The sequence below is a fragment of the Rhizobium sp. SRDI969 genome (assembly GCF_025152725.1).
Lineage (GTDB): Bacteria > Pseudomonadota > Alphaproteobacteria > Rhizobiales > Rhizobiaceae > Rhizobium > Rhizobium leguminosarum_I.
In genome coordinates this window covers 517,797-633,139 of the sequence record NZ_CP104036.1, presented here as the reverse complement: position 1 = coordinate 633,139, position 115,343 = coordinate 517,797, and the positions used below count along the sequence as shown (strand labels likewise).

At 61.0% G+C, this 115,343-nt stretch carries 101 protein-coding genes and 3 pseudogenes (2 of these 104 cut by a window edge); 40 read left to right on the top strand and 64 right to left on the bottom strand.

Going from position 1 to position 115,343, the window contains the following annotated elements:
• The 8 genes in view from N2A41_RS27115 to N2A41_RS27080 are tightly spaced (at most 56 nt apart) and all read right to left on the bottom strand, a layout consistent with a single transcriptional unit that may run on beyond the window.
• Positions 1-619: the beginning of an FAD-dependent oxidoreductase gene (locus tag N2A41_RS27115; protein WP_260111280.1), read on the bottom strand. Its footprint begins 1,136 nt before the window's first position; 619 of the gene's 1,755 nt are visible here — the first part of the coding sequence; the start codon lies at positions 617-619; the stop codon falls past the left edge of the window.
• Positions 612-1,718 (bottom strand): branched-chain amino acid ABC transporter permease, encoded by a 1,107-nt coding sequence (locus N2A41_RS27110; RefSeq protein WP_260111279.1) that lies wholly within the window; start codon positions 1,716-1,718, stop codon positions 612-614. Before N2A41_RS27110 ends, N2A41_RS27115 begins: the two co-directional genes overlap by 8 nt.
• A gap of 9 nt (positions 1,719-1,727) precedes the next feature.
• The gene (locus N2A41_RS27105) at positions 1,728-2,591 is read right to left on the bottom strand and encodes a branched-chain amino acid ABC transporter permease (protein WP_260111278.1); all 864 of its coding nucleotides are present in this window, start codon (positions 2,589-2,591) and stop codon (positions 1,728-1,730) included.
• A complete protein-coding gene (locus tag N2A41_RS27100) occupies positions 2,578-3,303 on the bottom strand; it encodes an ABC transporter ATP-binding protein (RefSeq protein ID WP_260111277.1) in 726 nt (241 codons plus the stop codon). Before N2A41_RS27100 ends, N2A41_RS27105 begins: the two co-directional genes overlap by 14 nt.
• Positions 3,303-4,022, bottom strand: coding sequence for an ABC transporter ATP-binding protein (locus N2A41_RS27095; RefSeq protein ID WP_260111276.1), 720 nt, complete (start codon positions 4,020-4,022; stop codon positions 3,303-3,305). The genes N2A41_RS27100 and N2A41_RS27095 overlap by 1 nt, the downstream gene beginning before the upstream one ends.
• Before the next feature lie 54 nt (positions 4,023-4,076).
• Positions 4,077-5,357: an ABC transporter substrate-binding protein gene (locus N2A41_RS27090; RefSeq protein ID WP_018480654.1), complete on the bottom strand. Its 1,281-nt coding sequence runs from the start codon at positions 5,355-5,357 to the stop codon at positions 4,077-4,079.
• A 56-nt stretch (positions 5,358-5,413) separates the two neighbouring features.
• The gene (locus tag N2A41_RS27085; RefSeq protein WP_260111275.1) at positions 5,414-6,475 is read right to left on the bottom strand and encodes a maleylacetate reductase; all 1,062 of its coding nucleotides are present in this window, start codon (positions 6,473-6,475) and stop codon (positions 5,414-5,416) included.
• Positions 6,472-7,350 (bottom strand): dioxygenase family protein, encoded by an 879-nt coding sequence (locus N2A41_RS27080; protein WP_260111274.1) that lies wholly within the window; start codon positions 7,348-7,350, stop codon positions 6,472-6,474. Before N2A41_RS27080 ends, N2A41_RS27085 begins: the two co-directional genes overlap by 4 nt.
• Positions 7,351-7,438: 88 nt before the next feature.
• Here N2A41_RS27080 and N2A41_RS27075 point away from each other — a divergent pair, with 88 nt between their 5' ends.
• On the top strand, positions 7,439-8,389 hold the full coding sequence (locus N2A41_RS27075) for a LysR family transcriptional regulator (protein ID WP_260111273.1): 951 nt from the start codon (positions 7,439-7,441) through the stop codon (positions 8,387-8,389).
• 187 nt (positions 8,390-8,576) lie between these two features.
• Here the strand turns inward: N2A41_RS27075 and N2A41_RS27070 are convergent, their stop codons facing one another.
• On the bottom strand, positions 8,577-9,566 hold the full coding sequence (locus N2A41_RS27070; RefSeq protein ID WP_260111272.1) for a potassium channel beta subunit family protein: 990 nt from the start codon (positions 9,564-9,566) through the stop codon (positions 8,577-8,579).
• Positions 9,567-11,181: 1,615 nt separating this feature from the next.
• Here N2A41_RS27070 and N2A41_RS27065 point away from each other — a divergent pair.
• Entirely contained in the window at positions 11,182-12,813 is a 1,632-nt protein-coding gene (locus N2A41_RS27065) for an ArnT family glycosyltransferase (RefSeq protein ID WP_260111451.1), read from the top strand.
• A gap of 145 nt (positions 12,814-12,958) precedes the next feature.
• Here the strand turns inward: N2A41_RS27065 and N2A41_RS27060 are convergent, their stop codons facing one another.
• Positions 12,959-13,729 carry an alpha/beta fold hydrolase gene (locus N2A41_RS27060; RefSeq protein ID WP_260111271.1) on the bottom strand — a complete coding sequence of 257 codons (771 nt, stop codon included), beginning with the start codon at positions 13,727-13,729 and terminating at the stop codon, positions 12,959-12,961.
• A gap of 203 nt (positions 13,730-13,932) precedes the next feature.
• Positions 13,933-14,685 carry an SDR family oxidoreductase gene (locus N2A41_RS27055; protein WP_260111270.1) on the bottom strand — a complete coding sequence of 251 codons (753 nt, stop codon included), beginning with the start codon at positions 14,683-14,685 and terminating at the stop codon, positions 13,933-13,935.
• A gap of 412 nt (positions 14,686-15,097) precedes the next feature.
• On the opposite strand from N2A41_RS27055, the gene N2A41_RS27050 reads away from it, so the two are divergent.
• The 5 genes from N2A41_RS27050 (at position 15,098) to N2A41_RS27030 (ending at position 20,990) form a co-directional block, all read left to right on the top strand.
• Positions 15,098-18,733 (top strand): PAS domain-containing protein, encoded by a 3,636-nt coding sequence (locus N2A41_RS27050; RefSeq protein WP_260111269.1) that lies wholly within the window; start codon positions 15,098-15,100, stop codon positions 18,731-18,733.
• A complete protein-coding gene (locus N2A41_RS27045; protein WP_162116382.1) occupies positions 18,730-19,371 on the top strand; it encodes a response regulator transcription factor in 642 nt (213 codons plus the stop codon). Before N2A41_RS27050 ends, N2A41_RS27045 begins: the two co-directional genes overlap by 4 nt.
• 2 nt (positions 19,372-19,373) lie before the next feature.
• Positions 19,374-19,751: a response regulator gene (locus tag N2A41_RS27040; RefSeq protein ID WP_162116410.1), complete on the top strand. Its 378-nt coding sequence runs from the start codon at positions 19,374-19,376 to the stop codon at positions 19,749-19,751.
• Position 19,752: 1 nt separating this feature from the next.
• On the top strand, positions 19,753-20,445 hold the full coding sequence (locus N2A41_RS27035; protein ID WP_170258415.1) for a response regulator transcription factor: 693 nt from the start codon (positions 19,753-19,755) through the stop codon (positions 20,443-20,445).
• Between the two features lie 191 nt (positions 20,446-20,636).
• Entirely contained in the window at positions 20,637-20,990 is a 354-nt protein-coding gene (locus N2A41_RS27030; RefSeq protein WP_017967391.1) for an ArsR/SmtB family transcription factor, read from the top strand.
• Between the two features lie 190 nt (positions 20,991-21,180).
• Here the strand turns inward: N2A41_RS27030 and N2A41_RS27025 are convergent, their stop codons facing one another.
• The 6 genes from N2A41_RS27025 to N2A41_RS27000 all read right to left on the bottom strand — a co-directional run bounded on the left by N2A41_RS27025 (position 21,181) and on the right by N2A41_RS27000 (position 29,498).
• On the bottom strand, positions 21,181-22,368 hold the full coding sequence (locus N2A41_RS27025) for a mandelate racemase/muconate lactonizing enzyme family protein (RefSeq protein ID WP_222295459.1): 1,188 nt from the start codon (positions 22,366-22,368) through the stop codon (positions 21,181-21,183).
• A gap of 12 nt (positions 22,369-22,380) precedes the next feature.
• Positions 22,381-23,592 carry a mandelate racemase/muconate lactonizing enzyme family protein gene (locus N2A41_RS27020; protein ID WP_260111268.1) on the bottom strand — a complete coding sequence of 404 codons (1,212 nt, stop codon included), beginning with the start codon at positions 23,590-23,592 and terminating at the stop codon, positions 22,381-22,383.
• Complete coding sequence (locus tag N2A41_RS27015; protein WP_260111267.1) at positions 23,589-25,310, bottom strand: ABC transporter ATP-binding protein; 1,722 nt, start codon at positions 25,308-25,310, stop codon at positions 23,589-23,591. Before N2A41_RS27015 ends, N2A41_RS27020 begins: the two co-directional genes overlap by 4 nt.
• 7 nt (positions 25,311-25,317) lie before the next feature.
• On the bottom strand, positions 25,318-26,439 hold the full coding sequence (locus tag N2A41_RS27010) for an ABC transporter permease (protein WP_017967395.1): 1,122 nt from the start codon (positions 26,437-26,439) through the stop codon (positions 25,318-25,320).
• An 8-nt stretch (positions 26,440-26,447) separates the two neighbouring features.
• A complete protein-coding gene (locus N2A41_RS27005) occupies positions 26,448-27,434 on the bottom strand; it encodes an ABC transporter permease (protein WP_017967396.1) in 987 nt (328 codons plus the stop codon).
• 123 nt (positions 27,435-27,557) lie between these two features.
• Complete coding sequence (locus tag N2A41_RS27000) at positions 27,558-29,498, bottom strand: ABC transporter substrate-binding protein (RefSeq protein WP_017967397.1); 1,941 nt, start codon at positions 29,496-29,498, stop codon at positions 27,558-27,560.
• 301 nt (positions 29,499-29,799) lie between these two features.
• Here N2A41_RS27000 and N2A41_RS26995 point away from each other — a divergent pair, with 301 nt between their 5' ends.
• Genes N2A41_RS26995 through N2A41_RS26955 form a run of 9 tightly spaced genes read left to right on the top strand, consistent with a single transcriptional unit; the run spans position 29,800 to position 38,487 of the window.
• Complete coding sequence (locus N2A41_RS26995) at positions 29,800-30,519, top strand: FadR/GntR family transcriptional regulator (RefSeq protein WP_017967398.1); 720 nt, start codon at positions 29,800-29,802, stop codon at positions 30,517-30,519.
• Positions 30,520-30,533: 14 nt separating this feature from the next.
• On the top strand, positions 30,534-31,364 hold the full coding sequence (locus tag N2A41_RS26990; protein WP_260111266.1) for an NAD-dependent epimerase/dehydratase family protein: 831 nt from the start codon (positions 30,534-30,536) through the stop codon (positions 31,362-31,364).
• Entirely contained in the window at positions 31,361-32,236 is an 876-nt protein-coding gene (locus N2A41_RS26985; RefSeq protein ID WP_170259679.1) for an SMP-30/gluconolactonase/LRE family protein, read from the top strand. The genes N2A41_RS26990 and N2A41_RS26985 overlap by 4 nt, the downstream gene beginning before the upstream one ends.
• 36 nt (positions 32,237-32,272) lie before the next feature.
• Positions 32,273-33,223, top strand: coding sequence for a dihydrodipicolinate synthase family protein (locus tag N2A41_RS26980; protein ID WP_170279682.1), 951 nt, complete (start codon positions 32,273-32,275; stop codon positions 33,221-33,223).
• Positions 33,224-33,265: 42 nt separating this feature from the next.
• Positions 33,266-34,852 (top strand): ABC transporter substrate-binding protein, encoded by a 1,587-nt coding sequence (locus N2A41_RS26975; RefSeq protein ID WP_260111265.1) that lies wholly within the window; start codon positions 33,266-33,268, stop codon positions 34,850-34,852.
• A gap of 6 nt (positions 34,853-34,858) precedes the next feature.
• Entirely contained in the window at positions 34,859-35,956 is a 1,098-nt protein-coding gene (locus N2A41_RS26970) for an ABC transporter permease (RefSeq protein WP_260111264.1), read from the top strand.
• A 4-nt stretch (positions 35,957-35,960) separates the two neighbouring features.
• Positions 35,961-36,896, top strand: a complete 936-nt coding sequence (locus N2A41_RS26965) for an ABC transporter permease (protein WP_260111263.1) — start codon at positions 35,961-35,963, stop codon at positions 36,894-36,896.
• On the top strand, positions 36,893-37,747 hold the full coding sequence (locus N2A41_RS26960) for an ABC transporter ATP-binding protein (RefSeq protein WP_170279678.1): 855 nt from the start codon (positions 36,893-36,895) through the stop codon (positions 37,745-37,747). The genes N2A41_RS26965 and N2A41_RS26960 overlap by 4 nt, the downstream gene beginning before the upstream one ends.
• Complete coding sequence (locus tag N2A41_RS26955) at positions 37,744-38,487, top strand: ABC transporter ATP-binding protein (RefSeq protein ID WP_260111262.1); 744 nt, start codon at positions 37,744-37,746, stop codon at positions 38,485-38,487. Before N2A41_RS26960 ends, N2A41_RS26955 begins: the two co-directional genes overlap by 4 nt.
• Before the next feature lie 14 nt (positions 38,488-38,501).
• On the opposite strand, the gene N2A41_RS26950 is transcribed toward N2A41_RS26955, so the two are convergent.
• Positions 38,502-38,948, bottom strand: a complete 447-nt coding sequence (locus tag N2A41_RS26950) for a GNAT family N-acetyltransferase (protein WP_170279676.1) — start codon at positions 38,946-38,948, stop codon at positions 38,502-38,504.
• A gap of 289 nt (positions 38,949-39,237) precedes the next feature.
• Positions 39,238-40,332: a hypothetical protein gene (locus N2A41_RS26945; protein WP_170279675.1), complete on the bottom strand. Its 1,095-nt coding sequence runs from the start codon at positions 40,330-40,332 to the stop codon at positions 39,238-39,240.
• Positions 40,333-40,642: 310 nt separating this feature from the next.
• Between N2A41_RS26945 and N2A41_RS26940 the strand changes: the two genes are divergently transcribed.
• Both N2A41_RS26940 and N2A41_RS26935 read left to right on the top strand, forming a co-directional pair.
• Entirely contained in the window at positions 40,643-41,188 is a 546-nt protein-coding gene (locus N2A41_RS26940; RefSeq protein WP_246726484.1) for a hypothetical protein, read from the top strand.
• Positions 41,189-41,300: 112 nt separating this feature from the next.
• Complete coding sequence (locus N2A41_RS26935; RefSeq protein WP_017967409.1) at positions 41,301-41,504, top strand: cold-shock protein; 204 nt, start codon at positions 41,301-41,303, stop codon at positions 41,502-41,504.
• 193 nt (positions 41,505-41,697) lie between these two features.
• Here the strand turns inward: N2A41_RS26935 and N2A41_RS26930 are convergent, their stop codons facing one another.
• Positions 41,698-41,883, bottom strand: coding sequence for a hypothetical protein (locus N2A41_RS26930; protein ID WP_017967410.1), 186 nt, complete (start codon positions 41,881-41,883; stop codon positions 41,698-41,700).
• Positions 41,884-42,002: 119 nt separating this feature from the next.
• Positions 42,003-43,028 carry a YeiH family protein gene (locus N2A41_RS26925; protein WP_170279674.1) on the bottom strand — a complete coding sequence of 342 codons (1,026 nt, stop codon included), beginning with the start codon at positions 43,026-43,028 and terminating at the stop codon, positions 42,003-42,005.
• Between the two features lie 102 nt (positions 43,029-43,130).
• On the opposite strand from N2A41_RS26925, the gene N2A41_RS26920 reads away from it, so the two are divergent.
• Complete coding sequence (locus tag N2A41_RS26920) at positions 43,131-44,054, top strand: LysR substrate-binding domain-containing protein (RefSeq protein ID WP_260111261.1); 924 nt, start codon at positions 43,131-43,133, stop codon at positions 44,052-44,054.
• A 206-nt stretch (positions 44,055-44,260) separates the two neighbouring features.
• Here N2A41_RS26920 and N2A41_RS26915 read toward each other — a convergent pair whose 3' ends face one another.
• Positions 44,261-45,199, bottom strand: a complete 939-nt coding sequence (locus N2A41_RS26915) for an AraC family transcriptional regulator (RefSeq protein ID WP_017967413.1) — start codon at positions 45,197-45,199, stop codon at positions 44,261-44,263.
• Between the two features lie 132 nt (positions 45,200-45,331).
• On the opposite strand from N2A41_RS26915, the gene N2A41_RS26910 reads away from it, so the two are divergent.
• Positions 45,332-46,048: an SDR family oxidoreductase gene (locus tag N2A41_RS26910; protein WP_260111260.1), complete on the top strand. Its 717-nt coding sequence runs from the start codon at positions 45,332-45,334 to the stop codon at positions 46,046-46,048.
• A 246-nt stretch (positions 46,049-46,294) separates the two neighbouring features.
• Positions 46,295-47,212 (top strand): DMT family transporter, encoded by a 918-nt coding sequence (locus N2A41_RS26905; protein ID WP_162116363.1) that lies wholly within the window; start codon positions 46,295-46,297, stop codon positions 47,210-47,212.
• Positions 47,213-47,295: 83 nt separating this feature from the next.
• Here N2A41_RS26905 and N2A41_RS26900 read toward each other — a convergent pair whose 3' ends face one another.
• On the bottom strand, positions 47,296-48,546 hold the full coding sequence (locus N2A41_RS26900) for a DUF763 domain-containing protein (protein ID WP_162116362.1): 1,251 nt from the start codon (positions 48,544-48,546) through the stop codon (positions 47,296-47,298).
• A 115-nt stretch (positions 48,547-48,661) separates the two neighbouring features.
• Here N2A41_RS26900 and N2A41_RS26895 point away from each other — a divergent pair, with 115 nt between their 5' ends.
• Positions 48,662-50,167: a phospholipase D-like domain-containing protein gene (locus N2A41_RS26895; protein ID WP_260111259.1), complete on the top strand. Its 1,506-nt coding sequence runs from the start codon at positions 48,662-48,664 to the stop codon at positions 50,165-50,167.
• Here the strand turns inward: N2A41_RS26895 and N2A41_RS26890 are convergent.
• Positions 50,114-51,076, bottom strand: coding sequence for a lysylphosphatidylglycerol synthase domain-containing protein (locus tag N2A41_RS26890; RefSeq protein WP_162116360.1), 963 nt, complete (start codon positions 51,074-51,076; stop codon positions 50,114-50,116). The genes N2A41_RS26895 and N2A41_RS26890 overlap by 54 nt on opposite strands.
• 171 nt (positions 51,077-51,247) lie before the next feature.
• Here N2A41_RS26890 and N2A41_RS26885 point away from each other — a divergent pair, with 171 nt between their 5' ends.
• Positions 51,248-51,976, top strand: coding sequence for an endonuclease/exonuclease/phosphatase family protein (locus N2A41_RS26885; protein WP_026154489.1), 729 nt, complete (start codon positions 51,248-51,250; stop codon positions 51,974-51,976).
• A gap of 21 nt (positions 51,977-51,997) precedes the next feature.
• Here N2A41_RS26885 and N2A41_RS26880 read toward each other — a convergent pair whose 3' ends face one another.
• From N2A41_RS26880 to N2A41_RS26860, 4 genes are all read right to left on the bottom strand, one after another.
• Entirely contained in the window at positions 51,998-52,504 is a 507-nt protein-coding gene (locus N2A41_RS26880; RefSeq protein WP_222385429.1) for a hypothetical protein, read from the bottom strand.
• Between the two features lie 74 nt (positions 52,505-52,578).
• Complete coding sequence (locus tag N2A41_RS26875) at positions 52,579-53,715, bottom strand: NAD(P)/FAD-dependent oxidoreductase (protein WP_260111258.1); 1,137 nt, start codon at positions 53,713-53,715, stop codon at positions 52,579-52,581.
• Between the two features lie 90 nt (positions 53,716-53,805).
• Positions 53,806-55,341, bottom strand: a complete 1,536-nt coding sequence (locus N2A41_RS33365; RefSeq protein ID WP_170259667.1) for an amino acid ABC transporter permease/ATP-binding protein — start codon at positions 55,339-55,341, stop codon at positions 53,806-53,808.
• Positions 55,342-55,431: 90 nt separating this feature from the next.
• Positions 55,432-56,259, bottom strand: coding sequence for an ABC transporter substrate-binding protein (locus N2A41_RS26860; RefSeq protein ID WP_170279667.1), 828 nt, complete (start codon positions 56,257-56,259; stop codon positions 55,432-55,434).
• 183 nt (positions 56,260-56,442) lie between these two features.
• Here N2A41_RS26860 and N2A41_RS26855 point away from each other — a divergent pair, with 183 nt between their 5' ends.
• Positions 56,443-57,513 (top strand): LacI family DNA-binding transcriptional regulator, encoded by a 1,071-nt coding sequence (locus N2A41_RS26855; protein WP_162116355.1) that lies wholly within the window; start codon positions 56,443-56,445, stop codon positions 57,511-57,513.
• Between the two features lie 8 nt (positions 57,514-57,521).
• On the opposite strand, the gene N2A41_RS26850 is transcribed toward N2A41_RS26855, so the two are convergent.
• From N2A41_RS26850 to N2A41_RS26775, 16 genes and pseudogenes are all read right to left on the bottom strand, one after another.
• Positions 57,522-57,785, bottom strand: coding sequence for a hypothetical protein (locus N2A41_RS26850; RefSeq protein ID WP_017967425.1), 264 nt, complete (start codon positions 57,783-57,785; stop codon positions 57,522-57,524).
• Between the two features lie 134 nt (positions 57,786-57,919).
• Complete coding sequence (locus N2A41_RS26845) at positions 57,920-58,150, bottom strand: hypothetical protein (protein ID WP_222280698.1); 231 nt, start codon at positions 58,148-58,150, stop codon at positions 57,920-57,922.
• 178 nt (positions 58,151-58,328) lie between these two features.
• Entirely contained in the window at positions 58,329-58,577 is a 249-nt protein-coding gene (locus tag N2A41_RS26840) for a hypothetical protein (RefSeq protein WP_026154490.1), read from the bottom strand.
• A 63-nt stretch (positions 58,578-58,640) separates the two neighbouring features.
• Complete coding sequence (locus tag N2A41_RS26835) at positions 58,641-59,063, bottom strand: hypothetical protein (protein WP_260111450.1); 423 nt, start codon at positions 59,061-59,063, stop codon at positions 58,641-58,643.
• A gap of 40 nt (positions 59,064-59,103) precedes the next feature.
• Positions 59,104-59,394, bottom strand: coding sequence for a hypothetical protein (locus N2A41_RS26830; RefSeq protein ID WP_026154491.1), 291 nt, complete (start codon positions 59,392-59,394; stop codon positions 59,104-59,106).
• Positions 59,395-59,766: 372 nt separating this feature from the next.
• The gene (locus tag N2A41_RS26825; protein WP_017967429.1) at positions 59,767-59,928 is read right to left on the bottom strand and encodes a hypothetical protein; all 162 of its coding nucleotides are present in this window, start codon (positions 59,926-59,928) and stop codon (positions 59,767-59,769) included.
• Positions 59,929-60,012: 84 nt separating this feature from the next.
• Positions 60,013-60,201, bottom strand: coding sequence for a hypothetical protein (locus N2A41_RS26820; protein ID WP_080635731.1), 189 nt, complete (start codon positions 60,199-60,201; stop codon positions 60,013-60,015).
• A 9-nt stretch (positions 60,202-60,210) separates the two neighbouring features.
• Positions 60,211-60,396, bottom strand: a complete 186-nt coding sequence (locus tag N2A41_RS26815) for a hypothetical protein (protein ID WP_017967431.1) — start codon at positions 60,394-60,396, stop codon at positions 60,211-60,213.
• Positions 60,397-60,406: 10 nt separating this feature from the next.
• A complete protein-coding gene (locus tag N2A41_RS26810) occupies positions 60,407-60,622 on the bottom strand; it encodes a hypothetical protein (protein WP_017967432.1) in 216 nt (71 codons plus the stop codon).
• Between the two features lie 91 nt (positions 60,623-60,713).
• A complete protein-coding gene (locus N2A41_RS26805; RefSeq protein WP_017967433.1) occupies positions 60,714-60,929 on the bottom strand; it encodes a hypothetical protein in 216 nt (71 codons plus the stop codon).
• Positions 60,926-62,833, bottom strand: a complete 1,908-nt coding sequence (malQ, locus tag N2A41_RS26800; RefSeq protein WP_222295469.1) for a 4-alpha-glucanotransferase — start codon at positions 62,831-62,833, stop codon at positions 60,926-60,928. Before malQ ends, N2A41_RS26805 begins: the two co-directional genes overlap by 4 nt.
• Before the next feature lie 29 nt (positions 62,834-62,862).
• Positions 62,863-64,620 (bottom strand): malto-oligosyltrehalose trehalohydrolase, encoded by a 1,758-nt coding sequence (gene treZ / locus N2A41_RS26795; RefSeq protein WP_260111449.1) that lies wholly within the window; start codon positions 64,618-64,620, stop codon positions 62,863-62,865.
• Positions 64,621-64,752: 132 nt separating this feature from the next.
• Positions 64,753-65,043, bottom strand: coding sequence for a type II toxin-antitoxin system RelE/ParE family toxin (locus tag N2A41_RS26790; RefSeq protein ID WP_017967436.1), 291 nt, complete (start codon positions 65,041-65,043; stop codon positions 64,753-64,755).
• On the bottom strand, positions 65,036-65,293 hold the full coding sequence (locus tag N2A41_RS26785; RefSeq protein ID WP_020486220.1) for a type II toxin-antitoxin system ParD family antitoxin: 258 nt from the start codon (positions 65,291-65,293) through the stop codon (positions 65,036-65,038). The genes N2A41_RS26790 and N2A41_RS26785 overlap by 8 nt, the downstream gene beginning before the upstream one ends.
• A gap of 112 nt (positions 65,294-65,405) precedes the next feature.
• Positions 65,406-65,699: pseudogene (locus N2A41_RS26780) on the bottom strand (response regulator); the annotation flags it as partial.
• Position 65,700: 1 nt separating this feature from the next.
• A pseudogene (locus tag N2A41_RS26775) lies at positions 65,701-66,677 on the bottom strand (HAMP domain-containing protein); the annotation flags it as partial.
• 168 nt (positions 66,678-66,845) lie between these two features.
• On the opposite strand from N2A41_RS26775, the gene N2A41_RS26770 reads away from it, so the two are divergent.
• The 6 genes and pseudogenes from N2A41_RS26770 (at position 66,846) to N2A41_RS26745 (ending at position 71,447) form a co-directional block, all read left to right on the top strand.
• Positions 66,846-67,298, top strand: a complete 453-nt coding sequence (locus N2A41_RS26770; RefSeq protein WP_162116350.1) for a hypothetical protein — start codon at positions 66,846-66,848, stop codon at positions 67,296-67,298.
• A 25-nt stretch (positions 67,299-67,323) separates the two neighbouring features.
• Positions 67,324-67,605, top strand: coding sequence for a hypothetical protein (locus tag N2A41_RS26765; RefSeq protein ID WP_162116349.1), 282 nt, complete (start codon positions 67,324-67,326; stop codon positions 67,603-67,605).
• A 2-nt stretch (positions 67,606-67,607) separates the two neighbouring features.
• A pseudogene (locus tag N2A41_RS26760) lies at positions 67,608-68,471 on the top strand (alpha/beta fold hydrolase).
• Positions 68,472-68,626: 155 nt separating this feature from the next.
• Positions 68,627-69,652: an ABC transporter substrate-binding protein gene (locus N2A41_RS26755; protein WP_222350918.1), complete on the top strand. Its 1,026-nt coding sequence runs from the start codon at positions 68,627-68,629 to the stop codon at positions 69,650-69,652.
• On the top strand, positions 69,649-70,689 hold the full coding sequence (locus N2A41_RS26750; RefSeq protein WP_162116346.1) for a FecCD family ABC transporter permease: 1,041 nt from the start codon (positions 69,649-69,651) through the stop codon (positions 70,687-70,689). The genes N2A41_RS26755 and N2A41_RS26750 overlap by 4 nt, the downstream gene beginning before the upstream one ends.
• The gene (locus N2A41_RS26745) at positions 70,686-71,447 is read left to right on the top strand and encodes an ABC transporter ATP-binding protein (protein WP_260111257.1); all 762 of its coding nucleotides are present in this window, start codon (positions 70,686-70,688) and stop codon (positions 71,445-71,447) included. The genes N2A41_RS26750 and N2A41_RS26745 overlap by 4 nt, the downstream gene beginning before the upstream one ends.
• A 12-nt stretch (positions 71,448-71,459) precedes the next feature.
• Here N2A41_RS26745 and N2A41_RS26740 read toward each other — a convergent pair whose 3' ends face one another.
• Positions 71,460-71,927 carry an Lrp/AsnC family transcriptional regulator gene (locus tag N2A41_RS26740; RefSeq protein WP_260111256.1) on the bottom strand — a complete coding sequence of 156 codons (468 nt, stop codon included), beginning with the start codon at positions 71,925-71,927 and terminating at the stop codon, positions 71,460-71,462.
• Between the two features lie 154 nt (positions 71,928-72,081).
• Between N2A41_RS26740 and N2A41_RS26735 the strand changes: the two genes are divergently transcribed.
• Both N2A41_RS26735 and N2A41_RS26730 read left to right on the top strand, forming a co-directional pair.
• Positions 72,082-73,260 (top strand): amino acid aminotransferase, encoded by a 1,179-nt coding sequence (locus N2A41_RS26735; RefSeq protein WP_260111255.1) that lies wholly within the window; start codon positions 72,082-72,084, stop codon positions 73,258-73,260.
• 25 nt (positions 73,261-73,285) lie between these two features.
• The gene (locus N2A41_RS26730; RefSeq protein WP_260111254.1) at positions 73,286-74,914 is read left to right on the top strand and encodes a thiamine pyrophosphate-dependent enzyme; all 1,629 of its coding nucleotides are present in this window, start codon (positions 73,286-73,288) and stop codon (positions 74,912-74,914) included.
• A gap of 19 nt (positions 74,915-74,933) precedes the next feature.
• Here the strand turns inward: N2A41_RS26730 and glgB are convergent, their stop codons facing one another.
• The 3 genes from glgB to N2A41_RS26715 are packed head-to-tail and all read right to left on the bottom strand — an operon-like array spanning position 74,934 to position 83,647.
• The gene (glgB, locus tag N2A41_RS26725) at positions 74,934-77,144 is read right to left on the bottom strand and encodes a 1,4-alpha-glucan branching protein GlgB (protein WP_260111253.1); all 2,211 of its coding nucleotides are present in this window, start codon (positions 77,142-77,144) and stop codon (positions 74,934-74,936) included.
• Positions 77,141-80,422, bottom strand: a complete 3,282-nt coding sequence (gene treS / locus N2A41_RS26720; protein WP_222350911.1) for a maltose alpha-D-glucosyltransferase — start codon at positions 80,420-80,422, stop codon at positions 77,141-77,143. The genes glgB and treS overlap by 4 nt, the downstream gene beginning before the upstream one ends.
• The gene (locus tag N2A41_RS26715; protein ID WP_260111252.1) at positions 80,423-83,647 is read right to left on the bottom strand and encodes an alpha-1,4-glucan--maltose-1-phosphate maltosyltransferase; all 3,225 of its coding nucleotides are present in this window, start codon (positions 83,645-83,647) and stop codon (positions 80,423-80,425) included. It lies immediately after the preceding gene.
• 325 nt (positions 83,648-83,972) lie between these two features.
• Here N2A41_RS26715 and N2A41_RS26710 point away from each other — a divergent pair, with 325 nt between their 5' ends.
• The gene (locus N2A41_RS26710; RefSeq protein WP_162116339.1) at positions 83,973-84,854 is read left to right on the top strand and encodes an MBL fold metallo-hydrolase; all 882 of its coding nucleotides are present in this window, start codon (positions 83,973-83,975) and stop codon (positions 84,852-84,854) included.
• 21 nt (positions 84,855-84,875) lie between these two features.
• A complete protein-coding gene (locus N2A41_RS26705) occupies positions 84,876-85,646 on the top strand; it encodes a phosphotransferase enzyme family protein (RefSeq protein WP_260111251.1) in 771 nt (256 codons plus the stop codon).
• Positions 85,647-85,691: 45 nt separating this feature from the next.
• Here the strand turns inward: N2A41_RS26705 and N2A41_RS26700 are convergent, their stop codons facing one another.
• From N2A41_RS26700 to N2A41_RS26670, 7 genes are all read right to left on the bottom strand, one after another.
• Entirely contained in the window at positions 85,692-86,735 is a 1,044-nt protein-coding gene (locus N2A41_RS26700) for a magnesium and cobalt transport protein CorA (RefSeq protein WP_260111250.1), read from the bottom strand.
• A 66-nt stretch (positions 86,736-86,801) separates the two neighbouring features.
• Positions 86,802-86,972, bottom strand: coding sequence for a hypothetical protein (locus tag N2A41_RS26695; protein ID WP_260111249.1), 171 nt, complete (start codon positions 86,970-86,972; stop codon positions 86,802-86,804).
• A gap of 38 nt (positions 86,973-87,010) precedes the next feature.
• A complete protein-coding gene (locus N2A41_RS26690; RefSeq protein ID WP_260111248.1) occupies positions 87,011-88,462 on the bottom strand; it encodes an NCS1 family nucleobase:cation symporter-1 in 1,452 nt (483 codons plus the stop codon).
• A gap of 151 nt (positions 88,463-88,613) precedes the next feature.
• Entirely contained in the window at positions 88,614-89,699 is a 1,086-nt protein-coding gene (locus tag N2A41_RS26685) for an alpha/beta hydrolase (RefSeq protein ID WP_260111448.1), read from the bottom strand.
• A 271-nt stretch (positions 89,700-89,970) separates the two neighbouring features.
• Entirely contained in the window at positions 89,971-93,045 is a 3,075-nt protein-coding gene (locus N2A41_RS26680; RefSeq protein ID WP_260111247.1) for an efflux RND transporter permease subunit, read from the bottom strand.
• Complete coding sequence (locus tag N2A41_RS26675; RefSeq protein WP_162116333.1) at positions 93,042-94,127, bottom strand: efflux RND transporter periplasmic adaptor subunit; 1,086 nt, start codon at positions 94,125-94,127, stop codon at positions 93,042-93,044. Before N2A41_RS26675 ends, N2A41_RS26680 begins: the two co-directional genes overlap by 4 nt.
• A complete protein-coding gene (locus N2A41_RS26670) occupies positions 94,124-95,197 on the bottom strand; it encodes an efflux RND transporter periplasmic adaptor subunit (protein WP_170279654.1) in 1,074 nt (357 codons plus the stop codon). The genes N2A41_RS26675 and N2A41_RS26670 overlap by 4 nt, the downstream gene beginning before the upstream one ends.
• 110 nt (positions 95,198-95,307) lie before the next feature.
• Between N2A41_RS26670 and N2A41_RS26665 the strand changes: the two genes are divergently transcribed.
• Entirely contained in the window at positions 95,308-95,940 is a 633-nt protein-coding gene (locus N2A41_RS26665) for a TetR/AcrR family transcriptional regulator (RefSeq protein WP_170279653.1), read from the top strand.
• A gap of 75 nt (positions 95,941-96,015) precedes the next feature.
• Positions 96,016-97,095 carry a LacI family DNA-binding transcriptional regulator gene (locus N2A41_RS26660; RefSeq protein ID WP_260111246.1) on the top strand — a complete coding sequence of 360 codons (1,080 nt, stop codon included), beginning with the start codon at positions 96,016-96,018 and terminating at the stop codon, positions 97,093-97,095.
• 46 nt (positions 97,096-97,141) lie between these two features.
• Here the strand turns inward: N2A41_RS26660 and N2A41_RS26655 are convergent, their stop codons facing one another.
• Complete coding sequence (locus N2A41_RS26655) at positions 97,142-98,164, bottom strand: helix-turn-helix domain-containing protein (protein ID WP_170279652.1); 1,023 nt, start codon at positions 98,162-98,164, stop codon at positions 97,142-97,144.
• 163 nt (positions 98,165-98,327) lie between these two features.
• On the opposite strand from N2A41_RS26655, the gene N2A41_RS26650 reads away from it, so the two are divergent.
• Positions 98,328-99,479: an ROK family transcriptional regulator gene (locus tag N2A41_RS26650; protein ID WP_260111447.1), complete on the top strand. Its 1,152-nt coding sequence runs from the start codon at positions 98,328-98,330 to the stop codon at positions 99,477-99,479.
• 131 nt (positions 99,480-99,610) lie between these two features.
• On the opposite strand, the gene N2A41_RS26645 is transcribed toward N2A41_RS26650, so the two are convergent.
• From N2A41_RS26645 to N2A41_RS26620, 6 genes are read right to left on the bottom strand one after another with little or no spacing between them, the layout of a single operon-like run.
• Positions 99,611-100,657 carry a carbohydrate ABC transporter permease gene (locus N2A41_RS26645; RefSeq protein ID WP_260111245.1) on the bottom strand — a complete coding sequence of 349 codons (1,047 nt, stop codon included), beginning with the start codon at positions 100,655-100,657 and terminating at the stop codon, positions 99,611-99,613.
• A 1-nt stretch (position 100,658) separates the two neighbouring features.
• Positions 100,659-101,654: a carbohydrate ABC transporter permease gene (locus N2A41_RS26640; RefSeq protein WP_222331884.1), complete on the bottom strand. Its 996-nt coding sequence runs from the start codon at positions 101,652-101,654 to the stop codon at positions 100,659-100,661.
• Between the two features lie 2 nt (positions 101,655-101,656).
• Entirely contained in the window at positions 101,657-102,763 is a 1,107-nt protein-coding gene (locus N2A41_RS26635; RefSeq protein ID WP_260111244.1) for an ABC transporter ATP-binding protein, read from the bottom strand.
• Positions 102,751-104,115: a polygalacturonase PglB gene (gene pglB / locus N2A41_RS26630; protein ID WP_260111243.1), complete on the bottom strand. Its 1,365-nt coding sequence runs from the start codon at positions 104,113-104,115 to the stop codon at positions 102,751-102,753. The genes N2A41_RS26635 and pglB overlap by 13 nt, the downstream gene beginning before the upstream one ends.
• Complete coding sequence (bglB, locus tag N2A41_RS26625; protein ID WP_222331881.1) at positions 104,112-105,206, bottom strand: beta-galactosidase BglB; 1,095 nt, start codon at positions 105,204-105,206, stop codon at positions 104,112-104,114. Before bglB ends, pglB begins: the two co-directional genes overlap by 4 nt.
• A gap of 16 nt (positions 105,207-105,222) precedes the next feature.
• On the bottom strand, positions 105,223-107,745 hold the full coding sequence (locus tag N2A41_RS26620; RefSeq protein ID WP_260111242.1) for a hypothetical protein: 2,523 nt from the start codon (positions 107,743-107,745) through the stop codon (positions 105,223-105,225).
• 191 nt (positions 107,746-107,936) lie between these two features.
• Here N2A41_RS26620 and N2A41_RS26615 point away from each other — a divergent pair, with 191 nt between their 5' ends.
• The 3 genes from N2A41_RS26615 to N2A41_RS26605 all read left to right on the top strand — a co-directional run bounded on the left by N2A41_RS26615 (position 107,937) and on the right by N2A41_RS26605 (position 112,240).
• A complete protein-coding gene (locus tag N2A41_RS26615) occupies positions 107,937-109,220 on the top strand; it encodes an ABC transporter substrate-binding protein (RefSeq protein ID WP_170279645.1) in 1,284 nt (427 codons plus the stop codon).
• 202 nt (positions 109,221-109,422) lie between these two features.
• Entirely contained in the window at positions 109,423-110,784 is a 1,362-nt protein-coding gene (locus N2A41_RS26610; protein WP_260111241.1) for an MFS transporter, read from the top strand.
• Between the two features lie 193 nt (positions 110,785-110,977).
• Positions 110,978-112,240, top strand: a complete 1,263-nt coding sequence (locus N2A41_RS26605; RefSeq protein WP_222385453.1) for a DUF3422 domain-containing protein — start codon at positions 110,978-110,980, stop codon at positions 112,238-112,240.
• A 69-nt stretch (positions 112,241-112,309) separates the two neighbouring features.
• Here N2A41_RS26605 and N2A41_RS26600 read toward each other — a convergent pair whose 3' ends face one another.
• A complete protein-coding gene (locus tag N2A41_RS26600; RefSeq protein ID WP_260111446.1) occupies positions 112,310-114,454 on the bottom strand; it encodes a methyl-accepting chemotaxis protein in 2,145 nt (714 codons plus the stop codon).
• Between the two features lie 16 nt (positions 114,455-114,470).
• A protein-coding gene (locus N2A41_RS26595) for a substrate-binding domain-containing protein (RefSeq protein ID WP_260111240.1) crosses the window boundary here: on the bottom strand, positions 114,471-115,343 show its 3' portion. It continues 57 nt past the right edge of the window; 873 of the gene's 930 nt are visible here — the last part of the coding sequence; its start codon lies off the right edge, out of view — the gene reads right to left on this strand; it ends in the stop codon at positions 114,471-114,473.

The window sequence follows — 115,343 nt, the reverse complement described above, 5'->3', positions numbered from 1 at the left end:
ACAGGATGTTCATCGATCCGGCGACGCCCATCTTGCCTTCGAATCTCAGGCCGGCATGGTCGGCGACCTTGGAGTTCCCGCCATCCGCGCCGATCAGGAATTTGGAGTGAATGGTCAGTTCCCTGCCTGTCAGCTTATCGACGCAGGTCGTCGTGACCCCATCCGCATCTTGAACATGGCTTTTATATTCGGTCGACATTCGCGGCTGCGCGCCGCGAGAACAGGCGGTCTTGAATAGCAAAGGCTCCATGTATGTCTGAGGCAGGTCGTTCATCCGGCTCGGCGACGAGAGAAGATGTTCGGCGCGGGACAGTGGGTGGTTGCCCCAGCTTTTCATGCGGCCGATCTCCTCCCCGGTCAGCGAGGTGCAAAAGACGTTCTCGCCCATCAGATCCTGCTCGGCGGCGAACATGTAGGCTTCGTCCTCGACGTCGCGGCCAAGATCGCGCAGCACCTCCATCGTGCGCTGGTTGGTGATATGCGCGCGCGGCGTGTTCGCCAGCCAGCGATAGCGGTTGATCACCAGCGGTTCGAGGCCGTGTGTCGCGAGCAACGCGGCTGCCGCCGAACCGGCCGGGCCTGTGCCAATGATCAATACGTCGGTTTTGATGTCAGCCATGTGGCCCTCCCATTTCATATTCTGAAGATCCGTCCTTGAGGCGACGGCGGACCGGAAAAAGTTCCCAACCAGTGCGGTCGGATATCAGTCCCCAGACGCCGCGAGGCGCAAAGAGCATGGTAACAATGGCCAGTGCGCCGAGCGCCAGAAGATACCAGGAACCGAAGCTCGAAAACGCGTTCTGCAATACGAAGAAGACAAGCACACCCAGGATCGGACCCTCAATTGTGCCGATGCCGCCGATGACGACGATGAAGATGACGTAGGCCGTCCAGTCGGTGAGCGAGAAGGCCGCGTCGGGCGATATACGAGCCTTCTGCAGGTAGATGAGCGCACCGACCACGCCCGTGATGAAGGCCGTCAGGAGATAGATCAGTGTCTTCAGCCGCTGTGCGTCGACGCCAAGGGCACGTGCCGCCGTCTCGTTGTCGCGGACGGCCGCAAGCCCCAGCCCATGCTTGCTGCAAAGCAGTCTGTAGACGAAGATGATCGTCGCCGACGCCAGCACGAGCGCCATCCAGTAGGCCAATGCATCGGCGGCGACGGACGAGCGCATACCGAACCAGTCGCTGAGTGCGGCGGCGCCCAGCATGTCCCGCGTCGCATCTCGCGGCATGGACGTCCCTGTTCCGCCCCCGAGGGTCTTCCATTGCGCAAGGAGCAGCCGCCCGACTTCGGCAATCACCCAGGTACCGATCGCGAAGTACGGCCCATAGAGGCGGAAGGCGAAGAAGGCTGTCGGCACCGCGACGGCGGCTGCGAGGAGGCCGGCAAGCAGGATCGCCAGAACTGGATCCATTCCAGTCAGGATAACCAAGCCGAATAAGGCGTAGGCACCACATCCGACGAAAAGTTGCTGCCCGACCGAGATGAGGCCGGCATAACCAGCGAGAAGATTCCAGCTTTGGGCCAGCGTTAGCATGGTCAGGATGAAGAAGAGATCCTGTACGACGCCACGCGAGACGACGAACGGAGCGAAGATCATGAGGGCCGCCGCCAGGAAGAGGAATATTGTGAAGATTCGAGAGACAGTCGTCCTCGTCTCGATGCGCCAGCGAGCCGTTCGTTCATTGGTCATGGTTTGAAAACCCGTGGTCATGGCCGCGCCTCAGTCGACGGCCCGCGGAAAAAGACCGCGCGGACGAAAAAGCAGCACGAGAAGAAAGGCGACGTGCCCGGCAAGAATTTGCCATTCGGGATTGACCGCAGCGCCGATCGTCTGCGCAAGGCCCAGGATCACACCGCCCGCGAGCGTGCCCCAAAGCGAGCCGAGGCCGCCGATGATCACCGCTTCGAAGGCATAGATCAATCGGGCGGGTCCGGCGGTCGGATCGAAGTTCGCTCTCATGCCGAGGTAGAGCGCAGCAACGGTCACGATCATCATCGTCAGTCCGGTAGCGACGGCGAAGATCGAGTTTGGCCGAATGCCCATCAGGCTTGCGGTCACCACGTCGTCGGACGTGGCGCGAAATGCCCGGCCAAGAGCGGTCCGATAGATGAGCTGATTCAAGGCCAAGACAACGAGCACGGCCGAGGCGAAGGTCAGCAACGGCATTAGTCCGGCGTTGACACTTCCGATCTGCACCGAGGCCGTTTCAAGCGAGCCCGTCGGAACTCGCCTGCTGTCGGCCGTGAACGCTTCCAAAAGACCATTCTGGATCACGATCGAAAGGCCGAACGTCACCAGCAGCGGTGGCAGGACGTCTTTGCCGAGCGTGCGATTGAGAAGATGATATTGAAGCACCCAGCCTAGCGCGAACATCAATGGCGCCGCTATCAATGCTGCGACAAACGGATTGAGCCCAAAAGATGACACGATGAGCATTATCAGGAATGCGGCAAGGACGATCAGGTCGCCGTGGGCAAGATTGACGAGCCGCATGATGCCGAAGACAAGGCTCAAGCCAGCCGCGAATAGGGCATATAGTCCGCCGAGCAGTATTCCCTGGAGAAGCGTATCAAGCCAGTTCATGGGTCCCCGATCCAAAATAGGCTGCATGGATGTCCGCACGATCGAGTTCGGAGGGACGGCCGGTCAGGGTAATGCGGCCTTCCATCATGCAATAAATCCGGTCGGCGACCTTTAGAGCCTGCACGATGTCCTGTTCGACGATGATGATCGCGGCGCCCGATGCCTTGATCTTGGCGAAGGCGGCGTAGATATCCTTGATCACCACCGGCGCCAGACCGAGGCTGAGTTCGTCGCAGAGCAGGACGTCTGGGTTCGACATGAGGGCACGACCGATCGCGACCATCTGCTGCTGGCCACCAGAGAGCGCCGTCGCCGGATTGCGTCGCCGCTCTTTCAGAATGGGGAAAAGCCCGTAGATGCTTTCCAGGGTCCAGGGTCCGGCCGCCACCTGGCGGCCGTAGCTGCCGATCAGCAGGTTCTCCTCTACGGTCAATGACGGAAACAGCCTGCGGCCCTCCGGCACCAGCGCGATCCCGCGGCGCACCACGTCCGGTGCCCCTAGCGCACCGATCGGTTCGCCGCGATGAAGGACCATCTCCGCGCTGTTGGCAATCACGCCGGCGAGGGAGCGCATCAAGGCCGATTTGCCCGCGCCGTTGGCGCCGATCACGGCGATGGTCTCGCCGACCTCGAGCCGGATATCGACCTCGAAGACGGCCTGGAAGTCGCCGTAGAAGGCCGTAAGACCTCGTGTTTCGACAAGGCTTGCCATCAGACCTCCATCCCGAGATAGATTTCGCGGACGTCGCTCGAGGCCATGATCGCATCGGCTGCGCCGATGCCGATCACGCGACCGAAGTTCAAGACCAGCAATCGCTCGGCGACGGCGGTCAGGGCGTGCAGCACATGCTCGATCCAGATGATCGCGACGCCGCGCTGGTGGACGCGTTTGATCGTCGCCACCAGCTGCCGACACTCTCCCTCCGTCAGTCCTCCGGCGATTTCGTCGAGAAGCAGAAGCTTGGGTTGCGTGGCGAGCGCGCGCGCAAGCTCCAGTCGTTTGCGCTCAAGAAGGGAAAGGGAGCCTGCGGGGACATTCGCCTTTGCGATTAGGCCTGTCTCCACCAGAATGTCGGCACAGAGATCGACGACATGGGCTTCCGCCTGGCGCGTTCCGAAAGCGCCTGCGACCAATAGATTTTCATAGGCGGTGAGGCGCTCGAAAGGCTGCGGTATCTGAAAGGTGCGTCCCATGCCCGCAAGGCAGCGCTGCATCGGGGGCACATGGGTCACTTCGCGGCCGTCGAATTGGATCGAACCACCGGCCACCTTGAGGTTGCCGTTGATGAGATTGAACAGTGTCGATTTTCCAGCACCGTTCGGTCCGATGACGCCGAGCGCCTCTCCCGGCTCCACCGAAAAAGAAACCCCTTCGGCGACGACAAGCGCGCCGAAGGACTTCGATACATTTTTAAGTTCGAGAATGGGCATCGGTCCTCCTCCGATCAGTTCCGCCCGGCTCGGGCGCCGGGCAGAGCTTTTGCCTTAGGCCAAAACTTCGAGCTTACCGCCCAGCGGCACATTGGGCGCCAGCCCGTTTTCGACGACGACGAGATCGTAGCCGCCGCCCGACTTCAGGCGCCACTGGCCGCCGACGAGAGGCGTTTTGGCAACATTCTTCTGCGCAAATGGCGGAAGCTTCTCGTTGCCCCACGCGATCGGCCCGACAAGTGTATCGAGCTTGGTCTCCCCTATGGCCTTGGCAACAGCGTCTCCGTCGCCAACCTCTCCCGCTCGCTTCATCACGTCGACGGCGATCTCGAACAACGCGTGGGCGAAGCCGATAGGTTGTGTCCATGGGCGGCCGGTCGACTTGGTGAATGCGTTGGCGACGGTGACTGCCGTCTCGCCTGTGAGTGACGATTTGAAGGGGTGGCTGGGCGTCCACCAGACTTCCGTGGACAGGTTATGACCAGCATCGCCCAACGCTTCGACCGTCTGCGGAAAGAGCAGCGCCTTGCCGATCGAGGCGATTTTCGGTTTCAATCCCTGCTGTTTCGCCTGGTTCCAGAAGGTGGTGAGATCCGGCGGTATCATCACGCCGGTAAGGATGTCGGTACCCGCCTGCTTGAAGGCGTTGATCTGCGCGGAGAAGTCGTCCGTCAGGTTCTGGTAGCGGCCGGTGTCAGTCAGTCCGTAACCCAGTTTTTCTAGGACTGGCGGAAACCCCACCACCCTGTCGCCCCACGCGTTGCCGTCGCCGTCGTTGGGAAAGAGCCCGCCGACCTTCTTATTGGTGTCGATCTGACCCCACATGCCCGTGAAGACGGCAATGATATCCTCGAGGCCCCAGAAGAAGTGGTAGGCGTAGTCAAATGGCTTCCATGATGAGGGATCGCCGGGATTGCCCTGCTGGCCGATGAACCACGGCTGCCAAGGAGCCACCGTGGAAATGCAAGGCATTTGCTCGCCTTCGCAGGTCGTCGAAACCGGGTTGGTCGTTTCCGGCGTGGAAGAAACCAGCATCAGATTGACCTGGTCGTCGACGATAAGCTCCTTTGCGACCTCGGCCGCGCGGTTAGGATTGGACTGGCTATCCTTGACCACAACCTCATAGGTCAGGCCGAGCTTCTTTGTCGTCGCCAGGAACGAATCGATGACGAATTTGTCGGCCTCGCCAAAGGCGGCAAGCGGGCCGGTTTGCGGGCTGACGTAGCCAAGCTTGATGGCCGCGTTCTGGGCGATTGCCGGAGCGGCAAGGCTGGACGTCGCTATGATGGCCCCGCCGGTCGCAGTTGTTTTCAGAAAATCGCGTCTCGTGAACATGCTTCCTCCCATTGTCCCTCTCCTCCCAAAGAGCGCGCCGTCCGGCGTGCCAAATTTCAATCTTCTGGACGTCGTCCCTCCCAGGCGTCCTGAAGAAGCTTCCTGATCGATTGAAGGTCTATCGGCCGAGGGTTCCAGTACGGATTTTCGACAGCGATCGACGCGGCGCGGTCTAGATCGGCCTGCGTCATTCCGAAATCCTTGAGTGACATCGGCGCACCGATCTGCTTGGAAAAATCCCAAAGACCGCCACCGATCGAGCCGCCGAATACCGCCGCTGCCTGGGAAAGCTCCGCAGCGGCCGCCGCTGCATTGAAAGCCGCGGTATGCGGCAGCATGACAGCATGTGTTTCGGCATGCGGCGTATCGAAAGAACCGCCGAGCGTGTGGCAGATCTTGTGATGCAGCGCCATCCCGACGGCACCGAGGACCGTGCCGCAAAGCCAGGCGCCGTAGAGCGCGTCGCTGCGGGCGTCCGTGTCGTTCGGTGACTTCACGATCTTCGGCAGGCTAAGTTTGAACGCCCGCAGGCCTTCAAGCGCCATGAGCGTCGAGACCGGATTGCGATCACGGGCATAGAGACCTTCCAATGCATGGGCCATTGCATTCAGGCCGCTTGTCGCGCTCATCGCGACAGGCAACCCCAGGGTAAGAGACGGATCGTAGATCACGATCTCCGGCAAGATCTTCGCGTCCCGCACCGTTGTCTTCCGACCGCCTTCGGTTTGGCCAAGAATTGGCGTCACCTCCGACCCGGCATAGGTCGTCGGCACGACGATCTGAAAAATGTCGTTGCGATAGGCGATCGCCTTGCCGAGCCCGGTGCTCGATCCCCCACCGAGCGAGACGACGCAGTCGGCAGCCGTATCGAGCACCACCTTCATGGCAGTCTCGGTCACCTCCACGGGTGTGTGCATGACCGCCCCCGAGAAGACGCCGCAGGCCAGTTCGCCGATTTTATTGGCCAGCTCTTCCGCGTCCGCTTTCTGGTGCGGCGTCGAGAGCACAAGCGCGCGCTTGCGCCCGGCCTTGGCCATCCATGCGCCGACACTGCCAATGCTGTCGTTGCCGAAAACGATCTGGGCGGGACTGCCTGCGTAGCAGAACGGCCGTATCATCCCTGCCTCCCCGGTCTTGCGCGAACCATCACAAAGGTCAGATCGACCGACCTGCCCCGCCGACCGTCGACCTGTGCAGGTTCGAACCGCGCGACGAGGTCCGGTCGGACACCGAAAAGGGCATCCTCCGCAAGACGTGGATCGTTTGAATCGTAGATGTGCGTCGTAATCGTTTCGAACCCCTTGGCTCTGACAACGAACTGAAGATGAGCCGGACGATGCAGCGGATAGCCGGCGCCTTTCAGCAGGCGGCCTACGGGCCCATCCTCCGGCACGCCATAGCCGGCGGGCATCACCGAGCGATACATGACGCAGCCTTCCGCGTCGGTCCTGAACAGTCCGCGTAGATTGTGCTCTGGTTGGAGATCCGGTTGCTGGTTTTCGTAGAAGCCCTCGGCGTTGGCCTGCCACGTCACAACCTCGGCGCCCCCGATGGGAAGCCCGTCGAGATCCTGCACACGCACGGAGACGCCTAGGGGCTCTCCCTTTCCATCGACCGAGATCGAGGCTCCGGATGAACGCTCAGGGGCGTCGTCCCGATAGAAAGGCCCGCGGATTGTATTCGGCGTCGCACCCTTCTGTCGACGTGAGTTGATTTCTTCCACCAGCGCGGAAGCGCCGATGAGGTCCGAAAGCAGCACCCATTCCTGACGGCGCTCGTCAGAGGCGTGCCCGACTTCGGTTAGAAACTGGATGACCTTGCGCCACTCGTCCGGGCTCGGGCGGAACTCCTTGATGAGGTCATGAACATGCGTCACGGCCGCAGCGATCAGGTGGGCCAATTTGCCGTTCCGGTTCGCGCTGAAGCGTTCGGCAAAGGCTTCGGATGACGTGGCCTCGTCGAATGTGAGCGCCCTGGCACTCCCTGTCATCATCGTCTCCTCCCGATCGACATATGAGAAGCCTAGCACGATGGAAGTCGAGCGTTGATGATTTTGCAGAGGATCAGTATAACAGATTGTTATGAAGATCGACGAACGTCACCTCATTCAGCTTGCGGCCGTGGTCAAAGCTGGCGGCGTCACGGAAGGTGCTGCTTTGCTGGGTCTGGCCCAGCCGGCAATGTCCCGAGCGCTCTCGATGCTGGAAAAGCGGGTGGGCGAAGCTCTTTTCGTCAAAGGGCGCAGGCCACTGCAGGCGACGCCGTTCGGGCTGTCGCTGGCGGAGCACGGCCTGGTCATGCTCGCCGCGTCTCGAAAAGCCTCCGACCTCGTCGACAGTTTCCGAATGGGGAGGAGCGGCGGCGTCCGCGTCGGTGGCACGCCCTTTTTCATGGACGCTCTGATCGCGCAGTTCTGCGCTGAGTTCCAGCAGACACATCCCGACGTGCGGGTCGAACAGAGCTACGGCTATCTTCCCGATCTCCGCGCAGCCCTCAAGGCCGACCAGATCGACCTGGCCGTCTGCCCGATCGACATCCTCGAAGAAGGCTCCGGCCTAGAGTTCCAGCAGATACTGCCAGGTCGGAATGTCATCGCCTGCCGCTCGACGCACCCCCTCCTCATGAAACGGCGCCCGCGGCCGGGCGAGCTTCTCGACTACCCCTGGGTGGCGCCCCCGCCAGGCAGTCCCCTGCTCGCCGATCTTCGGGCGCTTCTTCTGTCCTTCGGAGCGACCGAAATTAAGATCCGCTACTCCGGCGGCTCGCTTATGGGCGTCATCAACTACCTCAAAGCGGCCGACGCCTTGACAGTTATGCCGCACAGCGTCGTCTTCGCGTTGCGAAAGGAGAAGGCGATCACCGCTCTTCCTGTCAACATTCCGCATCCTGAACGAGCTCTTGCCATCCTGACGCGAAGTGATGCTCCTCGGGCTCCAGCGGTCGATCACTTCGCCGAGTTTGTCAGGTCCGGCTTCGAGAGCTTGCGCCACCTGATCAAGCGTCATGAGGAAGCCGTCGTCTGGGGCAACTAGCGGGGCGGTAGTCTGCGATGAAGACGTGTTTCGCTAACGACCGAAATCGGGATGTACGGGTCGCTACGCGGCACCTCACATTCTCGAACGTTCCCACCGCCGTCCGCAGCGCCATGGTGCTGGTAACATAGCTGGCGCTTTTCCCTCGACGACACTTAATCCGGCTCGTCGAGGGAGATTTGTTCGCCTAGAAGCGACGCGGTGCTTCGGGCTTGTTTCCGACGATCGTGTCGATCCGGTCCAGGACGTCAGACGTCATCTTCTGTCGGTGTGAGAGGGCCGCGAGATTGTCCTGCAACTGGCTGGCGCGCGAGGCTCCAAGAATGACGGTCGAGACGTTGCGATTGGCAAGGCACCACAAAAGGGCGAGATGCGTGATCGACATGCCGATCTCGTCCGCGAGCTTGGCGAGCTCGCCGACTTGTCTGAGCTGGGCGCGGCCGGCATCGCTGGACCACTTCTCCTTCAGCCATTCGTAGCCCGGCAGGTTCATACGGCTGTCGGCCGGAATACCGTCATTGTATTTGCCGGTCAGGACGCCGGAGGCCAGCGGCGACCAGATCGTGGTGCCAAGGCCCATCAGGTCATAGAGCGGCAGGTAGTCAGACTCGACCTTCTGGCGTTCGAAGATGTTGTACTGCGGCTGCTCCATGGTCGGCGGCGTGATGCGCAAGTCCCGGGCAATGGCGTAGGCTTCCGTCAATTGCTGTGCGGACCATTCCGACGTGCCCCAATAGAGCACCTTGCCTTGGGCGACGAGATCATGCATTGCCCGGACCGTTTCCTCGATCGGGGTGTCGATATCCGGGCGGTGGCAGAAGTAAAGGTCGAGGTAGTCGACCTGAAGCCGCTTGAGCGCTGCATGGCAGGCATCGGTCACATGCTTGCGCGACAGGCCGCGCTGTGTCGGCTTCTCGCCTCCCCAGAAGACCTTGCTGGAGACGACGAAGCTATCACGGCTCCAGCCAAGTCGGTTGAGCGCCTCGCCCATCACGATCTCGGACGTGCCGCTTTCGTATCCTTCAGCATTGTCGAAGAAGTTCACCCCGTTGTCGTAGGCAAGCTTCATGAGGTCGACGGCGTCGCCTCCATTGACCTGTTTGCCGAATGTGACCCATGAGCCGAAAGAGAACTCGCTCACTTTCAGGCCAGACTTTCCCAAACGTCGATATTCCATCATGCAACTCCCGAAAGTTATGAATAGGTACCGGCCGGTCACCGGGGTCGGTGTCGCCCGATTGATCATCGACCGATTGGCGTAATCTATGGCATGAGCAACGATATGCGAGGCTCAGCTACGGTTCTCATACCCTCTTTTGTGACGAGACGCCGAATCCAAAGAAAAGGGCGCTCCACGACATCAGTCGGAGCGCCCCGTGGCATGCGATCGACGACGTTTGCGGCGGAAGTCGACAGCAGCAACGGTAGAATGACGAGATTCGGAACGGATAGGCAACATGCGATTGGAAACTGCGACGTTATCGCGCGCTATTGATCCTGTCATCCACCGAATATCCACAGCCTATCCACAGGCACCGCGACAATGATCGCAGCAACTTCAATGACATTCGCCTGTCGGCAAACCACTCCTCACAAATGCTTATGTGACTGTGGAATGACACCGCATCTTTGTTTGTCTGCTTGGATACAAACCGTAGCTTGGCTCAGATAGGCTCAGCGCTCCTCCCGACCGTGGCGGCGGACGCCGGGAGGGGTGGGCGGTGGGCAATATGAGGGCCCGCCGCCTTCCTTTAACCGCGCCCTCGGCCGGGCCAGTTCACACGCCACTCTCGCCGACAACCAAGTCGTTGGAAAGGCGTCCTCCAACCGCCAGCCCTTTACCACGCGCATTGCTAGCCCGACGGCATGACGGCCGGTGTTGCCGATAAACTCCCGCGTGCTGTCAACTCATTACCGAGGCGTCGCCGACGATCCGTGCGGCGGCCTGGAAGCCCGCGTAATCCGATACCAATCCTTTGGACCTTCCGCTGCCACTCCAACGCTAGCCGCCGGAATCCCGCCCAATGTTGACTTACCCGGCAAATGAATGTTTGCCATTTCTTGTTTTGCAGTGCACAATAAATGCTGCCAACAGGACTTGAGCCGTTGAGAATTTGCATCTACAAATCAGATGAAGCTCCTGAAGTAACGCTGTTTTTGCGAGAAGGCGTACCGGTGCCGGCACATCCGAAGGGCCAAAAGTGGCGACACTTAAAGGCGGTTGTTGGCGAAGAGGTAAGGGCGGACCTTCTGACGCAAATAGAGATCGGCAATGGATGTCTTTTCGTCAACCTTGGGGCATCCCCGAAGCACTGATCTAGGATGCCGCGGTGAACGCCGTTCATCCAGCATGGATATATGCTCGCTCATTATCTTACCGGCCGCCAGATACCAATCGGCTGTATTTCCAGCAGAATGCCGATAGCGGCGCCCTTCGATAGGCGATCACCTCCACACGCTCATCGTCTCCCACCGCTTCGCTGATCGGCGGCTTGCGCATCCCGCACTCCATACCTCAGTTTCCAGATTGGCAGCCGCCCCGCTGATGTTCTTGTTATGTTTGAATGAGTCACTAATCAATCTGGGTGAATTGCTTTTTAAGGCTTTGCTGATGAACTGCCATCATGAGAAAACCGCCCCGCAAGCCTTCCAAGACGCTGCCCGGTGAAGCCTCCGAACCGCTCCGCAGCCGGCCGCGCCGGCGGCGAGATCCCGCTCAGCCTAATCTTGCTCTCGATCCGATGCCGGCGCATATCGCGCCGCGTCGGGCGGAAGGGAGGACACGGTTTCAGATAACGCACGACCCGGAATTGAATCAGGCCAATGGTCAGCAGGGTCAGCAGCAGACGACCGACCGGGACATGGCTGCTCGCAACTACCTGAACCTCGACACCGCGATCTTTCTGGGGATCCTGTTTATTGCGATCGTCTTCAGATTCCACAAGATCACCTTGCCGCTGGTCGACGGCTTCAGCTGGCGCGAGATAAGCACGGCAATGATGGCCGACAATTTCCAGCAGCGCAGCTGGAACATCTTCTTTCCGGAGGTCAGCTGGACCGGACCCGGGCCAAGCTATCAGGGCCGCGAGTTCCAGATCGTCAGCTATCTCACAGCCTTGCTCTACCAGCTCTTCGGCTGGCACGACTGGTTCGGCCGCACGGTTGCTGCCTTCTTCGGTCTGGTGACGGTGTTTTCGCTGCACCGGTTAACGGCGCTCTGCTGGGATGAGATGCACGCCCACGCGGCGGCACTGGCCTACGCGCTGATGCCGGCGGCAATCATGATCGACAGCTCGTTTCTTCCCGATCCCGCGATGCTGGCCTTGGTCACTCTTGGCGTCTGGCTGTTCGTCAAATACTGGGCGGGCGGCAGCGGCTGGCTCTTGCCGCTCGCCACGGTCTGCTTCTCGCTCGGCGTGCTGTCAAAGCCACCAGGCATCGCTGCCGGCGCCGTCATCGTCTATCTGATGGCCTGCTGGATTCTCGAGAAGAAGCGAAAGCAGGCGACCTGGGTTTTCCTGTCGGGGCTTTTGAGCCTGGCCATCATTGGCGCTTATTTCAGCTGGGCGATTTATCTCGGCCGCAGCTATCCGCCGTTTCATGTCGCCGGCACCGGCGGCTATATCTGGGATGACGGCTTCTGGACATATGTCAGGGATAGATTCTACTTCGAATCCTTATGGAACACCTCGGTCTTGTGGTTCTACGGCTATCCGTTCTTGGTGCTGCTGGCCGTCGGCTTGTGGATGCCGCCCAGCCCCGCCGAAGACCCGAAGCAACGCACTCTTTCGGCCATTCCCTATGTGTGGTTGGCTGCGGCCATGATCGTCTATCTGGCTGCGGCCGGCGAGATCACCAGCAATGTGTGGAACTTCCACATCTTCCATGTGCCGGTCGCGATGTTCTGCGGCCACGGCGCGCTGCTTCTGGCAACGCTTGCATCTCGAGGCATTCTAACGCCGGCGGTTGTGCTTCGCTCGATCTGCATCGTGGCCGTCGGGCTTGCCTGGTCGACATTGCCGCTCGTCAGGACGATGAAGAAGCCAATCGCCATGAAGGGCAAGCTGCTTGGCGAGGAACTGGCGCGGTTGGCGCAACCGGGCGACCTCGTCGTCGCCATCGCGCCCGAGGTCGGCGATCCCGTCGCAGTCTACTACAGCAGGGCGCGCGGCTGGTTGTTCCCGCCTGGCGGAGGCGAAGTCGAATGGTCGAAATTCGTCGCGGATGACGCCACCGCGATCGCACAGCTCGAGGAATTGCGCGCGCAAGGCGCGGATCTGTTCGGCGCGGCCAAGAACGCCGTCGACAAGCAGGACCGGCTATTCGTCGAGCATCATGATGGTGTCATCGACTATCTGGACAAGACCGCAACCAAGCTTGTGGATTCAGATGATTTGCTGGTCTACAGGATCACCCGTCCATGAGATCGCGACGGTTCACGGCCATCGGCTTGGGACAGGATATGGCCCCGACAGTTCGAGAGAAAAGAAACTTCGGTATCTCGCATTGCGTATTGCCTTACCACGACCGGATCAATGCTGATCCGGTCGCAGAACCACAATGCGCCGTTTATTTATTGGACGCAGCGTCTTCGATGACCTTCGCGACTTTATCGGGATGAGAGACCATCACGACGTGAGACGCGCCTTTAACCACAACCGTCTCTTTAGAACCCGCTCGTTCCGCCATCCATCCTAGCGCCTTTGGCGGTATGTTTTTATCCGCGTCACCATAGACGAACCAAGACGGGATCTTCTTCCAGCTCGCCACGGTCGAGGCCTCGCCAAGAGCCTTATCGGTGATTGGGCGCTGTGTTGCGGCCATCAGCTTGCCATCCGCCTTGGATACATCTGCAGCGAATTGATCGTGAAACGCGCTCTGCTTGATGTACAGGTCCTTTACTCCCCCATCCAACTGCACGGGTTCCGCGAGGGTCGGTGCGAGCGTGCTTCCGGGAAACTTGCCCGAAAGCACAAGGGCCGTTTCCCCAAGATCGGGCGCGAACGCCGCGACGAAGACGAGCGATTTGACATTGGCGCTGCCGGCTGCTGCCTCGTTGATCACTGAGCCACCGTAGGAGTGGCCGACGAGAACGACGTCGGTCTTCAATCCAGCAACCACTTTGCCGACGTAATCGCCATCGGACGTTACGCTTCGAAGCGGATTAGCGACCGCCACCACCGGATATCCATCTTTTTCAAGACGTGTGATCACGCCATTCCAACTGGAGGCATCGGCAAATGCGCCATGCACAAGGACGACCGTCGGCTTTTCGGCCGCATGGGCGTTCAAAAGGCCACCTGCGGTGATCGCGACAGCGGCGACAAATATCTTCAACATAGTCAAACTCCTTTTATATCGCACGCGATTACTTAGTGCACAATCTTTCGGAAAGCAAGTCCTGGAATTCCCGTTCACCTCGATTTGACGATTGCGGTGAGCCAATGAGACCGCACGCATTGCTCAGACCAGACCCGGCAACGATACCGGTCAGCGGCAGGTCAATTTTAAATCCCTTACCTGCCGGCCAAAAGCCACATGACCTACTCCCCCATCGATTGGTAGAGCCAGTCGGAGAGCTTCTCGGTTGCAACGCGCGCGCCGGCGCCCGGAAGCAGCGCGTCGTCAGTCAATTCAACGCCGAAATACGAGGCGGATGGATCCGTTACCACCTGCCGTTCATCTTCGTTTGCGGCGAGATAGATCCGAGCGATTTCATCAATACCGAATTGCTCCGGGCCGCTGATTTCGGCGACATCGTTGAACGGCGCTCCCATTACCAATTCCGCCAGCAAGGCGGCGACGTCTCCAGCTGCGACCGGTTTCATGAACGCCGGCGGCAATCGAAACACATCACCATCAGCACCGGTGTCGATCAATCCGCTGATGAACTCGTAAAACTGCGTGGAGCGGAGAATAGTATAGTGTCGCTTCGACGCCCTGATGAGATTCTCCTGCACCATTTTCGCGCGGAAGTAATCGCTTTCAACGAGACGCGGCGTACCGACGACGGAAAGTGCAAGATAGTGGTTGACGCCGGCCTCAGCTGCGGCAGCAAGCAAATTCCTGGTCGAAGCCCTGAAAAAATCCAGCGCGGAGCGGTCGCCGAAGGACGCCGCGTTGGTGACATCAACAATGACCTCAGCCCCTGCCAAGGCCGCATCAAGGCCTTTTCCGGTGATGGTGTCGACGCCCAGCGACAACGATGCGGCCGCGACTTGATGACCGGACTGGCGCAAGTTTTCACTGAGCCGTGTTCCGATAACACCTGTTGCTCCCGCCACCGTGATTTTCATCTCAGCACCCCTTTGTTGCATTGCGCGGCGCGAATGAAGACGAGATCGCCGACGGGCTCCCCATCGTCTTCAATGTCTGGCGATCGATTGGATCGACAATGACTGGAAAACCAGGCGCCCTCTATCGTCCGTGGGGATCGGTCGCTTTATCCGTAGGTCTAGGAAAACCAGCCCGACGGTGAGGATGCCCCACCAGGAAGGCAGAACAGGTCCCCAATTTCTCGTTCGCGCAAAAGTGTCGACCCCGGCACGGCGGCTACACCCCCGCGCAATGCATGGGTTTCCATGAGTTGCGGTTGTAATGTGGCGGGGTTACGGTTTGAACATGAGCTCGCCAGCCCCGAAATCGAGAAGAACTACGGTACGAAACGCCGACGATCCGCTGGCTTTGCCTGTCCGGCAGGAGCAGCTGATGATGAGCGTCTGGTCGCACCGCCCCCGACCCCTGCATCTGGGGCTTTTCATCGTCGCCTATGTGCTGGCATGCGGATTCGCGCAGTCGCTCGCAATTGTCCCTGGAACCGGCATTTCCATCTGGCCTGCGGCGGGGCTTTTCATCGCGACACTTGTCCTCGCCCCCCGCTACAGCTGGCCTTGGTGGGTACTGGGGGGCTGCCTGGCTGAATTGTTCAGCAATTACGCATGGTTCCACAGCCCCCTGCCGGCGGCCGTCCTGATCTACATCGGCAACGCTCTTGAAGCGGTGGCCGGAGCATGGCTCGTCAACCAGACTTTGAAGCGGCCAGTTCGGTTTGAAACCTTGCAGGACGTTTTGGCATTTGTGGTACTGGGCGCAGGGATCGCGCCCATCGTCAGCGCGACTGTGGGAAGTGCGACCCTGGCATGGTTTGGCATGCAATCGCAATCCTTCGCAACGGCTTGGCCTCTATGGTGGATCGGAGACGCCACCGGCGTCTTGATCGTAGCGCCGCTGGCGCTGGTTGTATTTCATAGCTGGCGCGGCAAGACCCAGCTCTCAGCCGCGCAATGGGTGGAAGCTGGCGTCCTGGGATTGATCTTTCTCGGCGTTGCCGCTCTTTCTCTGAGCGGCTACCTCCCCTTCGCATACATCATCATGCCGCCCCTTCTTTGGGCTGCCGTTCGCTTCGAGTTCAAAGGTGCTGCCGTATCCTTGGCTCTCCTCGCCCTGATCACGGCGCTGTTTACGATAACGGGGACCAGCCAGTTCGCCGGCGATCCCGAGTCCCAGAAGCACAAGCAGGTCATGCTGCAGCTTTTTCTGGCCATCTCGGCATTTTCGGCGCTCATCGTGGCCGCCATTTCCCGGCAGCACCAGTCGGCATTGCTCAATTTGCGCCAAAGCATAGAAACATTGCGGGAACGGGAGGAGGAGCTTTCGCATCTCGTGGATATGGTTCCGAGCCATGTGTGGCGCCTGACGCCCGATGGCGAGCCGACATTCTTCAATAGGCGGATGGTCGATTTCCTCGGCCTGGATGTGGTGGATTTCGATAAGCCGGGCATGAGTCGGCTGGAGGCGCTCCTGGACGCCACTGTTCATCCCGAGGATGCGGTGGGGTTCGGTGATGCCCTGCGGAGGTGTCTTCTCACGGGCGAGAACTTCGCCAGCCGCTATCGCTTGCGCCGCGCCGACGGAATTTATCGCTGGATGTCGAGCCGGGCCGAGCCGATGCGGGATCAGGCGGGGCGCATTGTCCAATGGTACGGCCTTTGCCACGACATCGACGATCAGGTCCATGCCGAGGAAGCTGTGCGTCGAAGCCAACAACAGCTTCAGCAGATCATAGACGCCGTGCCGGTCCGCATCTGGAGTGTAGAGCCTAACGGCGGGTCGTTCTATTTCAACAAGCGGTATCAGGACCATTTCCGCTCGGTTATCGCCAATTTCGACGCTCTCGGTGAACCGCGCATCGACGATCTGCTGCAGCAGCTGGTTCATCCCGAAGACGCTCCCGATATCCAGCGCACGCTCCGGAACTGCTTCGAAACCGGCGACGGCTGCGCGATGCGATTTCGCTGGCGCGAAAAGGATGACGTCTACCGCTGGGCGGAGTGCCGGGTGGAGCCTCGGCGCGACGAAAACGGAACGGTCGCGGAATGGTATGGCGTTTCTCTCGACATCGACGATGAGGTGCGCGCACTGGAGGCGTTGCGTAACCGAGAGCGCGAACTCTCGCAGCTCGTCGACATGGTCCCCGCTCAGATCAGGCGCCTGACGCCGGAAGGGGAGCCGGTCTTCTTCAACAAACGCCTGATCGACTTTTTCGGTCTCGACGTAGGCGATATGGACAGGCCCGACATGAGCCGTCTCTCGTCGGTCATTCACACCCTCGTCCATCCCGATGACGCATTGAGGTTGCTGGAGACGGTTCACCATTCCCTCGCCAGTGGCGATCCCTTCTCGATAAAATACCGCATGCGCCGTTTCGACGGTGCCTATCGCTGGGTCGACGGCCGCGCGGAACCGCTGCGGGATCAAGGCGGCGCAATCATGCAATGGTATGTGATCTCAGTCGACATCGACGACGAGATGCGCGCGCAGGAAGCGCTGCGCGACCGCGAGCGAGAGCTTTCGCAACTGGTGGATATGGTTCCCAGCCTGCTCTGGCGGCTCAACTCGGAAGGCACCCCGACCTTCTTCAACCAGCGCCTGATCGATTTTCTCGGTCTCGGCATCGCCGATATGGAAAAGCCCGGCTTGAGCCGGCTGGCAGCCCTCATCGAAGCCGCCGTCCATCCCGATGATGCCGCCAGCCTCGCCGAAGCGCTCAACCATTCCCTCGTCACCGGCGAGGGCTTTTCGAAGCAGTATCGCCTGCGGCGCGCCGACGGCGTCTACCGCTGGGTGAAAGGCAGCGCCGAACCGCTGCGGGATCAGAGCGGCCGTATCGTCCAATGGTATGGCCTGTCGCATGACATCGACGATCAACTACGCGTCGAGGAGGCACTGCGGGAGAGAGAACGATCGCTCTCGCAGCTCGTTGAAACGCTGCCGGCAATGATCGATTGCGCAGCACCTGATGGGGAGCCGATCTATCGCAGCCAGCAACTGCGCGACTTCCTCGGTTATAATCTCGATGAGTTGGATGGAACAGGCAAAACCCGGCTGGACGGCACACTCGATGCCGGGGTTCATCCCGACGATGTGGCAGGGGTCAAAGAAAACTATGCCCATTCATTGTCCACTGGCGAGCCCTATGCGCGTAGGCACCGTCTGCGGCGCCATGATGGTGAATATCGCTGGGTCGAGACGCGCGCGGCACCGATGCGCAATGCCGAAGGCGTCATCGTCCAGTGGAATGTCATATGCCTCGATATCGACGGTGAAGTTCACGCGGAGGAAGATCTGCGTCGAGCGCGAGAGGGTCTTGCACGGGCGAGCCAGGTGGCGAGCCTGGCCGAGCTTTCGGCCTCCATCGCGCACGAGGTGAACCAGCCGCTTGCGGCCGTCGTGACCAACTCACACGCCTGCCAGCGCTGGCTCATGGCCGAGCCGCCGAATATGGAGCGTGCACAGAGGACGGTCGAGCGCATCATCCGGGATGCCAACTCGGCGGCGGATGTCGTCAGCCGCATTCGCGCCTTGTTCAAACAATCCGTTGACAGGAGGATCCAGACGACGCTCTCCAGCATCATCGACGAAGCCCGCAACCTCATGGCTGACGAAACGTCGCGGCGTCGCGTTCGGATGGACGTGAACGTCGACGGCAACCTTCCGCTCATCGCAGTCGATCGCATCCAGATCCAGCAGGTTCTGATCAATCTGATCCGCAACGGCATTGAGGCGATGGAAGCCATTGCAGGAGATAAGTTGATCGAGATGCGCGTGCGCCACATCGGCAATGTCGTGCAGACCGAAATCAGCGATCGCGGCCACGGTATCGAGTTCCCCGAGAAGATGTTCGACCCTTTCTTCACGACAAAAGAAAATGGCATGGGCATGGGGCTGGCGATCTGCCGCTCGATCGTCGAGCAGCATGGTGGCCGATTGTGGGCCGAGAAGAACGAACCTCGCGGAGCCACGTTGATCTTCACATTGCCTATTGAAACGAAGGCGGTGCCATGACGGTTGACGACCATATCGTCTTCATCGTCGACGATGATGAACGTGTTCGGGAAGCGCTCGGCGAGCTGCTGGACTCGCACGGCATGCGCGCCATCGCCTTCGAATCGGCCGGCGACTATGTGAGAGCGGACAAGCCGGACGTGCCCGCCTGCCTCGTGCTGGATATCGAGCTGCCTGACATCAACGGTCTCGATCTGCAGAGGCAGATCGCCGACAGGGATCATCCGCCGATCGTCTTCATTACGGGACACGGCGACATTCCCTCCTCCGTGCGTGCGATCAAGCATGGCGCGGTGGATTTCCTGACCAAACCGTTCAGCGATGCGGATCTCATGGCGGCAATCCAGGCGGCGCTTGCTCAGGATCGGGAAAAGAGAGCCGAGCGCGCCGAGATCGACATGCTCAGACGCCACTATCTCGACCTGACGCCGCGCGAGCGCGAGGTGCTGCCACTCGTTGTCAGCGGCCTTCTCAACAAGCAGGCGGCAGCCGAATTGGGAATCAGCGAAGTAACGCTGCAAATCCACAGAAGAAATGTGATGCAGAAAATGGCGGCGGCGTCGCTCGCCGATCTGGTGCGGATCGCGGAGAGATTGGAAATACCAATAACCCACTCGCGCCGAGTGGGAGGGAATTGAACATGAACAAGACAAGACACGTCGTGGCAATCGTCGATGATGATCCAAGGTTGCTGGAATCGATGGGCGACCTTCTGGAATCTGCGGGTTATGTGGCCCGCAGCTTCTCGTCGGCGGGCTCGCTGCTCGTCAACGGGCTGTCGGACCTCGACCTGCTCATCACCGATATCGGAATGCCTGGCATCGATGGCTTCGAACTTCGTGACCTCGTGAGGAAGTCACGTCCGGAGCTGCCGGTGTTCCTGATCACCGGCCGCCACGAGATAGCCGATCAGGGACGCGCTCAAGGCGCGGGCGGATTTTTTCGCAAGCCCTTCGATGCCCAGGCCCTGCTGGCGGCCATCGCCAATGCTTTGCATAAATCGACAGATGGAGGGTGACATGAGAGTTGACCAGCCGTTGCAGCGGAGATCGGCGCCGTTATCACTGCAGTGCACTTATGAAGAGAACCAGCCGCTTGTCATTATCGTCGATGACGACGCATCGGTTCGCGAGGCGCTATCGGAGTTGATCCTGTCGGCGGGTTTCCAGTCGACCAGTTTTGCTTCGACCCGTGAATTGCTCGACGCCGATATCTTGGACAGCCCCGGCTGCCTGATCCTCGATGTGCGCATGCCGGGGGCAAGCGGCCTCCACCTGCAGCGTCATCTGGCCGAAAATGGCAATTCCAAGCCGATCATCTTCCTGACCGGGCATGGCGACATCCCGATGACCGTCCAGGCGATGAAGGCCGGTGCCGTGGATTTTCTCACCAAACCGGTGCGGGACCAGACGCTGCTCGACGCCATCAGTGCAGCCATTGCGATGGATGCCGAACGACGGGCGGAAGCCGCGATCGCCAAGCGCAATATCGAGCGCTTGGAAACGCTGACGCAGCGTGAACGCGAAGTTCTGCATGAAGTGGCGCGCGGACGTCTGAACAAGCAGATCGCCTTCGACCTCGGCATCAGCGAAGTGACAGTCAAGCTGCATCGCAGCAATGTCATGCACAAGATGGAGGCGGCCTCTATCGGCGAACTGATCCGGGCCTGGGAAACACTGCCCGCACAAATGCGCCAGGTCGGCCCGCGCTAACGCATAGGCGAAGGATGCCGGCCTCGAACATGATCTGCCGCCGCTGTCCATTTGATGCGCGCCGTATCCGATTCGCGCCGGAAAAGACGATGCGGCGCCGATAATGGGTTTCGGCCCCGCACCCATGCGTTATCTCTAAATTAAAGCTCGGGGATATGACCCGGCTTTGGTTCCCCAAAGGAGATCTCGCCTTGAACAATCAATCGTCAGCCGCGCCTTCCCCTGAATCCAACGCCTTCGACAACGAAGCAAACTTCTTGTCGGCCATGGGGAACGCCAAACGGCTTCACATTCTGCATCTGCTGGCCGAAGGAGAAATGTCCGTGGGCGTTCTGGCCGACGAAGTGGGATTGAGCCAATCTTCGACTTCCCAGCATTTGGCAATTCTTCGAGAGCAGGAACTCGTGCAGCCGCGAAGGGCTGCCCAGACGATCTACTATTCACTTCAATCCGACGCGGCCAAGGCGATGCTCGATACGCTCGCTGACGTCTTCGGATGGTACCACCGCACCCAAGGGGAACGCGTCCGAGCCGCAGGCGCCTGACGAAATGACGAACCGTTGCCCTTGCGGCTCATGATTGGCCAAGGGTTCGCTCGGTGCTGCCGAAAGATGCCTAGACCTACTGCATATGGCAATGGGTCTCTGATCCTCAGATGCCTGGAAGCGTCGCCCTGCGGGCGCTGGCCGCGTCCATCTGGGCGGCCAGCTCCTGTTATGAAAGCGCGCAATGCCCTCAGGCGAAGGCGTAGGAGCCGTCGGGCCGCTTCGGCACGCGCCGCTGCCAATGGATGTAGCCTTCCTCTTCCATCGCCTTCTCGTCAATTTCGACGCCCCAGCCCGGCCGATCGGGACGCAATTCGAGATAACCGTCCTTCGGCAGATAGGGATCGACGACGTAGCGGGTTTCTCCCTGCCGCTTCTCGATATCGATGCCGCCATAGACGTAGGCCTGCCCCTTTGGCAGCCGGTATTCGAGGATGCGGAAATTCTGCGCCGCGGCCGAAAAATGAACGTTGACCGCGGTGGCAAGCGGACCCATCGGATTATGTGGCGCGACACCGACGAAATAGGCTTCGGCGAGTGTGGCGATGCGGCGCATTTCGCTGATGCCGCCGACAACGCAGATATCTGGCTGGATGAGGTCGGCGCCCTTGACCTGTAGCAGGCGCAGGAACTCGTTTCTGTTATAGAGCGACTCACCTGTCGCCAGCACGCAGTTGAGCCCTTGTTTCAGATCGCCCCAGGCCTCGATGTTCTCGGGACGCAGCGGTTCCTCGTAAAACAGCGGGTCGTAGGGGGCCAGCGCATTGCCGAGTTGCCTTGCGGCGATCGGCTCGAAGATCTTGGCGTGGGCGTCGAAGGCAATCTCGTATTCGTCATTGACCGTTTCGCGCAGCGAGCGGAAATAATCCGCCGAGGCTTTGACGACATTGCCCCAGCGATGTGCGTGCATGTCGAGACGCCAGGGGCTAAGCTTGAAGGCGGTAAAACCCCACCCCTCCTTCAGACGATCGAACTCGTCGCGGGCCGCCGGCGCATCCGGTGCGGTGTATACTCCGGCATAGACCTTGATGCGGTCGCGTACTTCGCCGCCCAGCAGCTTGTAGACCGGGACGTTCGCCGCCTTCGCCGCAAGGTCCCACAGGCAGTGATCGAGCGCGGAGATCGCGGCAAGGCCAAGCGCGCCCGGCGGGAACCGGCTTTGCTGGATCAGCAGATTGACGAGATAGTCGACGCGCGTCGGATCCTCGCCGGACAGAAATTCGTAGAGATAATCCAGCAGCGGCGGAAGCGCCTTGTCGGGGCCGTGATTGTAGCATTCGCCCCAGCCCGTCAGTCCGTCATCGGTGTCGAGCGCGACGATCACGCGGGGACGGTCCTTGTCGCGGGTCATGAAAACCCGCATGCGGTCGATCTTCATCTTTCTGTCCTTCTAGCGATTGAAATAGCTGCGGCGCGACTGGCGCGTCTGCACGTAGAGATGCTCGTTGTCGGTTCCGGGATTGTAGGCGCCGGCGCTTTGCGGCACCGAGACATTGCCGTTGCTGGGGAAGCGCGCCACGAAGGCCTCGTCGATATCGCAGCCAAGTCCCGGGCCATTGGGAACGGCGATCAAGCCGTCGACCTGTTGCGGATGCGGCACGATCGTCTGGCGGCGGCCCTCCCAGTCATCGTCGAGGCGCTCGAGGATGAGGGCGTTCGGGATCGCCGCAAGCAGATGCAGAGCCGCATATTCCGCCACCGGCCCGAGCGAGCCCGAATGCGGCGCCATCTGGATATGATGCGCCTCGGCCATGGCCGCGATCTTCTTCATCTGGGTGATGCCGCCGGCCCGGCCCGTGTCCGGCTGGATCACGTCGACCAGTTCCTTCTCGATGAGCTCACGCTCGCCGAATATGGTTGCCGAACGTTCGCCAGCGGCAAGCGGCACATGCGCTGCATCGCGGATCCGCCGGTAGCCGTCGATATTCTCCGGCGCGATCGGATCTTCCACCCACATCAATTCATAGGGTTCGAGCGCCCGGACCAGCCGGCAGGCATCCGCCGGCGTCAGCCATGGCGGCCCATGCAGATCGATGGCGATGTCCATGTCGTCGCCGACGGCCTCACGCAGGGCGGCGACCTTGCGGACCGGATCGGCGACACCGCCGCATTTGATCGCCTTTATGCCGCGCTCCTTGAGGGCAAGTGCGTGCTCGGGTGTATTTGCATGCGAATAGATCGGGATCCGGTCGCGCACCTTGCCGCCGAGCAGCATCCAGACAGGCACGCCGAGCGCCTTGCCCTTGATGTCCCATAGCGCCATGTCGATCCCGGTCACAGCACCGCCGCCGACCGTCCCGAGCATGCCATGGCCCATCATGGCGATATGCATCTTCTGCCACAGCCGCTCGGTATGAGCCGGATCTTCGCCGACGAGGAGTGGGGCGAGATCATGGATCGCCGTCTCGACAACGCGCGGCCAGCCGGAGCATTCACCGAGGCCGGTGATGCCCTCGTCGGTATCGATTTTCAGAAAGAGCCAGTTTCTGGTGCCGCCGAACTGCTTGGAGACGCCATCACCCGCACGTTGGTCGGAAGCCCATTTCGAGGGGTCTGGCTGACCGATACGCATGAGAAAAGTGCGGATCCCGGTGATTTTCATCCCAGAGAACTCCCATTCTTCAGAATGCCTGGCGCGACGTAGCGGAACCGCCGCGAATGATCGCGATCACGTGGATCGGGGCGCGGGATTGCCGATATCAGCGCCTGCGTATAGGCGTGCTCGGGTGTGCGGCAGACCTTCTCCGCATCGCCGATTTCGACGAGCTGGCCTTTGTACATGACGCCGACACGGTCGCACATGTAGCGGATGACGCCGATGTCATGACTGATGAAGATATAGGCGAGGCCGAGTTCGTCCTGCAGGCGCATCAACAGATCGAGCACCTGCGAGCGCACCGAGACATCGAGCGCCGAAGTTGCCTCATCGGCAACGATGACGCGCGGATTGAGAGTGATGGCGCGGGCAATGCCGATGCGTTGACGCTGGCCGCCGGAGAATGCGTGTGGATAGCGCTCACGTGCCCTCGGGTCGAGACCAACCTGCTCCATAAGATGGCAAACCCGCTCTTCCAGCGCCCGCCCCTTTGCGACACCATTGACGAGCAGCGGCTCGCCGATGATCTGGGAGACGGTCATGCGCGGGTTGAGAGAGCCGAAAGGATCCTGAAACACCATGCGCAATTCCCGCCGCGCGGCGGCGAGCGTCTGACCTTTTGCCGTTGCCAGATCGACGATGTCGCCGTCGGCACGGCGATAGAGGATTTCGCCTGACGTGGGATCGATCAGCCGCATGATCGAGCGACCCATCGTCGTCTTGCCGGATCCGCTCTCGCCGACGATGCCGAGTGTTTCGCCCGGCAGAAGCGAAATGGAAACATCGTCCAGCGCTTTCACCTCGCCGAAATCCATCGATACATTGCGGAGTTCGAGGATCGGTGGCGCCGTCGTGTCGAGCGGCGGGCGCGCCAGCCGGATCTCGGCCTTCGCTTCCAGCTTCAGCACCGAGCCGATCAGCATCCGGGTATAGTCGTCTTTCGGCGCATGAAAGATCTGCTCGACCGGCGCATATTCCTTGGCAACGCCGTTGTGCATGACGAGCACATCGTCGGCGATCTGCGCTACGACGCCCATGTCATGCGTGATGAAGAGCACGGCCATGCCCTTGGCCTTCTGCAGCCGGGCGATCAGGTCGAGAATTTCAGCCTGGGTCGTCACGTCGAGGGCCGTGGTCGGCTCGTCGGCGATCAGCAGCTGCGGTTTGCAGGCGAGCGCCATGGCAATCATCGCACGCTGACGCATCCCGCCGGAATATTGAAAGGCATATCGGTCCAGCGCTTTATCAGGCGAGGGAATCTCGACCTGCTTAAGCAGCGATATGGCTTCAGCACGCGCCTCTGCCTTGTTCATCCTGGTGTGAAGGCGAAGCGCCTCGACGATCTGGTTGCCGACCGTGTGGATCGGTGACAGCGACGACATCGGCTCCTGGAAGATCATGGCGATGTCGCGGCCGCGGATCGCTCGGATCTGGCGCCCGCGCGGATTGAGGCTGGTCAGATCGATCGAGCCGCCGTTCTGATCGTTCAGTGTGATCGATCCGCCGGATATACGGCCGGGCGCATCGACGATCTGCAGGATCGAACGCGCCGTCACCGACTTGCCGGATCCGCTTTCGCCGACGACACAGAGCGTCTTGCCCGGCTCGATCGAGAAAGACAGGTCGCTGACCGCGCGAAAGACGCCGGTGCGCAGAGGGAACTCGACCGTCAGATTTTTCACCTGGAGCAGCGGCCTGCCGGCAATAGGAAGGATATCGGTCATGCCGGCCTCATTTGTTGTAAGGATCGGCCGCATCGCGCAGGCCGTCGCCGAGAAGGTTGAGCGCCATCACGGCGACCACGACGGCACAGCCCGGCATGAAGAGCCATGGCGCGGTAGCGATCGAGCGAATGTTCTGGGCCTCGCGCAGAAGCACGCCCCAGGAGATGGTCGGCGGCTGCAGACCGAGCCCCAGAAAGGAGAGAGAGGTTTCGGCAAGGATCATCGCCGGCACCGCAAGCGTGATCGAGGCGATGATATGGCTGGCGAAACTCGGCAACATGTGGCGAAAGATGATGCGTCTTTCGCGAACACCGTCGAGCCTGGCGGCAGCGACGAATTCCTCGGTGCGCAAAGACAGGAAGCGGCCGCGAACGACGCGGGCGAGCTGCGCCCAGCCGGTCAGCGACAGGATGATTGTGATCATCATATATTGCAGCGTCGCAGGCCAGTCCTGCGGCAGGGCCGCGGCCATTGCGAGCCAGATCGGGATTGTCGGCAGCGACAGCACGAAATCGATCACCCGCTGCAGGAAGAAATCGATGCGGCCGCCGTAATATCCCGAGATGCCGCCGAGCACGATGCCGAGCATGAGCGAGAAGAAGACACCAACGAGGCCGATCGACAACGAGATCTGCGAGCCCTGCACCGTTCGGCTGAAAACATCGCGCCCAAGCCTGTCGGCGCCGAACAGAAGCAGCGGCGTCGTCTTGTCGGGCGAGGCGATCAGATGAATGTTGGTCCTGAACAGGCCGAACACGGAATATTCATAGCCGCGCCCGAAGAACTGGACGTCGACACGTTTTGTCGTGTCTTCCTTGAAGATGGCGGCCAGCGTTTCCGGATCGCGGGTCAGCTTCATCGGATAATAATGCGGGCCAAAAGAGAACCCGTTCTGCGTATCGATCAGATGCAATCTCTGCGGCGGGTGAAAAGTCGCCCGCGCATTCTGCAGATTCGGATCGTTGATGGCGAAGAAGCCGGGAAGCAGGGCGACGATATACATCAGCACGGTGACGACGAGCGCGACCATGGCCAGCCGATGCCGGCGGAAAGCCCACCAGATGAGCTGCCACTGCGATGCAACGGCGGCGCGATCCGGCGGAATGTTCGTAACGGTGATGTCGGCCATATCGGCTCCTATTCCAACCGGATGCGGGGATCGACCAGCGCAAGCAGGATATCGCTGATCAGAGAGCCTATCAGCGTCAGCGCGCAGATCAGCAGAACGAAGGCGCCGGCGAGATACATGTCCTGGGCCATCAGCGCCTGCAGCAACAAAGGAGCAGCCGTCGGCAGATTGAGGACGATGGCGACGACGACCGAGCCGGAGATGAGATTAGGCAGCAGCCAGGCAATCGTCGAGATGAACGGATTGAGCGCAATCATCAGAGGATATTTCACCAGCAGCCGGAACTCGGAGAGACCTTTTGCCCGTGCCGTGGTCACGTAAGGCTTCGGCAGCTCATCGAGCATGTTGGCGCGCATGACGCGGATGAGGCTCGCCGTCGAGGAGACGGCAAGAATGATGACGGGAAGCCAGAGATGCGAGAAAAGATCGCCCATCTTGGCGAAGCTCCAGGCCGCGTTCTCATATTCCGGCGAAAAGAGCCCGCCGACATCCTGGCCGAATTCGACAGCCGCGACATACATCAGCACCAGCGCCAGCAGGAAGGACGGAACGGCCAAGCCGAAGAAGGTGAAGGCAGTGAAGAAATAGTCGCCGATCGAATATTTGCGCACGGCGGAAAAGACGCCGATCGGCAGCGCGATCGCCCAGGTGGCGATCAATGTCGACAGAGCCAGAACAAGCGTCAGCGCCATGCGTTCCCAGATCAGATCCGAGACCGGCTGCTGCCATTCGAAGGAAATGCCGAAATCGCCGCGCGAAAGGATACCCCATATCCACTTGAAATATTGGATCAACATCGGATCGCCGAGACCGAAGCGTTCGCGCAATTGCGCCGCCGTGTTCTGATCGACGATCTCGTTAGAGGCGGCCAGCGTCGCGATATAGGTGGTGACGTAATCGCCCGGCGGCAGCTGGATCAGCACGAAAGCGAGGAAGCTGACGGCAAAAAGCGATGGAATCATCCATAGCAAGCGTTTGGCGATGAAGACCAGCATGGGGCGCCTCTTGCATTGAACGCCGCCTTCCGGACCTTGTCGGCCGCCATGGCCGGCAAGGCATCTCGGAGGGCGAACTGAAAGAAAGCGCCGTACCGTCAGGCACGGCGCCGGAGGTGCAAATCAGCTCGTGAAGGTGAACTGCTGCGGCATTGCCGGCCCCGGATTGGGCCAAGACCAACTATCCGGCTGCTTTTCGGGAACATTGCGCAGATTGTTGCGGATGATGCCGAAGCCGCCGACGGCAAGGCAAAGCCCGACAGTCTCGAATTCTTCCGCCGCGATATCGAATATCTGCTTCATGATCGCACCGCGCTGGTCGAGATCGGCCGTCGAACGCGCCTCGTCGAACAGCTTCATACGCTTCTTCTGGCTTTCCGGTGGCTCTTCGCCGCGTGCACCGTTGGAAGTGTACCAAAGCGTCCACGGAATGGCGTAACGCGACCCTTGCGGATGAAAGGCGAAGAAATCGCGCGGATCGAGCATCGGATCGAGGCCGCCGGGGCCAGGCCATACCTGCGCATCATGGGCATTGTCGTCGCCTCGGGTGTAATAGAGCGCCCGCTCGATCGTGTTGACCTTCATGTCGATGCCGATCTGCGCCCAGTGGGTCTTGACCAGTTCGAGCGCGTCGACGAGGTCGGGATAGAGCGTCGGAATGACGTCGATCGAGAAGAACACCTTCTGGCCGTCCGGCCGGAGGCGGAAACCATCGCCGCCTTTCTTGTAGCCGGCCTCATCGAGCATCGCGCCTGCCTTGTCGGCGTCAAATTCGGTGAACTGGCGGGCGTATTTCTCGTTGTACCACGGATGGGTCGGACGCGGCCCGGCCTGGTAGGGCTCGCTCTGGCCGAAATAGACGATATCGATGAGTTCCGGGCGGTTGATGCCGATCGAGAGCGCTTGCCTGAATGCCTTGTCCGCAAACATCTTGCGCATCGCCGGATCTTTGTGAGTGATGTTGAAGTAGATCTGGCACTGCTGCGAGGCCGAAGGCACGAGCGTCAGCAGACGATAATCGCCTTTTTCCATGTTCTTCGACAGCGTCGGCTTGTTGGCAAGCACGCTGATGTGGCGTTCCTGGATATCGATCTTTCCCGAGATGACATTCAGCATCAGCGATTCCACATCCTGCGAAATGCCGAAGTTGATCTCATCGATGTAGGGAAGCTGATTGCCCTCAGTGTCGACCTGCCAGAAATAGGGATTGCGGGTCATGACGACACGCGTCGCACCACCGGCATAGGGCTCCTTGACCACCCATGGATCGAGCGTCGGCTTGTCGACATTGCCCCAGCGCGACGGGATCTCGATGTCGCCGCAGCGGCTGCGGAATAGTTCCGTCCAGCTGGTGACGCCGGCTTTCTTCGCATCGGCCTCGATATTGGGGTTATATTTCGGCAGGAACTGGCTGCAGTAATGCTTCGGAAAGAGCGTCGGATGCTGACCGAGCGGCGTAGCGAGATTTTCCAGGTAAAGCGCGTTGGCCGCCGCAAAGGTGAACTTCACCGTATGATCGTCGATCTTCTCGACGGTGACCGGCTTGCCGGCGACGGCAAGCTGCGCCGGTGTCGAGCTGTAGAGTTCGGTGTTCTTGACGCAGTCTTCGATCGCAAAAACCACGTCATCGGCCGTAAAGGGATGACCGTCCGACCAGCGCACGCCCTCAATCAGATGGAAAGTGAATTGTGTCGCGTCGTCGCTGACCTCCCAGCGCTCGGCAAGATTCGGCTCCACAGCGGTAAATTCGAGGTTCCAGCGCACGAGACTCTGGTTGCCGACCATGCGCAGGATGCCGTTGTGGTCGGATGAACCGCGAAGGCCGCGGCGTAGCGAGCCGCCATAGGTGCCGACTTTCTCGAACGGCTTGACGACCATCGGCTTCTTCGGCAGGCGCTCGGCGAGCGGCGGCAGTTTTCCGTCCTTCACAAGCTGTGCAAGTGCGGGTGCTTCGCCGCCTGCGGCGGCAGAGACGCGACCGGCAATGGACAAGGCTGCGACGCCCGCCATGCCACCAAGCACAGTGCGGCGGGTAACGCCGCGCGACAGAATTTCATTGGGCATCGAGTTCCTCCCTTTCTAAGCCGGCGCACCTTTTGAACCGGCTGATGCGGCAGGCTCCCGACCTGCCGCTCGCACCCTCCTCGGCGCTGGGACCGAACCATAGACACGTTCCCAAATGATTACAAGAGTTGACAGATAATTACAAATTTTGTAGCGATGCAGCAACAGAACCCGGTTCTCGCGCGCCAATAACAAGGCAAAAACGCATCCAAGACAGAGATCTGTCAGAAGCTGTACACTTCCACGCAGACGTTCGGTCGGCAACTGCAAGAGCCCAAATCGTTCGGAGAAAAGCACCATAATGACATTCGCGGTCGATGCCGTTTCGAACAGGGGCGCAACGCGCTTCAGCGACATCATCTACGAGAAGATCGTGGGGATGATCGCCGACGGCAATTTTCCGGTGAACGAACGGCTGCCGTCGGAGACGAAGCTCGCCGCCGATTTCGGCGCTTCGAGACCTGTCGTGCGCGAAGCGCTCGAACGCCTGAGAGCCGACGGCCTGGTCGTTTCGCGCAAGGGCTCGGGCTCCTATGTCCGGCAAAGACCGGATTCGTCGATGCTGAAAATGGTGCCGGTCGGATCGCTCGCCGATGTCCAGCGGTTTTTTGAATTCCGCGCCGGGCTCGAGGCCGAGGCGGCGGAGCTTGCAGCGCGAAACTGGCAGCCGGCCGACAAGGAGAGGATTACGGCAGCGCTTCTTTCGATCGAGCAATGTCTGCGCAACGGAGAGCTCGGTGCCGAGGAGGATCAGGTTCTGCATGATGCCATCGCCATGGCGACCGGCAACCAGTTTCACATCACCGTTCGCGAATGGTTCAGGCCGCATTTCGCCATCGGGCATTCCGTCACGCGAAGCCTGAGCTTGAAACGGACCCTGGAGCAGATTCGCAGCGTCCAGGATGAGCATGCGGTGATCGTCGAGGCGATCTTCGCACGGCGGGAAACCGAAGCACACGATGCGATGAAGAAACACATACTGAACGCCCGCGCCCGCATGTTTCAGGGGGTTGAGCGATAATGGAAGGAAGAATAATGAAACGGATCGCTGTGACGGGCGCTGCCGGCCGTGTCGGAACGCTGCTGCGCCCTCACCTTCACGCTTATTTCGAGCACGTCCACCTGATCGACCTGCAGGAACCGGCTGAGCTTGGCGAAAACGAGACTTTCGTAAGAGCAGACCTTACAAAGCTCGACGAGGCAACGGCAGCGCTGAAGGATGTCGACGGCGTCGTTCATCTCGCCGGCATCGCCAGCGGCATCGACATGAACGCCATTCTGCACGCGAATGTGCTTGGAACCTACAATCTCTACGAAGCGGCACGGATCAACAAGGTCCAGCGGGTCGTCTATGCTTCCAGCAACCATGCCACCGGCTTCTATCCGCGCGGCGAAGTCATATCGCCGCTCGATCCGATGCGTCCCGACAGCCCCTACGGGCTTTCCAAATGCTGGGGCGAACTGGTGGCGGGGCTCTACTACGACACGTCGGGCATTCGCTCCCTTTCCATCCGCATCGGCAATGCCGGCACCTATCCCAACAGCGAGCGATCGGTGGCAATCTGGATCAGCGCGCGGGATCTGGCGCAACTGGTGCGGATTGGGCTCACTCACCCACAGATCGCTGCAACAGTCGTCTACGGCGTTTCCGATACGGACACGCAATGGTGGGACAACGAGCTGGCGGCACGATTGGGCTACCAGCCGCAGGACCGGCCGCGCGATTACGCACTGATCGAAGAGGGATCCGAAGGGCCGGTCGCGCTGGCATTCCAGGGTGGCGGATTCTGTGAGATCAATCACGACGGCACCATCCGCATGCGCGACGCCGATGGCTTGGCCAAGAGCTTGGAGACGGTTGAATGACGGCGCCGCGGGTCATCCGCCCGGACGTCCGTTCCGTAATCCAGCAACCGCTGACGGTCGGTGAATCGCCGGTATGGGACGAGGAGACCGGCACTCTGTGGCTCGTCGATATTCTGGCGCCGGCGCTCGTCCGGCTTTCGCCTTCAGGTAAGATCGACCGCTTCGAGATGCCGGCCGCAATCGGCGCGCTCGGGCTCTGCCGCGATCACAGGATCGTCGTGGGGCTCCAAACGGGCGTCCATCTCTTCGATCCTGTTTCGGGAGATTTCGAGTTTGTGTCGGATCCAGTCGGGCGCCACATCAACTGCCGCCTCAATGACGGAAAGGTCGGCCCCGACGGGCACTTCTGGATCGGCTCGTTCAGCGAAGCCAAGCCGCAGACCGATGAGGCCGCCCTTTACCGCGTGGGCGCCGATGGCCGCACTCGGACCGTTGCAACCGGACTGACTAGCTCCAACGGTCTCGCCTGGTCGCCGGACGGCCGGCGGATGTATCACTCCGACAGCCGGCAATGCTTCCTGCAGGCGTTCGACTTCGATCCTGATACGGGCGAGCTCGGCGATGGGCGCCGGCTTCGCAGCTTCACGGAAGACGAGGGTCGGCCCGACGGCGCGACAACCGATCGTGACGGGTTCTACTGGAGTGCCGGCGTTTCCGCCGGTCGCCTCAACCGGATTTCGCCCGAAGGCGACATCGTCGAAATCTACATTCTGCCGGTTCCCGCACCGACGATGCCGTGTTTCGGAGGGCCGGATCTGCGCACCCTCTACGTCACGAGCCTGTCGACGGACCGCACCGGACATTTCGAGGCAGGCACTGTCATTGCCTTCGATGTGAATGCGGAGGGCTTGGCGCCCTACCGCTTCGGATAACGACCATTAGGATGGAAAGCGAACGGGGAAGAAAAAATGAGCATCGCGATCATGCGCAAGGCGCTTACGGGCGTTTCGGGTGTTCCCGTCACGGCCTATGACGGGAGAGGCGAAGTCGAACCTCGGATTACGGCGAAAGTCTATGAGCGGGTGGCGGCAGCGGGTATTCACAACATCGTCGCTGCCGGCAATACCGGGGAATTCTATGCGCTCACGCCGCAGGAAATCAGGATCGTCCATGAGGCGGCGGTTTCAGGCGTCGACGGCAAGGCGCCGGTGACGGCCGCAATCGGCCGGTCGCTGCGAGAGGCGATCGGCATGGCGAAAGATGCGGCGGTGATCGGCGCATCCGCCGTCATGTCGCATCAGCCCGTCGATCCCTTCGCAGCACCTGCGGCCCAGATCGACTATTTCTGCAATCTTGCGGATGCTTCCGCCCTGCCGCTCATCGCCTATGTCAGGGCGGATGGTTTCGCCGTCGCCGATATCGTCCGCCTTGCAAATCACGGCAATGTTGCCGGCATCAAATTCGCCACGACCGATCTGATGTTGTTGTCGAGAGCGATCCCGGCGGCGAGCCCCGGCGGCGCGCTGTTCGTCTGCGGCCTGGCGGAGAGCTGGGCGCCGACATTTACCGCAGCCGGCGCCCGCGGCTTCACGTCCGGCCTCGTCAATGTCGCGCCGAAGCTCTCGCTTGCGGTCCACGCTGCGCTTGAAAAAGGCGATTTTGCCGCCGCCAGGGCGATCGTCAACAAGCTCGAGCCATTCGAGCGGATGCGGACCAAATTCCGCAATGGCGCGAACGTGACCGTCGTCAAGGAAGCCGTCACCTATTCCGGTCTCGATGTCGGTCCCGTGCGTGTGCCGGGATTGCCGCAGCTCGACCAGCATGACCGCGAGGAGCTTCATCGGCTCCTTCAAGGCTGGGAGGCCGAAGGCGACATTCAAACTCATTCAGACCAGCCGGCCGTCAAGGCGGCCGGCTGATTTCGACACTATCCACAAACAACAGGATTGGGAGGTCTTGAGATGCTGAGACAAGTACTGACAACGATCGCAATTGCCGGCGCCCTGACGACGGCGCAGCCCAGCTTCGCGGCGTCGCCGCCCAACATGCTGGTGATCGGCACCAATCTCACCGGCATAAGGACGCTCGATCCGGCCCAGAACAATGCCCGCACGGTATCCGAGCTGATCTCGAATCTCTACGACAACCTCGTGCAGCTGTCGCCGGACGATCTTAAAACGCTGAAGCCGATGCTCGCGACGCACTGGAGCGTCTCGGCGGACGGCAAGATCATCACCTTGACACTACGCGACGATGCGGTCTTCCAGAGCGGCAACAAGGTGACCGCCGAGGATGCAGCCTGGTCGATCCAGCGCGTCATCAAGATGGGACAGGTCGGCTCCACCGACATCGCGCTGTGGGGCTTCACGCCTGAAAACGTCGAAAAGCTCGTTCGCGCAAAAGACGAACACACGCTCGAGATCGAGCTGCCGCAGTCGGTCAATACCGATCTGGTGCTCTATTCGCTGGCGGGCTCGTCGATCGGCATCGTCGACAAAAAGACGGTGCTGTCGCACGAGGCGAACGGCGATTTCGGCGGTGCCTGGCTATCCGCCAATTCGGCCGGCAGCGGCCCATTTAGTCTGGCACAGTGGCGGCCGAACGACGTCGCGATCTTCAATGCGCAGCCGAAATATTGGGACGGCAAGCCGGCCATGGCGCGCGTCGTCGCTCGTCATATCCCGGAATCCGGCAATCTCCGGCTTCAACTCGAAGCCGGCGACGTCGATGTCGGGCAGTATGTGGCAAGCGGCGACCTCGATGCGCTCGCCACCAAGAAGGACATGGTCATCGAGAACGTCCCCGGTCTCGGCTTCTACTATATCGCCCTTAATCAGAAAGACCCGGATCTGCAGAAGCCGAAGGTTCGCGAGGCCTTCCAGCATGCCTTCGACTGGAAAGCGATCTCCGGCAACATCATGCGCTATACGGGCTTTCCCTGGCAGTCGATGATCCCGCGCGGCATGATCGGCGCCCCTGAGGAAGCTGCCTCGCACTACGATTACGATCCCGCCAAGGCCAAGCAGTTGCTGGCGGAGGCCGGATATCCCAATGGGCTGAAGAAGGTGCTCAATCCGTCGGGAGCCCCGACCCTGCCCTTCGCCGAAGCGCTGCAGGCGAGTGCCCGCGCCGCCGGCATCGATCTCGATCTCGTGCCCGGCGAGTTCACGCCCGCCTTCCGCGAGCGCAAATTCGAAGTGCTGCTCGGCAATTCCGGCGCCCGCCTGCCCGATCCCTTCGCGGTCGCCACGCAATATGCCTTCAACCCCGACAATAGCGACGAGGCACGCCTCGGCAGCTATTACCTCTGGCGCACGGGCATGAAGGTGGACGAGCTCAACACGCTCATCGACCAATCGATGAAGGAGCGCGACACGGAAAAGCGTGCCGACATCTTCAAGAAGATGGACGGCATCTATGCCGACATGGCCTCCCCGCTGGTCATCTTCTTCCAGCGAACCGACCCCTATGTCATGCGCGCCAACGTCAAGGGCTATCACGGGCATACGACATGGTCGACGCGCTGGCACGACGTGACCAAGGAGTAGAACGCCGTGGCAAGCGCCGATATGACATCGAAGGAGGAGAGCAGCCGGCACTCCCCGGCGGGCGGGTTCGCAGAGGCGGCCCCGCACCCGGCACTGAGCCTGCTGCGGCGCCTGGCGGGACGCGCCGTGGCCGTGGTGACGACGCTGCTCGGCCTGCTCTTCCTGACCTTCTCGATGGGCCGCCTGCTGCCTGCCGACCCGGTGCTCGCCGTCACCGGGGCGGAAGTCAGCAAGGAGGTTTACGATCGCGTCTATAACGAGCTGGGTCTTGGGCAGCCGATCTGGATGCAGTTCCTCTCCTACGTCGGCAAGATCGCCACGGGCGATCTCGGCATGTCGGCGACGACGGGCCAGCCGATCCTCACCGATCTGATGACGATCTTTCCCGCGACGATCGAACTTGCGATCATCGCCATGATCATCGGGGCGATCGTCGGCATTCCTTTAGGGATCACTGCTGCGGTCAGGCGCGGGACCATTATCGACCACGTCGCGCGGATCGTCGCCCTTGCCGGCCACTCCATCCCGATTTTCTGGACCGGACTGATGGCGCTCTTCGTCTTTTATGCGAAGCTGAAGCTCGTCGGCGCCTCGGGCCGGATCGATGTCTTCTATGAAGGCCTCGTCACGCCGATGACCGGCTTCCTCCTGATCGACGCGGCGATTCAGGGCCAATGGGACGTGTTTTACAACGCCCTTGGCCACATCATCCTGCCGGCGGCAATCCTCGGCTACTATTCCGTCGCCTATATCAGCCGCATGTCGCGGAGCTTCATGTTGGAGCAGCTCAGCCAGGAATACATCATCACCGCCCGGGCCAAGGGGCTTGGCACCCGCAAGGTGGTGTGGCGCCATGCATTCAAGAACATCCGCGTGCAGCTTTTAACGATCATGGCGCTGACCTTCGGCGGGCTCCTCGAAGGCGCGGTGCTGATCGAGACCGTCTTCGGGTGGCCGGGGCTCGGCCAGTACCTGACCCGCGGGCTGCAGATGAACGACATGAACGTGGTCATGGGTTCCGTCCTGACGATTGGCGCCGTCTTCCTGACGATCAACATCCTGTCGGACTTCCTTTATCGCATTCTTGATCCGAGGACACGATGACGCCATGACGATCTCCTCTGAGCACGCGGACAGCACTAACACTGGCGGCCTTCGCAACTGGCTGCTCGCGCCGGAACCGCGAGGCTGGTTCCAGTCATCCGCGCAGCAAATTCATCAGGGCTGGCGGAAATTCAGCCTGCACCCGCTTGGCCTCGCCGGATTGGCGATCATCGTGCTGCTGATCGTGGTGGCGACGGCGGCGCCCCTGCTGACGAGTTATGATCCGATCGTTCAGGACATGGCCGGGCGGCTTGCCCCGCCATCCGAGAGCCATTGGCTCGGCACCGACAATTTCGGCCGCGACGTCTTTTCCCGGGTGATCTACGGCGCCCGCACCACGCTCTACATCATCATGCTTGTCACGGTCATCGTCGCCCCGCTCGGCCTGTTGATCGGCACCGTCTCAGGCTATTTCGGCGGCATCGTCGATGAAATCCTGATGCGCGTCACCGACATTTTCCTTTCCTTTCCCGGGCTGGTGCTGGCGTTGGGTTTTGCCGCAGCGCTCGGTCCAGGCATCACAAATGCGATCATCGCGATTTCGCTGACGGCCTGGCCGCCGATCGCGCGTCTTGCACGCGCCGAGACGCTCAGCCTCCGCAAGGCGGACTACATCGCCGCCGTACGCCTGCAGGGCGCGACATCAATTGCGATCATCACCCGTCACATCCTGCCGATGTGCATTCCCTCGGTGATCGTCCGCGTCACCCTCAATATGGCCGGCATCATCATCACCGCCGCCGGCCTCGGCTTCCTCGGCCTCGGCGCGCAGCCGCCATGGCCGGAATGGGGTTCGATGGCCGCCAGCGGACGTGAATTCATGCTCGACAGCCCCTGGGTCATCGCGGCACCCGGTATTGCCATTGCGCTGGTCAGCCTCGCCTTCAACCTTGTCGGCGATGCGCTTCGCGATGTTCTCGATCCCCGAGGTTCGGAATGACTGACCTGATCGATATTCAGAACCTCGAAATCGCCTTCGGCGGCGGACAGGTGCGAGCCGTTCGCGGCGTCAGCTTTTCGCTTGGACAGGAAAAGCTCGGGATCGTCGGTGAATCCGGATCGGGAAAGTCGACCGTTGGCCGCGCGATCATGAAGCTGCTGCCACCGACCGCGATCGTCAATGCCGAGCGGATGCGCTTTTGCGACGTCGACCTGCTCAAGGCGAATGAAAAAACGATGATGACGATCAGGGGACGGCGGATCGGCCTGATCCTGCAGGATCCGAAATATTCGCTCAATCCCGTCATGCGGATCGGCGAACAGATTGCCGAGACCTACCGCTTCCATCATCCGAGGACGAGCAGGGCAAAGACCTGGCAGCAGGCTCTCGATATGCTCGAGGCCGTTCAGATCCGCGATCCGGAGCGTGTGGCCCGCCTTTATCCGCACGAAATCTCGGGCGGGATGGGCCAGCGGGCGATGATCGCCATGATGTTGATTGCCGAACCAGAAGTGCTGATCGCCGACGAACCGACATCAGCACTCGATGTGACGGTGAGGCTCGAGATCCTGGCTCTGCTCGACGAGCTCGTCTTGCGCCGCAATCTTGGGCTGATCTTCATCAGTCACGATCTCAATCTCATCCGGAATTTCTGTGATCGCGTCCTCATCATGTATGCGGGGCGGGTCGTTGAAGTGCTCGAAGCGCGCGATCTCGACAGGGCCAGACATCCCTATACGCAAGGGTTGCTGGCATCATTGCCGACGATCGAAGATCCACCTGCCCGGCTACCGATCCTGAAACGAGATCCGGCCTGGCTTGAAGAATTCGCATTGGAGCCGCCGCGGTGATTAAAATCGACAATCTTACGGTCCGTTTCGGACCCGGGCAGCGGCCTGTCGTCCGAGACGTAAGCTTCGCCATCGAAAAGGGAACTGCTTTCGGCCTGGTCGGCGAATCCGGCTGCGGAAAGTCCACTGTCCTGAGGGCGCTTTCCGGCCTCAACGCCAATTATGACGGCCGGATCGAGCTCCACGGAGAGACGCTGGACCAACAGCGCAGCCGGCCGTTCTTTCGCCGGGTGCAGATGGTGTTCCAGGACCCTTATGGATCGCTCCATCCCCGCAAGACCATCCGCTCGCAGCTGAAGGAACCGCTGCGCAACCAGGGCCTGGATACGAATTCCGTCGACATGAACGCCGTCCTGAGATCGGTCGGCCTTGACCCGGCGCTGAGCTACAGATTTCCGCACCAGCTGTCTGGGGGCCAGCGGCAGCGCGTGGCGATCGCCCGTGCCTTGACGCTGGATCCGGACGTTCTGCTTCTCGACGAACCGACATCGGCGCTCGATGTGTCCGTTCAGGCCGAAATCCTCAATCTCCTCCAGGATCTGCGAACCAATCGCGGCCTGACCTATCTGCTCGTCAGCCATGATCTCGCCGTCGTCTCGCACATGTGCAGCCGCGTCGCCATCATGGAAGCGGGCGAGATCGTCGAACAGGTCGATGTCGGTGCCTTGCGAAGAGGTGCGGTCGAACATCCTTATTCGCAACGCCTGCTGCGGGCGAGCCGGATGTATGGAAAGGCGTAATTCCCAATCTGGCCTTATTCGCTCGATCTAGAGTACAGGCCAAGGTCGCCTATCATCGCAAATTCGCAACGCTGATAGAACTCCGACAGCGCCCCTCCTCGCTTCGAGATCAGCCACAAGCTGCTACATCCTTCAGCTGTGGCTGTTTCGAACATTGCAGAAAGTAGAGCGGTCCCAATTCCCTTACCCTGTGCATCGGGCTGCACTGAAAGCTCGTCCAGATAAATGACCGGGCCGGTATGGCGCCGCTGTCGTATCCCGAGCGCAATGCCGAGCACCTTGCTTCCGTCAACTGCCGCAAGTGCAATTGACCTTGGAGTTTCAAGCACATAGGTCACATTTTCTGCAGCCGCTTCAAGGGACCAGCTCTCATTCCACGGAGGTAGGGCATAGGCATTTACCAATACGACGGCCGCACCGCTAATGTGTTTTTCAACCAGACGCTCGATCCGAAATGACATAAACTCGCCTCACGCCACGTCAGGTGACATTCGCCGAAGGCTGTTGGTTTCGCAATGGTGAGTTGCCTGCATCCGCAGGTTTTTCGCCGAACTTGTTCCTAAAGAGCAAAGATCGCGGGCGGGGCTGGAGGGAACTCGTCGAGAGCAGACAGCATCACTTCTTTTCGGCAAACTCGAGGCGGATGCCAGTTAACGCACCCGATTCAGAACCGTCCGGTGAATGCTGGGCAGATCGAGCATCCTGGTTCATGGCAGACCGGGCAACGCGATAAAACAGCGCATCCAACCTCTATTTCCAGCTCGTATAATCGTCGGCGACGCAACCGAACGGCGCGCGTTCCTGTCCAAACCGCTTCTTGAGCTGCTCGCATCCCCACTCATTCAATGGCGCCGGCATGAGATTGTTGATGTCCATGCCAGGCGATTGGAATGCTGTCGGTGAGGTCGTGACGTACCAAAGCCAGAAGCCGACCACACCGACGACGATCAGAAGCAACACACCGAAGAAAAGCTGCAGCCGCTTCCAGATCGACACCGTCTTTTTTTGTTCTTCAATCAAAACCGGCGCATCGCGATCGCTTTCTTGCTGATACGCAAAGGGCGCAAGAGCTGCGGTGCGCTCATCGTCCGTAAGCTCCACACGCTGCAGGCGATCGTCGAGAAGCACCGGCAGGGCTGTATTGCCGTGCCTGACTGCCAGTCCGATCGCCTTGCCCTTGGCTTCACCGACGATCAGAGGCTCCTCTCCACTCTTCATGCGCGTGTAAGCGGATCGCCCGGTTTTGTCGTTGGCAATCTTGTCGTTGTAGGTAATCGAAAGGACGCCGCGTTTGCGGTCGAATGCGGTGATCTCGACCGGAACAGGGGTCAGCATGGCAGGCCGGAGCAATTGGCCCTTAACCCGCCAAATGCGCATAGAGAAAAAAATCATCCCCAGGCCCATGCCGCCAAGCAGGACGGCGAACACTGCAAGCGTGACGATCCGGTTCCAGAGCATGTCCAAACCCAGGCTCATCGTCGCAAGTTCCGGGTGATCGGCTGAAATCACCAGATCCGTTTCATAGTCGCCGGTATGGAAATCGACGAACATGACCTCGACTTCGGTATCGTAGTCTCGTCCACCGTAGCTGTAGACCAGGCGTGCCTCGCAATCGGTAAAGACTGCCCTGCGTGTCGTGCATCGCCCGTTCTGCACGTCCCCATTTTCGAGCGTCACGGGGTTCTGGCTGATCTGGAAATCGCGGAACACGCCTGGTGCTTGCGAGACGAATAGAAAGATGGCGAGTGCCAGGATGATTGGCGTTGACCAGAAATAAGCGTTCGGCGTGGAGATGACGTTGCGCGCCAACGAGATCGGGCGACTAGGTAGAACAAGCGAAGGCAATGGCGTCGAACTCCTCGTGTGACAGCGCTGGCTTCCACAATCTGATTGTGTAAAATCGATCTAAAGCCTCAGGTGGGCGATCGGCAATCCCTCTTAGGGTCCGAAGGTAGCATTGGTATCTTGATCTGTTGAAAACCTGCACGCTGTGGCGAGCGAGTTGCTCTCGAATGTCGACGACTCGTCTCCTCGGCGCTGCGAGACACATGAATTAAGATGGTGATGGCTGCGAACGTGGTCGAATGCTTCCCATACGGAACCAATTCACCGCAAAGCGGTTATATCAGACCCTCCCGATCAGCCGAGCGTCGTTATGCAGATGTTACGCGGTCCGAAAGTTACTCAGCTGATGAAGGTCCTTGCGTGCGCCATCGCCGTTGCGACGGCGTCGATAGTTGTGGCCGGCGACGCCAAGGCCGACGAATCCGCGTTCCTGAAAACACTGGCGGGAAATTGGAGCGGTAAGGGTACGGTGAAAGTGCGGACAAATGCCCCCACCATGACAGTCACTTGCCGTTTCAAGTCAGACGCGAATGCAAGCTCCCTCGCACTCAATGGGCGCTGCACCAGTCTCGTGCTTTTTTCCCGTGTCATCAGCGCTAACCTCAAGGCTAGCGGTGACACCTACACCGGCTCCTACGTGGGCGCGGGCACTGGCACTGCGGGTCTTGGCGGAAAACGCGCTGGCAATGCCATAAGCCTCGCGATCAGATGGGCGAAAGAAGTCAATGGCGATCGACTTGCGCAGATGACGATCGAAAAAACCGGGGCATCGGGCATGCGCCTCACAACCGTCGATACCGACCCCGCGACAGGTCGATCCGTTGTTACGAGCCGCATTGAGCTACGTCGGAGCTGATATCTTTTTGCGTTCAAAAAGCCGCCAGTGTGCTAAAGGGTTGATAGAGAAGCCCCGAAGCTATAGTTTCGCCTTCGCAAATCGCTGAACGACACAAGGAAATAGTTATCTCATGCCGACAGGTACCGTTAAATTCTTCAATGACGACAAGGGCTTCGGCTTCATCACCCCTGAGGGTGGCGGGCAGGACGTTTTTGTTCACGTGTCTGCGCTGCAAAGCGGCGGGTCGCTCCGCGAAGGCGACAAGGTCAGCTTCGAAATCGGACAGGATCGCAAGACCGGAAAATCGAAGGCTGAGAACGTCTCGACCATCTGATCGAAAACCGAAGATGGCCCAGCCTGCGTTGAGCAGGTTGGGCTCGTCGTCATGGCGACCTGCGATGTCGCCCTCTTCCGCAAACGACTCCAGCCGGAGCGTTTCCGCCTGTCCCCGTGTCACGAAAACGCTCTATCTTTTTGTTCTGCGCAGTTCCGGGCGCAAGACCACTCCGCAATATGCCGGAGTTGCTCTACAGCCGATTGGCACGCAATAAGGTGTCACGAGACAAATATCCCGCAAGCGTCCCATCGGCGGCTCTGACATGCAGTCCCGGCATCTCACCGGAGAGGATGAGCGCCAAGGCGTCGTGAACCGTGGCGTCGGCGGCGATCTCGGCATCGGCGCTAGACGGTTCCAGCGCGGTGGTCATGATCATCGATACGGCAATCAAGCTCAACCTTTTTGTGGCTCGGTCGGGACGGAGGATACTCTCGACAAATTCATTGACGGGATGCGCAAGATTGCTTGCGGGGTATCATATTGAAAGATGATCGATCAGACGATATTCAGCAGCCCAATCAGGCAAAGCCCGAGAGCCCCCAACGCCAACAGCGACAGCGTTGCCGCGGCGAGGACACGACCGCCGGTATGCGCGACCGACCTGACATCGACCGAGAGGCCTAAAGCGGCCATCGCGGTGACGGTGAAGGCGGCGGAGACAGCCGCCATCCCGGGCAGCAGCGGCGCCGGGATTGCGTCGAGCGAACGAAGCGTCGCCATGGCAGCAAAACCGAGGATGAACCACGGAAGAGCATGGCGGAGCTTGACTGGCGAACCGCCAGGACCGCGGCCATGAACTGCGCTGAGCACGAGGATGACGGGTCCGAGCATCATCACGCGGATCAGTTTGACGAGCGTGCCCACCTGAGTGCTAACGGCCCCGGCAGAGGCCGTGGCCGCCAGGACCTGCGGAACGGCATAGGCCGTCAGTCCTGCGAAAACGCCATATTGTACGGCGCTGAGACCAAAAAGCAGGTGAAGCAGAGGCAGCGTCAGAACCGCGCCGATGCCGAGCACTGCGGTAAAGGCTATCGAGGCCGCAATATCGTCCGGTTTGGCGCCGATTACCGGTGCTGCAGCGGCAATTGCAGAATTGCCGCAGATCGAATTGCCGCAAGCAACCAATGTCGCCAGGCTGGCCGACAGCCCGAAGAGCCGGCCGATAGCAAAGCTGCCGGCCAAAGACAGAGCAACCAGAACGGCAATTCCGCCGACCAGCGGCAGTCCAGCCTGACTGATGGCAGCCGTGCTGAGCGAGGCGCCGAGCAACACGACCGCAATCTCGAGCAAGGTCTTGGCGGCGAATTGGATGCCGGGAATGAAGGTCTGCGGCAGGCAGACCGAGGAGCGCACGGCAATGCCGATCAAAATGGCGAGCACGAGGTTCTCGATCAAATGCGAGCCGGAAACCATCATCTGCAGCTGTTCAACGAGATAGGCAGAGAGCGTGACCGCCGCACACAGGACGAGTCCCGGGAGGACGGCAGGAAGCGACAGGGAACGGGAGGCGGAAACGATCATCGGCAAGACCTTGCAGAGGACCGTAATTTTCCCACACTCGATTGTCGCCTTCCATTGAATAGTATAGCAAAGTTCATTCGACAAAATCGAACGATTAGATCAATGACGTTTGAACAGCTTTCCATTTTTGTTGCGGTTGCGGAACGCGAGCATCTGACCAATGCCGCCTTTGCGATCGAGCTGACGCCCTCGGCCGTCAGCTCGGCTATCCGCAATCTCGAGACCTCCTATGGCGTCGAGCTTTTCCACCGCGTCGGACGCCGCATAGAACTGACATATGAGGGACGGGTGTTTCTGGGGGAGGCAAGAGCGACGCTGGCACGCGCAAAGGCGGCAGCGCTCGTGCTGTCCGATCTCGGCGGCTTGCAAAAGGGTGAACTGGTGGTTTTTGCGAGCCAGACGATCGCCAGCTACTGGCTACCGGCGATGCTGATGCGTTTCAAGATTCGCTACCCAGGCATTGACCTGAAGCTGATGATTGGCAACACGACCACCGCCGCAAAAGCAGTCCTCGATGGATTGGCCGAAGTCGGGTTCGTCGAAGGCAGCGTTGATGAGCCGGCGCTGCATGTTCAGCCGCTTGCCGAGGACGAGCTGCTTGTCGTCGTCGGTCCGCGCCATCCCTGGGCGCGTGGCAAACCAATTGCTCCGGCAGAGTTGGTTTCGGGCACGAAATGGGTCATGCGGGAAAAAGGGTCCGGAACCCGGTCGGCCTTCGAGGCGACGATTTCCAATCTCGGCATAGACCCTGGAGATCTGGCTGTCGCGCTTCAACTGCCGTCGAACGAGGCGGTCATATCGGCAGCAAGAGAAGGTCTCTGCGCCACAATCGTTTCGGGAGCCGTGGCCGCGCCGCTCTTGACGCAAGGTCTGCTGGTCAAGGCGCGCTTCCCCCTGCCGTCCCGCCAATTTGCAATTCTGCGGCATAAACAAAGGCACGCCAGTCGTGCCTCGCTGGCGCTGGAAACGATTTGCCGAGAGGACAAAGCTGCCGAAGTCCAAAATTGGGATGATTGGGCGCTCTAGCTGATCCAAGCCGCCGACGGTCTTTGTCGTTGCTGCTCACGGGCGCGTCAGCGGTACTCTTCCACCCCCCGGAACGGTTTGGCCTGCTTCATGGCATTTTGGTGGTCGCCACGCACGACGATGTCGTGACATTTTCAGCATGGGGATGCCCACTTGCTGGCATCGGTGCTCCTTGATCAGCGAGCGGGCTTCTGTCACCAGGCTCGCTAAATTGCGCGTCCAAAACTTGTCACCGCATCGTCTGATGCGTCCGACGTCACCACCGCAATAGGCTTCGCGCGAAGCCGGCTTGCGTCGCGGGCGGGCGGAAGTCCGAACAGCCGCCCGTATTCCCGGCTAAATTGGGAGGCGCTTTCATAGCCGACGGCGAAAGCGACACGGGCGGCGTCGCCCCGAGTCTCGAGCAACAGACGGCGTGCCTCGTGGAGACGGAACCGCTTCTGATACTGAATGGGCGTCATGGTCGTTGCCGCCTTGAAATGACGGTGGAACACCGAAGCACTCATTCCGGTCATCCGCGCCAGATCTTCGACCTTGAAAGATTCCGTGAAGTTTTCGCGAATCCAGGCGAGCGCCCGCCTGACCTGAGACTGGCGGCCGTCGATCTGTGCGATCTGCCGCAGCTTCGCTCCCTGCGGTCCCCGCAATAGGCGGAACAGGATTTCCCGCTCAATCATTGGTGCCATGACGGAAATTTCGTTTGGCCTATCGAGAAGTCGCATCATACGTAGAAACGCTTCCTCGAGCTGAGTATCGGTCGGGCTCACGCCCAGGCCACACAAGAATTCCGGATCATGGACATCAGGCATCTCAATCAGAAGATCGGCGATGTTACTGGCGTCAAAGCTGAACCCGACGCCAAGAAATGGCTTCTGAAGGCTCGCTTCGGATATTCTGCCAAAGACAGGAACCTCGACCGAGGCCACGAAGTAGCTGCCCGCTCCATGGTGTAATACGTTCTCGCCGCAAGTGATTGCCTTGGCGCCTTGTAACACCAAGCATATGACAAGCTCCGTCATGCCTGCCGTCGGCTCAGTCGTGCGTTCTGCTCTTAGCAAACCGACGCGTGGAATGGCGGTCGTCGTACGACCGCCACGCGAGTGCCTCTCGATCAGGGACCTTAGTTCTTCGCCCACATTGTCCATGCTGTTAAATTGCACCCTCCTCCAACGCGCGCAAGTCTTTCGGCAGGATTAGGCAAGAGTTCAGTAGAATTTGGCACGCGGCCGGAAAAGCGCCTACTCATATTGGACGGGCAACCAGAATGGAGAATCACCATGTCGAAGAATGCATTGATCACCGGCGCCAACAAAAGCATCGGATTTGAAACCGCTCGACGGCTCGGGGGAATGGGTTATCGTGTTTGGCTTGGTGCCCGCGATGCGGGGCGCGGTGAGAGTGCGGCGGAAACTCTGCGAGCTCAGGGTCACGATGTGCGCTTCCTTGAAATTGCCGTCGAGGAGGACGCAAGTGTGAAGGCAGCCGCGGATCGTGTCAGACAGGAAGACGGCAAGCTCGACGCACTGGTCAACAATGCGGGCATACCCGGAGCATTCATCGACCCGGCAGATCAGACCGTAGACGACATCCGTCAGGTCTACGAGATCAACGTATTCGGGCCAATCCGAATTACGCAAGCTTTCCTGCCTCTGCTCAAAGCAGCGAGTTCCGCCAATGTCGTCAACGTCAGCAGCGAACTCGGTTCGCTTGGCGCCCTGACAGACCCGGAGAGCGAATTCTTTGGTGTGAACAGCCTGGGCTACAACAGCTCGAAGACCGCCCTCAACGCAGTGACCGTATCGTTTTCCAAGGCCCTCGCGTCGTTCGGCATCAGGGTCAACAGCGCGGATCCCGGATACACGAAGACCGATTTTAACGGCAATACAGGCTATCGGACGGTCGAGCAGGCGGCTGAGATCATCGTCCAGCTTGCAGTCGCGAACGACGGCCAGACGGGTGCCTTCATCAATGACAAGGGCACGCTGCCTTGGTGAGCCTGACTTAATATTTGGGGCGGGCGGCGGTGCGCCCAATTTAATCGCTGGTTCCACGACTGTACGTCACGGCGCCTCGATCAGACAGGTAAGCTGTCGGTCAACGTGAACGAGAACGGTCGCTCGCCATTCGCCTATGGCAAATTCGAGTACAGCCGCTTCAAACTGACCATTGACATCGGCAGTGTTAAGGCAGAAGCCGCACTCGGCCGCGCATGCGCGGCCGTTTTTGCGAGGATGCGAGAGATGACGACCAAGACTGGCTTAGCCGATGCCGGAAACCTGATCATAACAGGCGTCGTGCTGATGCTGCTCGGCGATCTGCTCTTTGCGCTGAACGATGCAATGGGCAAGTGGCTGGTCGCCAGCTTTGCCGTCGGCCAAGTGCTGGTGATCCGCTCGGTCGGCGCCTTCATCGTGCTCGGACCAATGATCCTCCGGCAAGGGCCGATGGCGTTGTTCCGCGTCGAGCAGAAGGGCCTCCAGTTCATCCGGGTCTTCATGGCGACTGTCGATGTCGCCTTGTTCTACGCTGCCGTCGCCTATCTGCCGCTCGCAGATGTGATGACCTTCTATATGGCCGGGCCGATCTACGTTGCGGCGCTCTCGCATTTCTTTCTCGGAGAAAAGATCGGCTGGCGCCGTTGGCTCGCCGTTCTGACCGGCTTCGCAGGCGTCGTCATCGCGCTGCGTCCGTCCACGGCGATGCTGTCGCTTCCATCGCTCTTCGGGCTTGCCGGCAGTCTTGCCTTTGCGCTGTCGCTGGTGATGAGCCGCTATCTGCGCTCGACCAGCGACACGACGCTCGTGACATGGCAGACGGTCGCGGCGCTCGTCACCGGCATCGTCCTGAGCATCGGTCATTGGCAGCCGGCGGCGCTCATCGATTGGTCCGGCATGCTGCTGCTCGGCGTCGTCGCCTCCTGCGCGCATCTGCTCATCACCCGCTCGCTGAAGCTCGCACCGGCATCGCTGCTCGCGCCGCTGCAATATACGCTGCTGCTCTGGGCGATCGTCCTCGGCTACCTCTTCTTCAATGATATTCCCGATACGCAGATCATCGTCGGTGCCGCAATCATCGTCGTTGCGGGGCTCTTCATCTTCCATCGGAAGAATTTGAAAGAGACGGTTCCGGCCGAAGCCGTCCCGCCCGACGGTCATTGAGAACTGGTGCAATCGCAGCAAAGGCGCGAAGCGGTTTTATAAAGGGCTAGGGCATTTTCGTCACTCGGAAAGACGGAGATGTTTTAGCTCTCATCCGCGGGCGGCTCCTCCCAGCCGAAGACGCTCCGACCGCCGAAATCGGCGGATTGGCGGAATTCGCCGGCGATGATTTCCTTGAGGTCTGGACCCGTCACATAGCGTTCCATCTGCCTGGATTGGTCGTCCAGGCGCTTGAGCGCCTGCAACTCCTCCTCGCGTCCGAGCCTGCCCTTCTGCACCGCCGTTTTCATCACGGCGATCGTCTCATCATAAACCTTGAGCGGGACCGGAAAAGGATGGCGATCCTTGCCGCCATGGGCGATCGAGAAGCGCGCCGGATCGGAAAAACGGCATGGCGCGCCGTGGACGACTTCCGCCACCATCGCCAACGCCTCCACCGTGCGGGCGCCCACGCCTGGAACGAGTAGCAGCTCTTCGAAATCCGCCGGGCCGCGGTCGGCAGCGGCAGCCAGGTTTCCATGCAGCCGCCGCATGTTGACGTCGCTCTCGCGGACATCGTGATGGGCAGGCATGATCAGGTGCGGCAGCATCGGCTGTGCGGCAGGTTCGGGCGCCGGCTCTTCGGCACGCAGCAAGGCAGCGGCCTCGCGGATGATCCGGTCGGGACCGAGGGTCGCCAGCAGATCGAGCTGACCGCGTCGCGAGCGTTCCGCTCGCCGGTCGGCAAGATTGACGATTTCACCCTGGCTCCTTCCCTCGATTGCCGCATGCGGCGAATCCACGAAGCTCTCCAAGCCTTCGGACAACCAGTGATAGCGCCGGGCCTGCCGCTTGTCGCCGTTCATGCCCTGCTGCACGACCACCCAATGGCCGTCATCGGCGACGATGAACCCGTGCAGATAAAGATCGAACCCGTCCTGAAGGGCGGCGCTGTCGACCTTGGCTATAAGACGGCTCGTGGTCGCAAGCCCCTCGCCGTCGAGACCGACACGCTCGCCAATCGAGACGAGCTCCAGCGGCGTCTTGCGCGAATGCGCGCCGCGGCCGCCGCAAACATGCAGGCCGAGCTCGCCGGCACGCGGCTTCAGCCCGCGTTTCAGCGCGCCGAGAACGCTGGTCGTGATGCCGGAGGAATGCCAGTCCATGCCCATGACCGCGCCGAAGGACTGGAACCAGAAGGGATGCGCCAGCCTGCGCAGGAATTCGTCGCGGCCATAGTGATGGACGACCGCCTCGGTGATCAGCGTCCCGAGCCGCGTCATCCGGTCGCCTAGCCAATGCGGCACGCGTCCTCCGTGAAGGGGAAGATCGGCGCTGCCTGCTCGTTGTGACATTTCGCTGTGTCAATCCTCTATGGCGGGCCGCCGCCCATTGCAACAGCCGCGTCCTGCGATCGGGAACCCGGTGAAATTCCAGGCGTTTGTTCTCAGTCGAGAGGCCGAGGCAAACATGACCGCATTTGAAACCATGTCCGATCAATCGTACCTGACCCGAACGAAAGCGCAACATCCGTGCGGCGAAAAACAAGAAAGCACGGCACGGCGCCTGCAAGGATATGCGGAAAAGGCTGCTTTCCTGATCAATGGTAACCGCTATTTCTCAGAACTGGCGCGTGCGTTGCGGCAGGCGCGACGCAGAGTGTGGATCATTGGGTGGGATTTCCATCCCGATATTCGGATCGAGCCCGAAAAATCCGACGAAACCTTGGCCGACCTGCTGCATTCCGTAGTAGCGACGAACCCCGACCTCGAAATACGCATCCTCGTTTGGGCGCTGGGGCCGATCTATTCGGACAAATCAATCCAGTTGCTTCGGAAGAAGGATTTTCCAAAGGATGACAGGATCGATCTGCGCTTCGACCTTCCATGTACAGTACGCGGCTGCCATCATCAAAAGCTCGTCTGCATTGATGATGCCGTCGCCTTCATCGGCGGCATCGATCTGACGTCGCGGCGATGGGACACAAGGCGCCATCGCGTCATGGACAGGTGGCGGCGCGACCCTGGTGGCGAGCCCTACGATCCTCTGCATGACGTTCAGGCGATGACCACTGGCGATGCCGCCCGGATGATCGGCGACATCGCCAGGCGGCGCTGGGAAAACGCCACCGGCGAACGCCACCTGCCGTTGACTGAGAGCGTTCCCTTCACATGGCCCGCCAATCTCGCCGTTTCCATGCAGGAGATCCCGGTCACCTTGGCGCTGACCGAACCGTCGACCGCTTTTCGCAACGGCATCAGCGATGGCATCGCCATGACATTGGACGTCATCGCCCGGGCGCGGCGGCAGCTCTACGTCGAGGCGCAATACCTCGCCTCCTTCCGTGTCGCCGACGCCATTGCCGCGCGGCTGCAGGAGGAGGACGGGCCCGAGGTCATCATCATCTGCACGCGGAGCTCTCACGGCCTGATCGAAAAAATCGTCATGGGCGGCAATCGCGACCGCGTCATCCGCCGCCTCAAACGCGCCGATCGCGCAGCCCGCCTGCGCGTCTACTATCCCGTCGTGCCCGGGCCAGTGCAGAAAAAGGACAACGAGGTGGAGGTGCTCATCCACTCCAAGCTGATGATTGCCGATGATGAGCTGATCCGCATCGGTTCCTCCAATCTCAACAATCGCTCGGAAGGGCTGGATTACGAATGCGACATGCTGTTCGAGGCCGACAGCGGCGAACACCGCCGCGCGATCGCTGATCTGCGTAGCCGGCTTCTGGCGGAATATCTCGGCACCGCCCCGGAGACTTTTGCCACAGCCTTCATGAGAAGCGGCTCGGTGGTCCAGGCAATCGACGCACTCAACGACGGGCCGCGAGGTTTGCGGGAATTCGCCGTCGATCTGTCGGGCAGCATTTCGCCGATTCGGGGTACTGGCCTCTTCGATCCGGCTCGGCCTTTCGCACCCCTAGACCGACTGGGCCTCGGGGCGCTCGTCCGCCTCCTCATCCGCCCCGCGTGATTTCCGCCGGAAGATTACCTCGCTGATAACAAGGAGCATGGTACCGAGCGCCAGCGGAATGAAGAAATAGGCACAGCGGAATGCAATCAGCGCGCCGATCGACGCCTCCTTCGGCACCGCGTAGGAGACAGTTGCCTCGAGCACGCCGAGACCGCCCGGAACATGCGTTGCGATGATCGCCGAATTGGCGAGCACGTAAGCCGTTACCGATCTGAAGAAGGCAACGTCGCCGAAGGTGGAAAGCATCTGATGCAGACAGGCGGAGACGAACATGAAGTTGATCGTCCCAATTCCGACCTGCGCAACCGCGATCGAAAATCGCGGCAGCTGAAACGACCAGCGCCACAGCCGCAACGTGCCGCGGACGAAAAGCGCCAGAGACGCATAGACGACCGGCACCATCAGCGCCAGTGAACCGAAGACACGGGCGCTTGCAGGATCGATGCGCAACAGGCGCCCGGCATCGCCGGGATTGATAATCATGGCGAGGCCGCCGAGCGCGATGAGCCCGAGCCCCACAGTGACACCGCAAAACAAGATGACTTTCGCCACGTCTTCCGTCGTCAGCCCCCAACGCGAATAGTACCGATAGCGGAAGGCGCCGCTGCTTAGTCCGGCAAACCCGATATTGTGGCCGAGCGAAAGGCTGACGAACGAGGCGAGTAGAATGTTCCGGTATGGCAAGGATTTGCCGAGCGAGCGGATCGCCAGGAGGTCGAAGCAACTGAGGCAGAGATAAGATGCCGCCGTAAACAGAAGCGCTGTGCAGAAGGTCAAGAATGGAATGCTGCGAACCGATTGGACGATCTCATCCAGGCTGTACTGTTGGAAGATCCGATAGAGAAGGAAGACCGCAAGACAAAGGGCGGCAATTAATAATCCATTCCAGATTATGCTTTTCAGGCTCATCTATTATCCATTCCGAAGCGCGATGCGCAGATTTTGCGGGCGAGCGCTTCCCCCTGCCTTCGAAGAAAGCACGAAGGCGTTACGTCGATCATCTGGAACGATCAAACGAGTTCTGTGTTCCCCCGAAGGACAATTTCCATGTCCTGGGGGAACGAGCTTTCAGCGGGGCCGATGCCGGATCAATCAATCAAACTCCTGACCTATAATGTGCACAGCTGCATCGGCGGCGACCGGAAGCTCGATCCCGGCCGCATCGCTTCTGTCATCGCCGAGGCGAAGGCTGATATCGTCGCTCTTCAGGAGGTCGATGTTCTCCGGCGCAGGACCGGCGGTGTTGACCAGGCCCATGCGATCGCCTCGCTTTTGAAGATGCAGGCTCATTTCCATCCGGCGCTGTCGATTGCCGAGGAGCAGTATGGCGATGCGATCATCACGGCGCTGCCGACAGGCGCGGTCAAGGCCGGCCCGCTGCCATCCATTGGCGAACAGCGCGGCGCTTTGTCTGTCGAAATACTGGTCGGCGACAGAAAACTGCTGGTCGTCAACACCCATCTCGGCCTTCGTGGTCGCGAGCGCATCCGGCAGATGACGACATTGCTGAACCCCGGCTGGCTGCGCGGCACGGCGGATGAGCCTCTTCCAACCATTCTCTGCGGCGATTTCAACGCCATTCCGTCCTCGGCGACCTACCGACTTGCCGCGCGGTCATTGAAAGACGCCCAGCTCGCAGGCGGCGCCGGGCCGAAAGCGACCTTTCCGTCGCGCTACCCGCTGATGCGCCTCGACCACATCTTCGTCACTGACGATCTCATCGTCAAACAGGCGGCGGTCTTGGAAAGCCGCCTGACAAGGATCGCATCGGACCACCTGCCCCTGCTCGCCGAAATCGGCTTCGCCTGATAGTCATCGGCATTGATGACTTTACCGGGCGAGCTTCCGGTTCATCACCGCCGCCACCAACGGCAGCGCCGTCGTCGCCACGGCTGCCAGAGGCAACCTCATGATGCCGCGCGTGACGACGAAGGCCGCCGCCATAGCACCTGCCAGCTTGAGCCAGGGCTGATTGCCGAGCTGCGCATGCGCGCTGGCATCGGCCCATCGGACGTTCTCCGTAACAACGGTCGCGGCCTGATGTTTGATCACGTGAAGGCGAGCCCGTAGGTTTTCGAGTTCTTCTCTCAGTTCTTGCAAACGGCCTTCCAAGACATGACCTTCGTAGATCGGGAGGGGCTCCTCGACGGTGTCTGCAACGGAAGCATAACCACCGAGCGTCGCAATATATGCCCGATATTCGGCCTCGCTGGCGAAACCCTCACGTCTAATAAGATCAGGGTTGATGCTCGCCTCTTCAAAGGAGGCCGGCGCGATTTCCACACCGTCGTGCATATCCTTGTTTGTGCCGGTGTCCCCGAGTTCGTCCTTGAACATGATGCGTCTCCAGTTGTTCCTGGCGATAGAACGCTCGAGGGCTCAGAAGGATGCATCGGCCTCCGCTCCTGCCTTCATCTTCGCGAGGCGCTGAAACGCTCCGGCCGAAAATCCGCCAGCAGCTGATGGCGACGTCCAGTGCCGATCTCGTCCGCCAGCAGTTCGCCGGCAATTAGGCCGAGGGTGGCGCCGCTATGGCTGAAAGCGACGAAATAACCCGGGATCGACGGCAGTTCGCCGAAGACGGGCTCGCCGTCGCCCGGAATGGGCTTCGGCCCGACCCCATAATCTTCGACCTCCAGCGCCGGATTGCCTTCGAGAACCCTGGAGGCCTCGCGCAGCAGCCCCTCCAGCGTCGATTGTCTGATTTCGTAGCTGCCGTCGGGCCTGACACTCACCTCTTCCTCGGACCAGGCGGAATCGAGCGCGAAGCCACCGTTGGGCGTCGGCCGGATGGCGACGCGAGGGGTGTTGAGCACGGCCTTCAGCGGGTGGCGGATCGGCTTGGTCCGGACGAGAAGCGCGACGGGCGTTGCATCGCCGATATGCTGGCCGACCTCGGCCACGATTGCGGGGACGTCGCCGCCGGCAGCGAGCAGCACGGCATCCGCATCGCGGCGCATGCCGTCTGCCGTGATCACGCCACGGGCACGCCCGCTTTCGACGTCTACCGTCGCGCGACCCGCGTCCGTGATGATCTCGCCCCCCAACGTGCGGTATTCCTGCGCCAGCACGCCGATCAAGGACGGAAGATCGACCCAGCCCTCCCCGGGATTGAAGATCGCGCCTTGGCGCGTCACAGTACTCGCGTCCACACCTGGCGTTACCCCAGCAATTCTTTCCGAGGAGAGCCATTGCGCGTGATAGCCTAGCTCACGCTCATAGTCGAAGACCTCGGCGATCTCGTTGCTGGCATCGTCCGCATCCCAGGTCAAGCCGCCGTTGAAGCGCAGCCACGGCGCGTCGGGATTCCGGACAGCCAGCGTGCGGTAGCGATCTATGCCGGCCAACCGCAGCCGGTGATAGGCCTCGGTGCGTTTGCGTGCCGAGTTGAGCCAGGCGAGCGAACGGCCGGAGGCGCCATTGGCAAGCGGGCCGTCATTGACGAGCACGGTGCGGACCCCGAGCCGTGCCAGATGGACAGCGGTCGAGACGCCAAAGATGCCGCCACCGATGACGACGACCTTGGAAGGCTTGATGGAAGCGTTCATGTCGATAACCTTGTTTTCTGCTCTTACTAGATGAAATCCGGCACGCCGGCGTGAGGACGACCGGGAGCACCATGCGTTGCCTCAGGCGCTTCAGAGAACTTCAGCAAGGAAGCGCTTCAGCCGCTCGCTTCGGGGATTGTCGAAGATCTGCTGCGGGCAGCCCGCCTCGACGATGCGGCCCTCATCCATGAAGACGACCTGATCGGCCACCCTGCGCGCAAATCCCATCTCATGCGTCACCACGGCCATCGTCATGGCCTGGCGGCCGAGAGCGGCCATCAGGTCAAGCACACCTTTCACCAGTTCGGGATCGAGCGCACTCGTCACTTCGTCAAACAGCATGATCTCCGGATCCATGGCCAGCGCGCGTGCGATGGCGACGCGCTGCTGCTGCCCACCCGACAGACCTGCCGGCCGATGATCCCTGCGTTCTGCGAGACCGACCTCGGCCAGACGTGCCTCGGCGATGCGCCGCGCCTCCTGCCTCGGCATCTTCTTGATCTTGGTCAGCGAAAGCATGACGTTTTCAAGTGCCGTGTGGTCGGGAAACAGGTTGAAGTGCTGGAACACCATCCCCACGCGCCGGCGCAGCCTCTCTTGCTTCATCGCCAGGATGCTCTCGCCATCGAGCAGGATGTCGCCGCTTTTCGGTTCGACAAGCCTGTTCATGCAGCGCAGCAGCGTCGATTTGCCCGAGCCGGAAGGGCCGATGATGCAGGTGACGGTGCCGGCGGCGATGTCGAGATCGACACCCTTGAGCACGTCGAAATCGCCATAGGCCATGGTGAGGTCGCGGATGTTCAGGACGCCGCCTTTGAAGCGCGGTGTCCTCTCCTCGGCCGTGCCCGTGGGGTGGGGGCCGGCAGCGGCCCGCAATTCGCTTACCTCGACCAATCCGCTCGCAGCACCCGAGCCGCGGCCTTGTTTTCCGAGGCGCAGTCTCGCATCAATATAATTGACAAAGTGGGTCAGCGGCACGGTGATGACGAGATAGAAGACGCCCGCCAACAGCAGCGGTGACAGATTGCCCGTGACCACCGCCTGATCTTGCCCAACACGGAAGATTTCCCGCTCGGAGGCGAGCAATCCCAGGAAGTAGACAAGGCTGGAATCCTTGACGTTTCCGATGAATTGATTGACCAGCGCCGGCAGAACGCGCCTGATGCCTTGTGGAATGACGATCAGGCGCATGCCCTGGCCGTGGCTCATGCTGAGCGCCCGGCAGGCTTCCATCTGGCCGCGCTCGACGCTTTGAATGCCGGACCGGAAGATTTCGCCTATATAGGCTCCGGCAATCAGGCTGAGCGCCAGGATGCCGAGCGGAAATGGAGACGGACCGAAGATCTCGCGCCCGATACGGGCAAAACCCTGGCCGATGATCAGGATCGTGACGATCGCGGGCAGCCCGCGGAAGATATCGGTGTAGATGCGCGCCGGCAGCCGCAGCCAGCGGGATTGCGAGATGCCCATCACAGCAAGCGCCATCCCGATGATGACGCCGAGCACGGTAGAGGCGGCGGCCAGGATCAGCGTGTTCTTGAGGCCGACGCTGATCATGCTCGGCAGAACGTCCGCCATGGCGTCCCAGTCCAGGAAGCTGCGGCGGAGATTTTCAAGCCAGTTCATTCAGATCCCCATGAATTCTTACCCGGCGCAGACGCCGCCGTCCGGCAGAGCCTTGGTAAGCCGCCCACCATGAGCGGGCGGCTTGCGGCGTCACTTCTTGGGAAGATATTGTTCCGGCATCGGTGAGCCGGGGAACCACTTTTCGTAAAGGGTCTTCCAGGTGCCATCCTGCATCGCGTCGTGAAGCGCGCCGTTCAACGCCGTCCGGAAGGCATCATTTCCTTTTCGGACCACGAAGCCTGCCGGCGCATCGAAGGACGGGATGTTTACCGCAACCTTCAGTGCGGGATAGCGCTCGCCATATTGCTTGGCAGCCTCGTAGTCGAGAAAATGCGCATCGACCGTTCCGTTGTTGAGCGCGGCCACGCCGGAATTGTTGTCGGGGAATTTCACCAGATCAGTTCCCCCGAAATTCTTGGCTGCATAGACTTCCTGCAAGGTTCCCTGCACGACGCCGAGACGCTTGCCCTTGAGGCCATCGGCATCCTTGATACCGGCATCCGGGGTCAGGACGGAGAGATAACCGGCGAGATAGCCGTCGGAAAAGTCGACCGTCTTCTTGCGGGCTTCGGTGGTTCCGATCGCTGCAACGGCAACGTCGAACCTTTCGTTTGCGACCGACGGCAGGAGTGCAGAAAATTCCTGGCCCGTGAACGTCACCTTGTCTTTTGGAAAGCCGAGGCGGGAGACGACGTTGAGAAACAGTTCGATATCGAAACCGGTGAACTGGCCGTCCGCAGTCGCAAACGTATAGGGCTTGGAATCGCCCATCGTGCCAACGCTGATAGTCCCTGGCTCGATCAGGTTATAGGGATTGTCAGCCGCCGCTGCGGAGCCTGCGCCCATCGCAAGAAGGCATGTTAAAAGGCCAGCGCGCAATGGGGCGAGGGTGGCCACGAATGATTCAAAAGGCTTCATGTTCGTTCTCCGCTCTGAAAGGAATGCTCTTGTCGGCATCGTCGGGTCGCCCTGCCCCGCCACATATGCGGCTAAAGGCTTCCTGGACAAGATACCGGTCTCCCGTATAAAGAGACCGGTCTCATAACATATTTGATATCCGTCAATTGACCGGTAGTCAACAACTCTTGTAGTCCTCAGCTCATGGAAGATTCCGCTCATCCGAAACGTTCAGTCACGGTCGCCGACGTCGCGAAGGCCGCAAAGGTCTCGAAGGCGACGGCCGCCCGCGTTCTCGGCGGCTACGGCGTGGTCAGCGCCAAGGTCACAGATCAGGTGATGGCGGCTGCCGCCGCCCTCGAATACCGCCCGAACGAGCTCGCCCGAAGCATGAGCACCGGAAGATCCGGCATCATCGGGGTCGTGGTCGGCGATATCGAGAACGCTTTCTTCAGCCTGGCGGTGCGCGGCATCAGCGATGCGGCCCGTCTTGCGGGCTTCAACGTCATCATCGCGAATTCGGGCGAAGAGCTGGATGCGGAAAAATCAGCCGTCGACCTCCTGATCGGCAAACGCGTCGATGGCCTGATCGTCACGCCTGCCCGTTGCGACAGCGTCGATCATCTCCAGCACGTCCGCCGCGCCGGCGTGCCATTGGTTCTGTTCGACCGGGCCATCCCGGAACTCGAAGTCGACGCCGTGACCGGCGACGACCGGAATGCGGCCATCACCGCGACCCGGTACCTGATCGGGCGAGGACATCGCCGCCTCGCCTACGTCTCTGCCATGGATGCCGGCGACGGTGGGCTCACCGATATTGGGTGGATCTCGAATTCCGCCGTGCGCGAACGCGTGGAGGGTTTTGTCAGCGTGCTGACCGAGGCGGGTTTGTCGAGCCCTCTTCATTATGTCAGGCTTGGCGCTACCGACCAGCATCAGACGGACGCCGTGATCAAACGCCTACTCTCGGATGGATCGCCGCCAACGGCGCTGCTAGCTTCAGACAGCCTCGTCGGTTTGCGCATCTTCAAATCGCTGCAGTCGCTCGGCCTGTCGATCCCCAAGGACGTCTCGATGATTTCGTTTCTCGACGCGGACTGGACCAGCGTCACCGTTCCGCCGATCACCATCGTCGACCAGCGCGTCTATGAGATGGGCAAGCTTGCCGGCGAACGGCTCGTCGCCCGCATCGAACGCACCCCCCTTGCCGTCGAACATCTGCGCGTCAGCACGAACCTCGTCGTGCGCGGTTCTGTCGCGACGATCGACCGGTGAGATCGCGGCTAATCATAGAGCTCGCCGTGACCGATCTGCGCCTGTCTGGCTGGTGTGTCGCTGATCGAGGGATCGTCGGCCGGATCGGGATCTCTCTTGTTGGCATCGCTCATAAACTGCGCGGCCTTAAGCAATGCCGCGGTGATTTCTTCGGTGCCCCATCCGGCTTCATTGGCAGCTGCGATCACCCTTTCCAAAGCGTCGCGTGCGGCAGCGGTCGCCTCTTCGAAGCGCTGCGCGGGGAATTCGGTCTTCGGTGATGGAAAGTTCATCGGCGTTCCCTCCATGTGTATGGCAGTTGGAGGATGAACGCAGGTCGCGGGAAATGGATGCACGACTATGGTGATTTAACCCGCGGAAGCCGGTTCGTACCCAACCGAAAACGGTCGACGACGTCTTTCCCGCGTCAGATGACGGTCTGCAATAGAAACGGCGAGCGCTCCACTGGACGCTGGGCAAGAATCCTCAGCATTGCGGGGCCTTGTATGCCACTGGTCGTGCGCGAACGACCGTCGTAATAGACTACGGTCATGACCTGATTGAGAATATCGTACCTGATCTGTGCGATCGTTCGGGTGTGAACCGGAAAAATGAATTCATCGGGGCTAATTTCCAGCCCGGTGGTTTTCAAGGTCATCGCGATGCCTCAGCAACAATAGACATTTCGGCCCGACCGATGGTCTGAGCCCAACGGCGCCTATCAAGCACATATTGCTGCGACGGTCGCGTGACATCGGCGTGACACGCAGAATCGAGATAATCAAATGCGGGCCGCGGGTCTCGTAGCCGTCGGTCGGAAGCCTGGCGATGAGCCGTCAGTGCACCGTTCTGCAGATTGCGTGCACGTGGGCACCTTTCAGCGAATATTCAACCGAGCGGACCAGCGAGCGGACGGCCTCGTCCACATTGAAAACAATGTCTCCGAGTCGCTCAATCTCATAGTCGAGCTCGTACACTTCTACCTCGTCAAACTCTTCACTCTGCAGCATCCGCCGCATCGCCTCGATCAGACGCTCCGTCTGCCCAACGATATCAAGTGCACTTCTCACGATAATATCGAACATGTAATCCCTCGCTGATGATGGAGCGTCGGGCATATCGATGATTTTCGCAATCCTGAAATCTTGTTAGAGCCGGTCGCGGACAGAGTCATAGAGCTCGCGCAATTCGTCGAGTGCCGGCCGATAGCGATAGCGATAGCGCCGCGGCGGCTCTGCACGACGTCCGGTGAAGATAAGCGCTAACGCGCCACATACAGCCGCCACCACGACCAATGTCGAGACCGGATGACGCTTCACGGCCGCCTGCGTCTGCCGCATTGCGTCGCCGGCATTCCCCTTGGCCGATTGGGCGGCGTTGGCCACCCGCTGCTGGAGCGCGTCGATTTGTTTTCGCAGCGCGCTCAGGTCTTCCTGCAGATCAGACTCTGCCTGCCTTGGAACTCCGACGGAGGCGGTATTCGTATCAATGATGGCTTTTGGCACGGGCTCGCCAATTTTGGCTCCCGTGGTGTCGAGTGTTTTCGTTGCTGTGCTCTTGCGGGGCGGCATGATCATTCTCCTTCCTAATCTCTCAAGGCAACTGCTCGTTTTAGTCGTCGTCGAGCGAGAAAACCGGGCGGTAATGGCGCTCCGCGATAAGCAAGCTCCTGTCGGGTCGGATGACGTAGATTTCCTCAACCTCGCGTCCCCATTGATCGGTGAAGGTGTGCGGGAAGGATGAACCTGCGGGCGACTTCGTCAACTTGGTGCGGGGCTGACCACCATAAGTGATGCTGCCAGGAATGGGAGCGAGGCCTGACGACGAATAACCGCCTACACTCGTCGTGCAGCTTGTCAGCATAAGGGCGAAAACCAGCGCAAATCCTATCCTTAGCTGCATCGGAACCTTCACTTCTTCCTGTCCCCCGAGTGTTGCTCGTCTTTCGCCAAGGTAACCAGGCTTGAGGGACATTTGTTCCAGAATTTGCCTGAGACATGAGACAGGCGAGGCTCCCGATTGAACCGGAACAACCCCGTCATCGCGTAGCTTGGTCAGCAAAGGAGATACGCTGTTGCGGATTGCTGACTGGCGCAGCCAATCGACAATCGTAAGGGCGCCAAGGCGCTGGGACTTGTCAGCGGTATTAAATCAGGAATCGCACTGATGAAAGAATAGGATTTGCACGAGGGACTAAGAACAACCCGAACGCAGCATCAGCGTCCCAGCGGTGCCGGCGCAAGGACGAGTCGGCAGCGGCGGACGCCGCTGCCGCTACAGCTCATCGCTGCGACGCTTCACTGCGTGCTTCAGCGCAATCAGATGTTTGCGCCGCTCAAGCATATAGTCGGCATAGCCGACACAGATAAACAGCAATGTCGGGCCGGCGAAGATGACGATGAGAGCCAATGCAACAAGAATGAATGCGGTCGTCATGGTCTGTGTTCCATCATATTGGTCATGTTGTGCGGAAGGACCTCGTGCCTTCCGCCGATCAGTTTCCACCGCTGCGGCTGCCGCTCACTTTCGCTGCGGGTCGTGGCTGTGATGGCGATCATGCTCACCGCCACCGCCTGAGACCTTGCTTTGCGTGCGCCTGTCCGGCTCTGCCGCCGGCTTGGGTATTTCGAGCGGAGCCTTTGCGTTTTCATGCGATGCGCCGGGGCCACCCTGACGGATGGTCGACGGGCTCTTCTTCGATGTAGACATCGATGCCTCCTACCGGTCCTGCTGGTTACCCTGATGGGTCGTATTGATCTTGCTATTGCCTTGCTGCCCCTTCTTGTCGGGGTTTTCAGCGCTGCTTGCCATTTCGGCATCGTCAGCACTGGTCCTTGCTCGCTTGCCAGCGACGCCCTTGCCGCTGACATTCTCGGCTGGAACGGGGGGTAACCTGCTGCTCATCAACGTCTCCTCATTCAGGATCTCGATTGGCGCTGTGATCTGAATATTGCTCAGTCTGGACCGTCTTGCTGTCGAGGCCGCGCTCCTTGGAGTGCCGGGCCTTGTCGCGGTTGGAAAGGACCATGTTTTCGGGAAGCTGCTCCTCGTCGAGATTGGTCATCGCGCCGCTGCCGTCGCCCTTCCCCTTCGCTCCGGCGCCAATATGTTTTCGGTCGGCATTTGCCATAGTCTTTCTCCCTTCGGTTATCAGGTCAAACAATCAAAACCCGCGGAGGTTCCGCCTGAAAAACAAATCGCGACAGCAAGGGCGGGTGTTCCTACGATTTGTCCAGATGCCTGCGCAGTTCGTCCTTATGGATGAAGTGATCGGTTTTGCCCGGCTCATGATCGGGATGTGAAACCTCCACATCGAGTTCATCAGGAAGCGCGATCGCCTGTTTGGCGTTCATGATGCCCAGCGCAATTCGCCCTTCTTCGGTATCTACGGCGACTTCGACCAGCTGTTTCTTAGAAATCATCTCGAGGATCCTCATCCTTGCCTATTCAGAATCCGCCCATCTGCTATTCGTTCCCTCGCCCCTCGATTTTGCGGCCTTTCTTCTCCCATCGCCGCCGTTACGCGCTTGAGTAGCGGACTCGACGTCATATCCTCGAGCAACACCGATAGCTTCGGCCTCCAGTTCGGATAGCTGTCGCTCGTGCCTGGAATATTGGTCGGCTTTTTCTCGTCGGTGAGATCGGCAAGACGCACTGCGGCGAGAAGCGATGGAGTCCTGGCAATGAAGCGATAGGCGCTGACGGTCAGTTCCCGCAGCGCCTCCCGACTTGCCCGCGCGGTAAGCCCAGCGGGCAGGTCGAGGCCGGCCGCCTTGAGCGCCGCCTTCAGGCTTCTCCGCTCGCGCTTACGATGTTCGAGATGTCTTTCGGTAAGATCCGGCGGCACGATGCCGTGATCGCACCGGTCCTGAATGTCGGCGCCGCGCCACCAACCGGCAAGGGTCCGGTGGTCGTGCGTCGAAATGCAGGCCAAAGCGAGCACGGGATAGGTGTCCGCCGGCTTGAAGCCCTTCTCGTCCTGTTCATAGGAAAGGATGCGGTAGGAGAGAATGTGGGCTGCCGCCAGATCGTCCTGCAATCCCTTGGGGATCAGTCCCAGGTCTTCTCCGATGACGAGGCACCGATGCTCGGCGGACACTTCTGCGAGGATCTGCAGGAGCCGATCCTGGGGATAGCGGACATAAGCGCCGTCGTCTGGTTTGCTGCCCAATGGCACCAGGAAGAGGCGGCGAAGCGCTGCGGCGTGGTCGATACGAATGGCGCCCGCATAGCGCATGGCAGCGCTCACCATGCGCCGGAAAGGCGACATTTCTCCTGCCGCGATCGCGGAAGGCAGGTACCCAGCGAGGTGCCAGTCCTGTCCATCTATGGCGAAGGGATCGGGTGGGCTGCCGATCGTGGCCTTCGAGAGATAGATATACGGCTCGCTCCATGTCGCCGAGCCGTCGACCGCCTCCCCGACGGCAAGATCGAGATAGAGTCCGATCCGCAGGCCGGCCTTCCGCGCCCGGTCCGCTGCCTGCATCAGCTGCCGATGGGCGAGCCATTGCAACCACATGTGAAAGCGCACATCGTCCGCGTGTCCACGCTCGAATTCGGCGACGGCTGCGCTGTCAAAGCGCTGGAAATCCGCCGGCCACCGTTGCCAGCCAGCGCCCGCCCCCCGCTCGACCATGGAAAACGAAAGGCATTCGAAAAGCGCGTGCAGCCGCAAGCTGTTTCCTCCTTGCGCGACGAAGGCATCGAAATCAGCCGGATCATAAGCCTCGTCGATCACGCTGCGCCTTCGCCAGACCGGCCAGAGATCGCGAAGAGCCTTCAGCTTGATCTCTGCGACGCCGACGTAGTCGACGAGATCGGTTTGGCGAAGGCTTGCCAATTTCCGTTCGAGTTCCGGGTCACAGGCAAAACCCGGCAACCGGTCGACCGCGACATAGAGTGGGTTGAGATGCTGGCGGCTCGAGGGCTCGTAGGGACTGCAACGCTCGGGATCGGCGAGAAACGGCGCGTGAAGCGGGGTGAGGCCGATGAAATCGGCGCCCAGCGATCCCGCGAGATCCGCCATATCCGAGAGATCCTCGAAGTCTCCTATGCCCCAGTTACGTGCCGAACGGAGTTCGTAAAGCTGCAGGCTTATGCCCCAGACCGGCGTTTTGGAAAGGAAATCCGGCAGAAATGACCTGGCGATCTTCTTGGCCGCAGGCTGCCGCCGCGGCGCACCGATCTCGTGATCAGCCGCTCCCGCCAAGTCGATCTTCAGTGCCTGAAGGATCTTGCGTTTGGTCTCGCCTGATATCGCCACCTCTTGATTGTCGGGACTGGGCCTGGTCAGGCCGATGCCGTGCCGGCGGGCGAGCTTGTCGAGGTCAGCAGATTTCATCGTTCGATCGCCTTCCTGTCAGCGCGCCATCAAGCCTCGCTGATGCTCCAGATCACCGTCCATGGCGCGAGTTTGCCACCATCGCTGCCGCCGAGACGGAAGATCGTCTCGCCGACGTCTTGCTCCGAGACGAGCGGCGCCGCCTCGGCGCCGAGGTTGGCGTGCAGATGAAGACGTCGGTTTTGCGCCAGGCTCCAATCCACCGCGAGCGCGCTTCCCGCCGAGCGATAGACCGCGTTTCCGGCGCCGGCGCCTTTGAGCAAAGGCACGATCCTGCGGTGCCGGAGGTCGAGAAGCGTCCTGTAAAAATCAAGGATCTCGGAAGAGGTGAGTTTCGACCAGTCCAGCTTGGCGGCGGCGAAGGTCGATGGCGCCGTCGGGTCGAGAAGATCGTTGGCGTCGAATCCCGGCAAACGGGAGAGCTCCTCGCGACGGCCCTTCCTGACCTTCTCGTTCAAGTCCTCGTCGAAATCGCAGAAGAAAGGGAAAGGCTCTTTGGCGCCCCATTCCTCGCCCATGAACAGCATCGGGATCTCCGGCGCCAGCAGGTAGATGGCGACGACGGCCTTGACGACATCGGCAGGGCTCGAAGCAAGTATCCGGTCCCCCAGCGCCCTGTTGCCGATCTGGTCATGGTTCTGGATGAAGGAGATGAAAGCGGTGGGCGGGAGGTGGCCGCTCGGCCTGCCGCGGCTTCCACCGCGGTAGGGCATGTGTTCCCCCTGAAACACGAAGCCTTCCGCCAGCGCCCGGCCGAGCTTGCCGGCGTCACCGGCGTAATCGGCATAATAGCCGAAGGTTTCGCCCGTGGCGGTGATATGCAGCACATGGTGGACATCGTCGTTCCACTGGGCGGTGAACAGCCTCACTTCCCCGTTTTCGTCACGCTGCAACAGGTCGCTGTCGTTTTCCTCGTTTTCGACGATCAGGTGCACATGCCGGCTGCACGCCGCCCTGACACGCCGGGCAAGCGCGTGAAGCAGATGCTCGGCGCTGTCGTCCTTGATGGCGTGGACAGCATCGAAGCGGAAACCGTCGAGCCTGAACTCGGTGATCCAGTAAATGGCGTTCTCGATGATGAACTCGCGGATCATCTCGGATCCGTCGCCGTCGTAGTTGATGCCGTTGCCCCAGGGCGTCTTGTGATGATCGGTAAAGAGTGGCGCATAGGCCGGGATATAATTGCCGGCCGGCCCGAAGTGATTGTAGACCACGTCCAGAAAAACCGAGATGCCGCGCTGATGTGCTGCATCCACCAGCGCCATGAAATCTTCCGGCCGGCCGTAGCTGCGGTCCGGAGCATAGGGAAGCACGCCATCATAACCCCAGCTGTAACGTCCGGGGAATTCACTAAGCGGCATGATCTGCAGTGCCGTGACGCCTAGCTGCTGCAGATAGTCGAGATGCTCGATTGCCGCCTTGAAAGTACCCTCCGGCGTGAAGCAGCCGATATGCATCTCGTAGATGACCATCTCTTCCCAAGGCCGACCCGCCCAGTCGATCGTCTTCCAGCGATAGAAGGAAAGGTCGACCACTTCGCTCGGCCCGTGCACATCCTGCGGCTGAAACCGCGAGGCGGGATCGGGAATTTCGAGACCGTCCGGCAGGACGAAGCGATAGCGGGTACCGACACTGGCATCCGCGACCGTATAGTGGTGCCAGCCGTTTCCGAGCGCCTGCATCGGCCGCGGATCAGCGCCTTCGAGTTTCAGCGACACGCTTTCATGCAAGGGAGCCCAGAGGCGAAACAAAATGCCCTCTTCGGTGAATGCGGGGCCGAACTTCATTTTGGTCAAGGGAAAGCCTTCGATGAAGTGAGATTGGATTTGGGTAACTTTTGCGGGAGCAAAAAGTTTCGTCAGCAAGCGGACGCGCGAAGGCGGCCGCTGTCACCATTCACCGAAACATAGAAGTCTGGGTCAGTCGAGCCAGGTCGCTGGCTCGCGCATTCCATGTACGACCACGACAATTTCGGCGCCGTAACTGGTCGGCTCATAGACCGCGATGTAGCGCCCCTCGACAAGTAAGCGGGCCGCGGGGCTGATTTCCGGGCGCGCAGGTCCCATTTCGGGATGAGCGGCGACCAGTTCGAACTTTTCAAAAAGTTTTTGCAGGAGCCTGTCGGCAGCCAGTTCATTGTGAACGGCGATATTGCGCCAGATATCGCGCATCTGGCGCTGGGCACGCGGAGACAACTTATATTTAGCCACGAACTGCGCGTTCTGCTTTCAGTTCTTGCAGGAAGGCCGCAGGGTCAATCTCTTCGGGTTCGCCGCTGGCTTTACCTTCGGCATATTCCCGCTTGAGTTTTTCCAGTTCAAGCGCGCGAATTTCCTCCCGCTGTTCCAGCAAGCGGAGGCTATCACGCATGACTTCGCTGGCGCTGGCATAGCGTCCACTTTCAACAAGCTCACGGACAAAGCCTTCATAGCGAGGCCCGATATTATAGCTGGAGGGCATGGCAATACCTTTCATCGAAGCCATGTTATCAGTTTTTGATAACCTGGACAAATAAAACTCCCGTCAACCGCCTTGACTGCGACCCGAAATTGCGGCGCCGGCACTTCGACTGTCAGGCCGCCGCGACTTTGCCCGAGAGAGCCTGATCCATCGCCGCCTGAAGCTGTTCCTGCGTGAATGGTTTCTTCATCCGCAGCATCCGGCCGAGGCCATGGTCTTCGGAAAACTCGGCATAGCCCGAGGCAAGGATGATGGGCAGGCCTGGAAAGGAGGAGCGAAGGTGGCGCGCAAGCTCAGCGCCCGCCATGCCCGGCATTGCATGATCGGTGATGACGAGATCGCAACCCTGTCCGTCGGCAAAGAATTCCAACGCCTGGGAAGCGGAAGATGCCTCTTGCGGCAGGTGCATTGCCGCGTGCCACGGCCGTGGTCACCTGGGCGATATTACGGACCTGGGCCGTGAGGTTGCCGCACATGGCGTTGACGGAATCGGTCAGGTCCTTCCAGGTGCCTGCCACCCCAGGCACCAGAGCCTGCCCGCCGAGCTTGCCTTCGGTGCCGACCTCGCTGGCGACGCGCGTCACTTCCGAGGCGAAGGACCTGAGCTGGTCGACCATGGTGTTGAACGCTCCCTTGAGCTGCAGGATTTCGCCGCGCACGTCGACGGTGATCTTCTTGGAAAGATCGCCATTCGCAACAGCGATCGTGACGTCGGCGATATTGCGCACCTGCGCCGTCAGGTTCGAGGCCATCGAGTTCACGCTTTCGGTGAGGTCCTTCCAGACGCCGGTCACCTCAGGCACCTGCGCCTGACCGCCGAGCTTTCCGTCCGTGCCGACCTCGCGCGCGACGCGCGTCACTTCCGACGTGAAGACACTCAGCTGCTTGATCATCGTGTTGACGATATCGGCCGAGCGTAGGAATTCGCCTTTGAGCGCCCGCCCGTCGACATCGAGCGGCACGGTCTGCAAGAGATCCCCTTTGGCAACCGCGGTGATCGTGCGCGTGACGGCTGTCGTCGGCCATAGGAGATCGTCGATCAAACCGTTGATCGATCCTTCCATTTCGGACCAGGAGCCGTCCGACAGGCCGAAGCGCACGCGCGTGCTCGTTCGCCCGTCCCTGCCGACCACCTGCCCGACGTGCTCGAGCTGCTGGGCCATGCGCTGATTGGCGGCAATGATGTCGTTGAGGGCATCGGCGACCTTGCCGGTGAGGCCTGTCAGGTCGGACCGCATTCGTACGGAAAAGTCGCCGCGCCTGACCGCGACGAGAACTTCCAGAAGCGCGCTGGCGTCGTCGAACGCCATTGTTTTGTGGTCATGCCCATTGAGGCTGTCTACCGCAACGTGTCGCGCGCGAATTCGCTAGTTTGGTTGCTCACGAAAATTCCCCTCTTCGAACAAACCTAATTTAGTGCTCCGCCGGAAAAAGGCTATGGGCGTCCATAGGGTTGCAGAGAGAAGCCAAACCGAAGATCAACGGCCAAACTTTGCCCGCGCGGGAACAGTTTCCGCTCGACCGTCGTTTCCGCCCAGACAAGGAGAGTGACATGTCGAACGTCTCAAGGACAGGCAAAGAAGAGATCAACAATGCAACGAGCTCGACGACCTTCGGAAGGTCGGTCGAGAGTCAGGCGCAGATGCAGGATGCCGCTGCGGAGGCATCGCCCGAAACCGGCGGCGAGGTCCTCAATATCTATCGGCTGGAACCCATCGCCAAACCTGACGATCCCCGGTGGGACAATGCTCCCAACCACGGCGTCATCGTCGTTGCCGCGAGGACGCCCGGCGACGCCAGGATCGTCGCCGCGGCGCGTGAACTCGATTTCATGGAAGTCGATGCTGCGCCCGCCGAGGACGTCACCACGGCGAATGCCAGCGCCTTTCGCGACGACAAGCTCTACACAGTGATCGAGATCGGTCGGGACAGAAGTGATATAGAGCGAGGTATCCTCAATGGCACGGTCTCTGTCGACACGATCCGGCCGATCGAGCCAGACTAAAATCCTTCTTCACCTGGGAGTTCTCATGAATACCGCCAATCTGCAGCTCAAGGGCCTGATCATGGCGATGGCCTCGCTATGTGACGCAATCGTCGAGAAGGAACTGCTCACGCGCGGGGAAGTTGACGCCGCGCTTTCAAAGGCTCAAAAAGCGATCGAGGAGGATGACGACCACGAGCTGTCCGGCGCCAATCTGGCAGCGATCCTGTTTCCGATCCGCGTGCTGCGGCTTGCCGGCGAAGCCGGTCGCAAGGGCGAAGGGGCCACGTTTTCTGAATACGCCAAGCGCGTCGGGAAGCTCAGCTGAGCATGTTCGAAGACTTTTCTCTCGAGACCGTCGACGTTGGGCCGGGGGCGTTTCGCGTCCGTCACGGCGGAACGGGACCGGCCGTTCTGCTTCTCCACGGCCATCCTAGGACACATATGACTTGGGGCAAGGTGGCCGATCTGCTGTCGCCCTACCTCACGATCGTCTGCCCCGACCTGCCTGGTTTCGGCCGCTCCTACCTGCCGCTCGATACTCCCGACAGCCGCAACTCTTCGAAGCGCGCAAAGGCGGGAGCCCTGGTTGAACTGATGCTGAGGCTGGGACACGAGAACTTCGCGGTGGCCGGCCACGACCGCGGAAGCTTGGCTGCCTTCCGCATGGCGATGGATTATCCCGAACGCGTGCAGAAACTCATCATCGCCGACGGCATCCCCGTCATAGAGCATCTGGAACGCGCCGACTGGAAATTTGCCAGAGACTGGTACCACTGGTTCTTCTTCGCTCAGCCGGAAAAGCCGGAACGGGCAATCTTGGCCGCTCCCCTGGCATGGTACGACAAACTCTCGCCGGCACTCATGGGAAAGTAGGCCTATGACGACCTCGTCGACATCATCCACGATCCAGCAGCGATCCATGGGATGATCGAGGACTACCGCGCCGGCATCCGCATCGACCATCTCCACGACCGCGAGGACCGCGACGCCGGCCGAAGAGTGACCTGCCCCATGCTCTGTCTCTGGTCGCTGCGCGACGACATGGAACAGATCTACGGCGATCCGGTCGCCGTCTGGCGGAACTGGGCGGATGACGTGCGCGGCTTCGGCATAGACAGCGGCCATCACGTGGCCGAGGAGAATCCTGGAGCGCTCTCGCAGGCGATCCAGGAGTTTCTCGAGCACGGATAGCACCTGAGCTCGAGACGCACTCCGGTAGTGTCGCCATCCCGCTACCTGCGCAGCGTTGTCAGTTTTCGCTATAAGTTGATCTTTCCTCTCTTGTTTTAGTCCCACTCCTGTGGCTATACCCCGGCCGCATATGTACACGCACCGGGATTTCTTTCGTGACTAACCTCAAACCACTTCTGGCCGCCTGCGGCCTCTCAACCATGATCGGCCTTACCGCAAATCCGTCTTTGGCCGGTTCGACGACCTACCCGCTGACCCTGGAAAACTGCGGTGCGCAGGTGACGTTCGAGAAGGCGCCCGAACGGGCGATCGGCCTCGGCCAGAACAGCGCTGAAATCCTGCTGCTGCTCGGCCTCGAGGACAAGATGGCCGGCACCGCCTTCTGGCCGAGCAAGGTTCTGCCGCAGCTCGCAGAAGCCAATGCCAAGGTCAAGCTTCTGACCGTCGAGATGCCGACCTTCGAATCGATGCTCGCCGAAAATCCTGATTTCGTCGCAGTGGCTCTGCCGAGCCTGGTCGGGCCGAACAGCAAGGTCGCCAAGCGCGAAGATTTCGACAAGGTGGGCGTCGCCACCTATCTCTCGCCCAGCACCTGCCTCAGCACCAAGGACGTCAAGGACCAGTATGGCAGCCGCGCCGAGCTGTGGAACATGGATCTTCTCTACAAGGAGATCGACGAACTCTCTGAGATTTTCGACGTCGCCGATCGTGGCCAGGCGCTGATCGCCGACTTCAAGGCGCGCGAAGCCACGCTTCGCTCCAGCGTTTCGAAGGAGGGCAAGAACCTTTCCTACGTCTTCTGGTTCTCCAGCCCCAGCCCGTCGGCTGACGCTTATCTCGGCGGCAAGAACAGCGCGTCCGGCTTCATCGCCGACCTGCTCGGCGGACACAATGCGATATCAGCGGAAGCGGAATGGCCGACGCTCGGCTGGGAAGGCATCATCGCCTCCAATCCCGACGTCATTGTCGTCGCCGGTCTCGACCGCAACCGCTGGGAGCTCGACAAGCCGGAGGCGAAGATCAATTTCCTGAACACCGATCCGGCCGTCAGCCAGATCCCTGCGGTCAAAAACAAGGCGATCGTGATCATGGACGGCCAGGCGATGAACCCGACCGTCCGCACGGTCTACGGCGCCGAGCAGGTGGCCGAGCAGCTGAAAGCCCTCGGTCTGTTGAAGTGACGGACGCGGGCCGCCTCTTTCGGCAGCTGGGAGTGGTCACGGCACTGCTCTCGGCCTCCGTCTGCCTCATCGCGGTCGCCATCGGCGTCAGCGTCGGGATCGGCGATCTGCCGATCCCGCTCGCGACCACCTTTTCGGCCGTCACCAACCGGCTAGGCTGGACCGCGGTCGAGCTGAACCGCATCCATGAGACGGTGATCTGGGACTATCGCCTGAGCCGCGCGCTCGTCGCCGCCTTCTGCGGCACGGGCCTTGCGCTGTCGGGCGCGATCATGCAGTCGCTGCTGCGCAATCCACTTGCCGAACCTTATGTTCTTGGCATCTCCGCCGGCGCCTCCTCCGGCGCCGTCGCGATCGTCATCCTAGGGATCGGCGCCGGCGCGGTCTCACTTTCCGCCGGCGCGTTTGCCGGTGCCTTCGCAGCCTTCTTCTTCGTCGCCCTGCTGTCGAACGGCACGCGCGGCGGAGCGGATCGCACCATCCTTGCCGGTGTCGCCGCTTCGCAGCTTTTCAACGCCACCACGTCCTATATCGTCACCACCTCGGCCAATGCGCAGCAGGCCCGCGACGTCATGTTCTGGCTGCTCGGCAGCTTCGGCGGCGTGCGCTGGCCGGAATTCGCGCTGGCCTCGATCGTCGTCGGCATCGGCCTCGTCGGCTGCCTGTTTTACGCCCGCGTGCTCGACGCCTTCGCCTTCGGCGACGAGGCGGCATCCTCGCTCGGCGTCAATGTCGGCCGCGCGCGGATGGTGCTCTTCGCGCTGACGGCAATGATGACGGCGACGATCGTCAGCATGGTGGGGTCGATCGGCTTCGTCGGCCTCGTCGTGCCGCATGTCGCCCGCTTTGTCGTCGGGCCGCTGCATGTCCGTCTGCTGCCGGCCTGCGCCATAACAGGGGCGATCTTCATGGTGCTCGCCGACATTGCCGCGCGCGCCCTCATTCCGAACCAGATCCTGCCGATCGGCGTCGTCACGGCCTTGGTGGGCGTCCCCTTCTTCTCGATCATCCTCTACCGGTTCCAGCGCGCGTCATGAGCATCAAGGCCGACAACCTCACCTGGAAAATTGGCAGGAAGACCATTCTGGACGGCGTTTCCATGGAGGCGCAGCCCGGCCGGATGCTCGGCCTGCTCGGGCCAAACGGCTCGGGCAAGACCTCGCTGCTGCGGCTTCTGGCCGGCCTGAAGCGACCGCATTCGGGCCGAGTCACGCTCGACCGGAGCGATATCTGTACGATCAGCCGCGGGTCGATCGCACGACGCATCGCATTCGTCGAGCAGCACGCGACGACGAACGTCAATCTGAAGGTCGTCGACGTCGTCAAGCTCGGCCGTTTCCCGCACCGATCGATGTTCTCGGGCTGGACGAGGGCTGACGAAGAGGCGGTCGAGGCCGCGCTCACGCGCGCCGGCATGACCGAAAAACGCGACGAACGCTGGCAGAGCCTGTCGGGCGGAGAAAAGCAGCGGACCCATTTCGCCAAGGCGCTCGCCCAGTCGCCGCAGGAGCTGATCCTCGACGAACCCACAAACCATCTCGACATCCAGCACCAGATCGGCCTGATGCGGCTCGTCTCCGGCCTGCCGATCACCAGCATCGTCGCCCTGCATGATCTCAACCATGCAGCCATGTTCTGCGACGAGCTTGTTATCATGCAGCAGGGCAGGATTGTCGCCTCCGGCACGCCGCAGGAGGTGTTGAGCGAAGACCTTCTGCGCGACGTCTTCTCCGTCGAGGCCCGCATCGAAGCCTCGCCCCATCATTCGCGTCCACATATCCATTATCTCAGGTGACAGCGGTCGCTCTCACGTCACGATCTGCAGCGGCAAAGCGGTCGTCTTTTTGATGGTCTTGAGGACGATGCTCGATTTGACCGATGCCAGATTATCGGTGACCCGGATCATTCTTTCGAGAAACTGGCTGAGATGGTCGAGGTCGCGCGTCATGACCTTCATCAGAAAGTCGGCGTCACCGGTCTGCGAATAGCATTCCAGGATCTCCGGCGCGGTCTCGATGAAACGATGGAGCCGCTCGTTTCCGCCTTCCGTATGCGCGCGCAGGCTGACAAGCGTATGCGCAACGACGGTGAAACCCAGCTTCACCGGATTGATGATGGCGACAACGCTCTGGATATATTGCTCCTTGCGCAGTCTTTCCAAACGACGTGCGCATTGAGTGGCGGACAGGTTGACCTTCTGGGACAGCTCGCCCTGCGTCACCTCGCTGTTTTGCTGGAGGGCGGCAAGCAATTTGATATCGAACTGGTCGAGCATGGCCTGCCTCTCATATAAGGGGAATTTCTGCGTAATATACCCGCAATTCGCCGATTGTCTGCACCGACGCGACTATAAAAGGAGATAATCGCAGAAATTCGTCGCGAAAGTTCCGCTAATCTCCGGCCAATGACATCAAAAAAGAGGTGGACCTGTGTTTGAGGAACTGAAGAACCGGCCGGCCGACAGCCTGCTTGCACTCATCAAGGCCTTTCAGGCGGACGAGCGCTCCGGAAAGATAGACCTCGGCGTCGGCGTTTATCGCGACGCCATGGGACGCACGCCCGTCATGCGTGCCGTCAAGGCGGCGGAGCGGCTTCTTCTTGAGACTCAGGACAGCAAGAAATATCTGGGCCCCGAAGGCGACCTGCAATTCGTGCGCCTGCTTGAGCCCATCATCTTCGGAAACTCCCCGAAAATCGCCGACCGCCTCGCCGGCATTCAGACGCCGGGTGGAAGCGGCGCGCTCCGACTCGGCGCAGAACTCATCCAAACGGCAAATCCATCGGCGAAGGTTCTCTTGGGGACGCCGAGCTGGCCCAATCACGCACCGATCTTCAGCTCGGCGCGCTTGCCGCTAAAGGAGTACGCTTTCGTTGACCTGGTGTCGCAGCATGTGAAATTCGAAAGCGTGGTGGACACCTTGTCTTCCGCCAACGCGGGCGACGTCGTGCTGCTTCATGGTTGCTGCCATAATCCCACGGGTATCGATTTCACCATGGAGCAGTGGCGAGAGATTACCGGTCTCCTCGTTGCGCACAGGCTGGTGCCGTTCATCGATCTTGCCTATCAGGGGCTGGGCGACGGTCTCGAACTGGATGCCGCGCCCACCCGCATGATCCTCGATGCGGTCGAGGAAGCGCTGATCGCCTATTCCTGCGACAAGAACTTCGGTCTCTATCGCGAGCGCGTCGGCGCGCTCTATGTCGTGGCCCGCAATGCCGACGACGTTGCACAGGCCGAAAGCAATATGGCGGCCCTCGCCCGTGTCAACTGGTCCATGCCGCCGGATCATGGGGCGGTCGTCGTCAGGACCATTCTCGAAAGCCCCGAAATGACGGCAATGTGGCGCACCGAACTCGGAGAAATGTGCGAGCGCGTCAACGGCAATCGCGCGGCGCTGGCCGCTGCCTCTCCCGAGCTGGCCTTCATCAGCCGGCAACGCGGGCTGTTTTCCAATCTCTCCATGCGCAAGGAAACGGCGGTCGCGCTCAGGGCAAACCACGGCATCTACATGGCAGATTCCGGGCGCATGAACCTTGCCGGCATGCAGCCGGCCGATGCCGGCGCAATCGTCGCGGCGCTCCGGGCCGAAGGCTGCCTGAGATCGTAACCGAACGCAGCATTGGAGGCTCCGAATGAGCAGGAAAGAAACGACCGGCCAGGCGATCACCCGTTCGCTTGTCGCCCATGGGATCGACACGGTCTTCGGCATCCCGGGCGCCCATATGTATGATTTCAACGACGCCCTTTATGATGCCGGCGATAAAATCCGGTTCATTCACACCCGGCACGAGCAGGGCGCCGGTTACATGGCCTATGGCTATGCCAAGTCCACCGGCCAGATCGGCGCCTATACTGTCGTTCCAGGCCCAGGCGTCCTCAATTCCGGCGCGGCTCTCTGCACCGCTTACGGCGCCAATACCCCGGTCCTGTGCATCACCGGCAACATCATGTCCCACCTGATCGGTCAAGGCAGAGGACAGTTGCACGAACTGCCGGATCAGCTCGCGACGATGCGCGGAATTACGAAAACGGCGGAGCGGATCAATCACCAGTCCGAAACCGGTCCTGTCACGGCCGGGGTCGTCGCTAAAGTGCTCTCCGGCCGCCAGGGTCCAGGAGCAGTCGAAGCGCCATGGGACGTGTTCGGGCAATTCGGCCCAGAAACCGATCTGCCTGTCGGCACGAGAGCACCTCATCCGGCCGTCGACCCTGATCAGGTCGCTGCCGCGGCGGCACTGATCTCAGGTGCGAGCAACCCGATGATCATGGTTGGTGGCGGCGCGGTGGATGCCGGAGCGGAAGTCGCTGCTCTTGCGGAATCGCTGCAGTCGCCCGTCACGTCCCATCGCTCCGGCAAGGGCATCGTCGCCGACGACCACCCCAACTACCTGAATTTCGTCGCGGCCTATGAATACTGGCGGAAGACGGACCTCCTGATCGGGATCGGCAGCCGGCTGGAATTGCAGTTCATGCGATGGAAGTGGCTTCCCAAGGATCTCAAGGTGATCCGCATCGATATCGATCCGACCGAGATGGTACGTCTCAAGCCGAACGTTGCGGTGGTCGCCGATGCCAAAGCTGGAACGCAGGCTCTTCTCGATGCCCTGGCAGGTTCGAGCCGCACGGATCGCACGCGCGAATTTGCCGAACGCAATGAAGAGGCAAGGTCTCGCTTCTCGGCAGTGCAGCCGCAGCTCGCCTATCTCGATGCCATTCGCCAAGCCCTGCCAAGGGACGGCTTCTTCGTCGAGGAAATCTGCCAGATGGGCTTTACCGCCCGATTTGCATTCCCGGTCTATGCCCCTCGTCAGTACGTGACATGCGGTTATCAGGACAATCTGGGTTTCGGCTTCAACACGGCCTTGGGCGTGAAAGTCGCCAATCCCGACAAAGCCGTTATTTCTGTTTCCGGCGATGGCGGCTTCATGTTCGGGGTTCAGGAACTTGCCACCGCCGTCCAGCATAAGATCAATGTCATCGCCATCGTCTTCAACAATTCGGCTTATGGCAACGTACTGCGTGACCAGAAGCAGGCGTATAAAGGCCGTTATCTTGGCTCGGAGCTGACCAATCCCGACTTTGTCGCGCTTGGCGAGAGCTTCGGCATTCGAGCATTCAAGGTGACGAGCCCTGGAGAATTGAAACACGCGATCGAGAAAGCCCTCTCTCTCGACGAACCTGTTCTCATCGAGGTTCCCATCGAGAAGGGATCCGAGGCGAGCCCTTGGCCTTTCATTCATCCGGCTCCGCACACCGAATGAATATGCAAGGGCTAAAATCTTATGGTGACGGCCCTTGCAGAAAGATCGTCGACAGCGGCGGGAGCGTCAGCGACAGGGAGACGGACCTGCCGTGGGCGGGCACGGGTTCAGTCGACACCGCGCCATTGACAAGGCCGGAGCCGCCATATTCCCGCGCATCCGTGGTCATCCGCTCGACCCACACGCCGTCTCTCGGCACACCGATCCTGTAGCCGTAACGCGGCACCGGCGTGAAGTTCGACATGACCAGGACCGTCGAAGCGTGATCGGGCGCATAACGGAGCATGCCGAGGACGGAATTGACGGCGTCGTCGGCTGCCGCCCATTCGAAACCCTCGGGATGAAAGTCACCGAACTGCAATGCCGGCTCGTCCCCGTAAAGGCCGTTCAGATCCTTCACTAGCCGCTGGATCCCCACATGCTGAGGCCGGTCCAGCACATCCCAGCTCACCGAGCCGTCATGATTCCACTCGTCCGGCTGGGCGACTTCGCTGCCCATGAACAGGAGCTTCTTGCCGGGATGGCCCCACATGAAGGCGAGATAGCTGCGCAGATTGGCGAATTTCTGCCATTCGTCGCCCGGCATCTTCGTCAGCAGCGAGCCCTTTCCGTAGACGACCTCATCATGTGAAATCGGCAGAATGAAGCGCTCGGAATAGGCATAGATCATGCCGAAGGTCATCGTGCCGTGGTGATAGCTCCGGTATACCGGATCCTTCTCGATGTAGCTCAGGCTGTCATGCATCCAGCCCATGTTCCATTTGATGTCGAACCCCAGCCCCCCCTCCTCCGGTGGCTTCGTCACGCCGGGCCAGGCCGTCGATTCCTCGGCGATCGTCATCGCATGCGGGCAGCGCTCGTGAATGATGCTGTTCAGGTGCTTGAAGAATTCGACCGCTTCCAGATTCTCGCGACCGCCATATTGATTGGGAATCCATTCGCCCTCGTTGCGGCTGTAGTCGCGGTAGAGCATCGATGCCACGGCGTCGATCCGCAAACCGTCTATATGGTAGCGCTCCAGCCATTCCAGCGCGCTGGCGATCAGGAACCCTTTCACCTCTTTGCGGCCGAGATTGTAGATCAGCGTGTTCCAGTCGCGGTGAAAGCCCTCGCGCGGATCTTCGTGCTCGTAGAGCGCGCTGCCGTCGAAGCGGGCAAGCCCCCAGACGTCTGTGGGAAAATGGGCTGGCACCCAGTCGAGGATGACGCCGAGCCCGGCGCCATGGCAGCGGTCGACGAAATAAGCGAGATCTTCAGGCGTCCCATATCGGCCAGTTGGAGCGAAGAGGCCAAGCGGCTGATACCCCCAGGACCCGCCGAACGGATGCTCCATAATCGGCAGCAGCTCGATATGCGTAAATCCCATATCGCTGGCATAGGGAACGAGCCGCTGGCTGAGCTCGACCCAGTCGAGCGATCTGTTGCCGCCCTTTTGGTCGCGAAGCCAGGAGCCGGCATGCACTTCATAGACGGAGAGCGCGCCCTCCAGCCTGTCTTGCCGGGACCGGCTCTTCATCCATCCCTCATCACTCCATCGAAACGGCGTCGACGATGCGACGATGGAGGCGGTGGATGGGGCGGCCTCGCTCGCCCTCGCCACCGGATCGGCTTTCTGCGGCAGGCAGGTCCCCTGCGCATCGATGATCTCGAACTTGTATCTTTCACCCGGAGCCAGCCGGGGGATAAACAGCTCCCAGACGCCTGCCGACTGTCTCAGCCGCATTGGGTTTCGCCGTCCATCCCAGGCGTTGAAGTCCCCGACGACCGAGACGCGGCGCGCATTCGGAGCCCACACGGCGAAACGAACGCCTGATATACCGTCGATCGACATCTCAACCGCGCCGAGCGTCCGGCTGAGACTATAGTGAGTGCCCTCCGATATCAGATGGAGGTCGAGTTCCCCGAGCAGCAGACCGAAGCTGTAGGGGTCCTCGGTCAGTTGGACTGCATCCGGCCATGTGATCCGCAGCCGGTATCCCGTCCTCGAAGCGGCGGCCGCCGCAAACAGGCCGGACGGGTGGACGATGCTGAACGGCGTCACCTCACGACCGCTCGTCGCGTCGATCAGATCGACCGCTTCCGCGCCGGGCAAGTACACCCGCACGATCGTCATGCCGCCGCTTTCGTGGGGACCGAGGATCGAAAAGGGATCGCCGTGGCAGCCCTCTATCAGAGCCCAAAGCGCATCCTGTCCGATGCCTGCGAGAAGTTCCATGCGTTCAACATTCATGCCGTTACCCCCGCTAAGCGCGATGCGATTTCGGTAAGGCCGGCGAGCGGGATCGGCAGCCACTTCGGCCGGTTACGCGCTTCATAGGCGATTTCATAGGCGGCCTTTTCGAGAAGAAAGGCATCGAGGACCCTCCGTCGTTGCTCGGGCGGCATAGCGAGCGTCTTCGATGCGGAGACCGCCTGCCAATAGGCATCGAGAAAGGCCTCCTCGGCACTGCGCCCGAAGCGGGCGATGGCGTCCCGTCGCACCTCGTTCTCGTGTTCGGTAACCGCATCATTGTCGAGCTGCGCGGTGGCGACGAGATAGTTCAACGATCTTAAAAGCCCGGCGACGTCGCGGAGCGGAACGGTCTTGGCGCGGCGCTCGGCGAGATTTTTCGCGGGCTCGCCTTCGAAGTCGATGATGACGGCATCGCCTTCGCTGACCAGAATCTGGCCTAGATGGAAATCGCCATGCGTACGCGTCATCAACATGCCGCGAGTGCTCTCCGCCAGGTTTGCGCCAAGCTCGACGAGTTCGGCGCGGCGCTCCAGAAGCGGGCGAGCGAGCAGATCGACCGCGGGATCGGCACTTTCCTCGCGTTCGGCAAGCTTCGACATCGCATAAGCGATTTCGCCCGCCACCGCCTTCTTGATCGCCTCAACCTCACCGCCACCGGCGATCAGAGGGCTGAACGCCTCGTCCGCGTTCTCCCCCGAGAGGACGACATGCAATTCCCCGAGCCTCAGGCCCACCATTGCAACGAAGCTGATCAGTGACTGGAAGACATCATCGCCTGGTTCCACCGCCGGGTCATTCAGCACGAGCTCGTCTGCCGCACGGCGCAAATTGCTCAACATCCAGTTCCAGGCGTCGCCCTGGTTGCGGATCGCTCCCTGAACGATGATCAAAGTCGAGCGACGCCCGCTGGAATCAGTGTGCGCGACCTCGCCAAGCAGCGGCGCGGTGTGGTCGTAGCCGGCGCGGGTGAGAAACCGCGTCATCTCGACCTCCGGATGGACGCCGGGGAAAATATGCCTGATCAGCTTGATCATCGCGACGTCACCGACGATCATCGAACTGTTGGATTGTTCGGCTGAAAGCCAATGGATCGGCATATCGTCGGTAACATCAAGCCGGTCGAGCCGCTCGGTGCCAAGGAATTCCAGCGTGCCGGTACGCCCGGTGATGATGGAGCGGTCGGCAAGCCCGCGCAGGACCCCGCGCGCCATCGGCTCTACGGCAAACCCGTCCGTCAGGAAGCCGACCCGCCTGCCCTGGCGAACCCGCCCCAGAGCAAGCTGCTGCGTCAAAGCAGAGGGTTGCGCGTCGTCCCAGGCGATCGCGAGCGGCAGCTGATAGGATTCGGTGTGATCCGGCAGCACCGCTTCCAATTCGCCGAGAACGACACCATCAGCAAAGGGGATCGGCGTTGCCGAGATCAGCCGCGCCGCCTGGAGCGGCTGGTCCTTCGCCCCGAACCAGCGGCGCCTGGCGAGGTAAGCAGGCAGGATTTCGTTGCTGAGGACGCGTCCCAGCCGCGGCTCATCGACGAGATCGAGCAGGCCGCGGCGAATGACCATCGTCGTGAGGTCGGGCAATTGCTCGGGCGGCGCGGTGCGCCATGCCGGCGGATCGGCATCGGCCTCCAGCTGGAACCAGAAGAAGCCGTAGGGCGGCAATGTCAGGAGATAGGTCAGCTGACCGATCGGCGGAAAGGGCGACATGCCGGTCAGCTCGATCGGCACACGGCCCTCGAAAGCCGAGAGGTCGAGCTCGACCGCCTGAGGCAGCCGGGAAAGGTTTGCGACGCACATCAGCGTCTCGCCGTCATATTCCCTGAGATAAGCGAGAATCTTTCGGTTCTCAGGCGAGAGGAACCGCAACGAGCCGCGCCCGAAGGCCGGATGCCTGCCGCGCAGCGCCAGCATCTTTCGCGTCCAATTGAGCAGCGAATGGGCATCGGTGCTCTGGGCCTCGACGTTGACTGCCTCGTAACCATAGAGCGGATCGGCAATCAACGGGAGGACGAGACGAGCCGGGTCCGTGCGGGAGAAGCCGCCATTGCGGTCCGGCGACCATTGCATCGGCGTCCGCACCCCGTCCCGGTCGCCGAGATAGATGTTGTCGCCCATGCCGATCTCGTCGCCGTAATAGATGACAGGCGTTCCGGGCATCGAGAGCAGAAGTGCGTTCATCAGTTCGATGCGCCGGCGGTCGCGTTCCATCAGCGGCGCCAGACGCCGCCTGATGCCGAGGTTAATGCGGGCGCGCTTGTCGGATGCATAGGTCTCCCAGAGATAGTCCCGCTCGGCGTCGGTCACCATTTCGAGGGTCAGCTCGTCGTGATTGCGCAGGAAGATCGCCCATTGGCAATTCTCGGGGATTTCGGGCGTCTGGCGCAGGATGTCGGTAATCGGGAACCGGTCTTCCTTGGCGATCGCCATATACATGCGCGGCATTAGCGGGAAGTGGAAGGCCATGTGGCATTCGTCGCCCTCACCGAAATATTCGCGCGTGTCCTCCGGCCATTGATTGGCCTCTGCAAGCAGCATGACGCCGGGATGAGTGGCGTCGAGAGCGGCGCGGATCCGTTTGAGGATCGCGTGGGTCTCGGGAAGATTTTCGTTGATCGTTCCCTCGCGTTCGACAAGGTAGGGAATCGCGTCGAGACGGAACCCGTCGATACCGGTTTCCAGCCACAAGCGCATCACCTTCAGCAGTTCCTCCATAACGAGTGGGCTGTCGAAATTGAGATCGGGCTGGTGGGAATAGAAGCGGTGCCAATAGTAAGCGCCGGCAACCGCATCCCACGTCCAGTTGGATTTTTCGGTGTCGAGGAAGATGATGCGGGTTTCAGGAAATTTTTGGTCGCTGTCCGACCAGACATAGAATTCGCGCTCCGGCGACCCCACCGGGGCGTGGCGAGCGCGCTGGAACCAGGGATGCTGGTCGGACGTGTGATTGATGACGAGCTCGATGATGACGCGAATATTGCGCAGATGGGCGGCGTCGACGAACGCCCGGAAATCCTCCATTGTCCCGTAGTCGGGGCTGACATTGCCGTAGTCGGCGATGTCGTAACCGTCGTCTCGGCGCGGCGAGGGAAAGAACGGCAGCAGCCAAATGGCGTTGACGCCAAGGGCTGCGATGTGATCGAGCTTCTGGTGCAAGCCGGCGAAATCGCCTACCCCGTCACCATTGGCGTCGTAGAACGACTTGATGTGCAGCTGATAGATGATCGCGTCTTTGTACCAGAGCGGCTGGTTCATACCGTCGGGATTCAACGTGTCCATTCATGCCTCCGCTGCGCGAACGCGCCAGATCGCAAAGGGCAGGATCTGAGGGTTGAACCTCACTCTCTGCCATTTGCCATTCCATCTGAACCGATGCCCAGCGACCAGATCCTCGGCGTCGAGCGCTCCACCGTCTCCGAGCGACCACTTCCAGAGCGGCAGCTCGACGTCGCTTTCCTGGAAGTTGTGCGGATCGAGACTGATGGCGATCAACAAGACATTGTCGCGGGCGCGGCTCGCCTTTTCGAAGAACAGGATGTTGTCGTTCCAGGCGTTCAGCAGTGTCAGCCCGAGATGGGAATGCAGGGCAAGATTTTCGTTCCGGATGCGGTTGAGCATCCTGATCTCGGCGATGATATTGCCCGGGCGGTCGTAGTCCCAGGCGCGGATCTCATACTTCTCGCTGTCGGCATATTCCTTGCGCTTGGCATCGGGACGCCCCTCGCAAAGTTCGAAACCGTTATAGACGCCCCAAAGCCCAGACAGCGTGGCGGCCAACGCCGCCCGTATCAGGAAGGCGGAACGTGGCGCGTTCTGCAGGAAATCCGGATTGATATCATGGGTGTTGACGAAGAAATGCGGGCGGAAGAATTCCTTCGGCGCTGTCTCCGTGAGTTCCCGCATATATTGCTCGAGCTCCCACTTGGCATTGCGCCAGGTGAAGTAGGTATAGGACTGAGAGAAGCCGATCTTTGCCAGCCGGTACATGACTTTCGGCTTGGTGAAAGCTTCCGACAGGAAGATCACATCGGGGTGACGCGCCCTGATATCGCCGATCAGCCACTCCCAGAACGGAAAGGGCTTGGTGTGCGGATTGTCGACGCGAAACAGCTTGACGCCCTGGTCCACCCAAAGCTGGACGATATCCCTGAGCTCCACCCACAGGGAGGGCAACGCATCTTTTGTATAAAAATCGACGTTGACGATGTCCTCGTATTTCTTCGGCGGGTTCTCGGCATATTTGATCGTTCCGTCGGGACGCCAGTCGAACCAGCCGGGATGCTCCTTCAGCCATGGGTGATCCGGCGACGCCTGGATCGCGAGGTCGAGAGCAATCTCCAGGCCGTGCCGGCCTGCCTCCTCCACCAGCTGGCGGAAGTCCTCGAAATCGCCGAGCTCGGGATGGATGGCATCATGGCCGCCGTCCTCGGAGCCGATGGCATAGGGGCTTCCGGGGTCATCTGGCCCGGCTTTCAGGCTGTTGTTGCGGCCTTTCCGGTTGGTCGAACCGATCGGATGAATCGGCGGGAAATAGAGCACGTCGAATCCCATGTCACGGATGGCGTGCAACCTCGGGATGACGTCGTCGAAGGTGCCATGTCGGTTCGGATCGCCGCTCTGCGAGCGCGGGAAGATCTGGTACCAGCTGGCAAAGGCAGCCGCCTTGCGTTCGGCATCGACGGCGCTTGCCGTCGAGCGAAGCCGAAACGGCCGCTTGTCCGCCTTGTTCATCAATTCCGATGTTCGGGCATCGAGCAGGATCGCCGTGCGCTCGGCATCCGAGGCGCTTTCGAGACTGCTGACGAGAACCTTCAAGTCGGCGCCGAGCGCTGCATCGGCAGGCGTCGCAGCCGAACGAACCAGGTTCAACCCCTCCTGGAGTTCAAGCTTCAGGTCCAGTCTCGCATCGCTCTTCTTCGTCAGTTCGTAGCGAAAGATCGCAAACGGGTTCTTCCATGCCTCCACAGCGAACTCATAGCGTCCGATGCGCTCCAGCAGGAATTCGGCGCGCCAGCGATCGTTTTCGACCAGTTGCATCTCCGTCTCGGTCCAATCCGCCGCATCGAGCGGCCGCCACAGCAGGACCGCGGCGATCGGGTCGTGCCCGTCCGCGAATATATCCGCCTCGACACTGACGACATCGCCGACCACTCGCTTGATGGGAAAGCGCCCGTCATCGACTCGCGGCATGATGTTTTCAATGGCGAGCCGCGGCGACGCCGTCGCCTGCGCGATGTCCAGCATAGGCCGGGACGTGATCGGCGCCGGCGCCCTGCCTTCGATCACCAGGGTTTCCCCTGCCCGCAGCCGCAGAGGGGTGCCGTCGGCTGCAACCGGAAGAAAACCGGAAGCCGCTTCGCGCAGTGCCGTTAGCGGAGCTGGCGCACTTTTCCGCAGGTCCCTGTTGAGCAGGATGAAGCGCACATTCTCGGCGCTGCGCAAGTCTTCCGCCGCCGATTGCAGCAGCGCCGAGACCGGTCCGTTGGCGTTGCGGATGAGCCGCAGGGATGAGGCTGGCGCATAACTGACTTTGCCGATTTCGCTGTTCGCAAGGCGAATTTCGGAAGAAATATCGAAAGGGAGATCATGGCGCAGCCCCCGCAAGCCCGTCCCGTTCCCATGGGTCGGATCGAGCGGCGTGGCGGCCCCATATTCGAAACCCATCGGAACCATCAGGCCGCCACCGAGCGAGGCGGCAAGGCGCAGCGCCCTGATAGCCCGTCGTTCGAGGATTTCGCGGCTCTGGGTTCCGTGCGCGATCCGCCTGCCGAATGGCGGCTCCGGAAAAGCGATCTGCCAGCCGAGCGGCTTCTGAACCCGGTGTTCTTCGATGAACCATCTCTCGTCGAAATCCCACCAAGCCATAGATGAAAAACATCCATCGAAGCCTGTATTCTGGACCGCGCTCCTCGCCCCAAAATCAGTGCCCGGCGTCCAGGCGAGGAATTGCGCGTCCGCCTTCTCGCGCACGGCGGAAATCAGCGATTTGAACGCCGCCGGCGCAATGCGATCAATCCCGAGCGCGCGGTAGCCGCAGAGGCCGAGACCGGCCAGCCCCCGCAGCCGTTCGGCCCATTCTTCCAACAGCCGGGATTGAGACTCCGCGTCCATCTCAGTCATCGGCCCTGCTGGATCCAGTGGTGAGCGTCTTGGGTCGACAGGGCGAAAGCCTGCCTTGGTATCCAGGGCTTTGCCGTCGAGCATCAGGTCCATCATCAGGGTGACGCCGCTCCTGCGGGCGGCCTCCACCATGCGACCCACCCCATCCTCGACTGCACTTCCGAGCGACAGTTGAGGATCGAGTCGATTCACATCCTGGAAGGAAAAAATGCTGCGCGCCCCGCCCCGATCAAAGAGCGGTGCTGTCAGCACACGGTCGAAACCGGTTTCCGCAGCATGGTCGAAAACCTCGCGCCATGCATCGATACCCTGAAGAAGGAGTGGATTGACATAATAGATCCGGGGTGGGGTGCTCAACACACCCTGGTTTGGAGAGAATGACATCGGCCGCCGCTCGAGTTTGGTTTGAAGGCAAACTTCTGTTGCCGGACGTTGTTCCACCGAAAGTTTCAATTCAGGTGGCGCCAGGCATCGCCGGCCGCACCGGCGCGGGACCGATGGGAGGCGCTCGACATGCACCTGAAAAGCCTTGAACTGCGCGGACGGACCTTGAAGGTTCGCGATATAAGTGAATAGTCTCGGGCTGTCTGAGACGATGACCCATTTGGCTGCTAACGGAGGGCCCCGCTCCGTTTTGAAAGATCAGCGCCCGAACGAGACTTGATGTGTCCGAATGAAATCACTGCGATTGCAATAGAGGCAGCCAGACGTGAACCCATCGGTGGAATTATGTTCATATCCCGAACTCGATGATCGAATCGTGATCGTCAGGGCGGGCGACGAGGTTGATGGCGTGTTTATCCGGACCGAAAGGTTCAATGTGCTGATCGATACGCTCGGAACGCCCGAGCTGTGCCTGACGGCGCTGGGCATGCTCGGGGAACAGATAAACGCTCGTCCGCTGATCGTCATCAATTCGCACATGGATTGGGATCATTTCTGGGGGAATGCCGCCATTGCGCGGCGCGCTCCGATTATCGCGCATGCCGCCGCGCTCGACCGTTTACGCGACCCTTCCGCGCGGGAAGTCCTGAGAGACAAGGCGAGCCAGGAGTCGAGGTTTCGGGACGTCGACCTCATCGGTCCCGACATCACGTTCTCCGGCTCGATGACCGTCAACGGCGGCGATCTGACGCTGGAGCTCATTCATACGCCGGGACATACGCCCGACCATGTCGCCGTATGGATTCCCGAACTTCGCATCTGCCTGGCCGTCGACGCGGTGGAATACCCCATCCCCGAAGTCTGGAGCAAAAATGCAGGCGACCTGCGCTTGATCCGTTCCTCGCTCGAGCGGATACGTGACCTCAATGCAAGACTGGTCATCCCGGCGCACGGCCGGACGCACTCTCCTTCGGCGGTGCATGACAACCTCGCCTATTTCCAAGCCCTGGCCGATCGTGTCGGCAGTTTGAGCGAGAGCCAATTGGCGGAGCCGCAACTCGGCGGTTCAAGCGGCCTGCGGCTTGAAGACTTCGTCGCCATCCCCGAGGGAATGCCTTCCGACGTGGTGGCGTTCTACCGGAACTGCCATGAGACAAACCTTGGCGCGACGGTTCAGGCCCACATCGACAAGCTGAAATCCGCATAGAGGACGTCTGGAGACCGGAAAATGAAACCGTTGGAGGGCGGACGAACCGGGCAGATCTGGCGTGACGGCGACACCGTGATCAGGCCGTCCGGCGCATGGACGCCGACGGTGCACCGGTTTTTGCGCCATCTGAGAAGCAGAGGCTTTCCGGGAGCGCCTCATCCCATTGAAATAACCGGGAACCAGGAAGTCGTCAGTTATGTTGCCGGGCGCGTCTGCGAAGACTTGAGCGACCAGTTTGTCGGGTCGGAGCGCATGCTGCTTTCCGCAGCCAAGCTACTGCGCGAATTTCATTCGGCATCTCATGGGTTTCTGGAATCGGATCGCGAGGTCCAGGCATGGATGCTGCCGCCGCAGGAACCGTACGAGATCATATGCCACGGAGATTATGCACCCTACAATATCGCCACAGCCGGTCATGAGGCTGTCGGGATCATCGATTTCGACACCGCCCATCCCGCACCCCGCCTATGGGATCTGGCCTATTCGGTTTACCGCTGGGCGCCGCTCTCCGATCCTGCCAATCCTGATGTGACCTTCGGCCTAGACGAACAGCTGCAGCGGGCGGAGATTTTCTGCACGGCATATGGGGCGACGATGCAAGAACGGCTCCAACTCCCCGAGATGATCTGCCGACGGCTTCAGGCGCTCGTCGACTACATTTTGCCAAGTGCAGCGGCCGGAGATGAGACATTCGTGGAGCATGTGGCGAGAGGAGACGCCCGGCAGTATCTCAGCGATATGCAGTATGTTCGAAGCCATCGGGATCGGCTGCTGAAGGCCCTGTGCTGACGCACCTTTGCCAACTCGAATGTCCCGACTGCCGCATGCCCACCCCTACAGCCATTTCCTCCGTCGGAAGAAGCCGAAAAGGCCAAGGCACAAGATGGCTATGACACCAAGCACGACGAAATAGCCATATCGGGTTTTCAGCTCCGGCATATCGCTGAAATTCATCCCGTAGATGCCGGCGATCGCGGTGGGGACGGCAAGGATCGCCGCCCAGGCGGCGAGCTTGCGGGCAATCGCCGTCTGCTCCGACTGGCCGATCATCACGCTCGCCTCGAAGGCGAAGGCCAGCACCTCGCGCAGCGCGTCGATATCTTCCTGAACGCGGCGCACATGGTCCGTGACATCGCGAAACAGCGATTGCAGCGTCGGATCCATGCCGGGAAGATCCGTGTGCTCGTATCGCCGGCAGACGTCGACAAGCGGCACCACGGCGTTGCGCAGCCGCAGCAGCCTGCGCCTCAACAGGTAAAGCCGCTCGATATCGGACTTTGTCAACTGTTCGCGCAGCACCAGATCCTCGATATTTTCGACCTCGTCCTGCACGACCTCGATGACAGGCATGTAGTTGTCGACGATGAAATCGAGGATGGAATAGAGGATGTAGTTCTCGCCGTGGGCAAGGGCCGCCGGCGTCGCCTCGCATCGCTGCCGCACCGCCAGATAGGAGGACGAGTCGCCGTGACGAACGGAGACGACATAACCGCGACCGACGAACAGGTGCGTTTCGCCGAAGATGATTTCGCCGTCCTTCATGTGCGCGGTCCGGGCGACGATGAACATCGCCTCCCCGTAGATCTCCAGCTTCGGACGCTGGTGGGGCTGCGCTGCATCCTCGATCGCCAGCGGATGGAGATTGAACTGCGCCTGGACTTGGCTCAGCAGCACCTCATCCGGCTCGTGCAGGCCGATCCAGACGATCGCATTCTCACGGCTCCGCCATTCGCCGGCCTCCTCTATCCTGATGTCGCGAATGCGTTGCCCGTGCTGGTAAACGGCGGCAGCCACGACGCCAGGCCGTTCATAGGGAGGCGATGTGGAACCGCCGCCTTCTCGCGCGAGAATACTGTCCAGATCCTTCAGCCGTTCCAAATCCTGCCGTCCTCTCATTCCTGCACGGATCATATATCCGCAGCAGCCCCTCCGCCCGTCAGGCGCTCAGCCGATCATAATGCTATTTCGTAAAACATGCATCATCCGCATCGGTGCGGGGTCCGACCAGCCGTCTTCGTCGTGGTCAGGCGGCGGGCGGCGCCTTCCAGCTCGTGCAGAGCCCTGCAAACGGTTGCCGCTCGCCGCTGAAACAGGCGACAGCAGGAAATCCGACATGAAAGCCGCCCGGCAATTGCCGGGCGGCTTTCATTTGCTCAGGACGCGAAGGCCGGATTGCGCCGCGCGCCCATTCTCAACACGAAATAGATCGCCCCGCCGATGGCGACGCCGAAGAACCAGCCGTAGGTGCCCCACCAGTCCGGCAGGATGGTGGTGAGGGTCGGCAGGATTGAGGAGAACAGCGCGCCCACCACAAATGCGATGAAGGCATTGCCGTGCCATCCGTTCTGGAACCGGAACTCGCCATTCTCATGATAGAGCGCTTCGACGTTCAGCTGGCTCTTCCGGATGAGATAATAGTCCACCATCATGATGCCGAAGATCGGCCCCATCGTCGATCCGATAAAATTGACGAAATGCGCCGCACCCGTCTCCCAGGGAGCAAACGGGTAAAGCACAAGAGCGATCAATGCGGCGATATATCCCCCGCGCTTGAAATTGATCTGGCGCGGGAAAACATTGGCAAAGTCGAAGGCCGGCGACACGAAATTCGCCACGACGTTGATGCCGAGCGTTGCGATCGCGAATGTTAGCGCGGCCAGCAGCGCCAGGAACCAGCTGTCGAATTTCGCCGATATCATTTCCGGATGCAGCAGCACCTCTCCGTAGACGGTGAAGGCAGCGGTGGTCGTCACGCCTGCGACGAGGCAGAACGCCAGCAGGTTGATCGGAAGCCCCCAGAGGTTGCCTTTCCTGAGCGCCTTTTCATTCGTTGCGTAGCGCGAAAAATCGCAGAAATTCAGGTAAAGTGCTGCGAAATAGGTGATCCAGGTGGCGGCCACGGCAGCTAGCGCTGCAATCGAACCAGGCTCACCCGGCACGCCCGCATCCTTGGTCTTTTCGATCAGCACGTCGCGCGGGATTTCGGACCCGAATGAGAAGGTGCCGGACTTGACGACCAGATAAACCGAGAGCACCAGCATCATGATCCAGACGGCCGGACCGGCCCAATCCTGGAACTTGCGAACCGTTTCCATCCCGCGCTGAATGATCAGCAGCTGCAGCGCCCAGACGATGACGTAGCAGATGACCTCGAGGGTTGAATGACCGAGAAAGTGACTGTTCTGGTGAAAGGCGAGCAGGCTGTCGTTGCGGATCAGCAAGGCAACGATGGCGCCGGATGCGGCGGCGGTCTGTGCCCCGTACCAGAAGCAGGCGACCACCGCTCGGACGAGCGCCGGCACGTTCGCCCCGAACGTGCCGAAGGAGGCGCGCGCCAGAACCGGAAAGGGGACGCCGGTGCGCACGCCGGCATTGCCGACCAGGCTCATCAGGCAGAAGATGACCAGAGATCCGAGGCCGATGGCAATGATGAAATTGACGAAGCTGCCGCACAGCAGGAACAGGCTCGCCGCCAGATAGTAGCCCCACAGGCTGTGGACGTCTGATGTCCAGACGTTGAAAATGCTGAATGCACCCCATTTGCGCTCCTCGGCGGGTGCAAGGTCCTCGTTGTATAACGAGGGAGACGGATTTTGTACGCTCATGAATGCCCTCCCATGTCCTTGAGGCCAAATCGGCCACAGGCGGAAGTTTGCTCTTCATTTGTGCAGCTGACAATTTAATAGTCACATTGTACACATCTCTTGGCGGTGCCTCAGGATTAGCCATGGGGCTCGCCCGGTACACGAATTCTAGTCAGTTCGATCCGACGACACGTCCAGCCAGACGAAACGGACTTGCGACTGCGGCACCGGCGGCATCGAAGACATAGGCGCCAACGTCGCCGGCGCTCGACCGCTTCCCGCTTTCGAAGGATGCAAGCTGCGCGCCGAACTTGGCAAGCGACGCGTAGCGGTCATGCCCCAGCCCGTCGGACGCCCGGATCGACGTGATGTCGATGACCCGAAGCCTTTCCTTCAAGGCGGCATCTCTGATGACGGGATCGTCGATATCGAGGCGTCCGACGCGCGCCCGCTCACCCGCGATGAAGCTCGAAGCCACCAGCGCACTGTCGTCCTTCGACACGAGAAGAGATATCGGGGCCGGCATTCGCCCGATATCGTTCAGCTGGGACCGGAAAACATCGATGTCGATGTCAGGGGCGGCAAGGATCACCGCCAGTTTGCCGATGACGTCGTCGCGATGCTGCAGTTTGAGCTGGCGCACCGTTTCCATGACCAGGAATCCGCCCATGCTGTGTCCGAAAAGGATGATGCGTTTCACCCTTCCTGAAGCCGAGAGCGACGTGACAAGCGAGTCGAGGTCGCTGCGCGACGAGAGCGCCGCATCGCGGTCGGCGACATAGCCGGCGACGGCTGCGGCGGAAGGCCACGAAAACAGAATCGGAGAACCCGGAATGTTAGCGTCCGCAGCGATCTGCGCGGTGCGAAACAGCGCTTCCTGATAGCTATAGTTGTAGCCGTGGACAAAGATGCCGACGGTGCCCTCGTTCTGCGTAGAGCGGAGCACCTCCTCCACGAAGGCATCCTTTGCAAGCTGCTTGCGCCCGATAACGGCAAATTGGCGTTCGGGATCCGGCCTCTCGGTCGGATATGTGATCGCGGTGTCCTTCCGGCCGGGAGGGACCGAAAACCCATACTGCTCATAGGTGAGCTTGTCGGCCCATGCGCTGCCGAACCCGCCCCGTATGCTATCGGGGGTTCTATTGGTCGCCACGAGAACGTTCACGCTGACCGGAGCCTCTTCGGCATGAGTCAGTTGACTCAGATGAACTGGCTTCAATACGTCCGGCGATGGCCTCGTCGCACAGCCTGCAAGCATAGCCAGGCCGATCGCGGCAACGATGGCCGGCCCGGTCTTCAGGAGCTCTCGGTGATCTGCCTTCGAGGGTTCCGGAGAATACCATTCCGTCATCGATAAATTTCCCCTGGAATCAAGGCTCTCGGGCGCATGGATCAGCCAATCTCGTCATACGGTATGTCGTTCCTTCCCGCGTGGGATGGCATCGCCTGCGCCACCCCACACATATTATCGCGGCCCGTGTTGCAGCGGCCGCCGCGGCGGCCGTGGGCGATGGCCGTCGAAGACTGCGTCATACCTCTGCAGCCGCGGCTCCGGCCTGAACGCCTTCATCCCTTGGAATCCTGAACCACGCGACGTAGAGCGCAGGCAGGAACAGCAGGGTGAGCGCGGTTCCGACGACGATGCCGCCCATCATGGCGTAGGCCATCGGCCCCCAGAAGATCTCGCGCGAGATCGGGATCAGCGCCAGCGTGGCCGCCGCGGCCGTCAGCATGATCGGCCGCATGCGGTGTTCAGTGGCCTCGATGACCGCCTGCCAGGGCGCCATTCCTTCGCTGCGTAGGTGCTCGATCTGAACGACCAGGATGACGGAGTTGCGGATCAGAATGCCGATGAGCGCAAGCACGCCGAGGATCGCGACGAAGCCCATGGGTGCGTTGCTGAGCAGCAGTGCTGCGACGACGCCGATCAGGGCGGTCGGCGCAACCGCGAACACCAGGAAGAGGCGGCTGAAGCTCTGCAGCTGGATCATCAGGATCGTCGCCATCACAAACAGCATCAGCGGAGCGACTGCCGCGATCGGCCCCTGGGCATCTGCACTGGATTCGACCGCGCCGCCCACTTCCACCTTGTATCCTACGGGAAGGTTTTTCTGGAATTCTTCGACCTTCGGCTTGAGCTGTTCGACGATCGTGGCGGGTTGCGTCGGACCGACGACGGCCGCCTTGACCGTTATGGTGGGTTGCCTGTCGCGACGCCAGATCGTCGGCTGCTCGAGCTCGTAGCGGAAATTCGCCACGGCAGACAGCGGCACGACCTTGCCGTTGGAGGTGGAGAGCTGCAGATTCTCAAGCGTCTGGATGGAATCGCGCTCGGCTGCCCTGGCGCGGCCGATGACGTTGACCAGGTAGATGTCGTCTCGAACCTGGGTGGCCGTCGAGCCTTCGACGATGCCGTTGAGGGCAGTGGCGATGTCTTCGGAGGATACGCCGAGCTGGCGCGCCTTGTCCTGCAGGACATCGACCTTCACCACGCGGGACGGCTCATTCCAGTCCAGGACCATGTTCGCCAGAAGCGGGTGCGATCCCATGACGCCGGCGAACTGCTGCGAGAGGTCGCGGACCTTTTGAACATCGGGACCGCTGATCCGGTACTGGACCGGCTTGCCCACCGGCGGGCCGATGTCGAGAAGCTTGACGAAGGCGTCGGTGCCGGGGAAGGTTTTCGTCAGATAGTCCTGCAGTTCCGCCCGCACCTTGTCGCGCACGTCGAGCCCTTTGGTGACGATGATCGTCTGCCCGAACGACACGTCGGGCGTCTGCACGTCAAAGGACAAGATGAAGCGTGGCGCACCCTGGCCGACATAGGTCGTCCAATGGTCGACATCCTTGTTATCGGCCAGCATCTCCTTTTCGAACTTGGCCATCTGCCTGTTGGTTTCGGCGATCGAACTGTTGTTGGGGAGATTCCAGTCGATGACCAGCTCGGTTCTGTCCGAGTTGGGGAAGAACTGTTGCTGCACCAGCCCCATGCCGCCGATCGAAAGTGCAAAGACACCGACCGTGAGGATGATGGTGACCCAGCGCCAGCGCATCGCCAGCCCCAGGAGCCGGGAGAAGACCGAGGCGAAGCGGCCCTTCTTCTCGTGATGCGATTTCATCGTCTTCGGCAGGATCGTGACGCCGAGAAGCGGCGTGAACAGCACCGCCACCACCCAGGAAACGATCAGCGAAACTGCGATGACCACGAAAAGCGTGAAGGTGAACTCACCGGCAGCACTGTTGTTGAGACCGACCGGGATGAAACCGGCAACGGTGACGAGCGTCCCCGTCAGCATCGGAAAGGCGGTCGATGTATAAACGTGGGTGGCGGCCTTCCTGAGATCGTCGCCCGCCTCCAGGCGGGCCACCATCATCTCGACGGCGATCATGGCATCGTCGACAAGCAGCCCGAGCGCGATGATGAGTGCGCCAAGCGAGATGCGCTGAAGCGAAATGCCGGAATATTCCATCACCACGAAGGTGATCGCCAGGACGAGCGGAATGGAGATCGCCACCACCATGCCGGCGCGAAGACCAAGGCTGATGAAGCTGATAATCAGGACGATGACGATCGCTTCGAAGAGCGCGCGGGTAAATCCCGACACCGCTTCGTCGACGACGGCCGGCTGATCGGAAACGCGGTGGACGTCCACGCCGATCGGAAGGTCAGCGACGACACGTTTCATCTGCGCGTCGAGCCCCTCGCCGAACTCCAGAAGATTGGCGCCCTGCTTCATGCCGATCGCAAGCCCGATCGCCGGCTGGCCGTTGAACCGGAACAGCGACGAGGGCGGATCCACGTAGCCGCGTTTGATCGTGGCGACATCGCTCAGCGGAAAGAAGCGGTCGTTGATCCGAAGATTGATCGATCTCAGGCTGTCCTCGGACGTAAACTGTCCGCTGACCCGCAAGGCGATGCGCTCCGGCCCGGCGTCAACGAAGCCGGACTGCGTGACGGCATTCTGCGCCTGCAGGGTCTGAATGACCGACTGTTGGTCGATCCCGAGTGCGGCGATCTGGCGTGTGGAGAATTCGAGATAGATCGCCTCGTCCTGGGCGCCGACCACATCGACCTTGCCAACGTTGGGCACGGTCAGAACCTTGGAACGGGCATCTTCCACGAGATCACGAAGTTGGCGCTGAGTAAGCCCGTCGCTGGTGAAGGCGTAGATGTTTCCGAAGACGTCGCCGAAGCGATCGTTGAAGAAAGGACCGACGACCCCGGTGGGGAAATCGCCCTTGATGTCGGCAATCATGTTGCGGATGCGCAGCCAGGTCGGCGCAACATCCTTCGCCTTGGTCGTCGGCAACAGCTCGACAAAGACGGTCGTCTGGCCCGCAACGGTCTCGCTCTTGGTGTAATCAAGCGATTCCAGTTCCTGAAGCTTTTTCTCGATCCTGTCGGTCACCTGCCGCGTCACCTCTTCGGCGGAGGCGCCGGGCCACTGGGCGGTGATCACCATCGTCTTGATCGTGAAGTTCGGGTCTTCCTCGCGGCCGAGCTTCACGTAGGAGAAGGCGCCGGCGAGAATGAAGACGATCATGAAGTACCAGACGAGCGAACGGTGTTCGAGCGCCCAGTCGGAAAGATTGAAGGACTTCACTGGCTGATCTCCTGGTCGATCCTGATGGTCTGGCCATCTTCAAGTTTATGCACGCCTGCCACGACCACCCTTTCTCCGGGGGCGATCCCTTCGCTGACGCGGGCGGTGCCGCCATCTTCGATGTCACCGTCGATCTTCACGCGGCGAAGCGATACCTTCCTGGCTGGCGCATCGACGATCCAGACGCTCGGGCCGTCGCTGCCGACAAGGATTGCAGAGGAAGGCAGGACGATCTGCGAATCGGCTGCAATGGTTGCCGAGGCGGATATGACGGAGCCCAGCCGGAAGGTGGCGGGGGGATCGCTCAGTGCGATCTTGGTCCTGCTCGTGCGGGTGGACGTCTCCGCCTCCGGTGCTATTTCACGCACGATCCCGGACGTGCGGATGGTCGGATCGAGCTGCAGCGTCACCTCGAAGGGCGCGCCGATCTTCAGTTTCTGGGCGGCTGCCTGGGGCACGTCGACCACGGCATCGCGCTTGTCCGGCCGTGCGATGGTCACGACCGTCTGGCCGGCCGACACCACCTGTCCGACCTCGGCCGAGGTCGCGGTCACCACCCCGTCGAATTCCGCCCGAAGCTGCGCGTAGCCGAGTTGCTCCGTGGCCTTGTCGAGATTGGCCTGCGCCTTGGCGACGGCGGCCGCGGCCGTCCGCCTTGCCTGTTCGGCCTCTTCGAGCGAGGCTTCGGTGCCTGAGCGCGACTCCAGCAACGTGCGCTGGCGCTGTTCTGTGGTCACCGCGTTCCTGAGCTGGGCGTCGCTGTTCTCTACGTCCGACTGCGCGTTGCGCACGGCAAGCTCCAACGCCAGCGGATCGATGGCGGCAACGACATCATCCTTCTTAACGAGATCGCCGACATTGACGTTGCGGGCGATCATCCGCCCGAGAATCCGGAAGCCGAGTTCAGTCTCGATCGTCGGTTCGATCGTGCCGGTCAGGCTCAAGCTCGAAGACGACGTTGGCTTGGCTGTCATCGACAGCACGGGACGAGGGGCTTCCTCCTTGCTTTCCTCCTGCGGCGTACAGGAGGAGATCAGGGCCGTAGCCATCATCAGTGCGACTATCTTGGGACGAATAATCACTTGGAAGCTTCCTTGACATAAGACACGATTTCACCCGGCCTGAGGAACTTGGTTCCGTCGGCCACCACGACCTCTCCTTCAGACACACCTGACTTGACGATGAAGCTGCCGGTCTCGTAGCCGGAGACATCCACCGCCCTTGCCGAAACCGCAGATGATGCGGGATCGACAATCCAGACGGCCGGCTTGCCGTCCTTGGATGTCATGGCGGACCAGGGAAGCTGGATGACGTCCTGCGAGACATAATTGAATCTTCCGACGACGGGAGCGCCGAGGGGGATCGGAGCGTCGCTCGATATCGCGACCTTGACCTTAATGGTTCCGGTGGAGGGATCGATCGTCGGCGAAATCTCGCGAACCTTCGCCGTAATCTTCTGCGAGGAGTTCGCCAGAAGGGTCACGGTCCCGTCGCCGTCGATCGGGCGCAGGAACGCGCTCTCGACCACTTCAAAGACGGCATCCCGGTCGCCGTCATGGGCAAGCGTGAACACGACCTGGGCGGCCTGCGCCACTTGCCCGACCTCGGCATTGCGGGCGGTGATCATTCCGTCGGCGTCCGCCTTCAGCTCGGTGTAGGACAGAGTGTCCTGAGCGGTCTCCAACAGCGCTTGCGCTGACTTCGTCGATGCCTGCGCGGTCAGGAGCGCCTCCTGCGCCTGATCGAGTGCCGCACGCGTCGTCACCTGCGTTCGAAACAGGCTCTGCTGGCGGTCGTATGCGAGCTGCGCCTGGGTTTGCTGCGCCTCAGCCGACTGAAGGTTGGCAGCCGCCACATCCAGATCGGCCCTCTGCTCTTCCGGATCGATCCGCGCGAGGAGCTGCCCCGCCTTCACGGACTGTCCGACTTCCACCAGCCGCTCGACGATCTTGCCGCTGACGCGGAAGGACAGATCGGTCTGGACACGGGCGCGGACTTCGCCGGTGACCGCGCCACCTCGGACCAGCGGCTCAGGCCTGGCGACGACGATGCCGACCTGCCGTGCGGTTGGCTTAGTCGGCTCGCCCGCATCGCTGCATGATCCGAGACCGATGGCGCATGCGATCGCCGTGGCGACCAGAATGGTTCTCATAGTTGACCTCTTGCTCTCAACGGCAGCTTCTATATAATTGACTGACGTATTAGTCAATGAAACTTTGCGTCGCGGGGACGAGGGCGTGCGCAATAAGGGAGGCGAGGCAAATGGCAGCTCAGAAGAAGATCACGCGGGCGGAACAGAAGGCGCTGCGGCCCATCCAGATCCTGGATGCCGCCTTCGAGGAATTCGTGAGAAGCGGTTTCGCGGGCACACGCGTCGAAGACATCGCCGACAGGGTCGGCGTCACCAAGGGTACGGTGTACGTCTACTTCGAGACGAAGGAGAAGCTTTTCGAAGCCATGATCCACCACTTCTCCGTGCCGTTTCAGGAGCTGCTGGGGATCACCGAGAGTCTCAGCGGCAGCGCCGCCGACCGGCTGATTTCCATTCTCGCACTGCTCTACGAACAAATCGCCGAGGATCGCACGACCCGCGAGCTGACGCGGCTCGTCATTGCCGAAGGGCATCGATTCCCCGACCTAATCGACCGCCACCACGATCAGTTCATTGAACCGATCATCGCCAAGGTCGACGCTCTTATTCTCGAGGGTGTGGCGTCAGGGGAGTTTCGCGAAGTTCCGGTGGAATTCTCCGACATCGTGGTCGCGCCCATCCTGACGACGACAGTTCTGCGGCTGATATTCGACGACCGCCGCGTGCCCACTCCCAACAAGGAGGCCTTCCTGCGGGCCTATTTCGACCTGCTGCTCAACGGCCTGCTTGCCAAACCTCACTGATGGCCGAACGACGAATAATTCCGTGCCAAACACGTAGCTTTTTTGAAGTTTTTATGTAAAAACATTGAGTTAGCTATGCCTTCGAAGGCACGACCTCAATTCGTGACGGAAAAAGTGGAACGCAAAGTCAATCTCAAGGATGTCGCGCGCGATGCTGACGTATCGCTGAGCACGGCCTCGCACGCGCTGAACGGAACCGCACCGCTGACGATCGAGGTACGCGAGAGGGTTCTGGATTCGGCAAAACGCCTGGGTTACCTCGACCGCCGGCGGAAGAAGGCGACGATCGCGACCTTACGCGTCCTGCTTCTCGCCATTCCCGACGATGCCGCGCCGGAGAGCGACCTCAATCTGGTGAGTTGGACGATCCTCAACGGTCTTCGCAGGGAGTGCGAACGCCGCGGCATCAGGATCGTACCCTTCGTTAGCACCGGCCGCCGCATCGACGGCGCTCGGGTCAGGCAGATCGCGCTGTCGGAGCGCGCCGACGGCATCGTGGTCCTGAACGACGATCAGCCGGAATTGATCCGAAGCCTCGCCTCTCCTGATATGCCTGTTGTCATCGTCAACGGCGAAGACCCGGCCATGCTGGTCGATACGGTCACGCCCGAAAACCGTTTTGGGGCAAGGCTCGGCATCGAGCACCTGCTGGGGCTGGGGCATCGCCGCATCCTGCACCTGACCTGGAAGGGCCGCACGACGATCCAGCGCCGATATGACGGCTTTTCCGATGCCTATTTCGCCGCGCAGCTTCCGGTGCCCGACGATATGATCGTCGAGGCCGAGGGGTATGAGCCCAGGCACGGCGAGGCTGCGATCAATGCGCTGCTCGACCGCGATGCCACGATGAAAGGCGCGACCGCCGTCTTCTGCGCGGCCGACAATCTAGCGCTCGGATGCCTGAAGGCATTGGCCGATCGCGACATCCGCGTGCCCGAAGCGATATCAGTGCTGGGGTTCGACGACATCGTCCCCGGCGAATTCAGCCGCCCGCCGTTGTCGACGATCAGCGTTCCCACAGACAGGCTCGGCGCGGCCGCTTTGGCGCTCATCGAACAGCGGCTGATCGCCAACGACCCGCAGCGGCCGGCCCATCGCCTGGAACTCGGTTGCCATCTCGTCTTGAGGGGCAGCATCGCGCCGCCGCGCTCCTAGAACAGGATGTCGTCCGAAAACCGTTCACACGTTTCGGCATCCTGCATTAGCGCAAGCGCTCGGCCCGCAGGCGCGTATCGCGCGGGCTTTCTCCAAAGGCGCTGCGGTAGACACTGGAAAACCTGCCGGCATGAGAAAAACCCCACATCGCGCAGATCTCCCGGACGGATCGCTGATTCATCGGATCCCGCAACTGGTCGCGGGCTGCCTGCAGCCTGATCGTGCGCAAGTAACTGCCCGGTGAAGTTCCCCTGAAGGCCTTGAAGCCCGTTTGCAGCGCCCGAAGTGAAACACCGACGTCATCCGCAATCATCGTCATGGTGAGGGGCTCTGCGATATTGGCGTGCATATAGTCGATAGCACGTCGGACATGCCAAGGCGCGACCAACGACACTTTGTTTTTTTCCAGATAGCCGGAAAAACGGTGAGAGCCAAATCGGATCACGAGATTGGCAAGGGTTTCGCTCATTCCTGCCATGGCAAGCGGTGAAGACAGAAGCGGACCGTCATTGAGCATGCCCCGCACGATCGTCTGCGCGAGGCTGCCGATAAGCTGGCCCGATGGTGTTGCGAGATCCAGAACGGGTTCTAGGTCAAGCGAATCGAGGATCGGCGTTTCCACCAGTGAAACGAGCATTCGTCTCACAATTTTCCAGTCCAGGAACAGCGCATCCGAGCGGTGCGGGCCGCCCTGGACGAAACGATCGCCGGCCTGATGGTTGTTGGCCATGAGAAGATGACCCGCCTCACTTTCAACCACCCTTTTTCCAATGGACAGTCGAAAGGATCCGGTGTGCGGGATGTAAAACGCGAGGTGTTGCGGCGTCTCCTCGAGCGTTCGAATCGTCCAGGAACTCTGATAAACCGAATGAAGCGCCGTAAATGGCCCGCTTGTTCTCAGGTCCGCTGCCCAAGCAAAAGCCCGATCTTTGCTCAGCGGCTTGGCGCTAAAGGCTCCGTAGCCTGCCAAATAGGCTTGCACCATCGACTCGAAGTCCCTGCCTTCATGCGTCGGCGCAAACCCATATGTCTCACGCTCAGGAGCGCGCGCCGTGCTCTCGGATCTCAACGATATCCCCTCTGCGTTCGTGAATTGTGATCCCGGCTGGCTTGGCCAATCTCAATGGAGTAAGCAGGGCCGGCAAACCGGGGCTCGAATTCCTTGTTTGACAGAAGCAAAACGCCCTCCCAATGTGGTTCACACTCACAGTGTAAATCAAACCGAACCCAAAATGAAGTATGATCCGCTAGACCACATCGCCGCGCATTTTTTGCGAGACACGCAAGCTGTGCGCGTCGCTTCCCGCAACGAACGCGACCTGCTGCGGCTGATCTGGAAGTCTCCGGGCATTGAGCGCTCCGACCTAACCGAGCCGCTCGATCTCACCCAGCAATCGCTGCACAGGATCGTCGCGCGGCTTCATGAGCGAGGAATGATCGTCTTTTCCCATTCGGAAAGCCGGCGGCCCGGGCCCTCCAGCCCTGGCCTTACTCTTTGCAGAGACTGGTGTCTGACGCTCGGCATCGCCGTGAACGTCGGTTCGATCGGCCTCTGCCTCATGGGTTTCGGAGAACCTTTGGACCACATGGAAATTCCGCAGGAGGGATCGTCACTCGCCGCGGAGATGGAGCGGATCGAAGCGGCGGTCGAAGAGCTCCTTGCCCGGCGAGGAGCCGAGCGGCGCGACGTCCTCGGCATCGGTCTGGCAGTCTCTGGCCACCATATGCTGGAGACGGCCTTCAACTGTCCTCTGCCGCTCGCTCATTGGTCATTGATCGATTTGGCGCCTTTGCTCGGAGAGCAGCTCGGCCTACCGGTCTGGGCAGACAATGTCGCCAGGACCGCCGCCTTGGCGGAAGCAATTTTCGGTGTCGGCCGCGACGTCGCTGATTTCGCCTATATCGCCCACCTTCACGGATACGGGGGCGGCCTCGTTTCCGGAGGCATGCCGTTTCGCGGCAGTTTCGGAAATGCCGGCGAATATTCCGTTCTCTTCGGGCGTGAGGAATACGACGATCGCCCTGCACTCAGCCTCTTGCTTCAACACCTTCATGCCAAGGGACGCTCGAACTTGACCCTCAGGGACCTGAAGAACGAAAACCTGGTGGATTGGGATGGCGTTGCGGAGTGGGTCGACCGCATCGCGCCGGCCCACAACAAAGCCATCAATGCGATCTGCGCAGTATTCGACCCGGCCTTGATCGTGCTTGGCGGCGAGCTTCCGCATTCGCTCGCGAGAATGCTTATCGAACGGACCGAGTTCAATAATCTGCCTCGGCATGGCGTGCTGCGTGACGTCCCACGCCTTGCCGTGGCACAGATCATCGATGCCCCCGGTGCCATCGGCGCGGCCTTGATCCCGCTCTTCGAAACCGTTTTGTGATATGCGCAGGAGGTATCGACCGCCGAAGCGCGCCGCATGAACCGAGTTCTATACGACGCGCCTCAGCCGGAGGTCGGCGTGGTTTGGGTTCTTCGACGGTTGCGAGGAGATCTCTCTCAATGCAGGCCCACTTACTTCATCCCTGTTCCGGCGATGCCCGTGGTGATGTACTTCTGCAGAAACAGGAAGACGACGGTGACGGGCAGCAGGCTGAGGAACGTCATCGCCAGGATATAGTGCCACTGCACCGAGAACTCTCCCTGGAATGCGTTCAGGCCGACCTGCAGCGTGAAATTCTCGCGGCTGTTGAGGACGATGAGAGGCCAGAGGAAGTCGTTCCAGCGCCAGAGCACCGAAAAGATCGCCAGCACCGCCAGAGCCGGCGCCGTCAGCGGCAGGATGATGCGCCAGAAGATGCAGAATTCGCTCGCCGCGTCGACGCGCGCCGCCTCTATCAGCTCGTCGGGTATGGTCAGCATATATTGCCGCAGCAGGAAAACGGCGGTCGGAGAGGCGACCGTCGGCAGGATGACGCCCCAGAGGTTGTCGGCAAGCCCGACCCCGACGATGACGAGATAGGCCGGCACCATGACGACGGCGAGCGGGATCATCAGCGTCGAAATGATGATGACGAAGACCGTCGTATCACCGGGAAATTTGTATTTCGACAGGGCGAAAGCCGCCATGGCGTTGACGATCAGCGTCAGCAGCGTTGCGACGAAGGTGACGAACACTGAATTCTTCAGAAAGGTCAGGAAGTTGAATCGGGTCAGCGGATCGGTGTAATTCTGCCTGGCGACCGTCAGCTTCTGCACCGGCGTCAGCCCCTTGACGTCGACGCTGACCGGTGATCCCGGATTTGCCGGATCGACCATCTGGGCCTTGAGGCCGATGCGGCGAACCATGGCCATTTCGCGCATCTGGCCGTCGACGGTAACCTGCCAGAGGCTGAGCGGCTTGTCGAAGCCGGGCACGGTCTGTTCGACGGCGGCCCGGGGAAGCAGCGTCGGCGGAAACCGGGTGATCTCAGCCGCCGGCTTCAGCGAGGAGAGGCCCGCCCAGAGGACCGGAAGCAACACCACGAAGGTTCCGCCAACCAGCCAGACCCACGACAATATGTCGGTTATATCAATGCGTCCGGCTCGGCGTGTGCGCGTGAAAAAGCTGATCTGGTTCATCTCAGGACTCCATTCGCTTGCCGATGCGCAGCTGTATGAGGGTGAGAACCAGAAGCACCAGCCCCATGAGAACCGATGCGGCGGAGGCCAGTCCGAAGAGGCGAAGATCGCTGCCGAATGCCATCTGGTAGATATATTGGACGATGAAGCTGTTGGCCGTGCCGGGGCCTCCGCCATTGGTCAAGACCCAGGCCTCGTCGAAGATCTGGACGGACTTGATCATCAAAAGAATGAACACGACCAAGAGGTTCGGAGCGAGCAACGGAAGCGTGATCCTGAACAGCGTGCGGCGCGGCGAAGCGGCATCGATGGAGGCAGCCTCGTAGAGCTCCTTCGGGATAGCCTGGAGGCCGGCAAGCAGGATCAGGGTATAAAAACCCATGTGAAACCATACCGACACCGCAACGACGAAGAAGCGCGACCAGCCGACATCAAGCAGGAAGATTTCAGGGGGGACGCCGATCATCTGGAAGAAGGCGTTCAGGAGCCCGTTACGATCGAGGAACCATTTCCAGATGAGACCGATGACGACGGGAGACAGCAAGACGGGATAGAAGAACATCGCCCTGAAGAAGCCGCGCGCGACGATCGCCCGATTGAGGATCAGCGCCGTGATCAGCGCCACGAGCAATGTGGCGACGACATTGAAGGCTACGAACCAGAGCGTGTTCCACACGGCCGTCCAGAACAGCGATTCCTGACAGGTTCCCGGCTGCAGATAATTGCCGCAGGAAAGCAGCGTGCGGAAATTGTCCAGGCCGACGAAGGGACGCTCCGACACGAAAAGGTTTGTGCCGCCGGTAAAGGCGTAACCGATCGCGATCGCGATCGGAAGGAACGTGAAGATAGCAAACAGTACGAGGTTCGGGGCCAGGAACAGCCATGGCATACGCTTGCGGCCGAAGATGCGCTCGATCAGATTTATCGGGGCTTCGACCACTCTCATCGCCGTTTCCCCTGTCTGGGTCAGCAATGCACCTGCCTTGAGCGCCGCCATGTTCAGCGCCTCCCCTGTCCGGGCCGCCGGGCAAAAGCCAGGCCGCTTTCGGGATCGAACAGATGAACCCGCCCCGGGGCGGCATCGATCAGGATGTGATCACCAGGGGCCGGCGCGAAATGGCCGGCCTCATGAATGATCATCTGCTCGTCCTGACCTGCAAGGTTGCCGTAGACATAGGTCTCGGTCCCGAGGCCCTCATGATACTGGACGATGAACGGCAGGCCTCGCTCGCTGGAACGTGAAAAATGCGCGGGCCGGATGCCGGCGAGAACGGCCTGTCCGACCGCAATGCCGGCGAGGTCGACATCGCTGACGATGCTGCCGCCGTTGCCGACATCGATGGTGACGCCGCTTTCGCTGACGCCCGATACCTTGCCCTCGATGATATTCATGCGCGGCGAGCCGAGGAAGCCGGCGACGAAGAGATTGCGCGGGCTATCGAACAGGTCCAGCGGCGCGCCGACCTGCTCGACCCGCCCGGCGCGCAGCACGACGATCTTGTCGGCCATCGTCATCGCCTCGACCTGGTCATGCGTGACGTAGATCATCGTCGTCTTGATCTCGCGGTGGAGCTTGGTGATCTCGGCGCGGGTCTGGACGCGCAAGGCGGCGTCGAGATTCGACAGCGGCTCGTCGAAGAGGAAAATGTCCGGTTCGCGCACAATGGCCCGGCCGATTGCCACGCGTTGGCGCTGGCCGCCCGAAAGCTGCTTCGGGCGCCGGTCCAGATAAGGTTCGATCGCCAGCATCCTGGCGGCTTCGGCAATCCGCGCCTCGATCTCGGCGCGCTTGAACTTCAGGTTCTCCAGGCCGAAAGCGAGGTTCTTGCGAACGCTCATATGCGGATAGAGCGCGTAGGACTGGAAGACCATTGCGATCTTGCGCTCGGCAGGCGAGAGCGCGCTGACGTCGCGCCCCCCGATCGCGATTGCGCCCTCCGTGACCTCTTCGAGGCCGGCGATGACACGCAGCAGGGTCGACTTGCCGCATCCCGACGGACCGACGAAGACGACGAACTCGCCGTCTTGGATATCGAGTTCGACGTCATGCAGGACTTTGACTGAGCCATACGACTTGTTGACGTTGGAAAGTTTCAGTTCTGCCATGCCCCACTCCCATCAGGTGCCGCCGTTTCGAAGACGGCGTTGTTTTTGTTCCAGCCTTGCGGCAGCGGTGTCGGTCTTGTGATCCGCACCTCGTTTATCAAGATCCCGACGACATCAGCCACGTAGACGGCCGGCATTCCCCCCGGATAGTGCTCAAGACCGATCACCCGACCGTCAGACCCGCGGGTCCAGGCATTCGCACGGCCGCCGCCATCGGCTTTCGGGGAAAGGTCCGCGTTCGTCGGACGCAGGTCGTAGGACCGCGCCGTACCGAGCTGCCCAGGCTGCTGATCGATGGCGATGCGCGCAAGCGATGCGTTCCTGATACCGGCCGACGAGGTCGAAATGATCGTGATCGCCCCCTCCATCCGGCCGGTTATGTCCTCGACGATGAGATTTTCGATGGCGCCTGCCGTGCGCTCCGCGACACGGTCAACCACATTGACGGTCAGCGCCTCCCCCGAGCCCCAGAAACCGTCGGGGGTCTCGCGGCACTCCACCGCAATTCTCGAAAACCTCACATTCGATATCCGGCCGCCGTCGCGGGAAAATATGCCGAGCGCCCTGTTGGAGGATGAGACGTTGCAATCCTCGAAAACGACATTGGTGACGTCGCCATGCGTTTCCGTGCCGATCTTCAGCGCACAGCTGAGGCTCCGAACGGAGCAGCGGCGGACAAGAATGTTTTCGCATCGTCCGATGGCGACACGATTAGGCCCGATGCTCGTCTTCAGGCATATGCCGTCGTCGGCCGTCGATATCCCGCAGTCCTCGATGACGGCGCCGCGGCAGGCATCCAGCACGATGCCGTCGGTATTGGGAAGGCGGCGGTCGTTGTCGATGGTCACATCCCTGACTGTGACATCGGTGCAGTTGACGAAATGCAGCGTCCACATTGGCGAGCGGCAAATATGGACGGAGCTGATCTCGACCTCGTCGCAGCCTTCGAACACCACGACACGAGGACGAAATTCGGCCGGGATGAAGGTTCCCACCGTCTCGTCGTCTCCCACAATGAAGCTGTCACAACCGGCTTCGATGCGCCCCGCCCCCGTCAGGCTGATCCGCCGTGCATCCTTGGCGACGATCATGCCGCGGTCCGACTTTTCAGCGATCACCGAAACACTCGTATGCGCATAGGCCTCGTAGTCCGGGACGGGACGCAGGATCGCGCCGGCGGCCAGATGAAGGTCGACGCCGCATCTGAGCTGGAGCCCGCGGCAGACATGGATGCCGGCCTTGAGCTCCACGCGTCCGCCGCCCGAAGCCGACAGGCCGTCGATGGCCGCCTGCAGGCGGATCGTATCGTCGCCCTCCGCCGGCTCGATCGCGACAAGTGACACGGGGCTCATTGGCGCTCGCCGTTCTCGAGAAAGACTTCCGTCAGGAGCAGCATGGTCAGCGCCTGGCCATAAGGCGTCGGCACGTTGGGGATGCGCCTGTAGAAATCGAGGTCATGGCCCATCGGCGTGCCGTCCGAGACGCCGTGGACGACACCTTCTTCGTCGATCTGCGCCAGCACCGCCGCAAACGCGCGCTCCGCATAGGCCCTGTCGTCTTTGTCGAGAATGCCGGCATCGATGGCGCGCAATATGCCATAGGCAATGCCTGCCGTGGCTGAGGTTTCCAGCGGCGAGGACGGATCGTCCAGAAGCGTCGTGAACATCCCGTCCGGCCGCTGGCATTCCTTCAGCGAGCGCACCTGGCTGATGAGAACGTTCGACAGAAAACGCCGGTCCTTCTCGCCGAGCGTCGGGACGAGATCGAAGAGCTCGGGGATGGCGACGGTGATCCAGGCATTGCCGCGCGCCCAGAAGGCATTGGCGAAATTGTGCCGCCCGTGGAAGGTCCAGCCGTGATACCAGAGCCCGCTGACCGGATCGGAGAGATAGCGGGTGTGGATCACGAATTGATAGACGGCCTCGTCGATCCACTCGCTGCGCTGGCAGAGTACGCCGGCCCGGGCGAGGAACAGGCAGGCCATGAACAGCGTATCGTCCCACAATTCACCGTCGTTGAGGCGCTCCTTGACGACGTGCTGAAAGCCGCCGTCCTCGGTCTTCGGCAGTTCCTTGACGAGCCATTCGGCCCAGTCCTCGACGAGAGCGCGAAAATCGGGACGGTCGACATGCTGGACGAGGATCGCAAGCGGCAGCATCGGCGCGGTGCTGTTGATCTGGCGCGGAGGCAGGCCGCGTTCGATCTGGACGGCATACCAGGCGACGAGCTCCTGCAGCGCTTTCTGATCATTGGTGGAAATGGCGCGACGCAGGAAGCCGTAAAGGCCGACACCGACTTCCCAGTCCCATTCGTCGAACTGGATTCCTGAGGCGGAATTTCCGGTCACGAGACCTTCCTTGATGCCCCGGAGCCGGCTGAACGCCATTGCCACGCGATCGATCGTCGTCAGGAGGGCGGCGTTATCGACAGATGTTGTGTTCATGCTGGAGACCTATGTTTCAGGAGTAGAACGGCCCGTCAGTGCCGGCGCCGGAGGCTGCACTGTCGTAGGTGAGGATCGGATGCGGCTGATCGTGGATGAAGGGCTTCGCCTTGCCGCCGATCGAAAGTCCGTCGGCATAGAAGAGGTCGATCGCCGAGCCGCCGGGCGGTGTCAGGGAGAGACGCCGAAGCCCGGGATCGAAGGAAACCGTCGTCTGGCCCAGGCGTTCGATGAACGTCTTGAAGGCGGCGTCGTTGCCGCATCCGACGATACCAGCCCAGCCGCACAGCGGCCCGTAGGAGCGCACCTCGCGGCCGGCCGTCGGGCCATCGGTGATCAGCTCCAGGCCGTTCGACGCCCAGAGGGCGGAAAATCCTCTGCCTGATCGGACAATCAGCCATTTGTCTTCGATAATGAGGTCGTCTAGCCCGTCGCGGCCGATATAGGCGTGCGTCCATGCGTGCCGTGCGTCGCTTGTGTCCTGGATCAGCAGGGCGACGTCGCGATGCTGGGCAACGCGCGGCAGGATGCCGTTGCCGGCCCAATAGGACGGCCGTTGATTGCCCCAGGGATCGTCCTCACCGGGATGATTGACCCACAGCCTCGCCATCGGATGGCCGGCCAACCTGATGTCGAGGACATGCTGCTGGTGCCCCTTCTGGCCGGTCTTGTGATCGACGACCGTCGAAAGCTGCGCCGCCTCGTTCTTGAACAGCACGAGTCTTCCGCTCTCGAGCCCCTGGCTGTAACGCGCCTCGACGCTTCTTGACGGGGTGAGCGCCGCAAGCTCGGCCAGCTCGGCCGGCGGCTCGTAGCCGCCGGCGCAGAACATCGTCAATGCCGCGACACCATTGTTCAGCCAGCCGGTTCCAAAAGCGACCTGGGCGAAGGGCGCAAGCTCGGTCAGCGGGCCGGCGCGCAACTCCTTGTCGTAAGCGCGGCCCTGCGATCCGGCCGGAACGCCTGCGAGCGTATGAAGGGCAATCATCCGGAAGATGAGATCGATCTGGGCGCTGGCACGCGCTGACATCGCCGTCTCGGCCCACCGCTCCAGCGCGAGCAGACCGATGAAGTCGATCGGGTAATAGGCGGCCGAGTTCCACTCCGCCAACCCATGGGCTTCGACGCTGCCGAACCAGCGACCGAGGCGCTGGCGCGCGAGTTCCGCTTGCTGCCGCCCCGTCCTGCCCGAGGCTGAAAACACCTCGTCGGGCAGGAGAAGTCCCGCCAGCAATTGGCTCGTATGAAAGCAGAGCACATGGTTCTCGCTCCAGAACCACATCGCGTCATTGCCCGGCTCGTCGACCCAGTAACGATAGGAACGGACAGAATGCCGGATGCGGTCGATGGTGGCCCTGGGCATCCGGTCGCCATAGGCGCCGATCAGCCATAACAGCGGCACCATGATGAAATCCGAGCAATCCTCCCGCGCATCGATGGACGCGAGCGTCGCGTCGATGATGCGGTCGAAGCTTTCCTGGTCGTGGTGACCGGTTTCCATCATGGCGATCAGGCGCCCGACGCGGTTGGCGCCGAAGCGGGCGCTGTATTCCAGCGCCTGCCGCTTGCGGGCGGCGAGCGACGTCTCTGATGGCACCGGCGAAATGCTGCTCATGAAGGCGGCATCGATGACGCGCGTAACCGAACCCGTGCCGCTGCCGATCGTCATATGCATGCCGTGATAACCATCCGCAATGCCGCAGACGTCGTCGGCCGTGAGGCTGCTCTGATGAGCCTTGAGCGTCAATCGGGAGTGCGCGAGAACGGGCCGTTCGTGCCCATGACCGACGACCTCGATCTCTACCGGCAGATCGCGTTCGGGCGCAGTGCCGAAGATGATCTCCAGCGGCTGATTGACGAAGACGTCGCGGGCCGGGCGCACGCCGCGCGCAAGGGCTTCCAGCTCGCGGACCTCATCCTGATCAAGCGATACGGGCAGCAGCACGCAGAGCGGCTCCTCGTCCAGCATCTCGAGTTCGAAGAACCATGTCGTGTCGCGCTCGGCGAGGTCTTCGGTATGGACGAGAATCTGGTTGTCGCCGGCTTTAAGCGGCAGGCTTATGTCGGTTGCGCTCTCGGTGTTGCGCTTGAAGGGTTCGAAGCGCACTTCCTCCTGTCCGTTGACCCATATGCGAACGCCGCCGCAGGTTCTCAGCCTGAGATTGAGCGTTCGCGCGGTCTCCGTCCTGAACGTGCCCTTCAGCCATCGCCTGAGATGCGTCGGCACGTGCCAGAAACCGGTGAACTCGACGCGGCGGTTTGCGCCGGGAAGATTGAGGCTTTCGGTCGGCCAGGCTGTGTCGGGCAGCAGCGGCCGCCCGACCATGGTCGACCAGAAAGCCTTGCGGCAGGGCAAGTCGCCGACATCGACGAAACCGTTGATGAAACGATAGTTCACGCGGTCTTCGGCTGGCGCGGGCTCGCCGGGAAAATAGCTGGCGATGAGGCCGGAAACGGCCCATGCCGTGATCGTCTGGCCCTCGGCCACGCTGTATGCCGGCGTCATCTCGCCCGGCTGTTTGCTGGATTCCGTTTTCACAGACCGCCTCCTCCGCAATTCTATGAAAATATTTTCATTATGTCTTTTTGCGGGCTATTTTTGCAAATTGCTCAAAAACGTTCACTAGTGCCGCAGAAAATAGCTTGACCGAACGAATGTCAAGTATATGAAATTCGTTTATCGATGGCTGAAGCCGCGATTGATGAAAATATTTTCATGGGAGGATGAAAATGAAAACCTATCTCTCAGGAGCCCTCGCACTGGCGCTGGCTACTGTTTCTTTCGCATGGACCGGCGCGGCCATGGCGGAAACCAAGACGATCACCTTTCTGTTCACCGACGATGACCAGGCTTACGTCGAGCGGATGGAAGCGCTCAGCAAAGAATTCGAGACGGCGCATCCCGACGTCAAGGTCAATTTCGTCTCGTCGGGCTATGATGCGGTCGCCAAGCAGTTGCCGGTACAGCTTGCCGTCGGCGAAGGCCCTGACATTGCCAAGATCACCGACTGGCAGCTGGCGCCCTATTACCTCGACTTGCGTCCTTACATGAAGGACCCGGACGGTTTCGCCAAGCTGCACGGCGACAGCCTGAACACGCTTCGCTTCCCCGGCGTCAACGACCCGCAGTCGATCAACGGCTATATCGCGTCGCAAACCTTCAACTTGCCCTTCGTCAACAAGACGCTGTTCGAACAGGCCGGCGAACCGCTTCCGAAGCCCACCGCCACGCTGAAGGATATCGTCGAAGCCTCCGCGCGCGTCGCCAAGGCGACCGGCGCTCAGATCCCCTTCACGATGGATCGCTCGGGCCACCGCTTTTCCGGCGCGGCATTCTCCTACGGCTCGAACTACGTCAAGGACGGCAAGTTCTTCTTCCCCGACGATGCCGCCAAGCGCTATGTCACGGATCTCTACGGCTGGACGAAGGACGGCTCATTCCCCAAGGAAATGTGGGGGGCTGCCGGCGGAACCCAGTACAAGAACATGGGCGACGAGTTCGTCAACGGCAATGTCGTCACCTATCTCGCCGGCAACTGGATGGTCAATCCCTTTCAGAAGAAGATCGGCGACGCATTCGACTGGACGGCGATCAGCGCGCCCTGCGGCGATGCCGGCTGCTATGCGATGCCTGGCGGCACCGCGATCGTCGGTTTCAAGCGCACCAAATCTCCGGAGGCCGTGGCCGCGTTTATCGAGTTCCTCGGCTCTGAAAAGGTCCAGCGTGAAATCGCTGAAAACTACGTCATCCTGACGGGCGCCGACATCAAGGATCCGCAATACAAGCTCGAGAGCAAGAATGCCAAGGAGGCGATGGCCGTCTTCCTCGCAAGCCGCAACAGCGTGCCGCAGGCAGCCCGGGACCTGGAACGTCTCAAGGGATCCTCCGCCATCTATCAGCTCATCGTCCAGAGGATGAGCCAGTTGATCGTCGGCGAGCTTTCCCTCGACGAGACCTTCAAGGCAATGAGTGCCGACGTCGACAAGGTCAACGTGGCGCTCGCCGCCAAGTAACCGGTCATGCGTCGTCCCGCATGATGCGCGCATGCAGCAGCCACGGCCTCGCAACAGGGCCGTGGCTTTTTCTTTCCCACAGACACTTCGACTAGTTTCGAATTGTCGATAGCCTGAACCACGCTACGTCTTCCTTCAAATCGTTACAGCGTCCTTTACGCGTCTGAAAAGACACGCGGCGCTGTAAGGGAAAGGCAGCGTCATGAATTCAATCGAACAAAACACCGGGTCTCACTCGCAGCTGAGGCCCGCCGCTCTCGCCATACTGTGCCTTGGCGTGATCGTGGCGCAGGTCGATACATCGGTGGTCAATCTGGCGGTTCAGCCAATAGGGGTCGACCTCAAGGCCTCCGTCACTGAACTGCAATGGGTCGTTGACGCCTACAATCTCGTCTACGCAGCACTTCTCATCAGCGGCGGCTTGTTCGCCGATCTTTACGGCCGACGTCTAATGTTCATGATCGGCTGCGCTGTCTTTGCCTTGGCGAGCCTTGGCTGTGCATTCGCCTCGACCATTGCGATCCTCATCGCGGCGAGAGCCTTGACCGGCTTCGGCTCCGCCCTGCTCCTGCCCGCTTCGCTTTCGTTAATCCGGGTCATCTACCGGGATGAGAAAATCCGTGCCCGAGCGCTCGGAATCTGGGCCGGCTGCAACGGCATGTCGCTGGCGATCGGCCCGAGCCTCGGGGGCTTCCTCATCCGTGATTTCGGTTGGCGATCCGTCTTCTTCGTCGTCATCCCCATCGGACTGACTGCGGCGGCCGGAGCGCGGCTCTTCGTTCCCGAGAGCGCGGATCGGCGGGGCCGATCCTTCGACATGCTCGGTCAGTTGCTGGGGATCGCTGCCCTCATGGTCATGACGCTCGCCGCGATCGAATCGTCGCACCTGCCGCCCCTCTGGACGTCCCTGCTGGCCATTGCCGGCGCGCTGTTTCTCTTGCTCTTCGTCAGGGTCGAGCGGCGGCTGGAACAGACGGCGCTGGTTCCAATCTCGATGTTCTCCGGCAGCCAGTTCCGCGGCGCGATGCTGGAAACGGCGGCGATGACTTTCGGCATGTACGGCACGCTCTTCCTCTTTCCGCTCGCCTCCCTCGGCCTCGGCCGGCTGGCGTCGGTCGAGGTCGGGCTATCGCTGCTGCCGATGGCGATCAGCTTCATCGCGATCTCTCCCTTCTCCGGCGCGATCTCGGAGCGCCTGGGGAAGAAGAAGGCCATATCCGCAGGGCTCGCCTTGATGGGTCTCGGCAATCTGCTGCTCGGCGCCGCCTTTCTGGCGGACTGGTTCATTGCCGAAGAGATCGGACTGTTGCTGACCGGGGTCGGGATGGGCACGGCGACAGGACCGCTGACGGCGGTGGCCGTCTCCACCGTGACATCAGATCGCGCCGGCACGGCGAGCGCCTTGATCAACGTCGCCCGCATGGTGGGAGCGACGATCGGCGTCGCGATACTGGGCGCGGTCTTTGCCTTCCTGGGAGAAGCAGAGACTGGCTTCATCGTCGCGATGTCGGTCGGCGGCAGCGCCCAACTGCTTGGAAGCTTCATCGGCTGGCGCTTGCTCTAAACGAACGGTCGGTGCGAAGGCATGCGCAGTCTCGGCACCCGATGGTGAACGCATGGTGACACGGGGTTCGGGAGAGGCTATAGGCGTTGTCGGCCTTCGCCGGCTCGCAGGCGCCATGGTCAATTCACACATGCCGGCAACCCGGTTACATCAGGGGACCCAGCAACTGCCTACCATATAGAGGTGAATTTCCATGCCGATGGGCTCCGAGCATCCGCTGCGAAGAGAACTTCACAACGAGCTGCACGCGCGGCCGTCGCTTTACTTCGATGGCGACACGGATGTGTGGCACGTCGCCATCGTCGGAGAAGATGCCCCTCCTCAGATACCGAATTCCCTGCCGGGACTGGAGGATGTCTCCACGACCCGCGAAGGCAACCACGGCATCGGCCGCATCGGCGACGGCCGGCTGAAGTGGGAGGCGCATACCGAGTTCCTCACCCTGACCTTCGTCGTTCCCGCATCGGCCGAACCCGGCAGCAATCCGCCGGAAGCCTTTCAGGCATGCTGCCGTCAGATCGACGGGAAGGTCATCGCGGCCGTCCGGGTGCTGGTGCGCGACGAGAAGGACGGGCAGCGTCCGGAAAAACCAAAGCTTGACTATGTCGCCTCGCAAGTCGGCGGCGGCGATGCGGAAGTGCATTCGAACTTCCGCCTGACCGACAGCGGCTTCGTGGAATTCCTGTTCTTCAACCGCAACCTCAATGCCTATCGCACCGGCCGCATGGTCAGGCGTTTCCTGGAGATCGAGACATACCGGATGATGGCCTTGCTGGCGTTGCCGATGGCCCGCGAGACGGTGTCGAAGCTTTCCGTCTTCGACCGCCGCCTCGACCTGCTGATCGCGCACATGCAAAGCGCGGTCAAGGTCGACAAAGCCCTGCTTTCCGAGGTCACCAAGCTCTCGTCGGATGTGCTCAACTTCTCAGCGCTCGCTCGCCACCGCTTCGGCGCGACGAAAGCCTATGCCGAGATCGTCGCAAGCAGAACGTCGGAGCTTCGCGAGGTGCGCGTCGAGCAGCGCCAGAGGATCGGCACCTTCATCGACCGGCGGTTTCAACCAGCCGTCCGCTCGGTCGAAGCCGCCGAACGCCGCCTCGACGAACTGGCCGAACGTGTGAGCCTGGCCGGAGACCTTCTCAGAACCACGGTGCAGGTTCAGCTCGAAGATCAGAACGCATCGCTACTGACCTCGATGGAAGAGAGGGCGCGGATCCAGGTGCATATCCAGCAGGCGGTCGAAGGCTTCTCCGTCATCGCCATCACCTACTACACCGTCGGGCTGGCGAAGATCTGCCTGGAAAGCATTTCCGAACTGGGCGTTGATCCGCACATGGCGAAACTCGCCGTCCTCGGCGCCATCCCGCTCGTGCTTTTCGCCGTCTGGACGGCAATTCGTCACGTTCGCAAGAGCATTGCCGGCGCACCGCACGCTCCGGCATCCGGGAGCCATTGATACGACACCAGACACGAGCAAACGCCGCCGCCATTTCGGGCGGCGGCGTTTGCTCGTATCGACAGGACGTCAGGATGCCAGCGCGTAATGCCGATGCTCCGATGCCCGGCCGCTGCTCGTCCTGAAGCGCCGCAGCAGCTCGGCAAGGCTTTCGGTTTCATGCGTCAAGCTCTGGGCGGCGGCCGTGGTCTCTTCGACCATCGCGGCGTTCTGCTGCGTTACCTTATCCATCTGGTCGCCGGCGGCGGAGACCTCGCGCAGGCTCGTCGCCTGTTCGCGGGCGGCAACGGCGATCTCGGCCACGGTCGCATTCATGGCGGTGACCTGCTCGACGATCTGTTCGAGCGAGAGGCCGGATTCGCCCACCAGCTGGACGCCGGTCTTGACCTGCGCCGAGGAGGTAGAGATCAGCTGCTTGATCTCCCTTGCCGCGTTGGCGGAGCGCTGGGCGAGCTCGCGGACTTCCTGGGCGACGACGGCAAAGCCCTTGCCTGCTTCGCCGGCGCGCGCCGCTTCCACGCCGGCATTCAGCGCCAGCAGGTTGGTCTGGAAGGCGATCTCATCGATGACGCTGATGATGTTGCCGATCTTGGACGATGAATTTTGAATTTCCGTCATCGCATCGATGGCACGGGCAACGATCTCGCCGCCCTTTTCGGCATTGGTGCGGGCGGTCGCCACGACTCCCTGGGCGCGGCTTGCGCCCTCAGCCGTTCCATTGACGCCGCGGGTCACCTCACCCAGCGCCGCGACGGTCTCCTCCAGCGAGGCTGCCTGCTGCTCGGTGCGGCGGGCGAGATCGTTGGAGGCGGTAGAGATTTCCGCAAGGCCGGAGCGGATGGTGGCGACCGCGCGAATGACGGCGTCAATCGCCTCTTCGAGGCTCGCGACCGAATTGTTGAAATGATCCCGGATCCTGACATAGCGATGGTCGACTTCGCCGACGCGGACGGTGAGGTCGCCCTTCGACAGCGCGTCCAGCCCGACGGAGATCTGGCGGAAGGCATGTTCCATCACCTGCGCGTCGCTGAGCCGCTCGGCCTCCTGGCGCAGCCGCTCTTCTTCGGCCGCCAGGCGGGCGCGTTCGGCATTGGCTTCCGCGATCAGCTTGGCGCGCCCCGTTTCCTGGAATACCTTCAGCGAACGCGCCATGGCTCCCAACTCGTGGCGATGTTCGACGCCCGTGATCACGATCCCTTCCTCACCACGGGCAAGCTGCTCCATGGACTGGGCCATGTTGCGCACCGCCGAGGAAATCAGCCGGCCGACGAAATAGGAAAGTACGAGGCCGATGACGATCAGCACCCCGCTGATGACGAGCGTCGCACTGGTCGCGGAGGCAACCGTTGCGTCCACCGAACCGTCCAGGGTCTTCTGCGCACCGGTAACAGTTGCCTGCAGATCCTTGAAGCCGCCTGAGATTTTCGGCGCGAGCACGCTGAGCTGCATCTGGCGGATGTTGCCCGAGGCCTGCAGCACGTCCTTCATGTCGCCGAGACGGGCGGTGTAGTTCTGCATCAGTTGTCCGGCGCCCATCAGGCGCTTCTTTTGCAGTTCGTTCTTCGCGGCCTTGGCGGCGGCTTCGTTGAGCGTAAGCGCTTCGGCCAGTGCCGTCTGCGCCGTGTCATAGGCGGCAAAATCGTTGGAATGCACGAAGCGCTCGGAGAAATAGAGGCTGCGGTTCAGAGCCTCCAGTGTCGCCGCCGTCATCTGCAGCAGGGCCACATCGTTCTGGCGCCAGGCGCTGCGCACGACGTCGTTGAGCGCGATGCTGGTCCAGGGGCCGAATTCGGTGACCTTGGAGATCAAGGCGTCACGCCTGGCCTGAAGGACAACGATCTCTTCGAAAGCCTTGCCATAGGCGGCAATGTCCTGTCGGATCGCCGCAAGGCCGGACTGTAGGTCCTTGTTGCCGGCAAAACGCGGATCGTCGGCGTCGAAGGCCTTCACGCCGGCGCGGAAGCGATCGACGACTTCTTGCGTCGGGGTAGAGCGGAAGGCTTCCGCCGACATCTGAATCTCGTGCAGCTGGTCGCTGTAGTCCGAGATGGCGAGACTTTGGCCGGCAGTGGCGCGATAAGACGCAAAGATCGAGGCGAGTCCGTTCATGCCGGAGATCGCGCTGACCGTGAGCAGGCTCATCAACAGGATCAGCGGCACGAAGCCGGAGGTGATCTGCGCGCGAATGCCGAATTTATTCCAGAAATGCAACATCATAATCCTCTTATGCTCACTGGCTCTTCGGCAGATAGGTGGCAATGTTCTCAGGTGTGACGAGTTCGAAGGGAACGTCGTTTTCGCGCGGCACCTTCTCTTTGCGGATCAACTTCGTGGCGGCGTCGACAGCGGCAGCGCCCTGTCCGACGGCGCTCTGGAGAATGGTCACGTCGAGATCGCCGGCTACCATGGCGGCGAGCGCGTCGTCGGTCGCGTCGACGCCGGCGACGACGACATCTTTCATCGGCATGCCGGCCTTCTTCATGGCCCGGATCGCGCCGAGCGCCATCTCGTCATTATTGGCGATGACCGCGTCGAACTTGACGCCGGCCGACAGCCATTCCTGCATCTGCTGGTCGGCATAATCGCTCGACCAATAGGCGGCCTGCCGCTCGACGATCTGAAGGCCCCTGCAATCCGGGGTGGCGATGACGTCTGATATATCCTGGGTGCGGGCACGGGCAGCGGCGTGGAAGGGTTCGCCCATCAGCACGACGACGCGGCCTTTGCCTTTAAGGAGCGCGCAGACCTGCTTGGTCTCCAGCGTTCCGGATTCCTTCTCATTGGAGGCGACCACCACCTGATTGTCCGGCAGGTCCAATAGGTTGGAAGGAACGTTGTTGATGTAGACCAGCGGAATGCCGGCATCTGCCGCCATCTTGGTCATTTGCGGCCCGAGGTCGCCATCGGAGACGGCAAGAATGATCGCGTCGACCTTTTCGGCAATGAGCTTCTGCACCTGCTGCTTCTGGAGCTCCTTGTCGCCATTGGCGTTCTCGGTGACGAGTTTGAGGCCGGATATCGTCTGCCCATGCGAGACGACGCCGTTGAGAAGCGCCGTCCTGAATTTGTCGAGACCTGACATCGAAACCCCGATCGTCTGGGC

Excerpts from the sequence above, each read along its gene's own strand:
- N2A41_RS27110 (WP_260111279.1), bottom strand. The coding sequence starts at position 1,718 with ATGACCACGGGTTTTCAAACCATGACCAATGAACGAACGGCTCGCTGG.
- N2A41_RS27105 (WP_260111278.1), bottom strand. The coding sequence starts at position 2,591 with ATGAACTGGCTTGATACGCTTCTCCAGGGAATACTGCTCGGCGGACTA.
- N2A41_RS27100 (WP_260111277.1), bottom strand. The coding sequence starts at position 3,303 with ATGGCAAGCCTTGTCGAAACACGAGGTCTTACGGCCTTCTACGGCGAC.
- N2A41_RS27095 (WP_260111276.1), bottom strand. The coding sequence starts at position 4,022 with ATGCCCATTCTCGAACTTAAAAATGTATCGAAGTCCTTCGGCGCGCTT.
- N2A41_RS27090 (WP_018480654.1), bottom strand. The coding sequence starts at position 5,357 with ATGTTCACGAGACGCGATTTTCTGAAAACAACTGCGACCGGCGGGGCC.
- N2A41_RS27085 (WP_260111275.1), bottom strand. The coding sequence starts at position 6,475 with ATGATACGGCCGTTCTGCTACGCAGGCAGTCCCGCCCAGATCGTTTTC.
- N2A41_RS27080 (WP_260111274.1), bottom strand. The coding sequence starts at position 7,350 with ATGATGACAGGGAGTGCCAGGGCGCTCACATTCGACGAGGCCACGTCA.
- N2A41_RS27075 (WP_260111273.1), top strand. The coding sequence starts at position 7,439 with ATGAAGATCGACGAACGTCACCTCATTCAGCTTGCGGCCGTGGTCAAA.
- N2A41_RS27070 (WP_260111272.1), bottom strand. The coding sequence starts at position 9,566 with ATGGAATATCGACGTTTGGGAAAGTCTGGCCTGAAAGTGAGCGAGTTC.
- N2A41_RS27060 (WP_260111271.1), bottom strand. The coding sequence starts at position 13,729 with ATGTTGAAGATATTTGTCGCCGCTGTCGCGATCACCGCAGGTGGCCTT.
- N2A41_RS27055 (WP_260111270.1), bottom strand. The coding sequence starts at position 14,685 with ATGAAAATCACGGTGGCGGGAGCAACAGGTGTTATCGGAACACGGCTC.
- N2A41_RS27050 (WP_260111269.1), top strand. The coding sequence starts at position 15,098 with ATGATGAGCGTCTGGTCGCACCGCCCCCGACCCCTGCATCTGGGGCTT.
- N2A41_RS27045 (WP_162116382.1), top strand. The coding sequence starts at position 18,730 with ATGACGGTTGACGACCATATCGTCTTCATCGTCGACGATGATGAACGT.
- N2A41_RS27040 (WP_162116410.1), top strand. The coding sequence starts at position 19,374 with ATGAACAAGACAAGACACGTCGTGGCAATCGTCGATGATGATCCAAGG.
- N2A41_RS27035 (WP_170258415.1), top strand. The coding sequence starts at position 19,753 with ATGAGAGTTGACCAGCCGTTGCAGCGGAGATCGGCGCCGTTATCACTG.
- N2A41_RS27025 (WP_222295459.1), bottom strand. The coding sequence starts at position 22,368 with ATGAAGATCGACCGCATGCGGGTTTTCATGACCCGCGACAAGGACCGT.
- N2A41_RS27020 (WP_260111268.1), bottom strand. The coding sequence starts at position 23,592 with ATGAAAATCACCGGGATCCGCACTTTTCTCATGCGTATCGGTCAGCCA.
- N2A41_RS27015 (WP_260111267.1), bottom strand. The coding sequence starts at position 25,310 with ATGACCGATATCCTTCCTATTGCCGGCAGGCCGCTGCTCCAGGTGAAA.
- N2A41_RS27010 (WP_017967395.1), bottom strand. The coding sequence starts at position 26,439 with ATGGCCGACATCACCGTTACGAACATTCCGCCGGATCGCGCCGCCGTT.
- N2A41_RS27005 (WP_017967396.1), bottom strand. The coding sequence starts at position 27,434 with ATGCTGGTCTTCATCGCCAAACGCTTGCTATGGATGATTCCATCGCTT.
- N2A41_RS27000 (WP_017967397.1), bottom strand. The coding sequence starts at position 29,498 with ATGCCCAATGAAATTCTGTCGCGCGGCGTTACCCGCCGCACTGTGCTT.
- N2A41_RS26995 (WP_017967398.1), top strand. The coding sequence starts at position 29,800 with ATGACATTCGCGGTCGATGCCGTTTCGAACAGGGGCGCAACGCGCTTC.
- N2A41_RS26990 (WP_260111266.1), top strand. The coding sequence starts at position 30,534 with ATGAAACGGATCGCTGTGACGGGCGCTGCCGGCCGTGTCGGAACGCTG.
- N2A41_RS26985 (WP_170259679.1), top strand. The coding sequence starts at position 31,361 with ATGACGGCGCCGCGGGTCATCCGCCCGGACGTCCGTTCCGTAATCCAG.
- N2A41_RS26980 (WP_170279682.1), top strand. The coding sequence starts at position 32,273 with ATGAGCATCGCGATCATGCGCAAGGCGCTTACGGGCGTTTCGGGTGTT.
- N2A41_RS26975 (WP_260111265.1), top strand. The coding sequence starts at position 33,266 with ATGCTGAGACAAGTACTGACAACGATCGCAATTGCCGGCGCCCTGACG.
- N2A41_RS26965 (WP_260111263.1), top strand. The coding sequence starts at position 35,961 with ATGACGATCTCCTCTGAGCACGCGGACAGCACTAACACTGGCGGCCTT.
- N2A41_RS26960 (WP_170279678.1), top strand. The coding sequence starts at position 36,893 with ATGACTGACCTGATCGATATTCAGAACCTCGAAATCGCCTTCGGCGGC.
- N2A41_RS26950 (WP_170279676.1), bottom strand. The coding sequence starts at position 38,948 with ATGTCATTTCGGATCGAGCGTCTGGTTGAAAAACACATTAGCGGTGCG.
- N2A41_RS26940 (WP_246726484.1), top strand. The coding sequence starts at position 40,643 with ATGCAGATGTTACGCGGTCCGAAAGTTACTCAGCTGATGAAGGTCCTT.
- N2A41_RS26935 (WP_017967409.1), top strand. The coding sequence starts at position 41,301 with ATGCCGACAGGTACCGTTAAATTCTTCAATGACGACAAGGGCTTCGGC.
- N2A41_RS26930 (WP_017967410.1), bottom strand. The coding sequence starts at position 41,883 with ATGATCATGACCACCGCGCTGGAACCGTCTAGCGCCGATGCCGAGATC.
- N2A41_RS26925 (WP_170279674.1), bottom strand. The coding sequence starts at position 43,028 with ATGATCGTTTCCGCCTCCCGTTCCCTGTCGCTTCCTGCCGTCCTCCCG.
- N2A41_RS26920 (WP_260111261.1), top strand. The coding sequence starts at position 43,131 with ATGACGTTTGAACAGCTTTCCATTTTTGTTGCGGTTGCGGAACGCGAG.
- N2A41_RS26915 (WP_017967413.1), bottom strand. The coding sequence starts at position 45,199 with ATGGACAATGTGGGCGAAGAACTAAGGTCCCTGATCGAGAGGCACTCG.
- N2A41_RS26910 (WP_260111260.1), top strand. The coding sequence starts at position 45,332 with ATGTCGAAGAATGCATTGATCACCGGCGCCAACAAAAGCATCGGATTT.
- N2A41_RS26905 (WP_162116363.1), top strand. The coding sequence starts at position 46,295 with ATGACGACCAAGACTGGCTTAGCCGATGCCGGAAACCTGATCATAACA.
- N2A41_RS26900 (WP_162116362.1), bottom strand. The coding sequence starts at position 48,546 with ATGTCACAACGAGCAGGCAGCGCCGATCTTCCCCTTCACGGAGGACGC.
- N2A41_RS26895 (WP_260111259.1), top strand. The coding sequence starts at position 48,662 with ATGACCGCATTTGAAACCATGTCCGATCAATCGTACCTGACCCGAACG.
- N2A41_RS26890 (WP_162116360.1), bottom strand. The coding sequence starts at position 51,076 with ATGAGCCTGAAAAGCATAATCTGGAATGGATTATTAATTGCCGCCCTT.
- N2A41_RS26885 (WP_026154489.1), top strand. The coding sequence starts at position 51,248 with ATGCCGGATCAATCAATCAAACTCCTGACCTATAATGTGCACAGCTGC.
- N2A41_RS26880 (WP_222385429.1), bottom strand. The coding sequence starts at position 52,504 with ATGTTCAAGGACGAACTCGGGGACACCGGCACAAACAAGGATATGCAC.
- N2A41_RS26875 (WP_260111258.1), bottom strand. The coding sequence starts at position 53,715 with ATGAACGCTTCCATCAAGCCTTCCAAGGTCGTCGTCATCGGTGGCGGC.
- N2A41_RS33365 (WP_170259667.1), bottom strand. The coding sequence starts at position 55,341 with ATGAACTGGCTTGAAAATCTCCGCCGCAGCTTCCTGGACTGGGACGCC.
- N2A41_RS26860 (WP_170279667.1), bottom strand. The coding sequence starts at position 56,259 with ATGAAGCCTTTTGAATCATTCGTGGCCACCCTCGCCCCATTGCGCGCT.
- N2A41_RS26855 (WP_162116355.1), top strand. The coding sequence starts at position 56,443 with ATGGAAGATTCCGCTCATCCGAAACGTTCAGTCACGGTCGCCGACGTC.
- N2A41_RS26850 (WP_017967425.1), bottom strand. The coding sequence starts at position 57,785 with ATGAACTTTCCATCACCGAAGACCGAATTCCCCGCGCAGCGCTTCGAA.
- N2A41_RS26845 (WP_222280698.1), bottom strand. The coding sequence starts at position 58,150 with ATGACCTTGAAAACCACCGGGCTGGAAATTAGCCCCGATGAATTCATT.
- N2A41_RS26840 (WP_026154490.1), bottom strand. The coding sequence starts at position 58,577 with ATGTTCGATATTATCGTGAGAAGTGCACTTGATATCGTTGGGCAGACG.
- N2A41_RS26835 (WP_260111450.1), bottom strand. The coding sequence starts at position 59,063 with ATGCCGCCCCGCAAGAGCACAGCAACGAAAACACTCGACACCACGGGA.
- N2A41_RS26830 (WP_026154491.1), bottom strand. The coding sequence starts at position 59,394 with ATGCAGCTAAGGATAGGATTTGCGCTGGTTTTCGCCCTTATGCTGACA.
- N2A41_RS26825 (WP_017967429.1), bottom strand. The coding sequence starts at position 59,928 with ATGACGACCGCATTCATTCTTGTTGCATTGGCTCTCATCGTCATCTTC.
- N2A41_RS26820 (WP_080635731.1), bottom strand. The coding sequence starts at position 60,201 with ATGTCTACATCGAAGAAGAGCCCGTCGACCATCCGTCAGGGTGGCCCC.
- N2A41_RS26815 (WP_017967431.1), bottom strand. The coding sequence starts at position 60,396 with ATGAGCAGCAGGTTACCCCCCGTTCCAGCCGAGAATGTCAGCGGCAAG.
- N2A41_RS26810 (WP_017967432.1), bottom strand. The coding sequence starts at position 60,622 with ATGGCAAATGCCGACCGAAAACATATTGGCGCCGGAGCGAAGGGGAAG.
- N2A41_RS26805 (WP_017967433.1), bottom strand. The coding sequence starts at position 60,929 with ATGAGGATCCTCGAGATGATTTCTAAGAAACAGCTGGTCGAAGTCGCC.
- malQ (WP_222295469.1), bottom strand. The coding sequence starts at position 62,833 with ATGAAATCTGCTGACCTCGACAAGCTCGCCCGCCGGCACGGCATCGGC.
- treZ (WP_260111449.1), bottom strand. The coding sequence starts at position 64,620 with ATGAAGTTCGGCCCCGCATTCACCGAAGAGGGCATTTTGTTTCGCCTC.
- N2A41_RS26785 (WP_020486220.1), bottom strand. The coding sequence starts at position 65,293 with ATGCCCTCCAGCTATAATATCGGGCCTCGCTATGAAGGCTTTGTCCGT.
- N2A41_RS26770 (WP_162116350.1), top strand. The coding sequence starts at position 66,846 with ATGTCGAACGTCTCAAGGACAGGCAAAGAAGAGATCAACAATGCAACG.
- N2A41_RS26765 (WP_162116349.1), top strand. The coding sequence starts at position 67,324 with ATGAATACCGCCAATCTGCAGCTCAAGGGCCTGATCATGGCGATGGCC.
- N2A41_RS26745 (WP_260111257.1), top strand. The coding sequence starts at position 70,686 with ATGAGCATCAAGGCCGACAACCTCACCTGGAAAATTGGCAGGAAGACC.
- N2A41_RS26740 (WP_260111256.1), bottom strand. The coding sequence starts at position 71,927 with ATGCTCGACCAGTTCGATATCAAATTGCTTGCCGCCCTCCAGCAAAAC.
- N2A41_RS26730 (WP_260111254.1), top strand. The coding sequence starts at position 73,286 with ATGAGCAGGAAAGAAACGACCGGCCAGGCGATCACCCGTTCGCTTGTC.
- glgB (WP_260111253.1), bottom strand. The coding sequence starts at position 77,144 with ATGAATGTTGAACGCATGGAACTTCTCGCAGGCATCGGACAGGATGCG.
- treS (WP_222350911.1), bottom strand. The coding sequence starts at position 80,422 with ATGGACACGTTGAATCCCGACGGTATGAACCAGCCGCTCTGGTACAAA.
- N2A41_RS26715 (WP_260111252.1), bottom strand. The coding sequence starts at position 83,647 with ATGTCATTCTCTCCAAACCAGGGTGTGTTGAGCACCCCACCCCGGATC.
- N2A41_RS26705 (WP_260111251.1), top strand. The coding sequence starts at position 84,876 with ATGAAACCGTTGGAGGGCGGACGAACCGGGCAGATCTGGCGTGACGGC.
- N2A41_RS26695 (WP_260111249.1), bottom strand. The coding sequence starts at position 86,972 with ATGTCGGATTTCCTGCTGTCGCCTGTTTCAGCGGCGAGCGGCAACCGT.
- N2A41_RS26690 (WP_260111248.1), bottom strand. The coding sequence starts at position 88,462 with ATGAGCGTACAAAATCCGTCTCCCTCGTTATACAACGAGGACCTTGCA.
- N2A41_RS26685 (WP_260111448.1), bottom strand. The coding sequence starts at position 89,699 with ATGCTTGCAGGCTGTGCGACGAGGCCATCGCCGGACGTATTGAAGCCA.
- N2A41_RS26670 (WP_170279654.1), bottom strand. The coding sequence starts at position 95,197 with ATGAGAACCATTCTGGTCGCCACGGCGATCGCATGCGCCATCGGTCTC.
- N2A41_RS26665 (WP_170279653.1), top strand. The coding sequence starts at position 95,308 with ATGGCAGCTCAGAAGAAGATCACGCGGGCGGAACAGAAGGCGCTGCGG.
- N2A41_RS26660 (WP_260111246.1), top strand. The coding sequence starts at position 96,016 with ATGCCTTCGAAGGCACGACCTCAATTCGTGACGGAAAAAGTGGAACGC.
- N2A41_RS26650 (WP_260111447.1), top strand. The coding sequence starts at position 98,328 with ATGAAGTATGATCCGCTAGACCACATCGCCGCGCATTTTTTGCGAGAC.
- N2A41_RS26645 (WP_260111245.1), bottom strand. The coding sequence starts at position 100,657 with ATGAACCAGATCAGCTTTTTCACGCGCACACGCCGAGCCGGACGCATT.
- N2A41_RS26640 (WP_222331884.1), bottom strand. The coding sequence starts at position 101,654 with ATGGCGGCGCTCAAGGCAGGTGCATTGCTGACCCAGACAGGGGAAACG.
- N2A41_RS26635 (WP_260111244.1), bottom strand. The coding sequence starts at position 102,763 with ATGGCAGAACTGAAACTTTCCAACGTCAACAAGTCGTATGGCTCAGTC.
- pglB (WP_260111243.1), bottom strand. The coding sequence starts at position 104,115 with ATGAGCCCCGTGTCACTTGTCGCGATCGAGCCGGCGGAGGGCGACGAT.
- bglB (WP_222331881.1), bottom strand. The coding sequence starts at position 105,206 with ATGAACACAACATCTGTCGATAACGCCGCCCTCCTGACGACGATCGAT.
- N2A41_RS26615 (WP_170279645.1), top strand. The coding sequence starts at position 107,937 with ATGAAAACCTATCTCTCAGGAGCCCTCGCACTGGCGCTGGCTACTGTT.
- N2A41_RS26610 (WP_260111241.1), top strand. The coding sequence starts at position 109,423 with ATGAATTCAATCGAACAAAACACCGGGTCTCACTCGCAGCTGAGGCCC.
- N2A41_RS26605 (WP_222385453.1), top strand. The coding sequence starts at position 110,978 with ATGCCGATGGGCTCCGAGCATCCGCTGCGAAGAGAACTTCACAACGAG.
- N2A41_RS26600 (WP_260111446.1), bottom strand. The coding sequence starts at position 114,454 with ATGTTGCATTTCTGGAATAAATTCGGCATTCGCGCGCAGATCACCTCC.